The organism is Pseudomonas proteolytica (assembly GCF_007858275.1).
Taxonomy (GTDB): Bacteria; Pseudomonadota; Gammaproteobacteria; order Pseudomonadales; family Pseudomonadaceae; genus Aquipseudomonas; species Aquipseudomonas proteolytica.
Window position 1 is genome coordinate 1 of record NZ_VFEV01000001.1, and the last position, 115,343, is coordinate 115,343.

At 61.6% G+C, this 115,343-nt stretch carries 97 protein-coding genes and 2 pseudogenes (1 of these 99 running past the window's edge); 55 read left to right on the forward strand and 44 right to left on the reverse strand.

Annotation, left to right across the window (positions count from 1 at the left end; genetic code table 11):
• Positions 1 to 140: 140 nt before the first annotated feature.
• From FIV38_RS00005 to FIV38_RS00025, 5 genes are all read right to left on the reverse strand, one after another.
• Positions 141 to 623 carry a CS1 type fimbrial major subunit gene (locus tag FIV38_RS00005; protein ID WP_092238445.1) on the reverse strand — a complete coding sequence of 161 codons (483 nt, stop codon included), beginning with the start codon at positions 621 to 623 and terminating at the stop codon, positions 141 to 143.
• A 5-nt stretch (positions 624 to 628) separates the two neighbouring features.
• Entirely contained in the window at positions 629 to 1,390 is a 762-nt protein-coding gene (locus tag FIV38_RS00010; protein ID WP_092238043.1) for a pilus assembly protein, read from the reverse strand.
• 59 nt (positions 1,391 to 1,449) lie between these two features.
• The gene (locus FIV38_RS00015) at positions 1,450 to 2,688 is read right to left on the reverse strand and encodes a hypothetical protein (protein ID WP_240160325.1); all 1,239 of its coding nucleotides are present in this window, start codon (positions 2,686 to 2,688) and stop codon (positions 1,450 to 1,452) included.
• An 8-nt stretch (positions 2,689 to 2,696) separates the two neighbouring features.
• The gene (locus FIV38_RS00020) at positions 2,697 to 5,216 is read right to left on the reverse strand and encodes a TcfC E-set like domain-containing protein (RefSeq protein WP_092238046.1); all 2,520 of its coding nucleotides are present in this window, start codon (positions 5,214 to 5,216) and stop codon (positions 2,697 to 2,699) included.
• 119 nt (positions 5,217 to 5,335) lie between these two features.
• Positions 5,336 to 5,833 carry a CS1 type fimbrial major subunit gene (locus FIV38_RS00025; RefSeq protein ID WP_092238049.1) on the reverse strand — a complete coding sequence of 166 codons (498 nt, stop codon included), beginning with the start codon at positions 5,831 to 5,833 and terminating at the stop codon, positions 5,336 to 5,338.
• Between the two features lie 496 nt (positions 5,834 to 6,329).
• On the opposite strand from FIV38_RS00025, the gene FIV38_RS00030 reads away from it, so the two are divergent.
• Positions 6,330 to 6,902: a PadR family transcriptional regulator gene (locus FIV38_RS00030; protein ID WP_092238052.1), complete on the forward strand. Its 573-nt coding sequence runs from the start codon at positions 6,330 to 6,332 to the stop codon at positions 6,900 to 6,902.
• A complete protein-coding gene (locus FIV38_RS00035; protein ID WP_092238055.1) occupies positions 6,899 to 7,666 on the forward strand; it encodes a siderophore-interacting protein in 768 nt (255 codons plus the stop codon). The genes FIV38_RS00030 and FIV38_RS00035 overlap by 4 nt, the downstream gene beginning before the upstream one ends.
• Before the next feature lie 137 nt (positions 7,667 to 7,803).
• Here the strand turns inward: FIV38_RS00035 and FIV38_RS00040 are convergent, their stop codons facing one another.
• Both FIV38_RS00040 and FIV38_RS00045 read right to left on the reverse strand, forming a co-directional pair.
• Positions 7,804 to 8,427 (reverse strand): Pr6Pr family membrane protein, encoded by a 624-nt coding sequence (locus FIV38_RS00040; RefSeq protein ID WP_070995721.1) that lies wholly within the window; start codon positions 8,425 to 8,427, stop codon positions 7,804 to 7,806.
• The gene (locus FIV38_RS00045; RefSeq protein WP_029297450.1) at positions 8,424 to 8,657 is read right to left on the reverse strand and encodes a VF530 family protein; all 234 of its coding nucleotides are present in this window, start codon (positions 8,655 to 8,657) and stop codon (positions 8,424 to 8,426) included. Before FIV38_RS00045 ends, FIV38_RS00040 begins: the two co-directional genes overlap by 4 nt.
• A gap of 295 nt (positions 8,658 to 8,952) precedes the next feature.
• Here FIV38_RS00045 and FIV38_RS00050 point away from each other — a divergent pair, with 295 nt between their 5' ends.
• From FIV38_RS00050 to FIV38_RS00060, 3 genes are all read left to right on the forward strand, one after another.
• Complete coding sequence (locus FIV38_RS00050; RefSeq protein WP_092238058.1) at positions 8,953 to 10,971, forward strand: TonB-dependent receptor; 2,019 nt, start codon at positions 8,953 to 8,955, stop codon at positions 10,969 to 10,971.
• A gap of 313 nt (positions 10,972 to 11,284) precedes the next feature.
• Positions 11,285 to 12,622 carry a carbohydrate porin gene (locus FIV38_RS00055; RefSeq protein WP_092238061.1) on the forward strand — a complete coding sequence of 446 codons (1,338 nt, stop codon included), beginning with the start codon at positions 11,285 to 11,287 and terminating at the stop codon, positions 12,620 to 12,622.
• A gap of 100 nt (positions 12,623 to 12,722) precedes the next feature.
• Positions 12,723 to 15,134, forward strand: a complete 2,412-nt coding sequence (locus FIV38_RS00060; RefSeq protein WP_092238064.1) for a glucose/quinate/shikimate family membrane-bound PQQ-dependent dehydrogenase — start codon at positions 12,723 to 12,725, stop codon at positions 15,132 to 15,134.
• 346 nt (positions 15,135 to 15,480) lie between these two features.
• Here the strand turns inward: FIV38_RS00060 and FIV38_RS00065 are convergent, their stop codons facing one another.
• The gene (locus FIV38_RS00065; protein WP_092238067.1) at positions 15,481 to 17,817 is read right to left on the reverse strand and encodes a putative bifunctional diguanylate cyclase/phosphodiesterase; all 2,337 of its coding nucleotides are present in this window, start codon (positions 17,815 to 17,817) and stop codon (positions 15,481 to 15,483) included.
• A gap of 398 nt (positions 17,818 to 18,215) precedes the next feature.
• On the opposite strand from FIV38_RS00065, the gene lon reads away from it, so the two are divergent.
• From lon to cmoB, 5 genes are all read left to right on the forward strand, one after another.
• Positions 18,216 to 20,636 carry an endopeptidase La gene (lon, locus tag FIV38_RS00070; protein ID WP_029297455.1) on the forward strand — a complete coding sequence of 807 codons (2,421 nt, stop codon included), beginning with the start codon at positions 18,216 to 18,218 and terminating at the stop codon, positions 20,634 to 20,636.
• A 200-nt stretch (positions 20,637 to 20,836) separates the two neighbouring features.
• Positions 20,837 to 21,229, forward strand: a complete 393-nt coding sequence (locus FIV38_RS00075) for a protease inhibitor I42 family protein (RefSeq protein ID WP_029297456.1) — start codon at positions 20,837 to 20,839, stop codon at positions 21,227 to 21,229.
• Between the two features lies 1 nt (position 21,230).
• Positions 21,231 to 21,887 carry a lysoplasmalogenase gene (locus tag FIV38_RS00080; protein WP_092238070.1) on the forward strand — a complete coding sequence of 219 codons (657 nt, stop codon included), beginning with the start codon at positions 21,231 to 21,233 and terminating at the stop codon, positions 21,885 to 21,887.
• Positions 21,888 to 21,923: 36 nt separating this feature from the next.
• Positions 21,924 to 22,667: a carboxy-S-adenosyl-L-methionine synthase CmoA gene (cmoA, locus tag FIV38_RS00085; protein WP_029297461.1), complete on the forward strand. Its 744-nt coding sequence runs from the start codon at positions 21,924 to 21,926 to the stop codon at positions 22,665 to 22,667.
• Complete coding sequence (cmoB, locus tag FIV38_RS00090) at positions 22,664 to 23,620, forward strand: tRNA 5-methoxyuridine(34)/uridine 5-oxyacetic acid(34) synthase CmoB (protein ID WP_029297462.1); 957 nt, start codon at positions 22,664 to 22,666, stop codon at positions 23,618 to 23,620. The genes cmoA and cmoB overlap by 4 nt, the downstream gene beginning before the upstream one ends.
• A 154-nt stretch (positions 23,621 to 23,774) precedes the next feature.
• Here cmoB and tadA read toward each other — a convergent pair whose 3' ends face one another.
• The 10 genes from tadA to lptF form a co-directional block, all read right to left on the reverse strand.
• Positions 23,775 to 24,275: a tRNA adenosine(34) deaminase TadA gene (gene tadA, locus FIV38_RS00095; RefSeq protein WP_092238073.1), complete on the reverse strand. Its 501-nt coding sequence runs from the start codon at positions 24,273 to 24,275 to the stop codon at positions 23,775 to 23,777.
• Positions 24,275 to 25,654, reverse strand: coding sequence for a multicopper oxidase family protein (locus FIV38_RS00100; protein WP_029297467.1), 1,380 nt, complete (start codon positions 25,652 to 25,654; stop codon positions 24,275 to 24,277). The genes tadA and FIV38_RS00100 overlap by 1 nt, the downstream gene beginning before the upstream one ends.
• 213 nt (positions 25,655 to 25,867) lie before the next feature.
• On the reverse strand, positions 25,868 to 26,611 hold the full coding sequence (pdxJ, locus tag FIV38_RS00105; protein ID WP_029297469.1) for a pyridoxine 5'-phosphate synthase: 744 nt from the start codon (positions 26,609 to 26,611) through the stop codon (positions 25,868 to 25,870).
• A 51-nt stretch (positions 26,612 to 26,662) separates the two neighbouring features.
• Positions 26,663 to 27,352 (reverse strand): DNA repair protein RecO, encoded by a 690-nt coding sequence (gene recO, locus FIV38_RS00110; RefSeq protein WP_092238076.1) that lies wholly within the window; start codon positions 27,350 to 27,352, stop codon positions 26,663 to 26,665.
• Positions 27,353 to 27,518: 166 nt separating this feature from the next.
• A complete protein-coding gene (gene era / locus FIV38_RS00115; protein ID WP_029297473.1) occupies positions 27,519 to 28,421 on the reverse strand; it encodes a GTPase Era in 903 nt (300 codons plus the stop codon).
• On the reverse strand, positions 28,414 to 29,103 hold the full coding sequence (gene rnc, locus FIV38_RS00120; RefSeq protein WP_029297476.1) for a ribonuclease III: 690 nt from the start codon (positions 29,101 to 29,103) through the stop codon (positions 28,414 to 28,416). Before rnc ends, era begins: the two co-directional genes overlap by 8 nt.
• Positions 29,104 to 29,257: 154 nt before the next feature.
• Positions 29,258 to 30,112: a signal peptidase I gene (gene lepB, locus FIV38_RS00125; RefSeq protein WP_029297478.1), complete on the reverse strand. Its 855-nt coding sequence runs from the start codon at positions 30,110 to 30,112 to the stop codon at positions 29,258 to 29,260.
• 5 nt (positions 30,113 to 30,117) lie between these two features.
• A complete protein-coding gene (lepA, locus tag FIV38_RS00130) occupies positions 30,118 to 31,917 on the reverse strand; it encodes a translation elongation factor 4 (protein WP_029297480.1) in 1,800 nt (599 codons plus the stop codon).
• A 152-nt stretch (positions 31,918 to 32,069) separates the two neighbouring features.
• A complete protein-coding gene (gene lptG, locus FIV38_RS00135) occupies positions 32,070 to 33,149 on the reverse strand; it encodes an LPS export ABC transporter permease LptG (RefSeq protein ID WP_029297482.1) in 1,080 nt (359 codons plus the stop codon).
• Complete coding sequence (gene lptF / locus FIV38_RS00140) at positions 33,142 to 34,260, reverse strand: LPS export ABC transporter permease LptF (RefSeq protein ID WP_029297484.1); 1,119 nt, start codon at positions 34,258 to 34,260, stop codon at positions 33,142 to 33,144. The genes lptG and lptF overlap by 8 nt, the downstream gene beginning before the upstream one ends.
• A gap of 282 nt (positions 34,261 to 34,542) precedes the next feature.
• Between lptF and FIV38_RS00145 the strand changes: the two genes are divergently transcribed.
• From FIV38_RS00145 to rlmF, 5 genes are all read left to right on the forward strand, one after another.
• Positions 34,543 to 36,033, forward strand: a complete 1,491-nt coding sequence (locus tag FIV38_RS00145; protein WP_029297486.1) for a leucyl aminopeptidase — start codon at positions 34,543 to 34,545, stop codon at positions 36,031 to 36,033.
• A 156-nt stretch (positions 36,034 to 36,189) separates the two neighbouring features.
• Positions 36,190 to 36,618, forward strand: a complete 429-nt coding sequence (locus tag FIV38_RS00150; protein WP_029297488.1) for a DNA polymerase III subunit chi — start codon at positions 36,190 to 36,192, stop codon at positions 36,616 to 36,618.
• Between the two features lie 7 nt (positions 36,619 to 36,625).
• Positions 36,626 to 37,009 carry a DNA polymerase III subunit chi gene (locus FIV38_RS00155; protein ID WP_070995713.1) on the forward strand — a complete coding sequence of 128 codons (384 nt, stop codon included), beginning with the start codon at positions 36,626 to 36,628 and terminating at the stop codon, positions 37,007 to 37,009.
• Positions 37,010 to 37,222: 213 nt separating this feature from the next.
• Complete coding sequence (locus FIV38_RS00160) at positions 37,223 to 40,069, forward strand: valine--tRNA ligase (protein ID WP_092238080.1); 2,847 nt, start codon at positions 37,223 to 37,225, stop codon at positions 40,067 to 40,069.
• A 226-nt stretch (positions 40,070 to 40,295) separates the two neighbouring features.
• A complete protein-coding gene (gene rlmF / locus FIV38_RS00165; RefSeq protein WP_029297495.1) occupies positions 40,296 to 41,312 on the forward strand; it encodes a 23S rRNA (adenine(1618)-N(6))-methyltransferase RlmF in 1,017 nt (338 codons plus the stop codon).
• Positions 41,313 to 41,422: 110 nt separating this feature from the next.
• On the opposite strand, the gene FIV38_RS00170 is transcribed toward rlmF, so the two are convergent.
• Positions 41,423 to 41,704: an HU family DNA-binding protein gene (locus FIV38_RS00170; RefSeq protein WP_029297497.1), complete on the reverse strand. Its 282-nt coding sequence runs from the start codon at positions 41,702 to 41,704 to the stop codon at positions 41,423 to 41,425.
• 396 nt (positions 41,705 to 42,100) lie between these two features.
• Here FIV38_RS00170 and yejK point away from each other — a divergent pair, with 396 nt between their 5' ends.
• Both yejK and FIV38_RS00180 read left to right on the forward strand, forming a co-directional pair.
• Positions 42,101 to 43,105 carry a nucleoid-associated protein YejK gene (yejK, locus tag FIV38_RS00175; protein WP_029297499.1) on the forward strand — a complete coding sequence of 335 codons (1,005 nt, stop codon included), beginning with the start codon at positions 42,101 to 42,103 and terminating at the stop codon, positions 43,103 to 43,105.
• Positions 43,105 to 43,455, forward strand: a complete 351-nt coding sequence (locus FIV38_RS00180; protein WP_092238083.1) for a glutaredoxin family protein — start codon at positions 43,105 to 43,107, stop codon at positions 43,453 to 43,455. Before yejK ends, FIV38_RS00180 begins: the two co-directional genes overlap by 1 nt.
• A 175-nt stretch (positions 43,456 to 43,630) precedes the next feature.
• Here the strand turns inward: FIV38_RS00180 and FIV38_RS00185 are convergent, their stop codons facing one another.
• From FIV38_RS00185 to FIV38_RS00205, 5 genes are all read right to left on the reverse strand, one after another.
• A complete protein-coding gene (locus tag FIV38_RS00185) occupies positions 43,631 to 44,566 on the reverse strand; it encodes a glutathione S-transferase family protein (RefSeq protein WP_092238086.1) in 936 nt (311 codons plus the stop codon).
• A gap of 81 nt (positions 44,567 to 44,647) precedes the next feature.
• Positions 44,648 to 44,932: a GIY-YIG nuclease family protein gene (locus tag FIV38_RS00190; RefSeq protein WP_029297505.1), complete on the reverse strand. Its 285-nt coding sequence runs from the start codon at positions 44,930 to 44,932 to the stop codon at positions 44,648 to 44,650.
• A 36-nt stretch (positions 44,933 to 44,968) separates the two neighbouring features.
• Positions 44,969 to 45,439 (reverse strand): nuclear transport factor 2 family protein, encoded by a 471-nt coding sequence (locus FIV38_RS00195; RefSeq protein ID WP_092238088.1) that lies wholly within the window; start codon positions 45,437 to 45,439, stop codon positions 44,969 to 44,971.
• 297 nt (positions 45,440 to 45,736) lie between these two features.
• Complete coding sequence (locus tag FIV38_RS00200; protein WP_092238093.1) at positions 45,737 to 46,372, reverse strand: response regulator; 636 nt, start codon at positions 46,370 to 46,372, stop codon at positions 45,737 to 45,739.
• Positions 46,373 to 46,583: 211 nt separating this feature from the next.
• Entirely contained in the window at positions 46,584 to 47,375 is a 792-nt protein-coding gene (locus FIV38_RS00205; protein WP_092238098.1) for a response regulator, read from the reverse strand.
• 502 nt (positions 47,376 to 47,877) lie between these two features.
• Here FIV38_RS00205 and FIV38_RS00210 point away from each other — a divergent pair.
• The 8 genes from FIV38_RS00210 (at position 47,878) to FIV38_RS00245 (ending at position 55,574) form a co-directional block, all read left to right on the forward strand.
• Positions 47,878 to 48,492 carry a DUF1120 domain-containing protein gene (locus tag FIV38_RS00210; protein ID WP_092238100.1) on the forward strand — a complete coding sequence of 205 codons (615 nt, stop codon included), beginning with the start codon at positions 47,878 to 47,880 and terminating at the stop codon, positions 48,490 to 48,492.
• Positions 48,493 to 48,524: 32 nt separating this feature from the next.
• On the forward strand, positions 48,525 to 49,145 hold the full coding sequence (locus FIV38_RS00215; RefSeq protein ID WP_092238103.1) for a DUF1120 domain-containing protein: 621 nt from the start codon (positions 48,525 to 48,527) through the stop codon (positions 49,143 to 49,145).
• Between the two features lie 36 nt (positions 49,146 to 49,181).
• Positions 49,182 to 49,805: a DUF1120 domain-containing protein gene (locus FIV38_RS00220; protein WP_092238105.1), complete on the forward strand. Its 624-nt coding sequence runs from the start codon at positions 49,182 to 49,184 to the stop codon at positions 49,803 to 49,805.
• Between the two features lie 2 nt (positions 49,806 to 49,807).
• Positions 49,808 to 50,479 (forward strand): DUF1120 domain-containing protein, encoded by a 672-nt coding sequence (locus FIV38_RS00225; RefSeq protein ID WP_092238108.1) that lies wholly within the window; start codon positions 49,808 to 49,810, stop codon positions 50,477 to 50,479.
• A gap of 38 nt (positions 50,480 to 50,517) precedes the next feature.
• Positions 50,518 to 51,222 carry a fimbria/pilus chaperone family protein gene (locus tag FIV38_RS00230; protein ID WP_092238111.1) on the forward strand — a complete coding sequence of 235 codons (705 nt, stop codon included), beginning with the start codon at positions 50,518 to 50,520 and terminating at the stop codon, positions 51,220 to 51,222.
• A gap of 184 nt (positions 51,223 to 51,406) precedes the next feature.
• Complete coding sequence (locus FIV38_RS00235; protein ID WP_167362654.1) at positions 51,407 to 53,758, forward strand: fimbria/pilus outer membrane usher protein; 2,352 nt, start codon at positions 51,407 to 51,409, stop codon at positions 53,756 to 53,758.
• An 11-nt stretch (positions 53,759 to 53,769) separates the two neighbouring features.
• A complete protein-coding gene (locus tag FIV38_RS00240; RefSeq protein ID WP_092238115.1) occupies positions 53,770 to 54,906 on the forward strand; it encodes a DUF1120 domain-containing protein in 1,137 nt (378 codons plus the stop codon).
• A gap of 23 nt (positions 54,907 to 54,929) precedes the next feature.
• Entirely contained in the window at positions 54,930 to 55,574 is a 645-nt protein-coding gene (locus FIV38_RS00245; RefSeq protein WP_092238118.1) for a DUF1120 domain-containing protein, read from the forward strand.
• Here FIV38_RS00245 and FIV38_RS00250 read toward each other — a convergent pair.
• The 5 genes from FIV38_RS00250 to FIV38_RS00270 all read right to left on the reverse strand — a co-directional run bounded on the left by FIV38_RS00250 (position 55,571) and on the right by FIV38_RS00270 (position 61,513).
• Positions 55,571 to 56,827 carry a CynX/NimT family MFS transporter gene (locus FIV38_RS00250; RefSeq protein WP_092238121.1) on the reverse strand — a complete coding sequence of 419 codons (1,257 nt, stop codon included), beginning with the start codon at positions 56,825 to 56,827 and terminating at the stop codon, positions 55,571 to 55,573. The genes FIV38_RS00245 and FIV38_RS00250 overlap by 4 nt on opposite strands.
• A 516-nt stretch (positions 56,828 to 57,343) precedes the next feature.
• Complete coding sequence (locus FIV38_RS00255; protein ID WP_029297941.1) at positions 57,344 to 58,108, reverse strand: amino acid ABC transporter ATP-binding protein; 765 nt, start codon at positions 58,106 to 58,108, stop codon at positions 57,344 to 57,346.
• Between the two features lie 11 nt (positions 58,109 to 58,119).
• Positions 58,120 to 59,217 carry an amino acid ABC transporter permease gene (locus tag FIV38_RS00260; RefSeq protein WP_029297939.1) on the reverse strand — a complete coding sequence of 366 codons (1,098 nt, stop codon included), beginning with the start codon at positions 59,215 to 59,217 and terminating at the stop codon, positions 58,120 to 58,122.
• Between the two features lie 10 nt (positions 59,218 to 59,227).
• A complete protein-coding gene (locus FIV38_RS00265) occupies positions 59,228 to 60,409 on the reverse strand; it encodes an amino acid ABC transporter permease (RefSeq protein WP_092238124.1) in 1,182 nt (393 codons plus the stop codon).
• 72 nt (positions 60,410 to 60,481) lie between these two features.
• Entirely contained in the window at positions 60,482 to 61,513 is a 1,032-nt protein-coding gene (locus FIV38_RS00270; protein WP_092238127.1) for an amino acid ABC transporter substrate-binding protein, read from the reverse strand.
• A 343-nt stretch (positions 61,514 to 61,856) separates the two neighbouring features.
• Here FIV38_RS00270 and FIV38_RS00275 point away from each other — a divergent pair, with 343 nt between their 5' ends.
• From FIV38_RS00275 to FIV38_RS00285, 3 genes are all read left to right on the forward strand, one after another.
• Positions 61,857 to 62,513 (forward strand): alpha/beta hydrolase, encoded by a 657-nt coding sequence (locus FIV38_RS00275; protein ID WP_029297932.1) that lies wholly within the window; start codon positions 61,857 to 61,859, stop codon positions 62,511 to 62,513.
• Between the two features lie 96 nt (positions 62,514 to 62,609).
• Positions 62,610 to 64,085: an ATP-dependent RNA helicase RhlB gene (gene rhlB, locus FIV38_RS00280; protein ID WP_092238130.1), complete on the forward strand. Its 1,476-nt coding sequence runs from the start codon at positions 62,610 to 62,612 to the stop codon at positions 64,083 to 64,085.
• Positions 64,086 to 64,233: 148 nt separating this feature from the next.
• Complete coding sequence (locus FIV38_RS00285; RefSeq protein WP_092238133.1) at positions 64,234 to 65,361, forward strand: NAD(P)/FAD-dependent oxidoreductase; 1,128 nt, start codon at positions 64,234 to 64,236, stop codon at positions 65,359 to 65,361.
• 67 nt (positions 65,362 to 65,428) lie between these two features.
• On the opposite strand, the gene moaE is transcribed toward FIV38_RS00285, so the two are convergent.
• The 5 genes from moaE to FIV38_RS00310 all read right to left on the reverse strand — a co-directional run bounded on the left by moaE (position 65,429) and on the right by FIV38_RS00310 (position 69,581).
• Positions 65,429 to 65,881, reverse strand: a complete 453-nt coding sequence (gene moaE / locus FIV38_RS00290) for a molybdopterin synthase catalytic subunit MoaE (protein ID WP_092238136.1) — start codon at positions 65,879 to 65,881, stop codon at positions 65,429 to 65,431.
• A gap of 2 nt (positions 65,882 to 65,883) precedes the next feature.
• Positions 65,884 to 66,126 carry a molybdopterin converting factor subunit 1 gene (moaD, locus tag FIV38_RS00295; protein ID WP_092238139.1) on the reverse strand — a complete coding sequence of 81 codons (243 nt, stop codon included), beginning with the start codon at positions 66,124 to 66,126 and terminating at the stop codon, positions 65,884 to 65,886.
• Positions 66,123 to 66,596, reverse strand: coding sequence for a cyclic pyranopterin monophosphate synthase MoaC (gene moaC, locus FIV38_RS00300; protein ID WP_029297921.1), 474 nt, complete (start codon positions 66,594 to 66,596; stop codon positions 66,123 to 66,125). Before moaC ends, moaD begins: the two co-directional genes overlap by 4 nt.
• 150 nt (positions 66,597 to 66,746) lie before the next feature.
• Positions 66,747 to 68,141: a PhoH family protein gene (locus FIV38_RS00305; RefSeq protein WP_029297919.1), complete on the reverse strand. Its 1,395-nt coding sequence runs from the start codon at positions 68,139 to 68,141 to the stop codon at positions 66,747 to 66,749.
• 315 nt (positions 68,142 to 68,456) lie between these two features.
• Complete coding sequence (locus FIV38_RS00310; protein WP_092238142.1) at positions 68,457 to 69,581, reverse strand: polysaccharide deacetylase family protein; 1,125 nt, start codon at positions 69,579 to 69,581, stop codon at positions 68,457 to 68,459.
• 236 nt (positions 69,582 to 69,817) lie between these two features.
• Here FIV38_RS00310 and yaaA point away from each other — a divergent pair, with 236 nt between their 5' ends.
• From yaaA to FIV38_RS00380, 13 genes are all read left to right on the forward strand, one after another.
• Positions 69,818 to 70,597, forward strand: coding sequence for a peroxide stress protein YaaA (yaaA, locus tag FIV38_RS00315; protein WP_092238144.1), 780 nt, complete (start codon positions 69,818 to 69,820; stop codon positions 70,595 to 70,597).
• A gap of 870 nt (positions 70,598 to 71,467) precedes the next feature.
• The gene (locus FIV38_RS00320) at positions 71,468 to 72,784 is read left to right on the forward strand and encodes a nucleotide sugar dehydrogenase (protein WP_029297911.1); all 1,317 of its coding nucleotides are present in this window, start codon (positions 71,468 to 71,470) and stop codon (positions 72,782 to 72,784) included.
• Positions 72,785 to 72,932: 148 nt separating this feature from the next.
• Positions 72,933 to 74,414 carry a mannuronan synthase gene (gene alg8, locus FIV38_RS00325; protein ID WP_371923372.1) on the forward strand — a complete coding sequence of 494 codons (1,482 nt, stop codon included), beginning with the start codon at positions 72,933 to 72,935 and terminating at the stop codon, positions 74,412 to 74,414.
• Between the two features lie 38 nt (positions 74,415 to 74,452).
• Positions 74,453 to 75,622, forward strand: a complete 1,170-nt coding sequence (locus FIV38_RS00335) for an alginate biosynthesis protein Alg44 (RefSeq protein WP_092238147.1) — start codon at positions 74,453 to 74,455, stop codon at positions 75,620 to 75,622.
• Positions 75,623 to 75,720: 98 nt separating this feature from the next.
• Positions 75,721 to 77,166, forward strand: coding sequence for an alginate biosynthesis TPR repeat lipoprotein AlgK (algK, locus tag FIV38_RS00340; protein WP_235861113.1), 1,446 nt, complete (start codon positions 75,721 to 75,723; stop codon positions 77,164 to 77,166).
• A complete protein-coding gene (locus FIV38_RS00345; RefSeq protein WP_070995618.1) occupies positions 77,163 to 78,650 on the forward strand; it encodes an alginate export family protein in 1,488 nt (495 codons plus the stop codon). The genes algK and FIV38_RS00345 overlap by 4 nt, the downstream gene beginning before the upstream one ends.
• Positions 78,650 to 80,239 carry a mannuronan 5-epimerase AlgG gene (gene algG / locus FIV38_RS00350; protein WP_092238150.1) on the forward strand — a complete coding sequence of 530 codons (1,590 nt, stop codon included), beginning with the start codon at positions 78,650 to 78,652 and terminating at the stop codon, positions 80,237 to 80,239. Before FIV38_RS00345 ends, algG begins: the two co-directional genes overlap by 1 nt.
• An 11-nt stretch (positions 80,240 to 80,250) precedes the next feature.
• On the forward strand, positions 80,251 to 81,699 hold the full coding sequence (locus FIV38_RS00355; RefSeq protein ID WP_029297898.1) for an alginate O-acetyltransferase: 1,449 nt from the start codon (positions 80,251 to 80,253) through the stop codon (positions 81,697 to 81,699).
• Between the two features lie 8 nt (positions 81,700 to 81,707).
• The gene (locus FIV38_RS00360) at positions 81,708 to 82,817 is read left to right on the forward strand and encodes a mannuronate-specific alginate lyase (RefSeq protein WP_092238153.1); all 1,110 of its coding nucleotides are present in this window, start codon (positions 81,708 to 81,710) and stop codon (positions 82,815 to 82,817) included.
• Between the two features lie 217 nt (positions 82,818 to 83,034).
• Positions 83,035 to 84,567 carry an MBOAT family O-acyltransferase gene (locus FIV38_RS00365; protein ID WP_092238156.1) on the forward strand — a complete coding sequence of 511 codons (1,533 nt, stop codon included), beginning with the start codon at positions 83,035 to 83,037 and terminating at the stop codon, positions 84,565 to 84,567.
• Between the two features lie 11 nt (positions 84,568 to 84,578).
• Positions 84,579 to 85,769, forward strand: coding sequence for an alginate O-acetyltransferase (locus tag FIV38_RS00370; RefSeq protein WP_092238159.1), 1,191 nt, complete (start codon positions 84,579 to 84,581; stop codon positions 85,767 to 85,769).
• Between the two features lie 16 nt (positions 85,770 to 85,785).
• Positions 85,786 to 86,439, forward strand: coding sequence for an alginate O-acetyltransferase AlgF (locus tag FIV38_RS00375; protein WP_029297892.1), 654 nt, complete (start codon positions 85,786 to 85,788; stop codon positions 86,437 to 86,439).
• 220 nt (positions 86,440 to 86,659) lie between these two features.
• Positions 86,660 to 88,111, forward strand: a complete 1,452-nt coding sequence (locus tag FIV38_RS00380; RefSeq protein ID WP_092238162.1) for a mannose-1-phosphate guanylyltransferase/mannose-6-phosphate isomerase — start codon at positions 86,660 to 86,662, stop codon at positions 88,109 to 88,111.
• Positions 88,112 to 88,189: 78 nt separating this feature from the next.
• Here FIV38_RS00380 and FIV38_RS00385 read toward each other — a convergent pair whose 3' ends face one another.
• Entirely contained in the window at positions 88,190 to 90,994 is a 2,805-nt protein-coding gene (locus FIV38_RS00385; protein ID WP_092238165.1) for a dermonecrotic toxin domain-containing protein, read from the reverse strand.
• Between the two features lie 202 nt (positions 90,995 to 91,196).
• Between FIV38_RS00385 and FIV38_RS00390 the strand changes: the two genes are divergently transcribed.
• Both FIV38_RS00390 and FIV38_RS00395 read left to right on the forward strand, forming a co-directional pair.
• Positions 91,197 to 91,661, forward strand: a complete 465-nt coding sequence (locus tag FIV38_RS00390; protein WP_070995621.1) for a multidrug transporter — start codon at positions 91,197 to 91,199, stop codon at positions 91,659 to 91,661.
• A 24-nt stretch (positions 91,662 to 91,685) separates the two neighbouring features.
• On the forward strand, positions 91,686 to 92,498 hold the full coding sequence (locus FIV38_RS00395; RefSeq protein WP_092238168.1) for an SDR family oxidoreductase: 813 nt from the start codon (positions 91,686 to 91,688) through the stop codon (positions 92,496 to 92,498).
• Between the two features lie 77 nt (positions 92,499 to 92,575).
• Here the strand turns inward: FIV38_RS00395 and FIV38_RS00400 are convergent, their stop codons facing one another.
• A complete protein-coding gene (locus FIV38_RS00400; RefSeq protein ID WP_092238171.1) occupies positions 92,576 to 93,484 on the reverse strand; it encodes a LysR family transcriptional regulator in 909 nt (302 codons plus the stop codon).
• Between the two features lie 111 nt (positions 93,485 to 93,595).
• Here FIV38_RS00400 and FIV38_RS00405 point away from each other — a divergent pair, with 111 nt between their 5' ends.
• Together FIV38_RS00405 and FIV38_RS00410 are read left to right on the forward strand one after the other, a co-directional pair.
• Positions 93,596 to 94,777, forward strand: coding sequence for an MFS transporter (locus tag FIV38_RS00405; protein WP_092238173.1), 1,182 nt, complete (start codon positions 93,596 to 93,598; stop codon positions 94,775 to 94,777).
• Positions 94,777 to 95,181, forward strand: coding sequence for a hypothetical protein (locus FIV38_RS00410; protein ID WP_029297885.1), 405 nt, complete (start codon positions 94,777 to 94,779; stop codon positions 95,179 to 95,181). The genes FIV38_RS00405 and FIV38_RS00410 overlap by 1 nt, the downstream gene beginning before the upstream one ends.
• Positions 95,182 to 95,331: 150 nt before the next feature.
• On the opposite strand, the gene FIV38_RS00420 is transcribed toward FIV38_RS00410, so the two are convergent.
• The 4 genes from FIV38_RS00420 to FIV38_RS00435 are packed head-to-tail and all read right to left on the reverse strand — an operon-like array spanning position 95,332 to position 100,100.
• Positions 95,332 to 96,192, reverse strand: a complete 861-nt coding sequence (locus tag FIV38_RS00420; protein WP_029297880.1) for an efflux RND transporter periplasmic adaptor subunit — start codon at positions 96,190 to 96,192, stop codon at positions 95,332 to 95,334.
• 11 nt (positions 96,193 to 96,203) lie between these two features.
• Positions 96,204 to 96,404 carry a DUF1656 domain-containing protein gene (locus FIV38_RS00425; protein WP_029297878.1) on the reverse strand — a complete coding sequence of 67 codons (201 nt, stop codon included), beginning with the start codon at positions 96,402 to 96,404 and terminating at the stop codon, positions 96,204 to 96,206.
• Positions 96,394 to 98,577 carry an FUSC family protein gene (locus tag FIV38_RS00430; RefSeq protein WP_029297875.1) on the reverse strand — a complete coding sequence of 728 codons (2,184 nt, stop codon included), beginning with the start codon at positions 98,575 to 98,577 and terminating at the stop codon, positions 96,394 to 96,396. The genes FIV38_RS00425 and FIV38_RS00430 overlap by 11 nt, the downstream gene beginning before the upstream one ends.
• Positions 98,578 to 98,588: 11 nt before the next feature.
• Positions 98,589 to 100,100, reverse strand: coding sequence for an efflux transporter outer membrane subunit (locus tag FIV38_RS00435; RefSeq protein ID WP_092238176.1), 1,512 nt, complete (start codon positions 100,098 to 100,100; stop codon positions 98,589 to 98,591).
• A gap of 181 nt (positions 100,101 to 100,281) precedes the next feature.
• On the opposite strand from FIV38_RS00435, the gene FIV38_RS00440 reads away from it, so the two are divergent.
• From FIV38_RS00440 to FIV38_RS00465, 5 genes are all read left to right on the forward strand, one after another.
• Positions 100,282 to 101,250 carry a LysR family transcriptional regulator gene (locus FIV38_RS00440; protein WP_029297870.1) on the forward strand — a complete coding sequence of 323 codons (969 nt, stop codon included), beginning with the start codon at positions 100,282 to 100,284 and terminating at the stop codon, positions 101,248 to 101,250.
• Positions 101,251 to 101,455: 205 nt separating this feature from the next.
• Complete coding sequence (locus FIV38_RS00450; RefSeq protein ID WP_092238182.1) at positions 101,456 to 102,430, forward strand: 2-hydroxyacid dehydrogenase; 975 nt, start codon at positions 101,456 to 101,458, stop codon at positions 102,428 to 102,430.
• A 178-nt stretch (positions 102,431 to 102,608) separates the two neighbouring features.
• Complete coding sequence (locus FIV38_RS00455; protein ID WP_070995629.1) at positions 102,609 to 103,511, forward strand: chemotaxis protein CheV; 903 nt, start codon at positions 102,609 to 102,611, stop codon at positions 103,509 to 103,511.
• Entirely contained in the window at positions 103,512 to 103,994 is a 483-nt protein-coding gene (locus FIV38_RS00460) for a GNAT family N-acetyltransferase (protein WP_092238185.1), read from the forward strand. It abuts the gene before it with no gap.
• A 108-nt stretch (positions 103,995 to 104,102) separates the two neighbouring features.
• Entirely contained in the window at positions 104,103 to 104,846 is a 744-nt protein-coding gene (locus tag FIV38_RS00465; RefSeq protein ID WP_029297861.1) for a YkgJ family cysteine cluster protein, read from the forward strand.
• Between the two features lie 215 nt (positions 104,847 to 105,061).
• Here FIV38_RS00465 and FIV38_RS30810 read toward each other — a convergent pair.
• The 4 genes and pseudogenes from FIV38_RS30810 to FIV38_RS00480 all read right to left on the reverse strand — a co-directional run.
• Positions 105,062 to 106,054, reverse strand: a pseudogene (locus tag FIV38_RS30810) (methyl-accepting chemotaxis protein); the annotation flags it as partial.
• Positions 106,055 to 106,354: 300 nt separating this feature from the next.
• Positions 106,355 to 106,636, reverse strand: a pseudogene (locus FIV38_RS30815) (PAS domain-containing protein); the annotation flags it as partial.
• A 96-nt stretch (positions 106,637 to 106,732) separates the two neighbouring features.
• Positions 106,733 to 107,944, reverse strand: a complete 1,212-nt coding sequence (locus tag FIV38_RS00475; RefSeq protein WP_167362651.1) for a transporter substrate-binding domain-containing protein — start codon at positions 107,942 to 107,944, stop codon at positions 106,733 to 106,735.
• A gap of 146 nt (positions 107,945 to 108,090) precedes the next feature.
• On the reverse strand, positions 108,091 to 108,324 hold the full coding sequence (locus tag FIV38_RS00480) for a hypothetical protein (protein ID WP_029297855.1): 234 nt from the start codon (positions 108,322 to 108,324) through the stop codon (positions 108,091 to 108,093).
• 215 nt (positions 108,325 to 108,539) lie between these two features.
• Between FIV38_RS00480 and FIV38_RS00485 the strand changes: the two genes are divergently transcribed.
• The 5 genes from FIV38_RS00485 to FIV38_RS00505 all read left to right on the forward strand — a co-directional run.
• Positions 108,540 to 109,706, forward strand: coding sequence for an efflux RND transporter periplasmic adaptor subunit (locus FIV38_RS00485; RefSeq protein ID WP_070994081.1), 1,167 nt, complete (start codon positions 108,540 to 108,542; stop codon positions 109,704 to 109,706).
• Positions 109,703 to 112,798 (forward strand): multidrug efflux RND transporter permease subunit, encoded by a 3,096-nt coding sequence (locus FIV38_RS00490; protein WP_092238198.1) that lies wholly within the window; start codon positions 109,703 to 109,705, stop codon positions 112,796 to 112,798. The genes FIV38_RS00485 and FIV38_RS00490 overlap by 4 nt, the downstream gene beginning before the upstream one ends.
• 9 nt (positions 112,799 to 112,807) lie before the next feature.
• Positions 112,808 to 113,485: a heavy metal response regulator transcription factor gene (locus tag FIV38_RS00495; protein ID WP_029297848.1), complete on the forward strand. Its 678-nt coding sequence runs from the start codon at positions 112,808 to 112,810 to the stop codon at positions 113,483 to 113,485.
• Positions 113,475 to 114,839, forward strand: coding sequence for a heavy metal sensor histidine kinase (locus tag FIV38_RS00500; RefSeq protein WP_092238202.1), 1,365 nt, complete (start codon positions 113,475 to 113,477; stop codon positions 114,837 to 114,839). Before FIV38_RS00495 ends, FIV38_RS00500 begins: the two co-directional genes overlap by 11 nt.
• A gap of 344 nt (positions 114,840 to 115,183) precedes the next feature.
• A protein-coding gene (locus FIV38_RS00505; RefSeq protein WP_092238204.1) for an OprD family porin crosses the window boundary here: on the forward strand, positions 115,184 to 115,343 show its 5' end (the start). Its footprint extends 1,163 nt past the window's final position; 160 of the gene's 1,323 nt are visible here — the first part of the coding sequence; the start codon lies at positions 115,184 to 115,186; its stop codon lies beyond the right edge, outside the window.

Below are 115,343 nucleotides of genomic sequence, written 5' to 3' on the forward strand. Positions count from 1 at the left end.
TGCCCCGCGCTGGGCTGCGCAGCAGCCCCACTCCAGACGCCGTAGATATTTCAGGCACACCGAGCCAGCAGGATTTGGGGCGGCTTCGCCACCCAGCGCGGGGCAAGCCCGCTCGCCACAGGGCGGGGTTTGAGTGCGGTTCAGGGGGCCAGGAAGTCGAACACCAGGTGCACCGTGCCGTAGTACTCGCCGCCGCGATATCCGTCATCGGGTTTTATCGCGGCGATGTCCAGTTCGGCGCGGCGGCCGGCGCGGGCGTCGTTGGCGTTGACCACTTCTATCGGGTCCAGGGTCAGGGCTACCCGGTTGAATTGCACCTGCAGGTCGATGCGGTTACGCCCGTTGTACAGGTACGGCTCGGCACCCAGGCGGGCCGCGACCCCGCCGTTGAGGTTTTTCACGTCGAAGTTCTTGCGCAGCCTGCCCAGTTGCTCGGTCACCAGGTTCCAGGCCAATAGTTGGTCCTGGCCCATCCAGTCCGGCTCGGACGGCAGTACATAGGCCTCATGCACCGGGATGGTCACCGAAACATCGAATGAGTGGCGCTCCTGGATTGCCGCGGTGTGGGTAGCCGCCAGCATGCAAGCCGCCAGTACACCGAGTCTTGTCAGTTGCTTGAACATCATCATCACCCGTTACTTTTCTCGACCTTCATCGGTTTTTTATCCAGCCCTTCCACCAGCACGAAGCTGTAGCGCCGGCCCGGTTTTTTCTCGAACTTCAATTGCCGCTCGGGCAGGATGTGGTGCTTGGTGGTAGGCACGCAGTCGGTGGCGTCGGTCACCGAGCAATCGTGAAACTCATCGAGCACCACGGTGCTGTTGCCGGCGTTGCGCAGTTGGTATTGATCGGTGGTGTCGTTGATCTGGGTATCAAACCGCGTGTCTTTGGGCCGCACGAAAAACACCGTGCCGTAGCCGGCCATCACGTTGATCCCGGCAGCGAGGTGGTCCTTGTAGTCGACGCGCTCTTCATCGGTGATGCCGAAGTTGTCGTCTTTTTCCGGAACCACGGGGATAAAGCGCAGGCGGAAATAGCGCTCCTTGTCACGCGGGCCCATGTACAACAGGCGCGTGCCCTGGCGGCCGTTTACCGGGACGATCAACCGTGACGGGCTGGCCATCAGGCCGTCGCGGCTGGTAGTGGCGCCCTTGTCGTCGGTCATCGAAGCCACCGGAACTTCGCGGGTGGTGCCGTCGGCGTTGTAGACGATCTCCAGCACATTGACCTTGATGAACGCGGTGCTGGTGCCGCCATTGAATACACGCTTGAGGTAGGAGCTGCGATCGCCTTCGAGGTAGTCATACACCACCCCCACATTGATCAGCGGCCCGGCCTGGGCGGTGAGGGACATCAGGCTCAACCCGATCCATAACGCTGCTTGTTTCATGTTTACTACGCCTCATTGATTGAATGCGGCGGGCCCGGCCCGCCTGTGGTGCGGCGAGACTAAATCTCGGAATCCCAGATCACGGTCACCACGCCCGAGTAAGTGCTGCCCGGCTGGTTGAGCATGCCGGCCATGTCGTCCCGCAGGACTTCAAAATGCAGGGTGCCGGGACGGTCGTTGACGTAGAACAACGGCTGGAACAGATCGGTGCCGTCTCCGTCCAGGCGCAAGGGGCGTTTTTGCACGGCCTGGTTGCCACGCCCATCGATGCCGCTGGGCAGTGTCACGGCGATCTGCAACGGCACTTCATCGCCATTGGCGTTACGCAAGCCGCAGGTGTTGCCCATCACGATCGAGCACTCCAGCTGCATCTTGAAACGCGAACTGGCGGCGATGCGGAAGGTCTGGTCGCGGTACAGCCGGGTCGGCGCACGCCCACGGTTGAGCCAGGCTTGCCAGCCGCCCTCGGGGAGCAACTCGATGCGGTTGCCGCCCGGGGGGATATCGACTTTGAGGTCATGTTCCACCGACAGATTAAAATTCAGTGTCAGCTGGGAGTCGTTTGGAATGACTACGTCGCCAAAGTCAAAGTCCAGTCCTGGCCCCATGGTGTAAGTCAGGCTGCCCGTGTACTCACCCGATGACATGCTCAGCGGGTTGGGAGTCCTGAGCGCATAGGCGAATTCGAGCGTGCGATATTGAAAAAAGGTGATGGTGGTTCCGGGAAAACGACTGCATACACCCGCATTTTCCGGCACCAACCAGAAGAACAACGCTAACGTCGAATGCCCGGTAAGGAACCCCGTACTCTGGCAAGGCGCGGGCGCGTTCAGCCACTGTCCCTGCCAGGAAACACCTGGCCGTGCCCACGCGCTGGTATTTGGCCGAATATCCCAACGGTGCCCAATTCCGGCTATCCGTACCTGCACTGTCTCGACTTCACCGGTGCGCGTATGGGTCACCGGAACATCGCGCCACTGCGAAGGCACTTGCCACATGGCGCCTTTGCGCGGGTCTTCGTGATAGGCCTCGATGGGCGCAATGGCGTCCGCTCGAAACGAGTCATCAATGCGGATCGTGAAAATCCCCATCTGCTTGCATCGTGCAGGCATGTGCCCTTGGCAAATGCCTGTCACTGGTGTGGTGTTAACAAATTCGTTCTTGGTCGGATTTGCCGGGTCAGGTTTAAAGACGGCGGTGATGTTTTGGCTAATAGCGTTTGCAGGCTCAGCCAACACCGCGCCCAATAAGCCAGCCAACAACAGGCCAAACACATTTCTCTCAAACTGCTTTTTCATAAACGTCCTTAACCAGCGGTCTCGGTCTGGAATGTGTTTTCAGCCAGGGTGTCCGGCGTGCAGCGCAGGTCACCGATCATCAACACGTCGTTTTCATTGGCGGAGGTGGCCGGGTCGAGGCGGAACTGGCAGAGCAACTGGTTGCGGTAGCGCACTTCGAGGGTCGGTGAGCTGGCGCTCATTTCCATGGAGAAGAACCCGTCGACTTCGCTGACTCCACGGCTGGCGTGGTTGATCACGTGATGGCCCCTGAGCGGCTGGCCCTGGGCATCGAGCAGGCGCCCGAGCACTGACACGGTCTTCATTACGGTGATTTTTCGGTAGTCCACCCCGCCCTTGTTCAGGTGATAAGTGGTCCGCCCCGGCTGGATGTTGGCCGCCGGTGGGTGGTTACCCTCAAAGTCGAAGTTCACCGTGCTGCTCTTGTAGGCGGCCACCGGCACAAAGTTGCGCCCGGGCCGCAGGATCGCGCCGCCACCGCTGAAGTCGTCGGCACGCAAGGTGATCTCATCGAGGTCGGTCTCGACGTCGACGATCATCCCCGCGCCATAGGTCTGGTACTGGCTGGTCATCAGCATCTGGTCGCCACCGGCAACGAAGGTGCTGTGCAGGTTCAGGCCACCGCTGAGGTTGCCGTTGAACGAGCTGCGCTGGACGAAGCCATCACCGCTGACGACATCGCTGTCAAAGCTGGCCATGCCCGACAGGCCGACGCCATAGGTGTCGGTGATCGCCGTGGCCGAGACGCTTTGCAGCAGGTGCTCGGTGAGGTCCTGGCGGTAGGTGACCGAAGCATTGTTATCGCGGCCACCGTCGCGGTCGGTACGGGTACCGATGCTGCCGGAAATCTGCCGGCCATCGCCGCCCAAGGCCAGGCTCACGGAGAGGTCCACGCCACGATTGCGCTGATCGCCGGTGCCAGAAGTGCCCGGTCGATCGAACACCGAGAACCGCCAGTTGGCGTCGCTGCCCCACAAGGTATCGCGCCGGCTCCAGCCCAGGTCCAGCCCGGTGCCTTCGACGTTGCCCTCGCTGTGGGACAGGCGCAGGTTCCAGGAATTTGTTGCGTCGACCCGTTGGTTGACCGAGAGCGCCGAGTTGCTGGTCTGGCCGACAAAGGTATTGCGCCGCAGACGCGTGCCGTCCGGCAGGGTTTCATAGGTGTCACGGGTGTCGAGCCAACTGCGGTTATGGCTAAACACCAGGGTGGTGGCCCCCAAGGTATAGAGCCCCTGTAAGTCCATGCCCGTGCCGTGTTCACGGGTCTGGTAGAGGTTGGCAAAAACGCTGGTGTTGTTGGCCACCGTCCAGTCTGCCGAGCCGCCGTATTGCAGTTGATCGCGCACTTCGCGCGCCGACAGGCCGAGGATCACCCGTGGGTGTACCAGGTAGTTGAGCGAGGCGCCGGCAGTAACCGCGCCGGACGCCTGTTCGTCCCAATTGCTGAACAACTTGGTTTCGCGCCCGGCAAACACGTTGTAGCGCCAGCGGTCTTCGGCGTTGCGCCAGTTGCTGGGTTTGTAGACCAGCTCCTGGGTGGTGCTGACGGTCAGGCCATCTTCCACCAGGCGCACTTCGACTTCGTAGATGCCGCCGGGCAACGGTCGCGTGTCCAGGGTCTGCAAGCCTGCCGCCACCGCCTGGGTGTTGACTAGCAGGCCGTTGCGGTAAATCTCCACGGCGGCCTGGCGATTGGCGGTGACGTAGATCGGATAGACACTGGCCTTGGTGTTGTTGATTGCCAGACTGTCGGAGCTGCCGTACATGACACCCAGCGCCGTATCGGGGCTGGCGCCAAAGCTGCGCAACTGACGGGTCAGGCCATCGGAGTTGGGCGTGAAATGGCCCAGGCGCAAAAAGCGACCTTCCAGTTCACGTTGGGTGTAGAGCTCGTGAATCGCGTGGCGCAGTTGTTCTTCATCTCCACTCTGGCGCGCCAGTTGCAAATTGAACACCTGGGTCCAGTTGCCCAGGCTGGCACTGGCCTGCAGACCATAACGCCCGCCCAGGTCTTCATCCTCGCCGCCGTTGAGGTTGAGCTGGTTGTTGATAATCAAGCCTCGGCTGCCGCCTTCGGGCTGTGCGTGATAGCGCGGAGCGTCACCGCCATGTTCGACGTTCTGGGTGATGATCGAGAGCAGCGAGCTTTCAAGGTTGTAGTGGGTGGACACCAGTTGCTGTGGGCATGACTGGGTACACGCACCAAGAGCAACACCACTGGCCAGCACCGCTTGCCAGATGTCGCGGGTGGCCGCCGGGACTTTGCTGTCGCCGGTGTCGGTGAACTCCAGCAACGTCACATGTTCGTCCTGCGACAGGGAAATCAGCGCCTCTCCCATGGGTTGCTGGTCCAGTTCAACCTGTACCGCCAACGGCACATCGAAGAAGTGATCGCTGAACCCGGCAGGCAAACCCTGGGCCTGGGTCATCAGACTGGCGGGCGTGACGGTACCTGGCGTGGGCGCGGCCACGGCACTCGTACAAATCACTAGCGCAAGCGCAACCGCGATGGGCGTCATCGGGAACATGAAAGGAATACTCTGAGGGCCAAGAGACAAAACAAAAAACCAGGCCGGCCTACGGGGAGAATCAGCCGGCCCGAACGCCAATGCCCGCGGGCGTACAAGCCCGGCGGGCACCTACACCATCAAGGTGTCGTTGGCAGCACCGCGTCGAACACCAACGCCACAGCGGAGGTGTAGGCACCGCGCTGAGTTGCCGAAGGCTTGGCTGCCACGATGCGCAGTTCAGCGCCGACGCCTGGGGTGGAGTCCGCTTCGTTGACGACTTCTTTAGGGGTGCCGGTCAGCTCTACACCGTGCAGGCTGGTGGTCAGCGCAATGTTCTGTGCAACGTTGCCGTTGAACAGCACGGCCGGGCCGCCTTCGATGTAGGCGTGGACCGAGCCGTTGGTGTTTTTCAGGTCGTAGACGGCGGTCAACGGCGCCAGCTCACCGCTGACAATGTTGTAGCTCATGCTTTCATCGCGGCCGAAGTTAGGGTCACGTGGCTGCGCGTGGAACACGGTTGTCGGGATATTCGCCTTGATGTTGACGGTGTGGTTGGCTTCACCGGCGGCGAATGCCATCGACGAATTCAGCGCCAAGAGGGCCAGAGGGGCAGCAATTGCGAACTTCTTGAACATGGTGATTTCCTGTTTTCGGACAAGTTAGTGACCCACTGAAAGTTGAACCATAGATCCAACACACAATGAGAGCCGTCGCGATGAAACTTAAGTGATTGCAACGCGAGGCAGATGATCCACCAACTTCAAAAACAGATATGCAAGGCAGTTCCCACGCTGCCGTAGCCAATAGATACAGGACAACTCGGAAAAATATGGCACTTTGCCAAAACTTTAATTTCTTCCGTAGGATACAGACTACATGAATGGTTACAGCGAATACGCAATGAAAAGTCCGTAAGAACAGTACCACAAAAGCAACTAACCAGACATGTAGCACAGCCCACGAAAGTTTGAGCTTTAGCTCTAATACTAGTTATGAAGCGCAACTTATGGGGAATAAATTAACTTGGCGCTCGGCTCGCCCGCCCACGGATGACCGTTGGTCACCTGCCTCTGGCCGGAATTTAAGATATATCTTACGTTATGTCTAAACCACACAGCAGAGAGCATGACAATGAGAGACCCTCATTCCCACCGTGAACCCGGTGACGATCGCGACGGCTTCGAAAAACGCCCAGGCCGCGAACGCGGTGGTCGAGGCCCACGGGTCTTCGCCCCCGGCGACCTGAAGCTGTTGCTACCGGCGTTGATCGCCGAACAGCCGTGCCATGGCTACGACCTGATCCGTCAGATCGAAGGCCTGTTCGATGGCGCCTACAGCCCCAGCCCTGGGGTGATCTACCCCACCCTGACCTTCCTTGAAGAAAGCGAACTGATCACCGGCGACGCCCAGGCTGGAAAAAAACGCTACACAATCACCGACGCCGGACGTCTGTTCTTAAGTGAGCAAGCCATTGCGCTGGACGGTGTGCGCATGCGCATTGATGTCAGCAAACGCTCATTGCGCGGCCACGACCGACCGCCGCAAATCCACGAGGCAGTGCACAACCTGCGCCATGCCTTGCAGTTGCACCACGGGCGCTGGAGCCCGGAAGAAATCACCCGCGTCGCGGCGCTGCTCAACAGCACCGCCCAAGCCATTGTGGATGGCCCGGCCGTCCCACCTGTACAGGGGAAAACCCTATGAGTACGCCTGTCATTCACCGAGTGAGCCACGAGATCAAACGCCGGCGCCTGGAAGTGCTGCGCGTGGTCGACATTACCCCGCGCATGCGTCGTATCACCCTGGGTGGCGAGCAGTTGGCGGGGTTCATCAGCCTGGGTAGCGATGACCATATCAAGCTGCTGTTCGCACAGAACGCTGCCGAGCAGGCGGCACTGGAAAGCCCGACATTCAGTGTCAAGGGCGAGGGGCCACAACCGGCGATGCGCGACTACACCCCGCGTCGGATCGACTTGAGCCGCGGCGAGTTGGATATCGACTTCGTGCTGCACGGCGACGGCCCAGCTTGCACCTGGGCCGAACAGGCCAAACCCGGCCAGCACCTGCACATTGCCGGCCCCCGCGGGTCGATGATCGTGCCGGACATCTTTGACAGCTACCTGCTGGTGGGCGACGAAACCGCCATCCCGGCCATTGCCCGCCGCCTGGAAGAACTGCCGGCAGGGCGCAAGGCGCTGGTGGTGATCGAGATTGCCGATGAGCATGAAAAGCAGGCACTCGACAGCGCAGCCGATGTGCAGGTGACCTGGGTGGTGCGTGGCCAGGATGAGTTGCTCGGCACCGTACGCGACCTGCAAGTGCCAGAAGGCTCGTTGTATGCCTGGGTCGCCACCGAGACCAAGCTGTCGCGCCAGTTACGCCGGGTGCTGCTTGACGAGCACAAGCTCAACGATGAGTTCGTCAAGGCCGTGGGTTACTGGCGTGCACAGGGCAGCGACGAGGAATAGCCCTTTGTGGAGAGCGGGCTTGCCCCGCGCTGGGCTGCGAAGCAGCCCCCTCTAGTTCAGACACACCGAGCCAGCAGGGTTTGGGGCGGCTTCGCCACCCAGCGCGGGGCAAGCCCGCTCGCCACAGGGGTTTTGAACTACGCTGCCGGCTTCAGGATCTTGTCCAGGCCCACTAGCGCCAATGCCACCAACACAAACCCCAACAGGATGCCCCCGGCATTCATGAACACCTGTGGATAACCCAGCGTCCCTACATCAATGAACGGGTACTGGTATTGCCCCAGGGCGTGCCCGCGCAGCAGTACATAAGCGAAGTACACCAACGGGTAAATCACCCAGTACCCGACGTGCCTGAGCCGCAGCGCGCCCTTGGGCACACAGAACCACCAGTAGCCCAGGAACAGCAACGGCATCACATCGTGCAGCAATTCGTCGGCGATAAACTGCCAGCCCTCGGGGCTCCACAAATGCCGCAACAGCAAGCTATACGCCAGGCCCACCACGACAATGCTCACCGCAATACCGCTGCTGACCGCCGGGCGCAGGAAAAACCGGCGTGCGGCCGAAGGGCGATTCACCAGTGCATAACTCAACACCACAGCGGCCAGGGTGTTGGTCAGCACGGTAAAAAAGCTGAAGAAGTTCACCAGGCCGCCCAACAGGCTGGCATCGGCCATCCAGCGCGAATAGCCAATCAGGTACAGCTGGATCGTCAGGCCCGCCCAACCGGCCAGCGCTGCCCCTGCCACATATGCCCTCATTCCTGGGGGCGTTTGGTGCGCATCAACTTGACGTACAACCCTTCGACCTTTTCCCGCGCCCATGGCGTCTTGCGCAAGAACGTCAGGCTCGACTTGATGCTCGGGTCGTTCTTGAAGCAGCGGATGTCGATGCGCTCGGCAAGGCCTTGCCATTCGTAATGCGCTACCAGCGCGGTGAGCACCTGTTCGAGGGTAACGCCGTGCAGTGGGTTGTTGTTCGGTGCGGTCATGCCGGGCCTTTGCCAAGTAAATGAAGAAGAAGCCGCGCACCTTAGCCGAGGTGCCAGGCCGGTGGAAGCACGACCTTGATTGTAGCCCCACCCCCGCCCCCCTGTAGAAGCAAGCTTGCTCGCGAAAATCGTCAATGCTGAAGCGGGGCATCAGGTTTAACGCGGCGTCCTGAAGTTTTTCGCGAGCAAGCTCTCTCCTACAGGGCCTGTGAAAAGTTCCACTCCACGGCCTAAAAAGAGATGTTATATTGTAACTATAAATATCCAACTCTCTGCTCGACCAAGGAACCCCCCGATGTCCCTCTCCCCTCTCTGGCGCCTGACCCCGCTGGCGGCTGCCCTGTTGATCGGCTCCCAGGCCCACGCCCTGGAACTGCAACCCCAAGTCATCACCGGCAACCCCCTGGGCAGCCAGCAACTGGCCTCGCCCACGACGGTGCTGGAAGGCGATGACCTGACCCTGCAACAAAAAGGCAGCCTGGGCGAAACCCTGAACAAGCAGCCAGGGGTGTCGTCGTCGTACTTCGGCCCTGGCGCCAGCCGCCCGATCATCCGTGGCCAGGATGGCGACCGCATCCGCATCCTGCGCAATGGCGTCGGCGCGCTGGATGCCTCGTCGCTGTCCTATGACCATGCGGTGCCGCTGGACCCGGTCAACGTCGAGCGCATCGAGATCGTGCGCGGCCCGGCTGCCCTGCTCTACGGCGGCAGCGCCATTGGCGGCGTGGTCAACACCTTCGACAATCGCATCCCCACCGAAGCCATCGAAGGCATCCACGGTGCCGGTGAACTGCGCTACGGCGGCGCCGACACCACCCGCAGCAGCGCCGGCAAACTGGAAGCCGGCAACGGCACCTTCGCCCTGCACTTGGATGCCAGCGCGCGGGAATTCAACGACCTGAAAATCCCCGGTTACGCCCGCAGCCGCCACGCCCCCCAAAGCGAGAATGGCCCCGGCAAAAACGGCCGCCTGGGCAACAGCGACGGACGCCAGGACGGCGGCGCGGTGGGCGGTTCCTACACGTGGGACGACGGTTATGCCGGGCTGTCCTACAGCAACTCCGACAGCAACTACGGCTCCCCCGCCGAACAGGATGTACGCATCCGCATGCAGCAGGAGCATTACGCGTTTGCATCGGAGATTCGCAACCTGCAAGGCCCGTTTACCTCGGTCAAACTCGACGCCGGCTACACCGATTACGAACACCGCGAAATCGAAGGTGGCGAAACCGGCACCACCTTCAAGAACAAAGGCTATGAAGCACGCATCGAAGCGCGCCACCAGCCGATGGGGCCTTTCGATGGCATCGTCGGTGCCCAGGTCAGCCGTAGCGAATTCTCCGCCTTGGGCGAGGAAGCTTTCGTACCGCAGACCGATACCAATGCTGGCGCGCTGTTTATCCTCGAAGAAATGCAGGCCAGCGAACGCCTGAAACTGAGCCTGGGTGCACGCCTGGAGCACACCACCGTCGACCCGGACGGCAAAGGCAACGAGCGTTTCGCCAAGGCCAACAGCTCCAGCAGCTTCACCGCCGGCAGCCTGTCGTCGGGCGCGGTGTATACGCTGACGCCCATCTGGTCGCTGGCCGCGACCCTGGGCTATACCGAGCGCGCGCCGACTTTCTACGAGCTGTATGCCAACGGCGCCCACGTCGCCACCGGTACCTATGAAGCGGGTGATGCCAAGCTGTCGAAGGAAAAGGCCGTGGCCAGCGACCTGGCCCTGCGCTTTGACAATGGCACCCACAAGGGCAGCTTCGGCGTGTTCTACAGCCACTTCTCCAACTACATTGGCTTGCTGAACAGCGGCCGCACCTTGAATGACGAGGGCGAAGAAGACGCCGATGGCATCCCGGAATACACCTACTCCGGCGTACGCGCACGTTTCGTCGGCTTCGAAGCCCAGGATCACTGGAAACTCAGCGAAGGGGCCTACGGCAAATTCGCCCTGGAACTGTCGGGCGACTACACCCGCGCCACCAACCTGGATACCGGCGAAGCCTTGCCGCGCATCGCCCCACTGCGCTTGAACAGTGGTTTGTTGTGGGAACTGGACCGCTGGCAGGCGCGCATTGATGTCGAGCACGCTGCCGGCCAGGGCCGTGTACCGCGCAACGAAAGCGGGACCGACGGCTACACCACCCTGGGCGCCAGCGCCGGTTATCGCTTCAACCTGGGCGGCAGCCAATGGCTGGCGTTCGTCAACGGCGAGAACCTGACCAACCAGACCGTACGTTATGCCAGCTCGATCCTGCGCGATATTGCGCCGGCGCCGGGGCGCAGTGTGCAGGTGGGCTTGCGTACAACCTTCTAACAGACACTGACCTGCAACCTGTGGGAGCTGGCTTGCCTGCGATAGCGGTGGGTCAGTCACTGAAAATAGTGACTGACCCACCGCTATCGCAGGCAAGCCAGCTCCCACATTAGTTTTGCGGTGCCTGCACCGACTGTTACCAAATCCGAAAGAATCCATCTTGCGATTAGCGCTTTCTCTCCCCGAGCCGGCGCTTTATCCTTGTCGGCAACAACCTGAAACGTTTCATCCGCCTCTCAAACCTGACCCGTTGGCACCCGCCAATCGCGGTTTGCGTACTAAAACCAAAAACTATTAAGACCTGCCCTTGCCTATGCCTGCTTTCCCAACACTGCGCCTGTGCGCTGCGCTGCTGCCTTTGTGCCTGATCACCTGCGCCCAGGCCGCGCCGGCCTTTGACCGTGAGTCCCCGTGGATGCTGGGTGATTTCGGCGGCTCCCGGACAGCGCTGTCTGAACAAGGCTACGACTTCAAGATCGACTACACCGGTGAGATGGGCAGTAACCTGCACGGCGGCTCGAACCACGACCGCACGGCGCGCTACAGCGATCAATGGGCCTTCGGCAGCCACCTGGACCTGCAGAAAATCCTCGGCTGGCAGGATGCCGAGTTCCAACTGACGATCACCGAGCGCAGTGGCAACAACATCACCAACGATCGCATCAACGATCCGCGGGTCGGCGGCTTTACCTCGTCCCAGGAAGTCTGGGGCCGTGGCCAGACCTGGCGCCTGACGCAGATGTGGTACCAGCAGAAGTTCTTCGACCAGAAGCTGGATATCAAGGCTGGGCGTTTTGGCGAAGGCGAGGACTTCAACAGCTTCCCCTGCGACTTCCAGAACCTGGCGTTCTGCGGCTCCCAAGTGGGCAACTGGGTCGGCGGCATCTGGTACAACTGGCCGGTGAGCCAATGGGCGCTGCGGGTCAAATACCACCTGACGCCCGAGTTGTACGCGCAAATCGGCGCCTATGAACAGAACCCCTCCAACCTCGAGCGCGGCAATGGCTTCAAGCTCAGCGGCAGCGGCACCCAAGGCGCCCTGCTGCCGGTGGAGCTGGTGTGGACCCCGAAGATCCACGGCCTTGCTGGTGAATACCGCGCCGGCTATTACTACAGCAGCGCCAAGGCCAGCGACGTGTACAAGGACCGCAACGACCAGCCCGCGGCCGTCAGTGGCGAGGCCTATCGCAGCGCCTCCAGCAAGCACGGCGTGTGGCTGGGCGTGCAGCAGCAAGTCAGCAGCCTGGCCAGCGACAACACCCGGGGCTTGAGCGTGTTCGCCAACGCGACGATGCACGATAAGAAAACCAACGCAGTGGATAACTATGTCCAGGCCGGGGTGGTCTACAAAGGCCCGTTCGATGCCCGTGCCAAGGACGATATCGGCTTTGCCGTGGCTCGCGTCCACGTCAACCCGGCGTACCGCAAGAACGCCCAGGCCAGCAACCAGGCCCGCGCGGTGTACGACTTTGACGACGCCGCCTACCTGCCGGTGCAAGACACCGAATACAGCGCCGAACTCTATTACGGCGTGCACGTCAGCAACTGGCTGACGGTGCGCCCGAACCTGCAGTACATCCGTCATCCGGGGGCCGTCGCCCAGGTGGATGACGCGCTGGTCGGCGGGATCAAGCTGCAAGCGTCCTTCTGAATCGCAATAAACGCAATTAGCCCTGAACCAAGCCTGCGCGCAAACGTCATCTACAGTGAACAAGCGCGGGACTACCTTAAACGTCACGGAGAATCACACTATGAGCACTGATGGTGCTTCAAGTCCAAGCCGCCTGCTGCCCAGGCTGCTGGGGATCTTGCTGCTGATCATGGGCCTGGCCTTGTTGGCCGGGGGCATCAAGCTGAGCATGCTCGGCGGGTCGCTGTACTACCTGCTGGCCGGTATCGGCATCACCCTGACCGGCCTCCTGCTGCTGGCCACCCGCCGTGCGGCGCTGGGCCTGTACGCGGTGGTGCTGTTCGCCAGTACCGTGTGGGCCCTGTGGGAAGTCGGCCTGGACTGGTGGCAGTTGGTACCGCGCCTGGCCCTGCTGTTTGGCTTGGGTATCGTCATGCTCCTACCGTGGTTCCGCCGCCCCTTGCTGCGTGGGCAACCTGCCCCGCTGGGCACTGGCGCGCTGAGCGTGGCCGTGGTGCTGGCCGGTGCAACCGCCGTGGCCAGCCAGTTCACCAACCCCGGAGAAATCAAAGGCCAACTGGACCGCGACGCGGTACCGGGCATGACCAATGCCGCGCCGGCCCAGGCCGATGGCGACTGGAACTCCTATGGCCGCTCGGCTTTCGGTGACCGCTACTCGCCCCTGGCGCAGATCACTGCGCAGAACGCGCACAAGCTGGTGCCGGCCTGGACCTATCGCACCGGCGACTTGCCTGGCCCTGGCGACCCCGGTGAAACCACCGCGGAAAACACCCCGCTGAAAGTCAACGGCATGCTCTACGTGTGCACGCCGCACAGCCAGGTGATCGCCCTTGACCCGGATACCGGCAAGGAAATCTGGCGTTTCGACCCTAAGCTCTCGACGCAGAAAGCCGAGAACTTCAAGGGCTGGGCGCACATGACCTGCCGTGGCGTGACTTATCACGATGACGCCGCCTATGCCGCCACCGAGCAAAGCCCGGCCACTGACGCCACTGCGCCAGCCGCCAATGCGTGCCCGCGCCGGATCTTCCTGCCGACCGCCGACACCCGCCTGATCGCCCTGAACGCCGACACCGGCAAGATGTGCGAAGACTTCGGTGACAAAGGCCAGGTCGACCTGGGCGCCAACATCGGCGCTTTCGCCCCAGGTGGCTACTACTCCACCTCGCCGCCCGCCGTTACCAAGAACCTGGTGGTGATTGGCGGTCACGTGACTGATAACGTCTCCACCGACGAGCCGAGCGGCGTGATCCGCGCGTTCGACGTGCACACCGGCAAGCTGGTGTGGAACTGGGACAGCGGCAACCCGGACGACACTACGCCGATTGCCGAAGGCAAGACCTACACCCGCAACTCGCCGAACATGTGGTCGATGTTCGCCGTCGACGAAAAACTCGGCATGCTCTACCTGCCGATGGGCAACCAGACCCCGGACCAGTTCGGTGGCTACCGCACGCCTGCGTCGGAACTGCACGCTGCCGGCCTGACAGCGCTGGATATCGACACCGGTAAAGTGCGCTGGCACTACCAGTTCACCCACCATGACCTGTGGGACATGGACGTGGGCGGCCAGCCGAGCCTGATCGACATCAAGACCGCCGCCGGCGTGAAACAAGCCGTGATGGCCTCGACCAAGCAAGGCAGCATCTACGTGCTGGACCGGGCGACCGGCGAGCCGGTGGTGCCGATCAACGAAATCCCTGTGCCGCAAGGCGCGGTGGCCGGTGATCACACTTCGCCAACCCAGCCCAAGTCCGACCTCAACTTCATGCCACCGCCCCTCAAGGAACGTGACATGTGGGGTGTGACTCCGTTCGACCAACTGCTGTGCCGGATCGACTTCAAGTCCCTGCGCTACGACGGCCCGTTCACCCCGCCATCGCTGCAAGGCTCGATCGTCTACCCAGGCAACTTCGGCGTATTCGACTGGGGCGGCATCTCGGTTGACCCGGTGCGCCAGATCGCGTTCGTCAACCCGAGCTACATGGCGTTCAAATCGACCATGATCCCGGCCGAGAAAATCGCCGCCATGGGCCCGCGTGTCAGCGAGACCGAAGGCGTGCAGCCGAACAAAGGCACGCCATATGGCGTGGTCCTGGAAGCGATGCTCTCGCCAATGGGCCTGCCCTGCCAGGCTCCGGCCTGGGGTTATGTGGCAGCCGTGGACTTGACCAACAACAAGACCATCTGGATGCACAAGAACGGCACCGTGCGTGACAGCTCGCCGGTTCCCATCCCCCTGAGCATGGGCGTGCCAAGCCTGGGCGGGACCTTCACCACTGCCGGTGGCGTGTCCTTCCTCAGCGGTACCCTTGATCAGTACCTGCGTGCCTATGACGTGAAAAACGGCAAGCAACTGTGGGAAGGCCGCCTGCCTGCAGGCGCACAGACCACCCCAATGACCTACACCGGCAAGGACGGCAAGCAGTACGTGCTGGTCGTGGCGGGCGGTCATGGTTCCCTGGGGACCAAGCAGGGTGACTATGTAATGGCGTTCAAACTGGCCGACTAAGCCAGCCAGCAACAAAAGAGCCCCGCAATTGCGGGGCTTTTTATTTGCAATACAACTCAACTGTGGGAGCTGGCTTGCCTGCGGTAGGCATAGTTATCCACACAACTTTCAGATACTGCCGAACTCTCCCGTGGCGAGCGGGCTTGCCCCGCGCTGGGCTGCGAAGCAGCCCCAGAACCAGCCGCTACGGAGTATCTGGTACAGCGCATTCGGCCTGACTGGGGCTGCTTCGCAGCCCAGCGCGGGCGATGCGGCGTTCCGACAAGCCCGCTCGCCACAACAGCCCTGTCTGCTTGGTTTTAAATTGTGTGGATGGCTATGTCTATCGCACACAAGCCCACATATTTCAGACAGTACTGCGGTCGCGGCGCATCCACATCTCAAAGGCCATGGCATTCAGCGGCCGGCTGATCAGGTAGCCTTGGGCCGTGTCGCAATTCCATTGCTTGAGCAGCCTCAAGCTCGGCTCGAACTCCACCCCTTCGGCCACGACCTTGAGCCCCAGGTTGTGGCTCATCTCGATGGTCGAACGCACGATCACCGCGTCGCCGCTGGTGCTGTCGAGGTTGCGTACAAAGGACTGGTCGATCTTCAGTTCCTGCACCGGCAGGCGCTGCAATTGGGCCAGGGACGAGTAGCCCGTGCCGAAGTCGTCCACCGACAGGCTGATGCCACAGCCACGCAGTTGCTCGAGGATGCGCAAGGCCTGTTCCGGGTTGTGCATGATCGCGCTTTCGGTGATCTCGAAAATCAACTGCCCGGCCAGCACCCCGTGCAGTTCCAGCAGCTCGGTCACCCGCGGCGCCAGCCCTTCGTCGCCCAGGTCGTCGACCGAGATGTTCACCGAAAGCTGCACCTCCTGCCCACGCACGCTCCACTCTGCCAACTGGCGGATCGCTTCTTCGATCACCCAGTGAGTCAGGCTGGCCATGCTGCCGGAGCGTTCGGCCAGGGGGATGAATTCGGCGGGGGACACCAGGCCCAGGGTCGGGTGCTGCCAGCGCAACAGCGCTTCGGCCTGGCGCACGTAGCCGTGGCGCAGGTCGAGCTTGGGTTGATAACACAGGAACAATTCGTCTTCGATGGCGGCACGCCGCAGGTCGCGGATCAGGCTGATCTGGCGTTGGTGGGCGAGGTCTCGGTCCTGTTGATAGATCTGCAAATAGCCGGGCAGCGCGGAGGCATCGTGGCGGGCAATGGCGGCGCGGCTGATCAGTTCTTCAACCTGCAGGCCATCTTCGGGGTAGGCAGCAATGCCCATGCTCACTTCGTGGCGCAATTCATCGCCACCGACCCGCTGCGGCTCGGTGAGCAGGCTGTAGAGGCGGTCGGCACGGGCCACGGCGCTGTCGAGCTTGGTGTTTTCCAGCAACACGAGAAATTCGCTGCCGGTAATGCGCGCCGCCGAATCCCCCGCCGCCAGGCTCGACAGCAGGCAGCGGCTGGCTTCACGGAGCATTTCCTCGACGCCCTGGGGGCCGAAGCCTTCGTTGATCACCCGGTAGTTTTCGATCCCCAGGTACAGCAACACCACCGGCCGCCGCGCACTGATCGCACTGCCCAGGCGCTCCATGGCCAGGGCGCGGTTGGGCAGCCCGGTCAGGGCATCGTGCAAGGCGTTATGGGCCAGTTGTCGTTCACGCACGGCGATGCCGCTCTGCATCGCGTTGAAGGCGCGGGCCAGCAGGCCGAATTCATCCTTGCCACGCACCGCTACGGGCGTGCGGTAATCACCGGCGCCGATACGCTCGGCCGCCTGCACCAGGGCATCCAGCGGACGCGATACGCGGCGCGCCATCAGCAGTGCGCCCACCAGAGAAACCATCAAGGCCGCCAGGGCAATGCCGAGAAATTGCCGGTCCAGCGGCGCGAAGGATTGCAGGGCATGGTCCAGCGGGCTTTGCAGCAAAGCCATGACTTGCCCGCCATCGCCGGTGTTGGCCAGGGCCAGGACCTGGCTGAGAAAACGCTGGCCGTGCCATTCGCTCATCTGCGCCAATGGGTTGATGTTCGAGTTCTGCAGCGCCTGGATAATAGCCGGGCGGTCCGCCAACGGCTGGGTGCTGAACAAGGTGCCTGGCTGGCCGTTGTCCAGGCTCATGAACGACACTTCCAGATTGCTCAGGGAGCGGAGTTCGGCGGCGAATACCTCATCCATGGCGAACCCCATGACCACCCGGGCGATGGGCAGCGGGTCCAGGACATCTTCCTGGACCAGCAGGAACGGTTGCCCGGCCAGGGCGACGATGAGCATTTGCAGGGAGTTGCGCCGCGCATGGCGCAGCGCCTGGGCATAGGGAAAGGCCTGTTGGGCAGGCACCCCATCGAGGGTACTGACGAGGACCTGCCCCTCGAGCCCCAGCACAAACACCTCGCTGCTGCGGATCCCCGTGCCGTGGCGCTGCAGGGCCGCGAGGATCTGTGCCGGCTGGCCTGCGGCAACTGCGCGGCGAAACTGCGCGTCCACCGTGAGCCAGTCCAGGCCGTATTGCAGGCGGCGGCCACGCAAGTCCAGCAAGCGCTCGAACACTCGGCTACCGGTCTCCAATTGCACTTGGGCCTGGTTTTCCACGGCGCGGGAGGTAGCGCCCTGGACGGCGAAGTACACCGCGCCCACCACGACCAGCAGCAATAACGCCAACACCCCGGCCAGACGGGTCTGGAAGGCATGGCGCCATTTCATCCGCTTGCCTCCTGGCAGCGTGCCCGCGCCCCAGCTCAAGCGTCCTTTTGTCATACGCATCCCTCGCGACTGCAGAGCCGGTGTCAAATAAATGCCCGTTCACTGAGCACATTCGGAAAACCCAGATTAGCCGTCGCTGGGCAGAAGTAAACCTAATAAATGCGGGCGGTTGGCTGACATTATTTTGACGACAGATCACCGTCTAAATGGCCCTGACAGGCCGTAAATCACCCCTGTTTTGTACCGGCGCGGCGCGAAAATCCGACTGGCCCACGCCCATAGGGCTGCTGCACTGACATTCGAAAATGTCATGCAATTTGTTGCTAACAACGCGCCGCCATTGAAACCACCCCTCACCTGCCCCATCTAACCTCCATACTTCACTATGCAGGTGCCCCATGAGCGACCAGCAAGAATTCCCCGATATCGACCTCAACGACTACGCCGACCCCGAAAACGCCGAAACGCCGTCGTCCAACACCGGCCTCGCCCTGCCTGGGCAGAACCTGCCGGACAAGGTCTATATCATTCCGATCCACAACCGCCCGTTCTTCCCGGCGCAAGTGTTGCCGGTGATCGTCAATGAAGAGCCCTGGGCCGAGACCCTGGAGTTGGTGAGCAAATCCGACCATCACTCCCTGGCCCTGTTCTTCATGGACACCCCGCCCGAAGACCCACGGCATTTCGATACCTCTGCCTTGCCGCTGTACGGCACCCTGGTCAAGGTGCACCACGCCAGCCGCGAGAACGGCAAGCTGCAATTCGTCGCCCAGGGCCTGACCCGCGTGCGCATCAAGACCTGGCTCAAGCACCACCGCCCACCGTACCTGGTGGAAGTCGAATACCCGCACCAGCCCAGCGAGCCGACCGACGAGGTCAAGGCCTACGGCATGGCGCTGATCAATGCGATCAAGGAACTGCTGCCGCTCAACCCGCTGTACAGCGAAGAGCTGAAGAACTACCTCAACCGCTTCAGCCCCAACGATCCGTCGCCCCTGACTGACTTCGCCGCCGCGCTGACTTCGGCCACCGGTAACGAGTTGCAGGAAGTGCTGGACTGCGTGCCGATGCTCAAGCGCATGGAAAAAGTGTTGCCGATGCTGCGCAAAGAGGTTGAAGTCGCGCGCCTGCAAAAGGAAATTTCCGCCGAGGTAAACCGCAAGATCGGCGAACACCAGCGCGAGTTCTTCCTCAAGGAACAGCTCAAGGTGATCCAGCAGGAACTGGGGCTGACCAAGGACGATCGCAGCGCTGACGTCGAACAGTTCGAGCAACGCCTGGAAGGCAAAGTGCTGCCGGCCCAGGCGCAGAAACGCATCGATGAAGAACTCAACAAGCTGTCGATCCTCGAGACCGGCTCGCCGGAATACGCGGTCACGCGCAACTACCTGGACTGGGCCACCTCGGTGCCGTGGGGCGTGTATGGCGAGGACAAGCTGGACCTCAAGCACGCACGCAAAGTCCTGGATAAACACCATGCGGGCCTGGATGACATCAAGAGCCGCATCCTCGAGTTCCTCGCCGTCGGTGCCTATAAAGGCGAAGTCGCCGGTTCCATCGTGCTGCTGGTGGGCCCGCCGGGCGTGGGCAAGACCAGCGTCGGTAAATCCATTGCCGAGTCCCTGGGGCGGCCGTTCTACCGCTTCAGCGTCGGCGGCATGCGCGACGAGGCCGAGATCAAGGGCCATCGCCGCACCTACATCGGCGCCCTGCCGGGCAAGCTGGTGCAGGCGCTCAAGGATGTTGAGGTGATGAACCCGGTGATCATGCTCGACGAGATCGACAAGATGGGCCAGAGCTTCCAGGGCGACCCCGCGTCGGCCCTGCTGGAAACCCTCGACCCGGAACAGAACGTCGAATTCCTCGACCACTACCTGGACCTGCGCCTGGACCTGTCCAAAGTGCTGTTCGTGTGTACCGCCAACACCCTGGACTCAATCCCCGGCCCGCTGCTGGACCGCATGGAAGTGATTCGTCTGTCGGGCTATATCACCGAAGAAAAAGTCGCCATCGCCAAGCGTCACCTGTGGCCCAAGCAGTTGGAAAAGGCCGGCGTGGCCAAGAACAGCCTGAGCATCACCGACGGCGCCCTGCGCGCGCTGATCGACGGCTATGCCCGCGAAGCCGGGGTGCGTCAGTTGGAAAAACAGCTGGGCAAGCTGGTACGCAAAGCGGTGGTCAAGCTGCTGGATGAACCGGATTCAGTGATCAAGATCGGCAACAAGGACCTGGAAAGCTCCCTGGGGATGCCGGTGTTTCGCAACGAGCAAGTGCTGTCGGGCACCGGCGTCATCACCGGCCTGGCCTGGACCAGCATGGGTGGCGCGACCTTGCCCATCGAGGCGACGCGCATCCACACGCTCAATCGCGGCTTCAAGCTCACCGGGCAATTGGGTGAAGTGATGAAGGAATCCGCCGAAATCGCTTACAGCTACATCAGCTCCAACCTGAAGTCGTTTGGCGGTGATCCGAAGTTCTTCGATGAAGCCTTCGTGCACCTGCACGTACCGGAAGGCGCCACGCCCAAAGACGGCCCGAGTGCCGGGGTGACCATGGCCAGTGCGTTGTTGTCGCTGGCACGTAACCAGCCGCCGAAAAAAGGCGTGGCCATGACCGGCGAACTGACCCTGACCGGGCACGTGCTGCCGATTGGCGGCGTGCGTGAGAAGGTGATTGCGGCGCGGCGGCAGAAGATTCACGAGTTGATCCTGCCAGAGCCTAACCGTGGCAGCTTCGAGGAATTGCCGGAGTACCTCAAAGAGGGCATGACGGTGCACTTTGCCAAGCGGTTTGCGGATGTGGCGAAGGTGTTGTTCTGAGAAACCTTTAGCGTCTGAAAGGGCCTCATCGCGGGCAAGCCCGCTCCCACATTTGACCGAGTGCATCCTTTGGAACGCGGTCGAATGTGGGAGCGGGCTTGCCCGCGATGGCGCCAGCCGCCTCAACACAAAACCCTGCTGTAACACCTTGTCTCATCTTCGGTTATGCTCGCCCTTCGTCGCCAATAAACGGAGCCTTCATGACCGCTGCCCGCCTGCTTCTTCCGCTAAGCCTCGCCCTGCTCGCGGCTTGCGCCAGTGCACCGAAGCAAAACGTCACCGTCGAAAAACAGAGTGCCTGCCCGCTCAAGCTCAAGGCCGGGCAAAACCTGACCCTGACCTTGCCGAGCAACCCCACCACCGGTTATCGCTGGGCGATCCAGGATTCGGCCGGCGGCGTGCTGCGCAGCCTCGGCCCCGAGGTCTACAGCAATCCCGAGGACGCCGGTGTGGTCGGTGCCGCGGGGCAATCGACCTGGCGCTTCCAGGCCTTTACCGCCGGTAGTGGCCGCCTGCGCCTGACCTCCCAACAACCCTGGGCCCCGGAAGTGAATCCGGTGGACACCTTTGACTGCGCCATTACGGTGAACTGATATGCCATGGATGATTCTTGCGTTGATGGGGGCGGGTACCTTTATCTACGGCCTGAGCACGCACGCGACATTGCTCTGCCTGTTGGTCAAGCCGCTGCCGGTACTGGCGATGCTGGGTTGGCTGCATGACGCCCCACCCAGCGACTATCGACGCTGGATCAGCCTGGGGTTGATCTTCTCCCTGGTCGGCGATGTGTTGCTGGCCTGGCCCGGCGACCTGTTTATCTTCGGGCTGGGCGCATTCCTGGTCGCGCACCTGGCGTACCTCAAGGCCTACTTCAGCGACTGCCGCCGCCCGGCACTGTTGCCACTGGCACTGGCGCTGGGGGTTGGGGCGATCTTGTTGAGCATCCTGATTTCCCACGGCCTGGGCGATTTGCTGATTCCGGTGGTGGTGTATGCGCTGGTGATCAGCGCCATGCTCTGGCGTGCACTGGCTCGCCTGGGCAGCGATGTACCCAAGCGCTCGGCGCAACTGGCGGCCATTGGCGCGGCGTTGTTTGTGTTTTCCGACACGCTAATCGGCATCAACCGCTTTGTGGTGACCTTCGATGCCGCGCCGTATCTGTTGATCATTACCTATTGGTTGGGCCAGTGGGGCATCACCGCGTCGGCGTTCCATCAGACAACCCGCGCATCCAAGGAGCAAGTTGGCTAAAATGCCGGCCTTTTCCCCTTCGTCGCCGGAACAGCCGTGAGCAAAGAACCCGATCGCCTATTCGCCCAGCCCTTGCCCCAGGTGCCGGACTTCGCCTTTAACGAGGACGTGGTGCGGGTGTTCCCGGACATGATCAAGCGCTCGGTGCCCGGCTACCCGACCATTGTCGAGAACCTCGGTGTGCTCGCCGCGCAGTTTGCCCAGCCCAATAGCGTGCTGTACGACCTGGGCTCGTCCCTCGGCGCCGTGACCCAGGCCCTGCGCCGCCACGTGCGCACCGACGGTTGCCGGGTGATCGCTGTGGATAACTCGGCGGCGATGGTGGAGCGCTGTCGCGAATACCTCAACGGCCAGGACTCGATGTTCCAGGAGCTGTTGCCGGTGGAGGTGATCGACGGCGATATCCTCGCCCTGCAGTTCCAGCCGGCCTCGGTGGTGGCGCTGAATTTCACCCTGCAATTTATCGCCCCCGAGGAACGCCTGGCGCTGCTTGGGCGGATCCGCCAGGCGCTGCTGCCGGGTGGCGCGCTGATTCTCTCGGAAAAACTGCGTTTCAATGATCCCCAAGAGCATGCACTGCTCACCGACCTGCATGTGGCGTTCAAGCGCGCCAACGGCTACAGCGAGCTGGAAATCGCCCAGAAGCGCAGCGCCATCGAAAACGTCATGAAGCCCGACAGCCTCGAAGAACACCGCGAACGCCTGTTGGCGGCCGGGTTCTCGAAAGTCGTGCCGTGGTTCCAGTGTCTTAACTTTGCCTCGTTGATTGCCTTGCCATGATTGATCTGTCTCCCCTCGCCCGCCATCTGGTCGGCACGCCCCTGGCCGTCTGGGCCCAAGGCCTGCAAGCACAACTCGATGCAAAAATGGAAAAGGGTCATGGCGACCTCGCGCGCTGGCAAAGTGCGCTGGACGCATTACCCAAGATCCTGCCCAGTGAAATCGACCTGCTCAACGGTCTGACCCTCGACACCGATTGCGATGACGCGACCCGCACGCAAATGCATGCCGCGTTGATGGGCCTGAGCCCGTGGCGCAAGGGGCCGTTCGATCTGTTCGGGGTGCATGTGGACACCGAATGGCGCTCGGACTGGAAATGGTCGCGGGTCGCGCCGCACCTGAACCTCAAAGGCAAACGCATCCTCGATGTGGGTTGTGGCAACGGCTACTACATGTGGCGCATGCTCGGCGCCGGTGCTGACAGCGTGATTGGCGTCGATCCCAACTGGCTGTTTTTCTGCCAGTTCCAGGCGGTACAGCGCTACCTGTCGGCTCCCAACGCCTGGCACCTGCCGTTCCCGTTCGAAGACCTGCCGCCGAACATGGAAGGTTTCGACACCGTGTTTTCCATGGGCGTGTTCTACCACCGCCGCTCGCCGATCGAGCACTTGCTGGCACTCAAGGATTGCCTGGTCAAGGGCGGCGAACTGGTGCTGGAAACCTTGGTGATCGAGGGTGATCAGCAGCAGGTGCTGGTGCCGGAAGACCGCTATGCGCAGATGCGCAACGTGTGGTTTCTGCCATCCGTACCGGCACTGATGCTGTGGCTGCGCCGTGCTGGCTTCAGCGATGTGCGTTGCGTGGATGTCAGCGTGACCACGGTCGAGGAACAACGCGGGACCGAGTGGATGAAGTATCAATCCCTGAGTGACTTCCTCGACCCTGAGGATCACAGCAAAACGATTGAAGGGCTGCCAGCGCCGATGCGAGCGGTGATCATCGCCAAGAAATAACCCTCAATCTCGCTGAAAAAATGAAGATCAAACATGTGGGAGCGGGCTTGCTCGCGAAGGCGGTGTGTCAGTCAATTGATTCGTTGGCTGATACACCGCCTTCGCGAGCAAGCCCGCTCCCACACTTGATTGGGTCTCACATTGAGGTCAGGTGTTAGTCGAGCGTGGGTTTAGCCCGGCGCGCCTTGAAGAACTCACTCAACACCGCCCCGCACTCCTCGGCCAACACCCCGCCTTCATACAACACCCGATGGTTCAAAAAGCCCTGGGTAAAGAACTGCCCCTGGCTCTGCACAATCCCCGCTTTGGGCTCCAGTGCGCCGTACACCACCCGGGCGATGCGCGAATGCACGATCAAACCTGCGCACATGCTGCACGGCTCCAGGGTCACATACAGGGTGCTGCCCGGCAGACGGTAGTTGCTGACGGCCTGGGCGGCCGCGCGGATGGCGACCATCTCGGCGTGGGCGCTCGGGTCGCTGCCGCTGATCGGGCAGTTGAAGCCGCGCCCGATGATTTCACCGTCCTGCACCAGCACCGCACCCACCGGTACTTCACCAAGGGCCGCGCCTTGGGCGGCGAGGGCCAGGGCTTCGCGCATAAAGTCCTGGTCGCGGCTGCGGTCGATAATCGCCGTCGGGCGAATCTGGCGCATCACGCCACCTCGATGGCGGCCATCAGGCCGGTTTCCATATGGTCGATCACGTGGCAATGGAACATCCACACCCCGGGGTTATCCGCCACCAACGCCACACGGGCGCGTTCATTCTTGCCCAGCAGGTAGGTGTCGGTGAAGTACGGCGTGACCTTGTGGCGGTTCGAGGCGATCACCTTGAAACTCATGCCATGCAGGTGGATCGGGTGCTGGTACTGGGTCATGTTTTTCAATTCAAAAATATAGCTCTTGCCCAATTCGAGCTTGGCAATCGGCCGGTCGGCGCAAGTCTTGTCGGTGATATCCCAGGCCTGGCCGTTGATCTGCCACAGGCTCGGCGGCCTGTTCTCGACATTGACCGAGACCGAACCGACCCATTCGAAATTGAAGTTGAGTTTCTCGGCATTGGCCAGGTCCGGTTCGGCAATCGGGTTGGCCGGCAACGCGGGCGGCCACTCGCCAGGGGCGTCGGTGTTGGCCACCGAGCGGAAGGTGCCCAGGCGCACCGGGCCATTGCGGATCGACAGCTCTTCGCCGGCCGGCGGGGCCTTGATTGCCAGGCAAATACGCATGCCCGGACCCAGCCAGTACTCCTTGCCCAAGGGCCGTGGCTCGATGGGGTTACCGTCCAGGGCGTAGATCTGTGCCTCGGCGTTAGGGATATTCAGGCGATAGGTCAGGGTGTTGTCGAGGTTGAGCAGGCGCACCCGGGTGATTTGCCCGGCCGGCAGGTCAATGACCGCCTGGGGCACGCCATTGATGGTCGACAGGCGCCCGGCCGTACCGCCACGCGCCGCTTCGCGAGGGATGCTGAACTCGACAAACTCACCCTGTTCGTCGATATGCCAGTTTTTCAGGCTCAGGGTGCGCTCATGCTTGAAGCCGGTGGGCTCGCGCTCTTCGACAATCAACGGGCCGACCAGGCCACGGCCCAGCTCTTCGCTGCTGCTCACATGGGGGTGATACCAGTAGCTGCCGGCATCCGGCACGCGGAACTGGTAATCGAAATACTCGCCGGGCAATACCGGCAGTTGCGAGACGTAGGGCACGCCGTCCATTTCCAGGGGCAGGCGGATACCGTGCCAGTGGATGGTGGTGGCGACCGGCAGGTGGTTGATAAACCGCACCCGCAGCCACTCGCCCTGGCGTACGCGCAACTCGGTGCCCGGCGCCGACGGGCCGAACGCCCAGGCCTGGGTTGTGTGCCCCGGCACCAGTTCCACGTCCAGTGGCGCGGCGATCAGTTCGTAATCGCGCCCGGCACTGGCGTCCGCGACTTTCCCCAGCCAGTAGCGATAGGCGCCACCGGCACCCACGCCCACTACTGCCAGGCCGGCGAGGCCACCTAGGATTTGTCGACGGGAAAAGGATCGGGACACAACAACCTCACGTATCTGCGCGGGCGCAAGGCCCGCAAAGGGCAAATACGATACACCCCCACAGGCTAAACAGTAAGGCTTCGCATTGCCGCAGGAGACCTGTAGGAGCGAGCGCGCTCGCGAAGGTCGTTAACGATGACGCGGGGATGCTGGCCCCCCGCGCTGTTCTCTGGCTTTTCGCGAGCAAGCTCGCTCCTACAGGTTGATTCAGAGTCAGTGCTTGGCGGCGGCCAGGATCAGCGCTTTCATCTCGGCTACCGCGCCTTTGAAACCGACGAACAGCGCATGGGCGACCAGCGCGTGGCCGATGTTCAGTTCGTTGATACCCTTGATCGCCGCCACAGCCTCAACGTTGTGGTAGTGCAGGCCATGGCCGGCATTGACGATCAAGCCTTCACGCAGGCCGCAGGCCACGCCGTCGATGATGCGTTGCAGTTCGTCGGCGACTTCGGTCGGGGTGGTGGCATCGGCGTAACGGCCTGTGTGCAGTTCGATCGCTGGGGCACCCACGCGGCGCGAGGCTTCGATCTGCCGTTGGTCGGCGTCGATAAACAGCGAGACTTCGCTGCCGATCTGCGACAGGCGTTCGACCGCGGCTTTGATCCGCGCTTCCTGGCCGGCCACATCCAGACCGCCTTCGGTGGTCAGTTCCTGACGGGTTTCCGGAACCAGGCAAATATGCGCCGGGCGGATACGCTCGGCGAAGGCCATCATTTCTTCGGTGATGCCCATCTCGAAGTTCATGCGGGTCTGCAGCACGTCCTTGAGCACCAGCACGTCGCGTTCCTGGATGTGCCGGCGGTCTTCGCGCAGGTGCACGGTGATCCCGTCGGCGCCTGCTTCTTCGGCGTCCAGCGCGGCCTTGACCGGGTCAGGGTAACGGGTGCCCCGGGCCTGGCGCAGGGTAGCAACGTGGTCGATGTTGACGCCAAGAAGAATGCGATTGCTGGTGGTCACGGAAGCGCTCCTGAAAAGGGAAAGAATCGGCGCACAGCATACACGGGGATGTCAGGGCTTTCGAAACAACTCGCGACTGACCAGAGGCCGGCCGCCCAGATGCACGGCCAGGGCCTGGCGCATCAGGCGCTTGGCGGCAGACAGGGCGCCAAGCGCGCTCCAGTCGGCCTCGGCCATCGCCAGCAACTCAGTGCCCTGGAACAAGCCCGGTTGCAGCAGGTAGACCCGCTCCAGCCCGGCATCCACTTGCAGGCGGTACATACCGTCGCTGGCGATCGGTTCGCCGTGCAAGTCATTGCTCAATTCGAAGCCGTAGCCCAGGTCGTCAAGCAGGCGCCATTCGAACGCGCGCAACAGCGGCTCCAGCGGGCGGCCTTCGGCCAGGGCCAACAGGGTGGCTGCGTAGTGATCGAACACCGCAGGGTGCGGGTCCTCGGCGGGCAGCAGGCGGATCAGCAGTTCGTTGAGGTAGAGGCCACTGAACAGCGCCTCGCCATTGAGCCAGGCAGAAGTACCGATGCTTTCCAGGCGCCCGACGTTTTTCAGCTCACCCTTGCCGCGAAATTCCACGTCCAGGGCCACGAATGGCCGCGCCAGCGTCCCCGCCTTGCCCCGCGCACTGCGCAACACCGCGCGCAGGCGGCCTTGGGGCGTGAGGAAGTCCACCAGGGCGCTGGTCTCGCGGTAGGCGCGGCTGTGCAGCACGTAGGCGGGCTGGCTGGGAGGTGGGGATTGGGACATTGGGTTCTCGCTGACGGAACACGGTCTTGAAAACTACGACGATCCAATGTGGGAGCGGGCTTGCTCGCGAATGCGGTGGACCAGCCAACGCATCCGGTGACTGATCCACTGCATTCGCGAGCAAGCCCGCTCCCACATTTCGTGCTGCGATGTGACTGGAGACTGATTACAGGTCGCCGTAGCCCAGGGAGCGCAGTGCGCGCTCGTCATCGGACCAGCCACCCTTAACCTTCACCCACAGGTTGAGCATGATCTTGGAATCGAACAGCAATTCCATGTCCTTGCGCGCTTCGGTGCCGATGCGCTTGATGCGCTCGCCCTTGTCGCCAATGATGATTTTCTTCTGGCCGTCACGTTCGACGAGGATCAGCGCATGGATATGCAGGGTCTTGCCCTGCTGCTTGAACTCTTCGATTTCCACGGTGATCTGGTACGGCAGCTCGGCGCCCATCTGGCGCATGATTTTCTCGCGTACCAGCTCGGCGGCAAGGAAACGGCTGCTGCGGTCGGTGATCTGGTCTTCCGGGAAGAAGTGCTCGTTCTCCGGCAGGTAGCCAGCGATCACCCGCTCCAGGGCTTCGAGGTTGTGCCCGTGCTGGGCCGAGATCGGCATGATCTGGGCGTTCGGCAGTTGTTCCTGCAACCAGCTCAGGTGCGGCATCAACTCGGCTTTGTCTTCGATGCGGTCGGTCTTGTTCAGCGCGACGATCAATGGCCCGGTGACGTACTGCACACGCTCCAGCACCATCTGGTCTTCATCGGTCCACTTGGTGCGGTCAACCACGAAGATCACCACGTCGACGTCTTTCAACGCCGCCGAAGCAGTCTTGTTCATGTAACGGTTCAGGGCTTTCTCGCCGCCTTTGTGCATGCCCGGGGTGTCGACATAGACCGCTTGCACGTTGCCTTCGGTCTTGATGCCCAGCATGTTGTGGCGGGTGGTCTGCGGCTTGCGCGAGGTGATCGCCAGCTTCTGCCCCAGGATATGGTTCAGCAGCGTGGACTTGCCCACGTTGGGACGGCCGACGATGGCAACATAGCCACAGCGTGTTGCGGTTGAATCAGTCATGGCCATTCTCCACGCCCAGGGCAATCAGTGCTGCAGCGGCCGCTACCTGTTCGGCAATACGACGGCTCACACCCTGACCTCGGCTTTTTTCGTTCAATAAGGTGACTTCGCATTCGACGAAGAACACACGGCAGTGCGGTTCACCCTGGATATCCACCACTTCGTAGCGTGGCAGTTCGCAGCCGCGCGACTGCAGGAATTCCTGCAGGCGGGTCTTGGGATCCTTGTTGGTATCCACCAGGGTCAGGCTGTCGATTTCCGACGCCAGCCAGGCCATGACCCGCTCCTTGGCCACTTCCATCCCGGCATCCAGGTAGATCGCACCGATCAGGGCTTCCAGGGCATCGGCCAGGATCGACTCGCGACGGAAACCGCCGCTCTTCAACTCACCGGAACCCAAGCGCAGGTACTCGCCCAAGTCAAAACCACGGGCCAGCACGGCCAGGGTCTCGCCCTTCACCAGGCGCGCGCGCAGGCGCGACAGCTGGCCTTCACGGGCCAGGGGGAAGCGGTTGAACAAGGCTTCGCCAGCGGCGAAGTTGAGAATGGCATCACCCAAAAATTCCAGGCGTTCGTTGTTGCGCCCGGCAAAACTGCGGTGTGTGAGGGCAAGGACCATCAATTCCTGGTCCTTGAAGGTGTAGCCGAGCTGACGCTCAAGACGACTCAAAGAAACGCTCACGGTTTACCTACTTTCAGTACGTGGCGGCAAAGGCCATCGACGATTAACGCTGTGTTCAAATTCAAATCCTGGCAATGCTGTGTGTTGCTCGAGGCCGGACCAATGTCCAAGCCCCAGAAAAGCATTCGGCGCTGTGTTCACAGCGCCGCATGGATTACTTGATCAGCCCCACCCGCGAGAAGTTCGGCAGGTGGCTGAGTTTGGGTTCCGGCCAGCTCATCCAGACCGCGAAGGCCTTGCCGACGATATTCTGGTCGGGAACCATGCCCAGCAGCTCCTTGGGAATGCTTGGATCGTCCCAGTAGCGGCTGTCATTGGAGTTGTCGCGGTTGTCGCCCATCATGAAGTAGTGCCCGGCAGGCACGGTCCACTGGTTGTCGGGCGGCGAACGGTAGCGGCTCATTTCCTTGCGGATCTGGTGCTCTACCGCCCCGAGTTTTTCCTCGTACAGCTCGGCGCTGCCCAGGGTGTTCGGCTCGGAACCGATGAGTTTCTCGGCCACCGACTCGCCATTGACGAACAGGCGCTTGTCGCTGGTGTAGCGAATCACGTCACCCGGCAGGCCGACCACACGCTTGATGTAGTTGACGTTCGGGTCGCTTGGGTAGCGGAACACCATCACATCGCCGCGTTGCGGATCACCCACCTCGATGATTTTCTTGTCGATCACCGGCAAGCGGATCCCGTAGGAAAACTTGTTCACCAGGATGAAGTCGCCGACATCCAGGGTTGGCTTCATCGACCCCGAAGGGATCTGGAACGGCTCCACCAGAAACGAGCGCAGCACCAGCACGATGAACAACACCGGGAAGAACGACTTGCCGTATTCAACCAGCAAGGGCTCTTTGTTCAGCTTCTCGATCACCACGCCATCGGGCTGGCTGACGCTGCCCTGATAGGACGCGATGGCCGCCCGACGACGCGGGGCGAAGAACACCAGATCGAGCAGCGCCAGGAGACCACAGACGGCAACGGCGATGACCAGCAACAGCGGGAAATTTAGTGACATAGGACCTAACTATCCAACCTGAGCACCGCAAGGAAGGCTTCTTGTGGAATTTCCACGTTGCCCACTTGCTTCATGCGTTTTTTACCGGCCTTTTGCTTCTCAAGCAGCTTGCGCTTACGGCTCACGTCGCCACCGTAGCATTTGGCCAGTACGTTCTTTCTGAGTGCCTTGACGGAGGTCCGCGCAATGATCTGCCCGCCAATGGCGGCCTGGATCGCGACGTCGAACATCTGGCGCGGAATCAGTTCTTTCATCTTCTCGGTAAGCTGGCGGCCTTTGTAGTGCGCATTGTCCTTGTGGACGATGAGCGCCAGGGCATCCACCTTGTCACCGTTGATCAATACATCGAGCTTCACCAGATTGGCCGATTGATAACGGTCGAAATGGTAATCCAGCGAAGCATAGCCGCGACTGGTGGATTTGAGACGGTCAAAGAAGTCCAGGACCACTTCGTTCATCGGCAAATCATAGGTCACTTGGACCTGGGTACCGAGGAACAGCATGTCGTGCTGTACGCCACGCTTTTCGATACACAGGGTAATGACGTTACCCAGGTGCTCTTGCGGCACAAGAATATTGGCCCGCACGATCGGTTCGCGCATGTCTTCGATGGACGACAGATCCGGCAGCTTGGACGGGTTGTCGACGTAAATCGTTTCACCGGTTTTCAGCGCCAGCTCAAAAATAACCGTCGGCGCGGTGGTGATCAGGTCCAGGTCGTACTCGCGCTCCAGGCGCTCCTGGATGATCTCCATGTGCAGCATGCCCAGGAACCCGCAGCGGAAACCGAAGCCCAGGGCGTCGGAGCTTTCCGGGGTGTACTGCAACGACGAGTCGTTGAGGGTCAGCTTCTGCAGGGCTTCGCGGAAGTCCTCGAAGTCGTCGGAGCTGACCGGGAACAGGCCGGCGTAGACCTGTGGCTGGATGCGCTTGAAACCTGGCAGCACGTCGACATCAGGCGTCGAGCTCAAGGTCAGGGTGTCACCGACCGGTGCACCGTGGATGTCCTTGATACCGGCGATGATGAAGCCTACTTCACCGGCTTTCAGGTCAACGGTGGCGGTGTGTTTCGGGTTGAATACACCGACGCTGTCCACCAGGTGGATCTTGCCGGTGGACTTGACCAGGATCTTGTCGCCCTTCTTCACCCGGCCATGGCGCACACGTACCAGGGAGACAACGCCCAGGTAGTTGTCGAACCAGGAGTCGATGATCAACGCTTGCAGCGGATCTTCGATGTTGCCGGTGGGGGCCGGAATGGTCTTGACCAGGCGTTCGAGCACTTCGTCGACGCCCAGGCCGGTCTTGGCGCTGCACTCGACGGCGTCGGTGGCGTCAATGCCGATGATTTTTTCGATTTCTTCCTTCACCCGGTCCGGATCGGCCTGTGGCAGGTCGATCTTGTTCAGCACCGGCATGACTTCCAGGCCCTGCTCGATGGCGGTGTAGCAGTTGGCCACGGACTGGGCTTCTACGCCCTGACCCGCGTCCACCACCAGCAACGCGCCTTCACAGGCCGCCAGGGAACGGCTGACTTCGTAGGTGAAGTCGACGTGGCCCGGGGTGTCAATGAAGTTCAGTTGGTACTTGATACCGTCTTTGGCGGTGTAGTACAGGGTAACGCTGTGGGCCTTGATGGTGATCCCGCGCTCGCGTTCGAGGTCCATGGAGTCCAGGACCTGGGCTTCCATTTCACGCTCGGCAAGGCCGCCGCACATCTGGATGAATCGATCGGCCAGCGTCGACTTACCATGGTCAATGTGGGCGATGATGGAGAAATTGCGGATATGACTCAAATCACTCACGGATCAACACTCAAAAAGGCTGCAGGCAGATTGCCCGCTGAAAAATAGCCGGGAATTGTACCTGATGCTCGGGCCAGACGTCATCTTTGGCGACCAATAACAAAAATGCCCCGTTCTTGCGAATGGGGCATTTTTTGTTCAACACGTGCGAATCAACCGGCCCGCCGCAGCAGCCAGAACCCGGCCAGGGCACAGATGCCGGTCGGCACCAGCACCGCAAACAGCGGCGAGAAGCCGAATACCAGGCTCGACGGCCCCAGCAGGTCCTGGGCAATGCGGAAGGTGAAACCGACCAATACCCCGGTAAATACACGCTGGCCCAGGGTTACCGAGCGCAACGGGCCGAAAATAAACGAAATCGCCATCAGCACCAGTGCGGCGGTCACCACCGGCTGCAACACCTTGACCCAAAATGCCAACCAGTAGCGGCCGTTGTTCAGGCCCTGCTCCTTGAGGTAGTGGATATAGCTCCACAAACCGGAGATCGGCAGGCTTTCCGGAATCATCACCACGGTATTGAGCAGTTCCGGCTTAAGCGCGATGTCCCAGGCCTGGGTCGGCTCGTTGATCACTTCGGTGCTGGCCTCGGTGCCTTTGCCAGGATTGCGGAAATGGGTGGTGGTGACATCGCTCAACACCCACTGGTTGTCACTGAACTGTGCCCGCTTGGCAAAGCTCGACGACAGCATGTGGCGCTCGTCATCAAATCGATAGCGAGTGACACCCACCAGCAGGCCGCCGGGTTGCACCGCGTTGATGTGAATGAATTCATCACCCTGGCGGTGCCACAGGCCCCGCTTGGAGCTCTGGGCATCGCCCGAACCCTGGGCCAGCGCACGGTTGGCCTGGGCCGTGGTTTCCGCCGGTGGCGCCACGTATTCGCCGATCAGCACGCTGGCGGCCATCAGCAGCAGCATGGGTTTCATCACGGCCCAGACGATACGGGCAATGGACACCCCGGCTGCGCGCATGATGGTCAGTTCGCTGTTGCTGGCCAGGCTGCCCAGGCCGATCAGGCAACCGATCAGCGCGGCCATCGGCATCATGTCGTAGAGCCGGCGCGGCGCGGTCAGCGCCACATAGCTCAGTACGTCAGTGACCGTATAGGTATCGGTGACGTTGCCCACTTCATCAATGAAGGCAAACAACGACGCCAGGCCGAGGATGATGCCCAATACCGCCAGGATGGCGACCAGTACGCTGCTACCGATGTAGCGATCCAACTTACCCACGAGCCATCTCCTTCATGCCGCGACGGCTCTGCATTTTCAAACGAATCGGTTCCCAGTACAGCAGGCCCAGGCCAATCATCAGGAAGATGCCGTGGACCCACCACAACCCCAGGGTCGGCGACAGCTTGCCCTTCTCCAGGGAGCCACGGGCGGAAATCAGGATGGTCAGGTAGGCCATGTACAAAAGGATCGCCGGCAGCAACTTGAGGAAGCGGCCCTGACGCGGGTTGACCCGGGACAGTGGCACCGCCATCAAGGTGACGATAAACACCAGCAACGGCAGGGAAATACGCCATTGCAGCTCGGCAATCGAGCGCCGTTCCTGGCTGCCGATCAGGGCCTGGGTCGGGATCGCATCGCGGTCGGTGACCTCGTTGCTCACGTCCGGCCGGGCCAGCATGACGCCATAGGTGTCGTACTTGATGGCGCGGTAGTCGGCCTGGCCGGGGCTGCCGTCGTAGCGATAGCCGTTTTCCAGGATCAGGTAGCGGCTGCCGTCCGGACGCACTTCCTGGCGCCCGCTATCGGCCACCAACACGGAAATGCCACGGTCTTTCTTGTCCTGGCCCAGGCGTTTCTCGGAGATGAATACACCACCGAGGTTGGCCCGATCATCGGTCATGCGCTCGGTGTAGGTCACCCGGGTGCCGTCGTTGAGCGCCTGGAAGCGGCCCGGCTCGAGGGTGTCGAACTCGGTCATGGCGTCCTGCTTGTTGAGCACCAGCTGAAACTGCATGGCACCCTGGGGGGCCAGGCTCAGGCTTAGCCAGGCCACCACCAGCGCCACGCCGGTGGCCGGAACCATGGTCATGGCCAACAGGCGCTGCTGGCTCATGCCGGTGGCCGACAGTACGGTCATCTCGCTTTCGAGATAGAGCCGGCCATAGGCCAGCAGGATCCCGAGAAACAGCCCCAGGGGCAGGATCAGTTGCAGGAAGCCTGGCAGGCGAAAACCCATGATCAGGAACAGAGAACCCGGATCCAGGGCACCCGAGGCAGCCTGGGCCAGGTATTTGACGAAACGACCACTCATGATGATGACCAGCAATACCGCACTCACGGCACTCAGGGTCAGCAGGACTTCGCGGGACAGATAACGGAAGACGATCAAACCAGACACTCCAGGGTTGTCAGGCTAAGGCGGCCAAACAAGCAAGCATATCAAGTCGCCCCGTTGACACGGGCCGGCGAAAAAGATGGCGCATTATCCTGTGATTGTCGGCGCCTGTCACGGAGCTTGCTCACACCGGTGCACAAAGCTGGCCTCAAGGGTTGTCAGGCTCGGGCGGCGCGGTACAAACTGCGGGCTTTGTCGCGGTCACCCACAGGTGGCCCAGCCTACAGGCCGGAGTACAGACTCCAGGCTCTTTGACCTTATATAAGGGACCCGAACATGGAATTGGTTGTAAAAAGCGTTAGCCCCGAAACGTTGAAGACCGCCACCCTCGTGGTCGCCGTCGGCGAAGGCCGCAAGCTCGGCGCCGCCGCCAAACAAGTCGACGAACTGAGCGGGGGCGCCATCAGCGCCGTGCTCAAGCGTGGCGACCTGGCCGGCAAAGTCGGGCAAAGCCTGCTGCTGCAAAGCCTGCCCAACCTTAAAGCCGACCGCGTATTGCTGGTAGGCGTGGGCAAGGACGCTGAACTGGGCGACCGCCCGTTCCGCAAGATCATCAGCGGCATCCTCAGCACCCTCAAGGGCCTGGGCGGCAGCGATGCGGCACTGGCGCTGGACGAAATCGTGGTCAAGGGCCGCGACAGCTACGGCAAGACCCGCCTGCTGGCCGAAACCCTGCTGGATGGCGGCTACACCTTCGATCAGTTCAAGAGCCAGAAAGCCGAACCCCGCGCCCTGAAGAAAATCACCCTGCTGACCATCAAGGCCGCCCAGGCTGAAGTGCAGCGCGCCGCCACCCACGCCCAGGCCATCGCGGCCGGCATGGCGTTCACCCGCGACTTGGGCAATATGCCACCAAACATCTGCCACCCAACCTACCTCGGCGAACAGGCCAAGGCCCTGGGCAAAGAGTTCAAGGGCCTGAAAGTCGAGGTCCTGGACGAGAAGAAGATCAAGGACCTGGGCATGGGCTCGTTCTATGCCGTGGGCCAGGGCAGCGACCAGCCACCACGTCTGATCGTCATGCAATACAACGGCGGCAAGAAAGCCGACAAACCGTTCGCCCTGGTCGGTAAAGGCATCACGTTCGACACCGGCGGCATCAGCCTCAAGCCGGGCGCCGGCATGGACGAGATGAAATACGACATGGGCGGTGCCGCCAGTGTCTTCGGTACCCTGCGTGCCGTGCTCGAACTCAAGCTGCCGATCAATCTGGTGTGCATCCTGGCCTGTGCCGAGAACATGCCGAGCGGCGGTGCTGCCCGCCCAGGCGATATCGTGACCACCATGAGCGGCCAGACCGTGGAAATCCTCAACACCGACGCCGAAGGCCGCCTGGTGCTGTGCGATGCCCTGACCTACGCCGAGCGCTTCAAGCCGCAAGCGGTGATCGACATTGCTACCTTGACCGGCGCCTGCATCGTGGCCCTGGGCTCCCATACCTCGGGCCTGTTGGGCAACAACGACGAACTGGTCGAACAACTGCTCAGCGCCGGCAAGGCTGCCGACGACCGCGCCTGGCAATTGCCGCTGTTCGATGAGTACCAGGAGCAACTGGACAGCCCGTTTGCCGACATCGCCAACATTGGCGGGCCAAAGGCCGGCACCATCACCGCCGCCTGCTTCCTGTCGCGGTTTGCCAAGAACTTCAACTGGGCCCACCTGGATATCGCCGGCACGGCCTGGACCAGCGGCGGCAAGGACAAGGGCGCTACCGGTCGTCCGGTTCCGCTGCTGACCCAGTACCTGCTGGATCGCGCCAAGGCCTAAACATCACGGCCCCTGCTTGACCCTGTAGGAGCGAGCTTGCTCGCGAAAAACGTCAACGATAACGCGTACAGCCTGAATAAACGCGTTGCTCTTGAGTTCTTCGCGAGCAAGCTCGCTCCTACAGGGGAAAGCATGCAGGCCGCTGCAGGACATGTAATGACCCAAGTCGACTTCTATATATTGCCCAGCGCCGATCCGTCGGCTCGCCTGGACTTTGCCTGCAAACTCACGGAAAAGGCCTGGCGCATGGGCCACCGCATCTACCTGCATTGCAGCGACGCCGCCCAGCGTGACGACCTCGATGCCCGCCTGTGGCGCTTCAAGGGTGAGAGCTTCGTGCCCCACGGCCCCGCAGAATCTGAGCCCGAAGGGCTGGTGGTGCTGGGCTTGGGCGACAGTTGTGGTGATCACCATGATCTATTGGTCAACCTGGACCTGAAAGTGCCGGCCTTCGCCAAGGGTTTCGCCCGCGTGGCGGAAGTGGTGGTGGAAGACCCGGCTATTCGTCAGGCCGCGCGGGAGAGTTTCCGTTTCTACCGCGAACAGGGCTATTCTCTGCAAGATCACCGATTACAGCGACTCTGAGCACATGATGGACACTTCCAACCCGCTAAAACCCTCCGACCACCTGCTGGACGACCTTGAGTCGATCCGCCAGTTGCTGGGTGATGACAACCTGCAACCGCCGCTGCTGACCGATACCGTCGCAGAAGAGGTGCAGATCCCCCTGCTGTTCGACCTGGTCAACGCCAAGCCCGCCGCTGTCGAGCCTGTGGAGCCGCCCGTCGTCCAGGCAGAGCCCGCCGCCGAAAAAGCCCCAGACGCCCTGCTGCTGCACCTGGACAACGAACTGCGCGCCGCAGCGCAATTGATCATGCAGGACGTGATCGACGACTTTGCCCCGCATATCGAAACCGAGATCAAGCGCCGGATGGATGCGCGCATGGAGCGGTTGCTCAGCCAGTACCAGTCCTAAGCCACATAGATATCCCCTGTAGGAGCGGGCTTGCCCGCGATGGCGGTGGATCAGTCGATTTGTCGATGACTGACACACCGCTATCGCGGGCAAGCCCGTTCCCACATTTGCCCCGCGCCAGCCTTGGCCCCTCTCTTCGTCTCGCCCTCTCCCCTATCCCCCGTTATACTTGTCGGCTTTCCTGAATAAATGCCAACTAGGGTCCCGCCGCGCATGGATAAGACCTACCAGCCGCACGCCATTGAAACTTCCTGGTACAACACCTGGGAATCCGAGAATTACTTCGCCCCTCAAGGCGCGGGTGATGCCTACACGATCATGATCCCGCCGCCGAACGTCACCGGCAGCCTGCACATGGGTCACGGTTTCAACAACGCGATCATGGACGCCCTGATCCGTTTCCGCCGCATGCAGGGTCGCAACACCCTGTGGCAGCCGGGCACCGACCATGCCGGCATCGCCACCCAGATGCTGGTGGAACGCCAACTGGAAGCCACCGGCCAGAGCCGTCACGACCTGGGCCGCGAGAAATTCCTGGAGAAAATCTGGGAGTGGAAGGACCAGTCCGGCGGCAATATCAGCCGTCAGATCCGTCGCCTCGGTTCGTCCGTAGACTGGAGCCGCGAGCGCTTCACCATGGACGATGGCCTGTCGGAAGCGGTCAAGGAAGCCTTCGTGCGCCTGCATGAAGATGGCCTGATCTACCGCGGCAAGCGCCTGGTCAACTGGGACACCAAGCTGCACACCGCTATTTCCGACCTTGAAGTGGAAAACCACGACGAGAAAGGTTTCCTGTGGAACCTCAAGTACCCGCTGGCCGACGGCGCCAAGACCGCCGAGGGCAATGACTACCTGATCGTCGCCACCACCCGTCCGGAAACCATGCTCGGCGACTCCGCCGTGGCCGTTAACCCGAACGATGAGCGCTACCAGGCACTGATCGGCAAATTCGTCGAGCTGCCACTGGTTGGCCGTCGCATCCCGATCATCGCCGATGATTACTGCGACCCTGAATTCGGCACCGGCTGTGTGAAAATCACTCCGGCCCACGATTTCAACGACTATGAAGTCGGCAAGCGCCACAACCTGCCGCTGCTGAACATCTTCGACAAGAACGCCGCCATTCTGCCGGCCTGCCAGGTGTTCAACCTCGACGGCACGCTGAACGACAGCATCGACGGCAAGATCCCGGCCGAATACGCCGGCCTCGACCGTTTCGAAGCGCGCAAGCAGATCGTTGCCGCCTTCGATGCCGCAGGCTTGCTGGTCAGCGTGGATGACCACGCCCTGAAAGTGCCGAAAGGCGACCGCTCCGGCACCGTGATCGAGCCGTGGCTGACCGACCAGTGGTACGTGTCCACCAAACCGCTGGCAGAACCTGCGATTGCTGCCGTGGAAGATGGCCGCATCCAGTTCGTGCCCAAACAGTACGAAAACATGTACTTCTCGTGGATGCGTGATATCCAGGATTGGTGCATCAGCCGTCAACTGTGGTGGGGCCACCGCATTCCGGCCTGGTACGACGAGTCGGGCAAAGTCTATGTAGGGCGTGACGAAGCCGAAGTGCGGGCCAAGCACAACCTCGGCCCGGACGTGGCGCTGCAACAGGACAACGACGTACTGGACACCTGGTTCAGCTCTGGCCTGTGGACGTTCTCCACCCTGGGCTGGCCGCAGCAGACCGAATTCCTCAAGAAATTCCACTCCACCGACGTGCTGGTTACCGGCTTCGATATCATTTTCTTCTGGGTTGCCCGGATGATCATGCTCACCATGCACTTGGTGAAGAACGAAGACGGTACCCCGCAGGTACCGTTCAAGACCGTGTACGTGCACGGCCTGGTGCGTGATGGCCAGGGCCAGAAGATGTCCAAGTCCAAGGGCAACGTCCTTGACCCGCTGGACATCATCGACGGCATCGACCTCGAAACCCTGGTGCAAAAGCGCACCTCGGGCCTGATGCAGCCGAAACTGGCGAAGAAGATCGAGAAGCAGACCCGCGACGAGTTTGCCGACGGCATCGCCAGCTACGGCACCGACGCCCTGCGCTTCACCTTCTGCTCGCTGGCGTCCACCGGCCGCGACATCAAGTTCGACATGGGCCGCGTCGAAGGCTACCGCAACTTCTGCAACAAGATCTGGAACGCAGCGCGCTACGTGCTGGACAAGGGCGAAGACTGCGGCCAGAACGGCGAAGCTTTCGAACTGAGCCTGGCGGATCGCTGGATCATCTCGCAGTTGCAGCGCACCGAAGCCGAAGTGACCCGCCAACTCGACCAGTTCCGTTTCGACCTGGCCGCGCAGGCGCTGTACGAGTTCATCTGGAACCAGTATTGCGACTGGTACCTGGAACTGTCCAAGCCCGTGCTGTGGGACGAGAACGCGCCGATCGAGCGTCAGCGCGGCACCCGCCGCACCCTGGTGCGCGTGCTGGAAGTGGCGCTGCGCCTGGCGCACCCGTTCATGCCGTTCATCACCGAAGAAATCTGGCAGCGCCTGGCGCCGCTGGCCGGTATCGAAGGCAAGACCATCATGCTGCAACCTTGGCCAGTGGCCAATGAAGCACGCATCGACGAGGCTGCCGAAAGCGATATCGAATGGCTCAAGGCCCTGATGCTTGGCACACGCAACATCCGCGCCGAGATGAACATCGGCCCGGGCAAGCCATTGGCGGTGTTCGTGAAGAACGCCAGCGCCGAAGACCAGCGCCGTCTCACCGAGAACGACGCGCTGCTCAAGAAGCTGGCCAAGCTGGAGTCGATCACCGTATTGGCGGCTGGCGCCGAAGCACCGCTGTCCGCTACCGCACTGGTGGGCGAGATGGAAGTGCTGGTGCCGATGGCCGGCCTGATCGACAAAGGCGCCGAACTGGCGCGCCTGGACAAGGAAATCCTGCGTCTGCAAGGCGAAGTGCAGCGCGTGGGCGGCAAGCTGTCCAACGCCGCCTTCGTGGACAAGGCCCCGGCCGAAGTCATCGACAAGGAACGCGCCAAACTGGCCGAAGCCGAACAGGCGTTGGGCAAGCTGGCGGAGCAACATGCGCGGATTTCCAGCCTGTAAGGTGGACCGTGTGTAAGAAAGAGGCCTTCGGGCCTCTTTTTTTTGTGTTGAAAACCCAATCAAAGTGGGAGCGGGCTTGCTCGCGAATGCGGTATATCAGACACACACCCAATAACTGACACACTGCATTCGCGAGCAAGCCCGCTCCCACATTTAACCGAGATCAACTTCGGAATGTGTGACAATACCCACCACTTTTGAAGCAACCCCAGAATCGACGTAGCCCATGACCGCCCCCAGCACACCCAAACCGCCCCGCAAGAAGCCGAAAACCGCCGCCACGGCCAAGCCCGTCGTGCCGCGCAAGGAAGCGACCCTGCATCCGCGCAACCGCCACCAGGGCCGCTACGACTTCCCCGCGCTGATCAAGACCACGCCAGAACTGGCCCAGTTTGTGATCATCAACCCCTACGGCAAGGAAAGCATCGACTTCGCCAGCCCGGACGCGGTGCGGGTGTTCAACCGGGCGCTGCTCAAGGCGTTCTATGGCGTGCAGCACTGGGACATCCCCGCAGACTACCTGTGCCCACCGGTGCCGGGCCGTGCCGATTACGTGCACTTCCTCGCCGACCTGCTGGCCAGCGTCAACGACGGCAAGATTCCCCGTGGCTCGATCGTCAAGGTGCTGGACATCGGCATGGGCGCCAACTGTGTCTATCCGCTGATCGGCTACATGGACTACCGCTGGAACTTCCTCGGCTCCGAGATTGATCCGACAGCGGTCGCCGCGGCCAAGGCCATTGTGCAGTCCAATGACCTGAGCAAGGTTATCCAACTGCGCCAGCAAACCAATCCCAAGCATATTCTGCTGGGCCTGCTGGAGCCGGGCGAACGGTTTGACCTGACCATGTGCAACCCGCCGTTCCATGCCTCCATGGACGAAGCGACCAAAGGCAGCGAGCGTAAATGGCGCGCCTTGGGCAAGGCCGATCCCAAGCGCAAATTGCCGGTGCTGAACTTCGGCGGCCAATCGGCAGAGTTGTGGTGTGAAGGCGGTGAGGCGCGGTTTGTCACGCAATTGATCGCCGAAAGCGCGCATTTCGCCCATAAAGTGCTGTGGTTCAGCACCCTGGTGTCAAAAGCGTCCAACCTGCCTGCCATCGAGACCGCCCTGAAAAAAGCCGGTGTCCTGGAAAGCCAGGTGGTGGAGATGTCCCAGGGCCAGAAACAAAGCCGTTTTGTGGCCTGGACCTTCCAGACCAAGAACGAGCAGCAGATCTGGCGCCAGCGCTGGGTGCGCTGACCCCGCGTCTGTAGGAGCGAGCTTGCTCGCTCCTACAGATAAAGCAAAAAACGCAGGCAACAAAAAACCGTGCCCGGATCGCTCCGGTGCACGGTTTTTTTTACTGCGTCTTACTTGTTGATCGAGTCGGTCAGGCCTTTGGCCACAACCAGCTTGATCACTTTCTTGGCAGCGATTTCGATGGCAGCGCCAGTCGAAGGGTTACGGCCGGTACGGGCTGGACGCTCGGTCACTTTCAGCTTGCCAACACCTGGCAGAGTGATTTCGCCACCGTTTTCCAGCTGGTCAGCAACAACTTGGCTCAGTTGGTCCAGCAGAGCGCGCACGGTAGTTTTCGGTGCGTCTACTGCTTCAGCCAGGTCAGCGATCAGTTGGTCTTTAGTAATAGCCATTGTGGTGTTCCTTCCCTATCAAATTCATTTGGATTGCAGAGTGCAGTGTCAGCCATCGAGCCCGACCGTCATGGCCTGGCACCCCTGGCCATAACCGCGAGAGATCGGGGTTATAGATGCTTGAAACGGGGTTTGGTTCGACCTGACAAATGCTGAATGCACGCTTAACGCCGAGACATCGCGTAAGACGGGGCAAAACTAGCACAGAGACGGGGAAATATCCGCTTCTACCTACCCATTTGGTCAGCTTTATCGCTCTAAACCGTGAAAAAAAGGCATATGGGTCGTCAGAGGCCTCCCGAAACCGCTTCAAACGACGCCGCGACCAACGGGTGCGGTACACTGGCGACTTTTTCCGGGAGGCCAACCGCTCCCGCTCAACCAGCCGAGAAGCCCATGCCGATCCGTCATTGCATCGTCCACCTGATCGACAAAAAACCCGACGGCACGCCCGCAGTTCTCCATGCCCGTGACTCTGAATTGGCCGAGTCCGCTGCCATCGAGAACATGCTCGCCGACCTCAACGAGAGCTATAACGCCAAACAAGGCAAGGCCTGGGGTTTCTTCCATGCCGAGTCCGGCGCGCACCCGTTCAGCGGCTGGTTGAAGGAATACTTCGATGGCGGCAAGGATTTCACCGCCTTCAGCCGAATTGCCGTGGAACACCTGCAAAAGCTGATGGAGGAGTCCAACCTCTCCGTCGGCGGCCATGTGCTGTTTGCTCACTATCAACAAGGCATGACCGACTACCTGGCCATCGCCCTGCTGCACCACAGCGAAGGTGTGGCGGTGACCGACGAGCTGGACGTGACGCCCTCGCGCCACCTGGACCTGGGCCAACTGCACCTGGCAGCACGCATCAACGTGTCCGAATGGCAGAACAACAAGCAGTCCAAGCAGTACATCTCGTTTATCAAGGGCAAGAACGGCAAGAAGGTCTCGGAGTACTTCCGCGACTTTATCGGCTGCCAGGAAGGTGTCGATGGGCCGGGCGAGACCCGCACCTTGCTCAAGGCGTTCAGCGATTTCGTCGAGAGCGAAGACCTGCCGGACGAGTCCGCCCGCGAGAAAACCAAGACCCTGGTGGACTACGCCAGCAGTCAGGCCAAGCTCGGCGAGCCCATGGGCCTGGAAGAGCTGTCGGGGTTGATCGATGAAGATCGGCCAAAAGCGTTCTACGATCATATCCGCAACAAGGATTACGGCCTGTCGCCGGAAATTCCCGCAGATAAGCGCACCCTCAACCAGTTCCGCCGCTTCACCGGGCGCGCGGAAGGGTTGTCGATCAGCTTTGAAGCGCACTTGCTGGGCGACAAGATCGAGTATGACGAAGCCGCCGGCACCTTGATCATCAAGGGCCTGCCGACCCAGCTCACCGACCAGCTCAAGCGTCGTAACTGATGCTTGGCGGGGTGCTGAAGAAAGTCCTGCTGGTGTTGCTGGTGGTGGTGGCGATCCAGAACTGGGGCAAGATCGAGCGGCTGTTCAACCCCTCGCAGGTGGTCCCGGAGCAAACCCGAGCGTCAGCGCGGGTGGTGCTGTATGCCACCGACTGGTGTGGCTACTGCAAGCAGATCCAGCGATTCCTGGATCAGAAGGGCATTCCCTACAAAAGCGTGGATATCGACAAGGATCCCGAAGGCCGCAAGGCCTATCAGGCGCTGGGCGGCGGCGGGATTCCGTTTGTGGATGTGAACGGCACGCTGATTCGCGAATACAACCCGGACGCGATCCTGTCCGCCCTCAAATAACTGTGGCGAGGGGGCTTGTCCCCCGCTGGGCTGCGTAGCAGCCCCAAAACCTGCACCCTCGGTTTTGCCTGAGATTACTCAGTGGCCTTACTGGGGCTGCTATGCAGCCCAACGGGGGACAAGCCCCCTTGCCACTGAAATATCCAACCTGCACCACAGATACACCTAATCCAACCTACAGCTGCTGGATACCGAACCCCAATCGCGGGAAGTGCACATGCACGGTGCCGGCGCGCTCATCTTCGCGGCGCAGGATCAGTTCTTCGCGACCGGCAAATATCAACTCGCCTACCACCGGGTCGACGCCATAGTCGGTCGCAGCGATGCTCACTGGCTGGCCCACCTTGAACCCGTTGGGATCTTCAAACACCTCAGCCGGCAACGCCGCAGGCGCGCTATCACGGGCGATTTCCAGTGCCTGGCTGGCACTCATCTCGCTGGCGGTACCATGCCCAAAGCCCAAAACCCGAGCAAGCCAGGCGCCGACAACCGGATAGTTATCCACCAGCGGCGACGTCACCGACGAGCCCTTGAGGAACCACAACGGATGGGCCATGGAGAAGTCGGCAATCGACGGCTCGCCAAACAGGAAATCCCCCGACTGACGCTGCAACTGTTGCTCAAGCCGCGCGATGATGGCCGGCCACTGGTGCAGGGCTACGTCCAGTTGCACGCGGGTGGCAGTACCGTCGCCGAACATCTTGCTGCGGTCTGCAACCAGCACCTGCAGCAAATGCGGCGGCACCTTGGCAAATTTCACGGCCAGGGATTCAGGCTGGAATACCAGGGCCACGGCGTGGGAAAACACCACCGAATCGGCCCAGGCCGCGAAGCTCTGGCTGACCAACTCCTGACCTTCGGGAAACAGCGGGGGCGTGGCCTTTTCCTGCTCCAGGCGGCGGGCGATCAGCGCAGTGTCGCAATAGATATCCGCACCGACCTGCAACACCGGGGTTTTACGGTAGCCGCCGGTCAGAGCCGTCAGGTCGGGCTTGGGCATCACCGGGGGAATGGTCACCGATTGCCAGGACAGCCCTTTGAAGCCCAGGAGCAGGCGGGCTTTTTCCGCGAAGGGGGATTGAGGGTAGTGGTGCAGGATCAACTCAGACATTCCGGACTCCGCCAGATGAAGGAACCGCCAGCTTATCGTGCAAAAACGCAGTGGCCTACCCATTGGCCTGATGGGAACCGATCAATCAGATTGATAAGCCCGCGCCAGGCACTCCTTGGCGCTTTTCTTGAGCTTTTTTATCAAGCGTTCCTGGCGCAAGGCCTCGCCCTTGCTCGCGCAGGCCTCGGTATACACCAGCGCCACCGCCGGGCTGGAAAGAAAGAACCGCGCGCCTTTGCCGCTTTGATGGGTCGCAAAGCGGCGCACCGGATCATTGCTGATGCCGCAATAGAGCGAGCCATTGGCGGCACGGACCAGGTACACAAACCAGGGTTTCGGCACGGCGGGTTCAGGCGAACTGTTCACAAAGTATTCTGGCCAGTGAAAAGAGCGCCAATCTTATCAACGACCGGCCTGGAACGCTTTCAAGCCTTTCAAGGCCTGTGCCCGCACGGCGTTGCGTACCAGTGGCGTCCAGCCCAACAACAGGCCCTTGGCCCCGAGCGCCTGGCGCGACCAGCGCCACAGGTCAAAGTGATCGTGGTGCTCGCAGATCTTGCCATCGCGGAACACAAAGCGTGCCTGGATATCGTTGACCACGGTGTTGCCGGTCTGGCTGAACAGGTACGTCGCCACCCAATGGGCGCTGCCGGTGGTGTCGTCGCTGCGCACCTGGTCAAAGGTCAGGGAAAAATCCTTGGCCCGGGTGGTGAGCATGCGCCACATGTCGCCGGCATCGCGCCCACGCAGATCACCAAATGCAGGATCGCTGAACAGCACATCATCGGTGTAGCAGGCGCTCATGGCTTCAGCGTCCAGACGCTCAAAGGCACGATAGAACTCGACGATCAGGGCGTTATGGGCATCACTCATGGGCAGCTTCCAAAAGTAGGGAGTCAAGCCAAGCACTGTACCCGTGTCGAGCGCGCCGTGGCGAGCGGACCTGTCGTGACGAGCGGGCTTGTCGTGGCGAGCGGGCTTGCCCCGCGCTGGACTGCGCAGCAGGCCCAAAACCAGCCAACTCGGTTTGCCTGAAAAACCTCGGTGGGTTGGGGTTGGGGTTGGGGTTGGGGTTGGGGCTGCTGCGCAGCCCAGCGGGGGACAAGCCCCCTCGCCACAAAAAGCCCCTATTCCCCCCTTCAGCACAACAGCAGGCTTGCCAAGACCCACCTAAGGCACCATCCCGCAATTACGCGCATAGGCGAACAAATCCACATCGGTGGAAATGCACAGGCGTTGCATCGCGGTACTTTTCTGCTTGCTGATCGTGGAAATACTGCGATTGACCCGTGCGGCGATCTGGCTGACGGTCAAGCCGCTGGCCAGCATCCGCACCACTTCCCGCTCTTTGCCCGACAACTGCGGCAGTTGTGACTGATCCCCCGTCCCGGCTTCCACCAATTGCACCCGCAGGCACTCGCTGGCAAAGGTCTGGCCGCCGATCACGGCGTTGATGGCCTGCGGCAACTCCCTGGCCGACGCGCTCTTGGCCACGATGGCGCGGGCACCATGGGCGAGGGAGGCACGCAGGGTGGCGACATTGGCGAACATGGTGACCAGGATAACCGGCAAGTCCGGATACTGACGGGCCAGCAGGCTCAACAAGCCATAGCCATCAGCCTGCTGCCCTCCGGGCATGGCGAAGTCGGTGACCAGAACATCGCACGGCGTGGTACTCAACAGCCTGAGCAGCGCGTCGGGGCCATCGGCCTCCCCCACCACTTTGCAGCGACCGTTCGCCTCGATCACCACTCTCTGCCCGATACGTACAATGGGATGATCGTCAGCAATAATTACTCGAAGCATAGATACCCACGGATGATGGCAAATTGAATCCGCGCAAAATAACCCCGCTGGCGATCCTCAACAACCGTTCAGGATAAGCCTCCTAAGGCGGCGTCCCGTGTTTGGTAGTTACCAATTCTTTCCCTACACAACAAAAGGAAACACCCTACAGCCAAAAACCAGACAGCCAGATTGCCAAATGCATCTCGACACAAGTCACTCCCCACTGCGCTTACACACTGCGCAAATATTCCAGACACCGCCGCAAGTCCGCCCGGAATGCCTGCAACGCTGGAGCGTGGGCCAATACGCCATCGGCGTGAACCAGCTCAATCAACTTCACCCCCCTTAACTCAAGGTCCGTCCCGCCCAAAAACGCCAGGCTGCCTACCAGGCGATGCAAGCGCTGCGCGGTCAATAAAGTACTCAGGGTGCAACAGGCTTGTTCCAGGATCGCGAAGTCTTCCCAGGCTTCGTCCAGCAGGCCGGGGAGCATCTGGTCGACAACCTGCTCATTGCCGAAGGTTTGCACAAGCTGCGCACGCGTCGGCCATGTCCCGGCAGAGGGCCGGCCCCACGCCGAAAAAGTACCCGGCAGCCAGCGCACCAACACCGCATGCAATTGCTCCAGCGCCAGCGGCTTGAGCAACCAGGCATCCATGCCGGCGTCGCGGCAACGTTGTGGGTCGTCGTTTTGCAGATTGGCGGTCAAGGCAATGATCGGCACGCGCTTGAGCCCCTTGCGCCGTTCATGCTGGCGAATGGCGCGAGCCATGCGGTAACCGTCCATATCCGGCATTTGGCAGTCGCTGATAATCAGGTCCGAAGGCCGGTTGATAACGGCTAACAGGCCCTGGCGGCCATCGGCCACGGACTGATGGGCAACACCCAGTTTTTGCAGGAAGCAGCCCAGCATCGCGCGATAGGCTGAATGATCATCCACGACCAGTACGTTCAGGTGCGGTGCGGGGGGTGGCTGCGACGCTCGGCCCTCGCCGGTGGTTGAACGTACCACAGAGCCCATGGGCACCCCTTGTGCGCGATCGGACTGGAGGCAGGCAGCCCCGAGTCACCTCCGGCAGCGCTGGCGTAATAGGCAGGAGGGCACTGTGCAGCGCCTTAAGTGACACCGGTGACTATCATCGCGGCAAAAATATATCCTTTTGGATACTCCGACGCCGATACAACAACTACGAAAAACAACTTTCCTACGTCACTGAAAACCTATTCTTACGGACTTGCCGCGGATTTCCGTACGCCCGCCCATTGTCGTATTTTTTGTATTTGCCCCCCGCCCTGCCCTCGCTAAATTGCGCCCCACCCCAGAGAGGGACGGCTCGCCACTCGGCGTGCCAGCCACAACAAACAACACCCCGCACACTGCCAGCCCATTGGGGGCCAGGCATTGCCGTGCATCTTTTTTATCGATCAGCCTTGCAATGGACAATTGAAATGAACGCCTCCCGACACCTGATGAGCACCACCCCCCAAGCCTTCCCAACAGCCGCAAATCAGGTCCTGTAACCATGAAAAACTTTGCCTCGCGCCTCATGCTCACCCTGCTGTTCACGCCTTCGGTATTTGCCGCAAGCTCCATCGAACTGGCCGTCAGGGGGACTATCACCCCGAGCGCCTGCACACCCGCATTCGCCGGTGGCAACGTCGTCGATCACGGAAAAATCTCGGCCAAGGATTTGGTACAGGGCAACACCACTTACCTGCCCACGGCCACCGTGCAATTGTCGATCACTTGCGAGGCCAGCACGCTTTTCGCGATCAAGCCCATCGACAATCGTAGCGGTACAGCTACCAGCCCCCGCGACTTCGGTCTGGGCCTGATCAATGGCGACAAAAAGCTGGGGCGCTTCCACCTGACGCCCAAGGACATGACCGCCGACGGCGTCGCTGTGCAGCCGATTGCTTCGGAAGACGGTGGTCGCACCTGGTTTGCCGAACACATATGGGAACTGGGCGTGCTGTGGGGCGCCGGGGCCATGGACGACGCCAGCGCTTTGCTGCCATCCCGAGTACTGGTACTGGGCCTGGATGTCAACACCTCGATCGCTCGCGCCGATCAATTTGACTTGAGCGATGAGGTCTCCATCGACGGCTCCGGCACCCTGGAAGTGCTGTACCTGTAGTTCCCGTTTCACCCACAAGGAAGGTCCATCGAATGAAACTCTCCAGCGCAGTACCTCTGGTTGCACTGTTGTACGCCACCGCGTCAGTGGCGTTGGCCGCCAGTGACACAGAGCTGGCCATCAAGGGCTCGATCACCCCCAGCGCTTGTGAGCCGCTGGTCTCCAGTGATGGGATGGTCGACTTCGGAAAAATATCCGTCAAGCAACTCAACAGCGATTCTTACACCCCTCTGCCAGATGAAAGGCTGCTGTTGAATGTGCACTGCGATGGCCCGACCTTTTTTACGCTCAACAGCATTGATAACCGCTCGGGCTCCTCGGCTCACCACGACATGTATCACGGCCTGGGTATGACCCCCGACGGTGAAAAGCTGGGGGGTACAGGCTTTGGTTTCTACGGGCTCATAGCCGACGGCGTAAGCCGCAACTCGATTATTTCAACCGACGGCGGCGTGACCTGGCACCCCGCCGCAGTAATAAGCCCGATGTCGCTGACGGCCGTCGCTGCAGGCCGCGAGTTGGTACCCATTGCCGTGCAGAACCTGGACGCGGAATTGGCGCTTTTCACCCACATTGCCCCCGCCGACGGCCTGACGCTTATTGACGAAGTCCCTCTGGATGGCCACGTCACCGTGCAAGTCAATTACCTCTGATGGCTTGAACAGGCCCATTTAAAAGGAGCTCCTCCGATGAAAACCCTATTGACCACGCTTGCCACCAGCGCCCTGCTGCTGGGTAGCGCCACCGCCTTTGCCGCCTCGACCGTCGAACTGGTCGTCAGGGGCAAGATTATTCCTGCCGCCTGCGTTCCCGGCCTCTCCAGTAGCGGGGTGATCGATCACGGCAAGATTTCCGCCAAGGACTTGCGAGCGGACAACCCAACGCTGATCGGCACGCACCTGCTGAACATGACGGTCAACTGCGACGCCCCCGTCTTGTTCGCCCTGCATGCCATCGACAACCGCGCCGCCTCGGCAGCGATGCCCAGTGACTACGGCCTGGGCTTTATCAACGATAACCAGAAACTCGGTTGGTACACCCTGAGCCTGCTCAACCCGGTGGCTGAAGACGGCGTGGTGGTGCAACCGATTGCCTCCGGCGATCAGGGCAAGACCTGGTACCGGGAAAGTGCCTGGGAGCCGAGTCTGTACATGTCGGTCGCCTCGATGGACGACGACACTCAGCCGCTGCCGGTCAAGGAGCTGCGGGTAGGCCTGGAAGTACGCACGTCAATCGCCCGCACCGACTCCCTGGACTTGAGCAATGAGGTGACCATCGACGGCTCGGCCACCCTCGAAGTGAAGTACCTGTAACCATGGCCGCCCATGCCCAGAACGCTTGCGGGCATGGGCGGCGCTCACCTGTGCCAGTGATCGCCCACGTTGCAGCCGTGCTGCTGTGTATGGCAATCACGACACAGGCCAATGCGCTGTCCCATGTCGACCTCACGGTGACCGGTCGCTTGACGCCGGATGCCTGCCATATCGAGCTGTCCGACCTGGGCACCATCGAGCATGGAGAGATCCCGACCCACCAGCTCAATACCCACGAACCCACGGTACTGCCCAGCCAGAGGCTGGACCTGACGGTGATCTGCGAAAGGCCGATGCTGTTTGCGCTGGTGGGCATCGACAACCGCCAGGACTCCGCGCCGGCCCCCGACACGTTCGGCCTGGGCGTCAACATTTACGCCCCGGACCAGATGCTGGGAGCCGTGAAGCTGTCCTATCGCGCAGCCCTCGGCGATTTACAGCCGATGCAGGTGCTGGCCTCCAGCGACAACGGCGAAACCTGGACACCCCAGGCTGGCGCCCATCCCCACGCGTACATGGGCTTTGCCCTGCCGGGCGACCGCCAGCCGGATTTCATCAGCCAGCTGTTCACCCAGTTGTGGGTCGACACCTCCATCAATGCCGCACGCCTCCTGACCCTGGATCAGGAAGTGCCGCTGGATGGCTCCATCGTCCTGGATCTGCGCTACCTCTGATTCGCGCCCTTTTTGTTGCACCAACGGAACCTGCTGTCATGACCACGACCCTCTCAACCACCGCTGCCGGTCTCATTGCCTTGCTGCTTGTGCTCGGCAATCAAGTCAAAGCCGACGGCATGGTGCCCGACACCTCGGTGGTGATCGTTTACGAAGCCGATGGCGAAGCCGCCGTGTCGGTGACCAATACCGACAGCAAACTGTCGCTGCTGCACGTCACCTTGCAAGACATTCCCGAAGACACCGAGCCGTTGCTGGTGGTGACGCCGCCGTTATCGCGGGTAGAAGCGTCCAAATCGCAGCTGGTGCGTTTCATCCTGCAAAACCAAACACCGCTGCTCACCCAACGGCTCAAGCGGGCCGTGTTCGAAGGCATGCCCCAGGGCCGCGCCGCCCCTGCTGCCGGGCACGCCCGCGTCGGCGTGACCGTGCGCCAGAACCTGCCGGTGATCGTGCATCCCAAGGGCCTGCCACTCAACCGCACGCCCTGGACCGACCTGACCTGGACCCTGCGCGACGGCCGGTTGCACGTACGCAATGACACCCCCTATGTGGTGCGCCTGGCCCAGGATCTGCGGCTGCTGCCCGGCGACGGCAAGGCGATGCTGCCGCGCACCTATGTGTTGCCGGGCGAAAAATTGAGCGTCCCGGCCACTGGCGGCCCGGCCACTAAAGTCAGGCTGCAACCGGCCACGGTGTACGGCTTTGCCGTCAAGGCTTACGAAGCACCTCTGAGCCTCTGACTGGACACCTGCAGGCGCCTGCCACGAAGCGGCGCCTGGCTTAAGCAAGTGACGGCGCATCGACCGTCACCGCAATGCCCGCAAGCACCGGAACAACCGGGCCGGGACGTTGAACATTTGAGTGCCTTGCGTGAAAACAGTATTGAATTACCGTGACGGCGTAGCCGTGCCCGCAGCACCTGCAATGGCGTTGCTGCTGTGGGGGCTACTGCCGAGTCAAACCTGGGCCAGCGGCTTCGACGCCCAGACCCTGCATCAGCGTGGCATTGATCCGCAGTTGGCCAGCCTGCTGCTGGACGCCCCGCGTTTTGCCGCCGGGCAGCATGCAGTCAGCCTGCGGGTCAACGGCCAGGGGCGTGGCCGGCTGGAGGTCAGTTTCGATCAACAGGGCAACCTGTGCTTCGACCGGGCCTTGCTCGACGCCGCAAACCTGAGAATCCCGGACGACACCGAGCACTGCCACGCCTTCCTCGCGCAATTTCCCCAGACTCTGGTGGAACCGGACCCGGCCACACTCAGCGTAGCGCTGGTGGTGCCCACCGAAGCCTTGCGTCCGGTGCTGCAAGACATATCAGGCTATGAAACCGGCGGCTTCGCCGGCTTGCTCAACTACGACCTCACAGGCTTCTACAACCGCTATGGCGATGACGCCAGCCGTTTTGGCTCGGCCAACACCGAAGTGGGATTCAACGCCGGCGACTGGATCGTACGCAGCCGCCAAGTGCAGACCTGGCAGGAGGGCCAGTCCCGCAGCACGCACCTGGAGGCCTACGCCCAACGCACGTTCGCCAGCCATCAGGCGGTGCTCCAGGCCGGGCAGATCAGCCTGTACAACCCAGTGTTATCCGGGGCGCAGATCACCGGCGTCCAGGTCCTCACCGAGCACGCCCTTCAAGAGCAAGGCCAGAGCGCCGTGATCGAAGGTATCGCCAACAGCCCGGCGCAAGTGGAGGTGCGGCAGAACGGCGTGCTGATTCATTCCACCGTAGTGCCCGCCGGGCCTTTTTCGCTGAACGATGTGCGCCGTCTCAATACCCGTTCGGACGTCGAGGTCACGGTCAAAGAAAGCGTCGGTGGCGAGCGGCGCTTCAACGTGCCGGCGGCCATGCTCGGCCTCGGGTTGCCGGCGCCGGGCTACTCGGTGGCCGCCGGGCGGGTTCGCAATGTCGGCGATGCCCAGGGTGACGACCCGTGGGTGGTGAGCGCCGGCTGGACAGCGGCCGTGCATCCGCAACTGACCCTGGGCAGCGGCGTCTTGGCTGCCAGCGAGTACCGCTCCGCAGGCTTGAGCCTGGGCTGGCTACCGTGGCTGGACAGCCAGGTCCAGCTGTCGACGCAACTGTCCAATGCCGATGGGCGGGAAAAGGTGTCCGGGGTGCAGACGGATCTTTCCTGGGCCCAGCGCCTGAATGACCAGTGGTCCTTCAGCACCAGTAACTCCTGGCGCAGCGCAGGCTATCGCGAGCTGGAAGAAAGCACCTACGCGCGCAACCAGCACTCGCAACGCTCACGCTATCGCGATCAACAAAGCGTCAACCTGGGCTGGTCCCATCCCTGGCTGGGCGCATTCAGCGCCGGGCTGTCGCGCTCGGCCAACTTCGCCGGGGACAGCAGCAGCCGGGCCCTGATGTCCTGGGGCAGCAACATCGGCGCAGTGTCGCTATCGGCCAGTGCCGAATGGCAAATGGGCGGGGCCCAGCAACAAGACAACGCGGTGTACCTGAACATCAGCGCACCGCTGGGCGAGCAGCGCCGGGTGCGCGGCTGGGTACGCCACAGCGCTGGCGAAAACCGCAGCGGCCTGGGGCTGACCGAACAGATCGACGAGCAACTCAGCTACCGGGTCAGCGCCGAGCGTGACTCGCGCGATCGTCAGGTCGAAACCAGCGTGGGCCTCTCGGCATTGCCGCGCTACAGCCAGTTGGATTTGAGCTACAGCCGCTCCGATGCACAGCGTTCCAGCTACCAGGGCGGCGCGCGCGGTGGGGTGGTGATGCATGACGGTGGCGTCACGTTTTCACCGTATCCGGTGCGCGATACCTTCGCCCTGGTGACGGTGGGCCAGATGGGCGGCATCCGCATCAGTACCCCCAGCGGCCCGGTGTGGACCGACTGGCAAGGCCAGGCCGTGGTGCCGCAAGTCAGCGCCTATGGCCGCAGCCCTGTGGAAGTCCAGACCCGCTCGTTGCCGCGCAACGCCGACATCAGTAACGGCCTGGCGATGATCCAGGCCGGGCGCGGCGCAGTGGACCGGGTGGACTTTGGCGTCAGCCTGACCCGCCGCGTCTTGCTGACCGTCAGCACTGACCACGGCGCGCCACTGCCCTCGGGCGCGTCAGTGAGTACTGCCGAGGGCGAGTTCGTCACCCTGGTCCAGGAAGGCAGCCAAGTATTCCTGCCCAATGTGCTCGATCAACCGCCCCTGTGGATAACCTCGCCGGGAGGTCAACGCTGCCTTTTGCGCTACACGCTGGCGCAAAAGGCCGACCCCTCGGTGTACTTCGAAACTGCCCCGGCCCGTTGCCACGCGCCTTGAGGACGACTGCCATGCCCCTTCCCCGCTTGCACCACCTGAGTTTATGGCTATTGATCGGCATTGCCGGCAGCGCCCATGGGCTGGAGGAATGCCAACTCAACCTCAGCGAACCCACGGTGGATTTTGGCTTGATGAGCCGCCTGGCCCAAAACGACAGCGCGCCCGAACGCCTGCTGGGCGAGCGGCGGCTGAACTTGACGTTCAGTTGCCCCCAGGCCGACGACTTGAGCCTGTTCTACCGTGCCCTGGCGGCCTCCGCTGAACGCCTGCAGTTTACCGAGCACGGCAGCTACGAAATCGAGGTCAGTCACGGCGTACTCGACGGGCAGGCAGTGGAGCTGGGGCTGATTGCTGCCATGGGCCAGCCGCCAGTGAGTAGCGCCAGCACGCTCACCTGGCGCACCGGGCATGGCATCGCGCCGATAGAACACGGTGCCGTGCGCATGGGCAAAACCCTGTCGCTGCAATTGACCTTGCGCGCCTGGGCCGACCCCGAAGCTACCCGGGTGCGCGATGCCACCACCTGGGAAGTCCCCGGCATGCTCTACAGCGCCAGTCATGGGCGCTACCGCGAGATGACGCTGCGTGCGCACTTTGCCCCCGTCGCCTGCCAGCCGGCGTTGTCGGACCAGGGAGTAGTGGACTACGGCATCCTGTTTGCCAAGAACCTCAACCCCACCACCGAAACGCCATTGCCCATCCGCACCCTGCGCTTGAGTGTCACCTGCGATGCACAGACGCGCTTCGCCCTGCGCATGCATGACAACCGCGACGGCTCGGCCACCGGCGGCACCGATGAAACCGCCTATGGGCTGGACCTGGACGCCAGCCATAACAAAATCGGGCGTTTTTACCTGACCATCGACCCCGCCGAGTTCAGCGCCGATACCCTGCGCACCTTGTACCGGACCGACTCCACCAGCAACGGCGCCGCCTGGAGCAACTCCAGCGCACGCCAGATCCCGATGGCGGCCAACAGCTACATGGGCTTTACCGACAAAAGCGGCCTGAGTACCGGCCCAGTGGCTATCCAGACCCTGGCCGGCACCGTGCGGATCAAGACTTACCTGGCTCCCATGCAGTCGCTGGACCTGCGCCAGGTGGTCCATATCAACGGCTCCGGCACCATCGAAATCATCTACCTGTGACTTGCCCCTGCGAGGTATGCGCCATGAAAACCGTTGCCCTAACCAGCCTGCTGTTTCTGACCTGCGCTCAATCGGCGGTGGCCGTGTCGGTGGTCGACCTGAGCGTCCAGGGCCAGATCATTCCCCGCGCCTGTACGCCGCTGTTATCCGGCAGTGGCCTAATCGACTACGGCAAGATTTCCCGCCAAGACTTGAATCTGGAGCAAGGCACGCGTCTGCCGCTCAAAACCCTGCAGGTCAGCATCGACTGCAACGGGCCCAGCCGCTATGCCTTGCGCATGCGCGACAACCGCGACGGGTCGGCCACGGTCAACAGCGAAATCTACTACGGCCTGGGATTCGACACGGCGGGCAATCGGCTCGGCCTCTACTCCATGAGCTTCGACCCGCGCCAGACCCAGGCGGACAGCAACGCGCAGATCTACGGCACCGAGTCCACCACCGGCGGCCTGGGCTGGCGCACGGCCAACCTGAACCCCATCGACATTGGCGCCACCAGCTACCTGGGTTTCACCGACACCGAGGGCAGTACCGCCGGGCCGACGGCAATTGCCACCCTCAACACCACAGTACAAATCAGCACCGTTATCAATGCCCGGAAAAACCTGGACTTGAGCGTTGAAACCGACCTCGATGGCTCGGCGACTCTGGAAGTGGTGTACCTCTAGAGTCTCTCGCTGGCGACGTGAACATAACGGGCGCGCCCGGCACCGAGGCCAGCGATGATCGCCCCCACACCCAGCAGCGCGAAAATCCAGCCGGTTACCGCCCAGCCACCGGTCCAGTCGTGTACCAGACCGACCGCCAGCGGGCCGAGGGACGCCAGGGTGTAGCCGACGCCCTGGGCCATGCTCGACAGGTTGGCGGCCACATGGGCATCGCGTGAGCGCAGCACGATCAGGGTCAGCGCCAGGCTGAACGTACCGCCCTGCCCCAGGCCCAAGACAATCGCCCAGCCCCACAGGCCGTCGAGCGGCGCATACAGGCAACCGAACAGGCCGCCGAGGGTCAGCAGCATCACCACCACAATGGCCAGGCGCTGATCCTTGCCGCGGGTGGCCAGCCACGGTGCCGCAAGGGAACTGGCCAGTTGCACGATCACCGATCCCGACAGCACCAGCCCGGCCTGGGTCGCGCTCAAGCCACGGTCGATCAGGATCGACGGCAGCCAGCCAAACACGATGTAGGCCAGGGAGGATTGCAGGCCCATGTACAACGTCACTTGCCAGGCCAGGGGATCACGCAGCAAACCGCGCACCCGATAGGCCACTTGATGGGTACCCTGTTTCTGTCCGACCTGAGGCAACCAACACAGCGCCGCCAGCAATGCCGGCACCATCCAGAAGCCCAGGCCGATTTTCCAGCTGTCGCCAAAATGCTGGCTCAACGGCACCGTAGCCCCGGCGGCAAGCGCCGCGCCCAGGCACAGGGCCATGGTGTAGACACCGGTCATGACCCCTGCATGCCGGGCGAAATCACGCTTGACGATCCCGGGCAACAGCACGCCGATGATGCCGATACTGGCCCCGGCCAGCAGGCTGCCGGCGAACAGCCCGACAGCGCCCAACGAACTGCGCAGGATGATCCCCGCCGCCAGTGTCAGCAAAATCCCCAGCACCACCCGTTCGGCGCCGAAGCGCCGGGCCAGGAACGGCGCCAGCGGCGCAAACAGGCCCAGGCACAGGACCGGCAGCGTCGTCAGCAACCCAGCCCTGGCCGCCGAGAGGCCGAGGCTTTCGGACACGTCGTTGAGCAACGGCGCCATGCTCGACAATGCCGGGCGCAGGTTCAACGCCACCAGCACCAACCCCAGCAGCAACAGCCAGGCCCGGTTGACGACCGGCTGACTGTGCTGCACCTGGTCATCATCGGCTTCGGCGTCGATCAGCAATTCTTCAAGTGCGTTTTCTGGGCGGGGCATGGTGCTCTCGGGTTCAAGGCGGGATTGCGCGCGAGGGAGCCATGGTAATGCCCTGCACCACCTTGTGGCGAGCGGGCTTGTTGTGGCGAGCGGGCTTGTCCCGCGCTGGGTTGCGTAGCAGCCCCACCCCCCCCGGTTACACCTGACACTCCTCGGTGATGCTCTTGGGGCTGCTGCGCAGCCCAGCGCGGGACAAGCCCGCTCGCCACAAGTAAGCAGGCTCACCATAGTGGGGGGTTAGATCAAAGCAGAATATGGCTGAGAAACAACCGGCGCCGACTGTTCGACGGGTTCACGCAGGTTTGCTGTGGCGAGCGGGCTTGTCGGAACGCCGCATCGCCCGCGCTGGGTTGCGCAGCAGCCCAAAGAGCATCACCGAGGAGTGTCAGGTGTAACCAGGGGGGAGGTTTGGGGCTGCTGCGCAACCCAGCGCGGGCGATGCGGCGTTCCGACAAGCCCGCTCGCCACAACAAGCCCGCTCGCCACAAGCAAGCAGGCTCGCCACAGTGGGGTGGGTTAATGCAGGATCTGGCTCAGGAACAACCGGGTCCGGTCGTTCTGCGGGTTGTCGAAGAAATCGTTCGGCGCCGCCTGTTCGACGATTTCGCCCTTGTCCATAAAGATCACGCGGTTGGCCACGGTGCGCGCAAAACCCATCTCGTGGGTCACGCAGAGCATGGTCATGCCGTCTTCGGCCAGGCCGATCATGGTGTCGAGGACCTCCTTGACCATCTCCGGGTCGAGGGCCGAGGTCGGCTCATCGAACAGCATGATCTTGGGCTTCATGCACAACGCCCGGGCAATCGCCACGCGCTGTTGCTGGCCGCCGGACAATTGCCCCGGAAACTTGTGGGCCTGCTCCGGGATGCGCACGCGCTCCAAGTAGTGCATGGCAATTTCCTCGGCCTTGCGCTTGGGCATCTTGCGCACCCACATCGGCGCCAACGTGCAGTTCTGCAGGATGGTCAGGTGTGGGAACAGGTTGAAGTGCTGGAACACCATCCCCACTTCGCGGCGCACGGTTTCGATCTGCTTGAGGTCGTTGGTCAGCTCCACGCCATCGACCACAATGCGCCCCTGCTGGTGCTCTTCCAGGCGGTTGAGGCAGCGGATGGTGGTGGACTTGCCCGAACCCGACGGGCCGCACAGCACGATGCGCTCGCCCTGCTTGACGTTGAGGTTGATGTCTTTCAGTACATGGAACTGGCCGTACCACTTGTTGACGCCCTGCATCTGGATAATGCCTTCAGGGCTCACCGGCTGTTTGATCGCTTCGCTCATAACAACAACTCCTAACGCTTGTGGCCAGTGTCGAGCTTGTGTTCCAAATGAATGGAATAGCGCGACATGCCAAAACAGAAAATCCAGAACACCAGGGCCGCGAACACATAGCCTTCAGTAGCCATGCCCAGCCATTTCGGGTCGGCGGCGGCTTGCTTGACGCTGTTGAGCAGGTCGAACAGGCCGATGATGATCACCAGGCTCGTATCCTTGAACAGCGCGATAAAGGTGTTGACGATGCCCGGTATCACCAGCTTCAACGCTTGCGGCAGGATCACCAGGCCCATGCTGCGCCAGTAACCCAGGCCCATCGCCGCCGCGGCTTCGTACTGGCCTTTGGGAATGGCCTGCAAGCCACCGCGCACCACTTCTGCCACGTAGGCCGACTGGAACAGGATCACGCCGATCAACGCCCGCAGCAGCTTGTCGAAGTTCATGCCTTCAGGCAGGAACAGCGGCAGCATCACCGACGCCATGAACAGCACCGTGATCAACGGCACGCCGCGCCAGAACTCAATGAAGGTCACGCAGATCACGCGAATCGCCGGCATATTGGAGCGCCGCCCCAACGCCAGCACGATACCCAGCGGCAAGGCGCCAGCGATACCGACGGTGGCGATCACCAAGGTGAGCATCAGGCCGCCCCATTGGCTGGTCGCGACGTTGGTCAGGCCAAAGATCCCGCCGTGCAGCAGGAAGAAGGCAATGATCGGGTACAACACCAGAAAGCCCAGGCCATAAATCGCCTTGGGTTTAAAACGCGAGATGAACAGCGGCGCCACGCCGACGATCGCCAGCCACACGGTCAGGTCTACGCGCCAGCGCAGGTCGCCGGGATAATAGCCATACATGAATTGCCCGAAGCGCTGCTGGACAAACACCCAGCAGGCGCCCTCCTTGGTGCAATCGGCCTGGGTGGTGCCGACCCAGTTGGCGTCGAGGATCGCCCAATGCAAAATCGGCGGCACCACCAGGTAGACCAGGTAGATCGCCAGCAACGTCAGCAGGGTGTTGAACCAACTGGAGAACAGGTTGGCGCGCATCCACGCCATCGGCCCGAACACTTTGTTCGGTGGCGGCATGTCAGGTTTGAAAATATGGGAAGTCATGCAGGTTTCCTCACCGCTCGATCAGCGCAATGCGCTTGTTGTACCAGTTCATCAACAGGGAAATGCTGATGCTGATCGCCAGGTACACGCTCATGGTGATGGCAATGACCTCAATGGCCTGGCCGGTCTGGTTGAGCACCGTGCCGGCAAACAGCGAGACCATTTCCGGGTAGCCGATGCCGGCGGCCAGGGATGAGTTTTTCGCCAGGTTCAGGTATTGGCTGGTCAGCGGCGGGATGATCACCCGCAGCGCTTGCGGGATGATGACCTTGCGCAGCGTAGGCCCCGGACGCAGGCCCAGGGAGCGCGCGGCTTCGGTCTGGCCGTGGCTCACAGACTCAATGCCCGAGCGCACGATCTCGGCAATAAACGCGGCGGTGTAGACGGTAAGCGCCAGGGTCAGTGCCAGCAGTTCGGGGATCAACACCCAGCCACCGACAAAGTTGAAACCCGCAAGCCTTGGCATTTCCCAATGCAGCGGCACACCGAAGATCAAGACGCACAACGCCGGAATCACGATGAACAGCGCCAGACCCGCCCAGAACTTATGGAACGGTACGCCGGTGGCTTCAAAGCGCTTGTTGGCCCAACGCGCCATCAGCACGATTGCCACGATGGCCACCCCGACACTGGCCACAAACGGCCAGAAACCGTCAGCCGCCAGCGCCGCCGGCATATTCAGGCCCCGGGCGCTCATAAAGAATGTATCGCCCAAGTTGTGGCTGTTGCGCGGCAACGGCATGGTCAGGAAGACCGCGAAGTACCAGAACAGGATCTGCAACAACGGCGGAATATTGCGGAACACTTCCACATACACCGTCGCCAGTTTGTTGATCATCCAGTTCGGTGACAGACGCGCCACCCCAATGATGAAACCGAGCAGCGTCGCCAGGACCACACCGATCACGGTCACCAGCAACGTGTTGAGCAGGCCGATCACAAAGACCCGGGCATAGCTGTCCGATTCGGTGTAGTCGATCAAATGCTGAGCGATGCCAAACCCGGCACTGCGCTCCAGGAAGTCAAAGCCGGAGGTAATGCCCCGGTGCTGAAGATTGGTTTGCGTGTTGTTGAACAGATACCAGCCCAACGAAACCACCGCGACGATGGTGATGATCTGAAATAGCCACGCGCGCACTTTGGGATCGCTGAAGCTGAGCTTCTGCTTGGGTGCGCCGATTTGAGTTTGCATTGAGTGCCCCAGAAATAATGGAACAGAACATCACCCGGCGGTTGGCCCACCGGGTGATAGAACCATCAGCGATCAGCGCACAGGGGGTGCGTATTGAATGCCACCGTTGTTCCACAGCGCGTTCAGGCCACGGTCGATTTCCAGGGGAGTGCTCTTGCCCAGGTTGCGCTCGAACACTTCGCCGTAGTTACCGACCTGCTTGACGATCTGTACGACCCAATCCTTCTTCACTTTCAGGTCTTTGCCGTATTCGCCGTCAGCACCGAGCAGACGCGCGACGTCCGGGTTCTTGGTGGCCTTGGCTTCGGCTTCAACGTTTTTCGAGGTGATACCGGCTTCTTCAGCGTTGAGCATGGCGTAGCCTACCCAGCGCACGATGGCCAGCCACTCGTCGTCGCCATTACGCACGACCGGGCCCAGGGGCTCCTTGGAGATGGTTTCCGGCAGCACCACGTAGTCCTTCGGCGCGGCCAGCTTGCTGCGCTGGGCAAACAGTTGCGACTTGTCGGAGGTCAGCACGTCGCAGCGCCCGGACTCCAGGGACTTGGCGCTTTCATCGGAGGTGTCGAAGGTGATCGGGGTGTACTTGAGGTTGTTGCCACGGAAGTAGTCGGAAACGTTCAGCTCGGTGGTGGTACCGGCCTGGATGCAGATGGTTGCACCGTCCAGTTCCTTGGCACTTTTTACGCCCAGCTTGCTGTTGACCAGAAAGCCGATGCCGTCGTAGTAGGTGATAAAGCCCGAGAATTTCAGGCCCATGCCCGCATCGCGGGAGCTGGTCATGGTGGTGTTGCGCGACAGGATGTCGACTTCGCCCGATTGCAGCGCGGTGAAACGCTCCTTGGCATTCAACTGGCTGAACTTGACCTTGGTCGCATCGCCAAACACGGCAGCGGCCACGGCGCGGCAGTAGTCAGCGTCGATCCCGAGGATCTTGCCGCTGGCATCCGGCACCGAGAAACCCGGCAGGCCGTCGCTGACGCCACATTGCACAAAACCTTTCTTCTGCACTGCATCCAGGGTGGCGCCGGCCTGGGCCAGGCCACTGATCCCTAATACGGTCGCCGCGGTCACGATGGCCAGGGTGGACTTCAATACCTTCATTCAAACCTCCAGTTGCTCTTGTTGTGTCGGAGCTCGAACCCCTGCCCACCCTTGTGAGGCGATATCGACCCGTGTTGGCTTTTTTTGGGGTCAAGCAGCAGAGGCTGTCGCTGTCATTGCAGCGGCTATCCCAGAGGCGGCAGTCACTGATAGTGTTACCGTCCCGGATAGTTCTGACATCGACCTACACATAGCAAGCGCCGTACCAGAGTGTCGGCTGAGCCGTTTGCGCCCAGGATCTGTCGCAAAACAGTCAACCATGCGACATCCTGTTAACTGATCCACCGTCCACGCACTGCCCCGACGCCTCCCATCGGCGCGCACGCACATTTTTGGAGCACACATGACCGACCCCTTGATTCTTCAGCCCGCCAAGCCCGCAGATGCCTGCGTCATCTGGTTGCATGGCCTGGGTGCCGATCGCTACGACTTCCTGCCGGTGGCCGAAGCGCTGCAGGAAACCTTGCTGTCCACACGCTTCGTATTGCCCCAGGCACCGACCCGCGCGGTGACCATCAATGGGGGCTACGAGATGCCAAGCTGGTACGACATATTGGCCATGAGCCCGGCGCGGGCCATCAGCCGTGAGCAGCTGGATGAATCGGCCAGAATGGTCATCGATTTGATCGAGCAACAAAAAGCCAGCGGGATAGACGCCTCGCGAATTTTCCTCGCCGGTTTTTCCCAGGGTGGCGCCGTGGTCCTGCACGCCGCGTTTGTGAAATGGCAAGGGGCCCTGGGTGGCGTGCTTGCCCTCTCCACCTATGCACCCACTTTCAGCGATGAGCTGGAACTGTCCGCCAGCCAACAGCGCATTCCGGCCCTGTGCCTGCACGGCCAGCACGATGAAGTGGTGCTCAATGCCATGGGCCGCAGCGCCTATGAGCATTTAAAGCAGCGCGGTATCACCGTGACATGGCAGGAATACCCAATGGGTCACGAAGTGTTACCCGAAGAAATCCGCGACATCGGCACCTGGTTGGCCGGCCGCCTGGGCTGAAAACCGACCATTGTGTAGCCGCATGACCAACGCACTACGCCGCGCCCGATTCTTGCATTACACTGGCCGGCGTACATTCCTTAACCAATTGATGAGATGACCGTGCTCAAAGCACTCAAGAAGATGTTCGGTAAAAGCGAGGCTGAACCACTCGCCCCTGTTCCCAGCGCCCCTGTCCAGACGTCAGGCAGCCGCAACGACGGTAAACAGCCTGGCCGAACAGCGCCTGTTACCTCGCCAAAACCGCCGCCCGTAAAGCCTGCTGTCCCGGCACCCGTCGCCGCCCAGCCCGCAGAAGAACCCGCGCGTGCGGAAAAGCCGCGCCGCGAACGCGCGCCAAAACCGGTGGTAAAGCCGTGGAAGCTGGAAGACTTCGTGGTCGAGCCCCAAGAGGGCAAGACGCGCTTTCACGACTTCAAGCTGGCCCCGGAACTGATGCACGCCATCCAGGACCTGGGCTTCCCGTACTGCACGCCGATCCAGGCACAGGTATTGGGCTTCACCCTGGCCGGCAAAGACGCCATCGGCCGCGCCCAGACCGGTACCGGCAAGACCGCTGCGTTCCTGATCTCGATCATCACCCAACTGCTGCAGACCCCGCCGCCCAAAGAGCGCTACATGGGTGAACCTCGGGCCCTGATCATCGCCCCGACCCGGGAGCTGGTGGTACAGATCGCCAAGGACGCCGCCGACCTGACCAAGTACACCGGCCTCAACGTCATGACGTTCGTGGGCGGCATGGACTTCGACAAACAGCTCAAGCACCTGGAAGCGCGGCACTGCGACATCCTGGTCGCCACCCCGGGCCGTTTGCTCGACTTCAACCAGCGCGGCGACGTGCACCTGGACATGGTCGAGGTGATGGTGCTGGACGAAGCCGACCGCATGCTCGACATGGGTTTTATCCCGCAAGTGCGCCAGATCATTCGCCAGACCCCACCGAAAAACGAGCGCCAGACCCTGCTGTTCTCTGCGACCTTCACCGAAGACGTGATGAACCTCGCCAAGCAGTGGACCACCGACCCGTCCATCGTCGAGATCGAAGCGCTGAACGTCGCCAGCGAAAACGTCGAACAGCATATCTATGCCGTGGCCGGTGCCGACAAATACAAGCTGCTCTACAACCTGGTCAACGATAACGGCTGGGAGCGGGTCATGGTGTTTGCCAACCGCAAGGACGAAGTGCGGCGCATTGAAGAACGCCTGGTGCGCGATGGCGTCAATGCTGCGCAGTTGTCCGGTGATGTGCCGCAGCACAAGCGGATCAAGACCCTGGAAGGCTTTCGCGAAGGCAAGATCCGCGTGCTGGTGGCCACCGATGTGGCAGGCCGTGGGATTCATATCGACGGCATCAGCCACGTCATCAACTTCACCCTGCCGGAAGTACCGGACGATTACGTGCACCGGATCGGCCGTACCGGGCGTGCCGGCGCTGCGGGTGTGTCGATCAGCTTTGCCGGGGAAGATGACTCGTACCAGTTGCCATCGATCGAGACGCTGCTGGGCCGCAAGATCAGTTGCGAAACGCCGCCGACGCACCTGTTGCGGGCCGTGGAGCGCAAACGCCCTTAAAACGGGTGCAGGAGCGGGCTTATGTGGGAGCGGGCTTGCCCGCGATAGCGGTGTGACAATCACTGAAGTGATTGACTGACACACCGCATTCGCGAGCAAGCCCGCTCCCACATTTGCCTTCAGCGCTTTCAAATTCAAGGAGGACCACATGAACCAGGCTGATTACCTCATCATCGGCGGCGGCATTGCCGGTGCCAGCGCCGGTTACTGGCTGTCCCGACACGCCCGCGTCATCGTGCTGGAGCGTGAGTCCATGCCGGGCTATCACTCCACTGGCCGCTCCGCCGCCCTCTATATCGCCGCCTATGGCACGCCACAAGTGCGCGCCCTGACCCTGGGCAGCCGCGACTTCTTCGATCACCCACCTGCAGGTTTTACCGAGCACCCTTTGCTCACGCCCCGTGGCGAAGTACTGGTGGACCTGCTTGGCGCCCCAGAAGAGCTGCAGCGCCAATACCTGAGCGCCAAGGCGCTGGTAGCCGAAACACGCCTGCTGGACACCGAAGAAGCGCTGCAGATGCTGCCGATCCTGCGCCGGGAAAAAGTCCATGGCGCGATCTACGACCCGACCGTCTGCGATATCGACACCGATGCGTTGTACCAGGGCTATTTGCGCGGCATTCGGCGTAACGGCGGGGCTATTCATACCGACAGTGAAGTGCAAAAGCTCAACCGTGACAGTCAGGGCCAGTGGCAAGTGCGCACCTCACAACAGCGCTACAGTGCGCCAGTGATCATCAACGCCGCCGGGGCCTGGGCCGATACCATCGGCGAACTGGCCGGTGCACAAAAAATCGGCCTGCAACCCAAGCGCCGCAGCGCCTTTGTGTTCGCCCCGCCTGCCGGGCTGGATATTCATGACTGGCCGGAGTTGGCGGCCCTCGACGGTTCGTTCTATATGAAGCCCGACGCGGGGATGTTCCTCGGCTCACCGGCCAACGCCGACCCAGTGGAACCTCACGACGTACAGCCTGAAGAACTGGATATCGCCACAGGCATCTATCACATCGAAGAAGCCACTACCCTGAGCATCCGCCGCCCCACGCGGACCTGGGCGGGGCTGCGCAGCTTTGTCAGCGACGGCGATCTGGTCTGTGGCTTTGATCCGCAGGTAGAGGGTTTTTTCTGGATCGCGGCCCAGGGCGGCTACGGGATCCAGACCTCGCCGGCGATGGGTCAGGCCAGCGCGGCGCTGGTGCGTGGGCTCGGATTGCCCGAGCCTTTGCAGCGCGCCGGGCTGACCGAGGCGATGTTATCGCCTGGTCGCCTGGGTTGATCGTGCTGCTGGACTCGTCCAATACAGCGGCCAAACGATAGGGTGTGACGGGCACACGGAAGGCCACTCACGCCTTCCAGCGATCAGCCGCCCTATGATCACTGGCCCGCCCTTCCACCCAGCGCGCCCCTTCGCTGGTGTTTTCCTTCTTCCAGAACGGCGCTCGGGTCTTCAGGTAGTCCATCACAAACGCACAAGCATCAAACGCCGCCTGGCGATGGGCGCTGGCCGCTGCGACGAATACGATCGGTTCGCCCGGCTCCAGGGCGCCGATGCGGTGCAACACCTCGAGCTTGAGCAACGGCCAGCGTTGCTCGGCCTCAACCGCGATCTTGGCCAGGGCCTTTTCGGTCATGCCGGGGTAGTGTTCGAGAAACATCCCCGCCACATCTAGGCCATCGTTGAAGTCGCGTACATAGCCGACGAAACTCACCACGGCGCCCACACCCACATTGGCGGCGTGCATGGCGTTGACTTCGGCGCCGGGATCGAACGGTTGGGCTTGCACACGAATAGCCACGGTCAGCCTCCGGTCACGGGCGGGAAAAAAGCCACTTCGTCGCCGGCCTGCAGAGGCTCGTCGAGGCCACACAGTTCCTGGTTGCGCGCACACATCAGGCTGGCCTCGTTGAGCACCGCAAATTCTGGGTCACTGGCCAGCGCCAGGCGTACGGCATCGACCGTGGCGAAGTCGCCTTCGACCTCCATGGAATCGAGGCCCACCGCTTCGCTGTAACGGGCAAAAAACAAAACGTTGATACTCATGCCTGGTCCGCCTTGAAATGCCCGCTCTTGCCACCGAGTTTTTCCAGCAGGCGAATGTTTTCGATGGTCATGCCACGGTCCACCGCTTTGCACATGTCGTAGATGGTCAGCGCGGCGACGCTGGCCGCCGTCAACGCTTCCATCTCCACGCCGGTCTGCCCGGACAGCTTGCAGCGCGCGACGATATGCACGGTATTTTCCCCTTCGGCGGCCAGCTCGACCTTGACCCCGGTCAGCATCAGCGGATGGCACAGGGGGATCAGATCACTGGTCTTTTTCGCGGCCTGGATCCCGGCAATGCGGGCCACGGCGAACACGTCGCCCTTGGGGTGGGCGCCGTCGACGATCATTTGCAGGGTCTGGGGCAGCATGCGCACCCGCGCTTCGGCCACGGCTTCACGGAACGTCACGCTTTTGTCGGTGACGTCGACCATATGGGCACGGCCCTGGGAATCGAGATGAGTCAGCACGGGGATACTCCTGATCAGAAGCCCCGATTGTAAACCCAACGCCGATCAAAATGTGGGAGCTGGCTTGCCTGCGATAGCGCTGTGTCAATCAACCTATCATCGACTGAACCACCACTATCGCGGGCAAGCCCGCTCCCACACTGAACGCGGTTACAGGTGGGATTCGGCGTATTCGGCCAGAATCGAGCGTGGTACCCCTTGCAGCGCAATGTGCACGCCGTTCGGGAAGTCCTTGAAGCGTTCCGTCAGGTAGGTCAGCCCGGAGCTGGTCGCGGACAGGTAAGGGGTGTCGATCTGTGCCAGGTTGCCCAGGCACACCACTTTGGAACCGGCACCGGCACGGGTGATGATGGTTTTCATCTGGTGCGGTGTGAGGTTCTGGCATTCATCGATCAAAATCAGGCTCTGCTGGAAGCTGCGACCTCGGATGTAGTTGAGGGATTTGAACTGCAACGGCACTTTGCTGAGGATGTAGTCGACGCTGCCATGGGTGTTTTCGTCATCCATATGCAAGGCTTCGAGGTTGTCGGTGATCGCCCCCAGCCACGGCTCCATTTTTTCTGCTTCGGTGCCGGGCAAAAAACCGATTTCCTGGTCCAGGCCCTGCACGCTGCGGGTGGCAATGATGCGGCGATAGCGCTTGGTGACCATGGTCTGCTCGATGGCAGCCGCCAGGGCGAGGATGGTTTTCCCCGAGCCGGCAGCCCCCGTCAGGTTGACCAGGTGGATGTCCGGGTCGAGCAGCGCGTACAGCGCCAGGCTCTGGTAGATATCACGCGGTTTCAGGCCCCAGGCTTCCTGGTGCAGCAGGGGTTCCTGATGCAGGTCGAGGATCAGCAGCTTGTCGACCTGGATCTCTTTGATCCAGCCCACAAAGCCCTGTTCGTCGATGATGAATTCGTTGATATGCACGGCCGGCAGGTTGTCGGTCAACTGCACCTGGTGCCAGGTGCGGCCATGGTCCTGGCGGGTCTCGACCTTGCTGACGCGGTCCCAGAACGAGCCGGTCATGGTGTGATAACCACGGGACAGCATCGACACGTCGTCGACCAGTTGGTCGGTACTGTAGTCCTCGGCAGCGATCCCACACGCTCGTGCCTTGAGGCGCATATTGATGTCTTTGGTCACCAGCACCAGGCGCAGGTCCTTGTCGCGCGCATGCAGGTCGATCAATTGGTTGATGATCTTGTTGTCGTTGAGGTTTTCCGGCAGCAGGCTGTTGGGTTCGCTGCGCTTGCTCATCAGGATCGACAGCAAGCCCTTGGGCCCGCTCTTGCCACGCTGGATCGGTACGCCGACCTCAACATCCTCGGGCGAGGCTTCACCCAGGGTCTTGTCGATCAGGCGGATCGCCTGGCGGCATTCGGCGGCGACGCTGTGGTGCCCACTTTTGAGTTTGTCGAGTTCCTCAAGCACGATCATCGGGATGGCGACGTGGTGTTCTTCGAAATTGAGCAACGCGTTTGGATCGTGGATCAAAACATTGGTATCAAGCACATAAAGGATTGGCTGGTCGGAAGAAGGGGTACGTCCATGATCATCCATACTCGGTCACCTTTGTGGGAGCCAGTCGACGCAATACCACAACAGTGCTGCGCCTCGATTCGACCACCGAATACACCGCAAAGGGAGTCTGGGAAGACGCCACCTGTGGTGCAGGTTTCGGCGATCTGTCTTCGTAATACCGCAAAACCCATGACAGGAAAAAGCACTTTGACGCTTTTTTGAAGTTTATTTTTCAGGATGACGAATAGCACTGGCGGGGCGCCACGCACACCGCTAAAGTCGGAAGTCCGCCTGCATCGAAATGTCGCAGCAAATCACCCCAAAAAAACCTCACCCCCAGCAGGGCCGGGCACTTCAGCGAAATGCCTCGCGACACTCCTGCCAACCCAAGCCACTCTGCGCCGTTGCCTGCAACAACATCGGCAATGCCACCCGCGCCTTGTCCTGGGTGTCGTGGAACACAATCACCCCTTTGCGCCACAACAACATCAGCGTCAGCACCCGCTGGGCCGACTCGTCGGCCTTGAGCTGGCCCGGCTCATCCTGGGAGTCGATATCCCACAGCGCCACTTGCAGGCCCTGGGCCTGGAAGAAGCCCTGGCTGTCGGCCCGGCGCTGGCCATAGGGCGGACGGAACAACGGCACATAGTTTTCCGGCAGCAGGTTCTGGGTCAGTGATGCACTGCGGGTGATCGAACTCTGCCAGTCGACCCAATGGCTGTGGGAGCGGTACTGCCAGCCCTGGATGCCCACGCACTGGCCTTGATACAACGCCTGCACATCAGCGGCCGACGTCTTCTCCAGGCGGGTTTGCAGGCTGTTGCCCAGGGCAAAGAAGGTGGCCGTCATTTTCTGCTTGCGCAGGTAATCGGCCAGCCAGTCGGTTTGGCCGTTAAGCGGCGCCGGGCCGCCATCGAAGGTCAATAGAAACAGGCGGTCGTTGAGCTCGTCGCCATTGCGCTCGAAATCACCAAACCGTGCGACTTCGCTGCTGATCTGCGGGAACAGAGCCGCCTTGCGCAGCAACTCGTCCAGATAGCGCTGGTGAAAGGTGCGGCTGGGGCCGGCCCAGCCTATGTAGAAGGATTGGTCGCTGACCTCGAATTTGCCGGCCTGCTCGCGCAGGTCGTCCATGTTGTCCACCAGGTAGCAGAACGAGGCGTCCTGTTCGCAGCTTTGCTGGGCAAATCCGTAATTCTCCAGCAACCGTTGCCAGAGGTGGCGACGCAGGTCGTCGATGGCGCCCTGGTTGATGATCTTCAGCCCCAGACGTTGCTTGAGGGCCGCCTCATCCAAGGCCTCGCTGGCCAGCAGTGTGTGGGCGAACATGAGGATTTCGGCGCGTGACGCCACATCGAACAGCGCCGGGCTGCTGAGCTTTTCCGGCCAGGTGCCGCGGTCCAGGCTCGCGACATCCACAGTGGCCGCCTGGGCGCCCAGGCACGTCAGCCAGGCGCATAAAAAAAGCGCAATTCGCACAAAGGGTCCCCCGTTCCTGATTCGTCGGCCACTATAGCCGATCACAATCCTCCCTGTGGGAGCCGGGCTTGCCCGCGATGGCGGAGTGTCAATTGGCCTATTGGCAAGCTGTCACGCCGCCATCGCGGGCAAGCCCGGCTCCCACAGGGACAACCGTATGGCAACTATTGGCGTGATAGGTGGAGTCAAACCGCCCTACCCCCTAGAATCCCCCGACGATTACAGGAGACGACTTCATGCTGATGGTGATTTCCCCCGCCAAAACCCTCGATTTCGAGACTGCGCCTGCGACCCAGCGCTTTACCCAGCCGCAATACCTCGACCACTCCCAGGAATTGATCGAGCAGTTGCGCGAACTGAGCCCGGCGCAGATCAGTGAACTGATGCATGTTTCCGACAAGATCGGCGGCCTCAACGCCGCACGTTTCGGCAGCTGGAGCCCGGCCTTCACCCCCGCCAATGCCAAGCAGGCGCTGCTGGCGTTCAAGGGCGACGTGTACACCGGCCTGAATGCCGAAACCTTCAGCGATGCCGACTTCAGTTACGCCCAGGACCACCTGCGCATGCTCTCCGGCCTGTACGGCCTGCTGCGCCCGCTGGACCTGATGATGCCGTACCGCCTGGAGATGGGCACCAAGTTGGCCAACGCCCGTGGCAAGGACTTGTACGCATTCTGGGGCACACGGATCAGCGAGTGGCTCAATGAAGCCCTGGCTGAGCAAGGCGATGATGTACTGCTCAACCTGGCGTCCAACGAGTACTTCTCCGCGGTCAAGCGCCCGGCCCTCAACGCGCGGATCATCAACACCGAGTTCAAGGACCTGAAGAACGGCCAGTACAAGATCATCAGTTTCTACGCCAAAAAGGCCCGGGGCATGATGAGCCGCTTCGTGATCGAAGAACGCATCAACGACCCGGCCCAGCTCAAGCAATTCGATGTGCAGGGCTACCGCTTCAATGCCGAGCAGTCCAAGCCGGATAACCTGGTGTTTTTGCGCGATCACGCACCGGATTGAGGCTGCACCCGGCTTAAAATGTGGGAGCGGGCTTGCTCGCGAAAGCGGTGTATCAGTCACCGGATAGATTGACTGAAACACCGCTTTCGCGAGCAAGCCCGCTCCCACATTTGTCCTACATTCCTCCAATAGAATCGTCATTATTTTGGCGCCAAAAATATTTCTTCAGAATTCATAACGTTTCTTTCACTCGACATCCGTCAGTTTTTTTCGTAGTGGCACCACTTTTTTCAAACAGTAGTGGCATAAAACTATATCCCCGCGCCAACTCCCTATATCCACTAGCCCAATCTGCAAGTGCTATCAATATAGTACTAGTGCCATCTTTGCTTATATTTCAAGAAATTTCGAGAAACAGGATGAGCGGCCAGGAACTATGTCTGCGAGTGCCGCTCATACCACCGGTAACGATTATCTCTGTTCTTGTGCGATATGACTTACACAGCGACCAACGGAAGTAGCAAAGTTGTCATATATAACTTTGACTGCTCGGTCTAATTACCAACTGTTTAGTTGAGGGCGGGCGATCAGGTTGCATGACCATCCCCTACAAGGCCAGGGCTAAAGCCTACCTAAATGGGTCAGTGAGACAACCCAAGGCATTGATAGATAAAGGCTAAATGCCAATATCAAGGCTTTGCGGCACTGACGCCAGACCCTTCTCACAGAAGACTGGCTGCATTTCAGGGCAAGCCCCAACAACAAGGCCAAGTTGCGCACAACTTGAGTGCATTAGTTAGTCACTCGACTTTTAACATGCCTGTACATGGCAATGCAGTGTCTATTCACGGCATTTCCTAGTGCATGAGTGACGCTTGAAAACATGAACTCCGGCCATTTAATGGCGTGATAAAGATAGAGGTAAATGCGATGCGCATCAGCATATTTGGTTTGGGTTACGTGGGCGCAGTATGTGCCGGTTGCCTGTCTGCACGGGGCCATGAAGTGGTCGGTGTAGACATTTCCAAGGATAAGATCGACCTGATCAATGCGGGCAAATCCCCCATCGTTGAACCGGGCCTGGGCGAACTATTGAGCCAGGGCATTGCCAGCGGCCGGTTGCGCGGCACCACCAACTTCGCCGACGCCATCCGCGATACCGACCTGTCGATGATTTGCGTCGGCACGCCCAGCAAGAAAAACGGCGACCTGGAACTCAACTACATCGAAGCGGTGTGCCGCGAAATCGGTTTTGTCCTGCGTGACAAGACCACCCGCCACACCATCGTGGTGCGTAGCACCGTGCTGCCCGGCACCGTGGCCAACGTGGTAATCCCGATCCTCGAAGACTGCTCCGGCAAAAAAGCCGGCGTCGACTTCGGTGTCGCGGTCAACCCGGAGTTCCTGCGCGAATCCACCGCCATCGCCGACTACGACCTGCCACCGATGACCGTAATCGGTGAACTGGACAAAGCCTCGGGCGACGTCCTGCAGTCGCTGTACGAAGAACTCGACGCCCCGATCATCCGCAAGGACATCGCCGTAGCCGAGATGATCAAGTACACCTGCAACGTGTGGCACGCCACCAAAGTCACCTTCGCCAACGAGATCGGCAACATCGCCAAGGCCGTGGGCGTCGATGGTCGCGAAGTGATGGAAGTGGTCTGCCAGGACAAGACCCTCAACCTGTCCCAGTACTACATGCGTCCGGGCTTTGCCTTCGGCGGCTCGTGCCTGCCCAAGGACGTGCGCGCCCTGACCTACCGCGCCAGCTCTCTGGATGTGGAAGCACCGCTGCTCAACTCGCTGATGCGCAGCAACGAATCCCAGGTGCAGAACGCCTTCGACATCGTCTCCGGTCACGACAAACGCAAGGTCGCCCTGCTGGGCCTGAGCTTCAAGGCCGGCACTGATGACCTGCGCGAAAGCCCACTGGTGGAGCTGGCGGAAATGCTGATCGGCAAGGGCTTCGACCTGAGCATCTACGACAGCAACGTCGAATACGCCCGTGTGCATGGGGCGAACAAGGATTACATCGAAGGCAAGATCCCCCATGTGTCGTCCCTGCTCAACTCGGACTTCGACGATGTAATCAACAACAGCGACGTGATCATCCTCGGCAACCGTGACGAGAAATTCCGCGCCCTGGCGCAGAACGCCCCGCACGGCAAACAAGTGATCGACCTGGTGGGCTTCATGTCCCAGGCCACCAGTGTCAATGGCCGTACCGAAGGCATTTGCTGGTAACCGCGCTGATCGCCGGCAAGCCGGCTCCTACAGGTCGCGCATGTCATGTAGGAGCCGGCTCGCCGGCGATGGCGCCCCACTGTAAGCCTGCCACAACCCCATCGGGCCACCCCACAGGCTCGCCCCAGACTCCAGACGGATGCAGATTATGCACAGGCTAAAGCACGGCCTCCTTCAGGCCGCCGGTTGGCTGTTGTTTTTAAGCGTGTTGATGTGCCTGGCCCTGGCGTTGCCGGCGAGCACATTCGACTCGCAGTCGAGAAATTTCATCTTCCTGATTGGCGCCGTCGGTATCTGGCGCTACTCCATGGGCGCCACGCACTTTGTACGCGGCATGCTGTTCCTGTACGTGGTCTACCCGCACCTGCGGCGCAAAGTGCGCAAGCTGGGCAAGGCGGCGGACCCCTCCCACGTTTTCCTGATGGTCACCAGTTTTCGGATCGACGCGCTGACCACCGCCCAGGTCTACAGCTCGGTGATTCGCGAGGCCATCGAGTGCGGCTTCCCTACCACCGTGGTCTGCTCCCTGGTGGAAATGTCCGATGAGCTGCTGGTCAAGAGCCTCTGGGAAAAGATGAACCCACCGGATCACGTCAAGCTCGACTTCGTGCGCATCGCCGGCACCGGCAAGCGCGATGGCCTGGCCTTCGGCTTTCGTGCGATCTCCCGCCACCTGCCGGACGACCGCGCCGTGGTTGCGGTAATCGACGGCGACACCGTGCTGGCCGAGGGCGTGGTGCGCAAGACCGTGCCGTGGTTCCAGCTGTTCGGCAATGTCGGCGGCCTGACCACCAACGAGTTTTGCGAAGTACGCGGCGGCTACATCATGAGCGAGTGGCACAAACTGCGCTTCGCCCAGCGCCACATCAACATGTGCTCCATGGCCTTGTCCAAGCGCGTGCTGACCATGACCGGGCGGATGTCGGTGTTCCGGGCCAGCGTCGTCACCGACCCCGGCTTTATCGCCGACGTGGAAAGCGACTCGCTGCAACACTGGCGCCTGGGCCGCTTCAAGTTCCTGACCGGGGATGACAAGTCCAGTTGGTTCAGCCTGATGCGCCTGGGCTACGACACCTTCTACGTGCCCGATGCAGCGATCAACACCGTGGAACACCCCCCTGAAAAGAGCTTCATCAAGGCCAGCCGCAAGCTGATGTTCCGCTGGTACGGCAACAACCTGCGCCAGAACTCCCGGGCCCTGGGCCTGGGTATGCAGCGCCTGGGCCTGTTCACCAGCGTGGTGCTGTTCGACCAGCGTGTGTCGATGTGGACTTCGCTGCTGGGCCTGACCGTGGCGATCCTCGCCACCTTCAAGTACGGCGGTGCGTTCATCCTCGCTTACCTGCTGTGGATTGGTATCACGCGCCTGATCCTGACCCTGTTGCTGTCGTGCTCGGGCCACAAGATCGGCCCCGCCTACCCGGTGATTCTCTATTACAACCAGATCATGGGCGCGCTGGTGAAGATCTACGTGTTCTTCCGCCTCGATCAACAGTCCTGGACCCGCCAGGACACCAAACTGACCCGCGATTTGGCCAGCTTTCAACGTTGGTTCAACACCTGGTCGTCTCGGACCATGACCTTCTCCGCCGGCAGCATTTTCGTCGCCGTGTTGCTGATGATGGTCTGACCCTGCCAAGCCTGAATTAACCTAGGAATTAGTACGCCATGAACAGCCAAGTAAACGCCAACGTTGTCCACGAATCCGAAGCCCAGCGCCAACACGCCCGGGTCAAAATCCCGGCCAAGCTACGCTTTTTCGGCGCCGACCGCACGCCCATGGAAGTGCGGGTCATCGACCTGTCAGCCGGCGGCCTGGCCTTCAATGCCGCCCAACAACCGTTGAAAGTCGGTGATGTGCACAAGGCGCGCCTGCAATTTGTGATCGACAATCTGGGCCTGGCGATGGACGTGGAGCTGTTGATCCGCTCCCACGACCGCCAGACCGGCCGCACCGGTTGCCAGTTCCAGAACCTGGATGCCCAGGATATTTCCACACTGCGTCACCTGATCACCTCGCACCTGTCCGGCGACATCGTGACCATGGGTGACGTGCTGGCCACCTTGCAGCGCGACAACTTCACCAAGGCGCGCAAGGTCAAGGATAGTGGCAGCGGCATGAGTGCCTTTGGCCGCCTGCGCGCCGTGACCTTCAGCCTGGCGATCTTCCTGGTGGGCCTGGCGGCGTTCGGGTTTGTGTTCAAGTCGGTGTACGGCATGTACTTCGTCAGCTACGCCCAGGCCGGCCTGGTCAGCGTGCCGGGGATGAACGTCACGATGCCCCGCGACGGCACCGTGCAAAGCCTGATCAAAGACAACGGCGTTGCCGCCAAAGGCGCGCCACTGGCGACCTTCAGCACCAGCATGCTTGATGTGCTCAAGGGCCACCTGGACGAAGACCAACTGCAACCGGCCAAGGTCGAAGAGCTGTTCGGCAAGCAAATGACCGGCACCCTGACCTCGCCTTGCGACTGCATCGTCGCCCAGCAGTTGGTGGCCGACGGTCAATATGCGAGCAAGGGTGATGTGATCTTCCAACTGGTGCCGCGCGGCAGCCAGGCCAACGTCGAGGCGCGTTTCTCCTATCGCCAGTTCGGTGATGTGCGCCCAGGCACGCCGGTGAGCTTCCAGGTCGCCGATGAAGAACAGACCCGCACCGGCACCATCGTCAGCAGCACCAGCCTCAACAGCGCCGACCTGTCTTCGGATATCCGCGTGCAGATCAAACCCGACGCCCCCCTGGACAGCGCCTACGCCGGCCGCCCGGTGGAAGTGACCAGCGACCGTGGCCCGTCCCTGAACTGGCTGATCGATAAAGCCATGGCTGCTGGTTTGTAAGCGAGGACATGCCTGTGAACCCTATTTCAAGAACAACACAATCCCTGTGGGAACCGCCTGTTGTGGGAGCCGGGCTTGCCCGCGATGCAGGCGACGCGATGCATCAGACAAACCGCGACGATGCCATCGCAGGCAAGCCAGCTCCCACAAAAGTGCGCTCCCACATCCGCCCTGTGGCGCTGCTGGCGTTGGCGGTCAGCCTGGCCGGTTGCGCCGGCCTGCCCGACCAGCGCCTGGCCAATGAAGCGCTCAAGCGCGGCGACACCGCCACCGCTGCGCAGAACTATCAGCAACTGGCAGATCTGGGTTACAGCGAGGCCCAAGTCGGCCTCGCGGATATCCAGGTCGGCAGCCGCGACCCGGCGCAGATCAAGCAGGCCGAGGCCACCTATCGCGCGGCCGCCGATGTATCGCCACGCGCCCAGGCCCGCCTCGGTCGCCTGCTGGTGGCCAAGCCCGGTGCCACCGAAGCCGAGCACCGCGAAGCCGAAAGCCTGTTGAAAAAAGCCTTTGCCAATGGCGAGGGCAACACCCTGATCCCGCTGGCGATGCTGTACCTGCAATACCCCCACGATTTCCCCAGCGTCAACGCGCAGCAGCAGATCGATACCTGGCGCACTGCCGGCTACCCCGAAGCGGGCCTGGCGCAGGTACTGCTGTATCGCACCCAGGGCACTTACGACCAGCACCTGGATGACATCGAGAAAATCTGCAAGGCCGCGCTCAGCAGCACCGATATCTGCTACGTCGAACTGGCCACCGTCTACCAGAAGCGCGAGCAACCGGAGCAACAGGCCGAACTGCTCAAGCAGATGGAGGCCGGCTACAGCCGTGGCACCGTCACCGCCCAGCGGGTCGACAGTGTGGCCCGTGTGCTGGGCGATGCCTCCCTGGGCAAGACTGATGAAAAAACCGCCCAGGCCCTGCTGGAAAAAATCGCCCCGGGCTACCCGGCGTCCTGGGTCAGCCTCGCGCAGTTGCTCTACGACTTCCCGGAACTGGGCGACGTCGAGCAAATGATGAAGTATCTGGACAACGGCCGTGCCGCCGACCAGCCCCGCGCCGAATTGTTGCTGGGCAAGCTGTACTACGAAGGCAAGTGGGTGCCGGCCGATGCCAAGGCCGCGCAAGCGCACTTCCAGAAAGCCCAGGGCCAGGAAGTGGCTGCCGATTACTACCTCGGCCAGATCTACCGCCGGGGCTACTTGGGCCAGGTCTACTCGCAAAAGGCCCTGGACCATTTGCTGACCGCGGCGCGCAACGGCCAGAACAGTGCCGACTTCGCGATCGCCCAATTGTTTTCCCAAGGTAAGGGCACCCGGCCCGACCCGCTCAACGCCTATGTGTTCAGCCAACTGGCAAAAATCCAGGACACCCCGCAGGCCAATGAGCTGGCCGCACAACTTGAACAACAACTGCCGCCCGCCCAGCGCGCCGAGGGCCAGCGCCTGCTGCAACAAGAGCTGGCCGCCCGTGGCGCCTTGAGCCAAAGCACGCTGCAACTGCACGCCCTGCAAGAAGAAGACGGCGAGGAATCCCTATGAAACTCAATCCATTCGTCAAGGCCGGCATTGGCCTGACCTTCGCCCTGCTGTGGTCGTGCCCGACCCTGGCCGCGCTGACCGAAGACAAGAACTTTGGCCTGGAAGTGAAAGTCACCGGCCAGTCCGAAGATGACCGCGACCTGGGCACGCAAAAAGGCGGCGACGTCAACGGCATCGGCCTGGATGTGCGCCCGTGGATCTACGGCGAAAGCGGCGCCTGGAGCGCCTACGCCATGGGCCAGGCGGTGGCGTCCAGCGACATCATCGAGACCGACACCCTGCAACAGTCCGATGGCGACACCACCGAGCAGTCGAGCAACAACGACCGCAAGACCAAGAAGAATTACCTGGCCCTGCGCGAGTTCTGGGTCGGCTACAGCGGTTTCACGCCCTACCCTGGCGAGATCCTCAAGCTCGGCCGCCAGCGCCTGCGCAATAACGATGGGCAATGGCGCGACACCAATATCGAAGCGCTGAACTGGACCTTCGACACCACCCTGCTCAAGGCCAATGTCGGCGCTGCCGAACGCTTCAGCGAGTACCGCACCGACCTCAAGGAACTGTCTCCCGAAGACAAGGACCGCCAGCACCTCTATGCCGATGCGGCCTACCAGTGGACTCCCGGCCATTGGGTCGGCGTGCGCGGGCATCACACCCACGACGACGGCAAGCTCGACTACCCGCAACCGGGCGTGGCTGCCGACCCACTGGACAAGCGCCAGAACGGCGACCTGACCTGGCTCGGCCTGGAAGCCAACAGTGACGCCTACAACTGGCGCAACACCAATACCGTCAACTACTGGGCCAGCGTCACCGGCATGCAGGGCGATCGCAGCAACGTCAACGCGTTGAACGCCGACGGTAGTCGCCCCACCAACGCCAAGCGCAACACCGATGTAGACGGCTGGGCCACTGACCTCGGCGTGCGCCTGCGCCTCGACCCGCAGTGGCAAGTGGGCGCGGCCTATGCCCGCGCCAGCGCCGACTACGAACAGAACGGCCTGCAAAGCAACCGCTCGAACTTCACCGGCACCCAGTCGCGGGTGCATCGTTTTGGCGAGGCGTTTCGCGGCGAGATGAACAATATGCAGTCCATGAGCCTGTTCGGTTCCTGGCAGCTGCGCGACGACTACGACGCCAGCCTGGTCTACCACAAGTTCTGGCGCGTGGACGGCAACAAGCCGGTGGGCAGCAACGGCATCAATGCCGTGCAGAACAACTACGACGATGTCACCGGTGCCGTGTTGTCCAGCGCATCCCTGCCGCTGGTAGACGGCAACAAGGACCTAGGCCAGGAGATGGACCTGGTGGTCACCAAGTACTTCAAGAAAGGCCTGCTGCCCGCAGCGCTCAGCCAGTCGATCGACGAACCGTCGGCCCTGGTGCGCTTTCGTGGCGGCGTGTTCAAACCGGGCGATGCCTATGGCAAGCAAGTCGACTCGTACATGCACCGCGCCTTTGTCGACGTAGTCTGGCGCTTCTGATGGGAGCCTGCGCAATGAATCCTCACGCCCTCAAAGGCTCGGCCCTGCTCGCTGCGGCAATGCTGCTGGCGTGCGCCCCGGCCTTTGCCAATGTCGAGCCGCAGGTCAAGGCGCCCACCATCGCCAAGGAACTGCAACAGGCCAAGACCTACACCATCACCAGCCCGCCCACCGCGCCGCTGGAGATGCCCAAGCCGGCGCTGCCGGACCTCTCGGGCTACACCGCACAAGCCGTGGCGAAGAAAATCGTGCGCAGCAAGGCCGGCAAGGTCAGCGTGCGCCGGATGATGCAGGAAAACGCCCTCAAGGACTTTATCGGCGGCGACAACAAGATGGCCGAATGGGTGGTGCGCCAGCATGGCATCCCCCAGGCGATCTTTATCGACGACGGCTACATGAACCTCAAGGAACTGCTCAACAAGGTGCCCAAGCAATACCTGAGCGAAACCTCGCCCGGGGTATTCCTGGCCAGGCTGCCGATTGTGGTCGGCGAAAAAGGCATCCTCGAAATCGATAACCAGACCCAGGAATTGCGCCTGTCCCAGGAGGCCGGTTCGTTCCTGGTCAACGACGGCCAGCTGTTTGTGCGCGACACCAAGATCACCGGCTGGCGCGAGAAGAGCAACGGCCCGGCGACCTTCCGCTCGCCCAAGGAATTTCGCCCGTTCCTGCTGGCCTGGGGCGGCACCCAGACCTATATCGTCAACAGCAAAATGGCCAGCTTCGGCTACGCCAACAGCAAGTCCTATGGCGTGAGTATTTCCCAGTACACGCCGAACATGGCGAAGGTCCTCAAGCGCCCGGAACCCACCGGCTGGATTGTCGATTCCGAGTTCTCCGACATGTGGTACGGCTTCTACTGCTACGAGACCACCGGCTTTGTGATCAAGGGCAGCACCTACAAAGACAACATCGTCTACGGCATCGACCCCCACGACCGTTCCCACGGCCTGATCATTGCCGACAACACCGTCTACGGCACCAAGAAAAAGCACGGGATCATTATTTCCCGTGAGGTCAACGACAGCTTCATCTTCAACAACCGCAGCTACGACAACAAGCTCTCGGGCCTGGTGATCGACCGTAACAGCGTGAACAACCTGATCGCCGATAACGAGATTTACCGCAACCACACCGACGGCATCACCCTCTATGAGAGCGGCGACAACCTGCTGTGGGGCAACAAGGTGATCAGCAACCGTCGCCACGGCATTCGGATCCGTAACAGCGTGAATATCCGCCTGTACGAGAACCTCGCCATGGCCAACGGCCTGACCGGCGTCTACGGCCATATCAAGGACCTGACCGACACCGACCGCGACATTGAGCTCGACCCGTTCGACACCAAAGTCTCGCTGATCGTGGTCGGCGGCGAACTGGCGGCCAATGGCAGCGGGCCGCTGTCCATCGACTCGCCGTTGAGCATCGAGCTGTACCGCGTGTCGATGCTCGCGCCGACCAAATCCAGTGGCATCAGCTTCTCCGGCGTTCTTGGTGAGCGCCAGGAAGAGATTCTCGACTTGCTGGTACGCCAGAAAAAAGCCGTGCTGATCGACCCTGTCGAACGCCAGACCCAATTGCAGGACTGAGGATGACCTTTATGCACCCACACATGATCAAGCTGCTCAGCCTCTCGGGTTTGACCCTCGGCATCCTGGCCGCCAGCAGCGGCGTGCGCGCCGATGAAGCCAAGGCGCCGAGCTTTACCGCCGAGCCGTGCTGCAACCTGTGCCCCGAGGCTCACGACGCAAAGAACTACACCACTCGCTACCAGCAGAACTTCACCACCCTGGTACAGGCCCAGGGCGACTGGCTGTTCCGTACCCAGGAAGACCTGCGCACCGAATTCGACACCACCCCGGCCGGCTACAAGCGCATGCAGCAACTGCACGATGCGTTCAAGAGCAAGGGCGTGGAGTTGGTGGTGGTCTACCAGCCGACCCGTGGCCTGGTAAACCGCAACAAGCTCAACCCGGCAGAGAAAGCGCGCTTTGATTTCGACAAGGCCCTGGGCAACTACAAAACCATGCTTGGGCGTTTTGCCAAGATGGGCTACGTGGTGCCGGACCTGTCGCCGCTGACCAATGAACAACTGCCGGACGAACTGCCGGCCCACGACTTCTACTTCCGCGGCGACCAGCACTGGACCCCCTATGGCGCCCAGCGCACCGCGAAAATCGTCGGGGCCAAGGTGCGCGCCATGCCTGAATTCGCCGGGATCCCCCAGCGTGAATTCGAGACCAAGAAATCCGGACGCATGGGCAAGACCGGCACCCTGCACAACATGGCCGGGCAGTTGTGCGGCACCAGCTACGCGATCCAGTACATGGACCAGTTCAGCACCGAGCCCAAGGGCGAGGCTGCGGACGGCGACCTGTTCGGCGATTCCGGCAACCCGCAGATCACCCTGGTGGGCACCAGCCACAGCGGCAAGAACTACAACTTCGCCGGCTTCCTGGAACAGGAAATCGGTGCCGACATCCTTAACGTCGCCTTCCCCGGCGGTGGCCTGGAAGGCTCGATGATCCAGTACCTGGGCAGCGAAGAATTCCAGAAAAGCCCACCGAAGATTCTGATCTGGGAGTTCTCGCCGCTGTATCGCCTCGACCAGGAAACCATCTACCGCCAGATGATGGCCCTGCTCGACAACGGCTGCGAAGGCAAGCCGGCGCAGATGAGCGCCAGCACCACCCTCAAGCCCGGCAAGAACGAGCTGATGGTCAACAGCAAGAACATGGACCTGCGCAATAGCCGCCATCAGGTCGACATTCGCTTCGCCGATCCTTCGGTGAAAACCCTGCAAGCCACCCTCTGGTACATGAACGGTCGCCACGAGGACATCAAGATCGACAAACCCGAAACATCCGAGACAGACGGGCGTTTCGCCTTTGAACTGCGCACCGATGAAGACTGGGCCTCGCAGAACCTGCTGGCCGTGGAAGTGCAGGGCCCCGAAGCGGGCGCTGCCGCGCAGAAAGTCGAAGCGAAAATTTGCACACGCAACGTGTTCCCAAGCGGCGGTCAGCAGACCGCGCAACTTGGGCAATGAGGTTACCTATGCACAAGTTACTGATTCCAACGCTGCTGGGCCTGGCGATGTTTGCAGGCCAAGTCAACGCCGCCGCGCCGCTGCGCCCGCCCCAGGGCTATTTCGCGCCGATTGAAGCGTTCAAGACCGGCGACTTCAAGAACGACTGCGACGCCATGCCGACGCCCTACACCGGCTCGCTGCAGTTTCGCAGCAAATACGAAGGTTCCGATAAAGCCCGTTCGACCCTGAACGTGCAATCGGAAAAAGCCTTTCGCGACAGCACCGCCGACATCACCAAACTGGAAAAAGACACCAGCAAGCGGGTGATGCAGTTCATGCGCGACGGTCGCCCGGAGCAATTGCAATGCACCCTGAACTGGCTGGTGAGCTGGGCCAAGGCCGATGCGCTGATGTCCAAGGACTTCAACCACACCGGCAAGTCCATGCGCAAATGGGCGTTGGGCAGCATGGCCTCGGCCTATGTGCGCCTGAAGTTCTCCGAGTCGCAACCGCTGGCCAAGTACCCGCAGGAGTCGCAACTGATCGAAGCCTGGTTCAACAAACTGGCCGAGCAAGTGGTCAGCGACTGGGACAACCTGCCCCTGGAAAAAACCAACAACCACTCGTACTGGGCCGCCTGGTCGGTGATGGCCACGTCCGTCGCCACCAACCGTCGCGACCTGTTCGATTGGGCCGTCAAGGAATACAAGGTCGGCGCCAATCAGGTCGACGCCCAGGGCTACCTGCCCAACGAATTGAAGCGCCAGCAACGGGCCTTGGCCTACCACAACTACGCCCTGCCGCCGCTGGCGATGATCGCCAGTTTTGCCCTGGTCAATGGCGTGGATGTGCGCGGTGAGAACAACGGCGCGCTCAAGCGCCTGGGCGACAAGGTGCTGGCCGGGGTGAAGGATCCGGACATCTTCGAGCAGAAGAACGGCAAGGAGCAGGACATGCATGACCTGGAGCAGGACTCCAAATTCGCCTGGCTCGAACCCTTCTGCACCCTCTACACCTGCGCCCCGGATGTGATCGAACGCAAGCACGACATGCAACCGTTCAAGACCTTCCGCCTGGGCGGCGACCTGACCAAGGTCTACGACCCGGCGCACGAAAAAGGCAACAAAGGTTCCTGACCGTACTCGGTCCAAATGTGGGAGCGGGCTTGCTCGCGAAGGCGGTGTGTCATTCAACACAGTAGGCGACTGTTACACCGCCTTCGCGAGCAAGCCAGCTCCCACATTTCGAGCCGGTTTCGACAGTGAAAAAGTAGTACCGCCCTCCCCGGTTTTGCGTGGGGGGTTTGGGGGGGCCGTTGGCCCTTGACTGTTGGTTAAACATGGAGAGATCGGGATGGTTTTCTCGTCCAATGTGTTCCTGTTTCTGTTCTTGCCGATCTTTCTCGGCTTGTACTATTTGAGCGGGCAACGCTATCGCAATCTGCTGCTGCTGATTGCCAGCTACGTGTTCTACGCCTGGTGGCGGGTGGACTTCCTGGCGCTGTTCGCCGCCGTGACCCTGTGGAACTACTGGATCGGCCTCAAGGTCGGTGCGGCAGGCGTGCGCACCAAGCCGGCACAGCGCTGGCTGCTGCTCGGGGTGGCGGTCGACCTGTGCATCCTGGGCTACTTCAAGTACGCCAACTTCGGCGTCGACAGCATCAACCTGATGATGAAATCGGCGGGCCTGGAGCCGTTTATCCTGACCCACGTGCTGTTGCCGATCGGGATCTCGTTCTACATCTTCGAGTCCATCAGCTACATCATCGACGTGTACCGCGGCGACACTCCGGCGACCCGCAACCTCATCGACTTTGCGGCGTTCGTGGCGATCTTCCCGCACCTGATTGCCGGCCCGGTGCTGCGCTTTCGCGACCTGGCCGACCAGTTCAACAACCGCACCCACACCCTGGATAAATTCTCCGAGGGCTGCACGCGGTTCATGCAGGGCTTTATCAAGAAGGTGTTTATCGCCGACACCCTGGCGGTGGTGGCCGACCATTGCTTCGCCCTGCAAAACCCCACCACGGGCGATGCCTGGCTCGGCGCGCTGGCGTATACCGCGCAGCTGTATTTCGACTTCTCCGGCTACAGCGACATGGCCATCGGCCTGGGTTTGATGATGGGTTTCCGCTTTATGGAAAACTTCAAGCAGCCGTATATCAGCCAGTCGATCACCGAGTTCTGGCGGCGCTGGCATATCAGCCTGTCCACCTGGTTGCGCGACTATCTGTACATCACCCTGGGCGGCAACCGCAAAGGCACGCTGACCACCTATCGCAACCTGTTCCTGACCATGTTGCTCGGCGGCCTGTGGCACGGCGCGAACATCACCTACATCGTGTGGGGCGCCTGGCACGGCATGTGGCTGGCGATTGAAAAAGCCATCGGCCTGAACACCTCGCCACGCAGCTTCAACCCGGTGCGCTGGGCCTTCACCTTCCTGCTGGTGGTGATGGGCTGGGTGATCTTCCGCGCCGAAAACCTGCACGTTGCCGGGCGCATGTACGGCGCGATGTTCAGCTTTGGCGAGTGGTCGCTGTCGGAACTCAACCGCGCCAACCTCACGGGCCTGCAAGTGGCAACCATGGTGGTGGCCTACGCCACGCTGGCGTTCTTCGGCCTGCGCGACTTCTACCGCAATCGCCCGGCCGACAAGGCCAAGCCGGCTGACCCGAGCCTGATCAAGGCGGTGCCTGGGGATAACCCCGGCAGCATCCAGGAACCCGGCTTCAGCGTCGGCAGCAACGCCGCCGTGCAACCGGCCTACTGGACTGCCGACTGGCCACGCTATGCCATGCGCGCGGTGATCCTGCTGCTGTTCGTGGCTTCGATCCTGAAACTCTCGGCGCAAAGCTTCTCGCCGTTCCTTTACTTCCAATTCTGAGGGAGCCGACCATGACCCGTTCATTCCGCATCCTCTACGCCGCGCTGTTCATGGCCCTGCTGCTGGCCCTGGGCGCGTGGTCGGTGCGCAGTTTCTTCGGTTTCAATACCAACGCCGACGCCACCGTGCTCAACGGGCGCTGGGCCAAGGCGGTCGAAACCCATTACGACGATGAGTTCCCGATCAAGCGCCTGGGCACAAACCTCTGGGCGGCCCTGGACTACAAGCTGTTCAACGAGGGCCGTCCCGGCGTGGTGCTGGGTCGCGATCACTGGCTATACAGCGACGAAGAGTTCAACCCCGCCGTCAACGAAGAGCAGAACCTGCAAGACAACTACGCCCTGGTCGAAGGCGTACGCCAGACCCTCAAGGCCAAGGGCGTGCAATTGGTCATGGCAATTGTCCCGGCCAAGGTGCGCCTGTACCCCGAGCACCTGGGTGAAGTGCAACCAGCGAGTATTCATGCCGGGCTCTACCAGGACTTCCATGCCCGGGTGGCCGCCGACAAGATCATCGCTCCCGACCTGCTGGGCCCGCTGCAACAAGCCAAGCTCCACGGCCAACAAGTGTTCCTGCGCACCGACACCCACTGGACCCCGGATGGCGCCGAAGTCGCCGCCAAGCAACTGGCCAGCGTGATCAACGCCAAGACCCTGCTCAGCGGCGAGCCCCAGCGGTTTGTCACCGACGCCGAAAGCATCGCCCCCCACAGCGGTGACCTGCGCCTGTTCCTGCCCCTGGACCCGCTGTTCGAAAACCTGATGCCGCCCAAGGAGTCCCTGCAAAAACGCGTGACCCACGCGGTGCAGGCCCAGGCAGCGGGCGACGATGCGTTGTTTGCCGACAGCGAGATGCCGGTGGCCCTGGTGGGCACCAGCTACAGCGCCAACCCCAACTGGAACTTCGTCGGTGCCCTCAAGCAAGCCCTGGGCAGTGAAGTGGTGAACTACTCCGAGGACGGCCACGGCCCGATCCTGCCGATGCTCGGCTACCTGAAAAGCGATGACTTCAAGAACAGCCCGCCGCAGGTGCTGATCTGGGAGTTCCCGGAACGCTATCTGCCGGTGAACAACGAAATCGGCGACGCCGACCCCAAGTGGGTTGCGCAACTCAAGCAAGCCGGTACACGCCAACAGAACATGGCAATCAACACACCCGTTAAAACCCAGAAATCCGAGACGCCCGACCGGGCGCAAAACTGAAAGAGAGGTAACTCACATGACTTTCACTACTACTCCTCGTCGTCTCGCCAAGACCCTGGCCCTGGCCGCCGGCATGAGCTTCGTGTCGATGTCCGCCTTCGCCGGCGACGCCGCCCTCTACGGACCCATCGCGCCGAAAGGCTCGAGCTTCGTGCGCCTGTTCAACGCCAGCAACCAGGAAGTCAGCGCCAGCGTCGGCAACACCGCGTTGAGCGATGTGGCGCCACTGGCCAGCAGCGACTTCAGCTTCCTGCCGGGCGGTGACTACAGCGCCAAGGTCGGCAGCCAGAACGTCACGGTCAAGCTGGCCGCCGATCACTACTACACCCTGGTCAACAGCGGCACCGGCCAGCCGCAACTGATCGAAGAACCACCGTTCAAGAACAAGCAGAAATCCCTGGTGCGCGTGCAGAACCTCAGCGACAAGGCCCTGACCCTGAAGACCGCCGACGGCAAGACCGACGTGGTCAAGGCCGTGGCCGCCAAGGGCCGTGGCGAGCGCGAGATCAACCCGGTGAAGGTCAGCCTGGCGCTGTATGACGGCGATAAAAAAGTCGGCGACGTGAAGCCGGTGGCGCTGGAGCGTGGTGAGGCGGCGGTGCTGTATGTCACCGGTTCCGGTTCGAGCCTGTCGCCAGTGTGGGTCAAGCGCCCCGTGTCGACCCGCTAATTATTTCCTGAACTGACGGCTACCCACTGTAGGAGCGAGCTTGCTCGCGAAAATCGCCAACGATAACGCGAGCATTCTGAATGAACGCGGTGTCTGGAAGTGCTTCGCGAGCAAGCTCGCTCCTACAGGGGATCAAGGCGTCAGTTCGGACCGAGACAAAAACAAGAGTGAAACGACTGAATTTCGTTGCTCTAACCCATACAGATTCAAGGAGAAACCCATGATCCCAGTAATCCTTTCCGGTGGTAGCGGCTCACGTCTTTGGCCGCTTTCGCGTAAACAGTTCCCTAAGCAGTTCCTGGCCCTGACCGGCGAGCACACGCTGTTCCAGCAAACCCTGGAGCGCCTGGTGTTCGAAGGCATGGACAGCCCGATCATTGTCTGCAACAAAGACCACCGCTTCATCGTCAACGAGCAGTTGAGCGCGCGCAAGCTGGAGAGCCAGCGCATCCTGATGGAGCCATTTGGCCGCAACACCGCGCCGGCCGTGGCCCTGACCGCGATGATGCTGGTCAATGAAGGCCGTGACGAGCTGATGCTGGTCCTGCCCGCCGACCATGTACTGGACGACCAGAAAGCCCTGCAACGCGCCCTGGCCCTGGCCACCGTGGCCGCCGAGCGTGGCGAGATGGTGCTGTTCGGCGTGCCGGCCACCCGCCCGGAAACCGGCTACGGCTACATCAAGTCCACCAACGACTCACTGCTGCCCGAAGGCGTCAGCCGCGTGCAGCAGTTCGTCGAGAAGCCGGATGAAAAACGTGCGGTGGAGTTCGTCAAAAGCGGTGGTTATTTCTGGAACAGCGGCATGTTCCTGTTCCGCGCCAGCCGCTTCCTCGAAGAGCTGAAAAAACACGACCCGGACATCTACGATACTTGCGTGCTGACCCTCGAGCGCAGCGAGCATACCGCTGATACCGTGACCTTCGACGAAGCCACCTTCGCCTGCTGCCCGGACAATTCCATCGACTACGCGGTGATGGAAAAAACCCAGCGCGCCTGCGTGGTGCCGCTCAGTGCCGGCTGGAGCGACGTGGGCTGCTGGGCCTCGCTGTGGGCGGTCAATGACAAAGACGCCAACGGCAACGTGACCAAGGGCGACGTGGTGATCCAGGACAGCAAGAACTGCATGATCCACGGCAACGGCAAGCTGGTGTCGGTGATCGGCCTGGAAAACATCGTGGTGGTGGAAACCAAGGACGCGATGATGATTGCCCACAAGGACAAGGTCCAGGGCGTCAAGCAGATGGTCAACACCCTCAACGAACAAGGGCGCAGCGAGACCCAGAACCACTGCGAAGTCTACCGCCCGTGGGGCTCCTACGACTCGGTGGACATGGGCGGGCGCTTCCAGGTCAAACACATCTCGGTCAAGCCGGGCGCGTGCCTGTCGCTGCAGATGCACCATCACCGCGCCGAACACTGGATCGTGGTCAGTGGTACCGCTGAAGTGACGTGCGACGAGAACGTGTTCCTGTTGTGCGAGAACCAGTCGACCTACATCCCGATTGCCTCGGTGCATCGCCTGCGCAACCCGGGCAAGATCCCCTTGGAGATTATCGAAGTGCAATCGGGCAGCTATCTGGGCGAGGATGATATCGAGCGGTTTGAAGATATCTACGGGCGCTCGACGCCGGTTGAGCGTGGCGTGTCGCTGAAAACTATCGCGCAGTAGACCCCGCAAAAAACAGCCGCCTATCACCCTCTGCGTCCCCTATCCGCAGCGAGTGATGGGCGGTTTGTCTATTGGCGGTCAAGCGGTGTACGGCGTCTCGCCGCGAGAAATGACGCGACTCACGAGTTCACCGCTGGCGCCATCCCTGTATTGCAACGGAATGGAGAAAGGGGTCTCCACATAAAAAATATGTGGATGTCCGGGGACTTCCACCAACTTCAGACCGGTGGTGTTTATCTCAAAGTAATCGGTCATCTTATTCAACGTTTTGCCATATTTGTTACGCCCGAAAATCATCTGGGATATGACCTCCGTAGGCTTATCTTCAGGCGCCAGATCGGTGAAGTAATGCCTGCCCTGCCCTTTAGGCAGCGGGCCACCTCTTAAATCGGTAGAGGACGGTGAAAAAGAGCGGTCAGCGACGAAAGCGGAATGACGACTTCGGTTGTTGTATTTGTAGAAGACGTTCTTTCCTTTGATGGGAGGTTCCAGGGTGGCTTTTTCACCGGGAAAGGCTTCAGGTAACTTGGGGCGTTTTAAGGTGGATTGCCCACCGGAAGTGGATGGCCCCGAAGAACTGCCTGGCTCAGCAAGGCGTTTTCGACCAATGCTCACATCCCTATCGATACTTTGGACCCCGCCCAGCATCCCGCTCGAACGCCATTGGCCATTAGCCACAGCGTCGACTGTCAATACAGGCTTGCCGCTCTGGGGGTCGATAATCTGGACATAGTCGTTACTGAGTTTGAAATCACTCTTGATCTCATACGTGTTGGCGATACCTGTCTGGTCGGTATAACGGATAAACCAACGGTCTTTTCCCAGCTCGTCCTTGAATTGATAAATACCTTTGGCATTAACTGTACTTTTGGCGAGTAATGACTCGCCATCCGCAACAGCGTAGATGCTGATATTGCCCGCTTGTGACGGCAGCAGGCGATTGGGTATGTCGAAACTAGCGTATTCAGGGCCGGATGCCGGTTCAAGGATTGGCGGCTCCTTTTCCGGCAGCGTGAAAGGATCTTCAGCTTTTGAGCCGACACCTACAGAAGAGAACAACACGTTGAGCATTCCATCGAATACCTTCGCCGCCCCGTCATGACGCTCAGCTTGAGTATCGCCCGTGATCTCTTTTTCAGTGCCCAGCGCCACTTCAGTGAGCCCCGTGATGACTGCGGCTGCGGCGATTGGAGCCGCCAGCGGGGCCAGCTTGGTCAGCAACTCTGCGCCGACCGAGATGTCATTGAGCCAAATATCACGAGTGACCTCGCTGTTGGACTTGATCGCGGTGTCTGCATCACTTTTCATGCGCTGTTGGCTTAGATGCGCCATGTGGCTGAACACATCGCCCTTGATCGCGAAGTTGCCGCGGTCGATGACCCTGCCCTCTTGATTACTGACGGTTCCTGCACCGAGGTATTCCAACGATGTATCGACGCCATCTTTCGGACGGACTTCAGGGGCCAGGGAGCTTAGCGGCACTATTGCATTAAATAATAGGGTCCCCGCCCCGGGTTCACCGTTCTGCCGATCAGCCAGCGAGAAGTGCGACTCCAAGGCTTGACGCAAGGAGGGCGTGCTGGCCTGATCGCTGACCCATCGATCCATTTTTTCCAACGAGTCGAATTTCAGAAAGGCTGGCTGGGCGTCAGGAATGTAGAGGACTTGCACGCCGTCCAGACGACCATTGACGTATTTTTTGGGCAACTTGCCGGGTAGGGTAAAACGCACAATGTCATTTGACTGGAAGCCATTGATATCGAAAGCATGGGCCTGGACAGCACCTGTTACCGGGGATGTTGCCTGCAATTGTGCAAAGGTCAGGGGCTGGTTTTCAGATACGCCCTCACCACAAACAGCCGTCATCAGCTGTTTATAGTCGCTCCTGGTGAATTCATGCTCGGGCGGCTGCAGCGCTCGTTCAGCAGGTAACTTGGCCTCCTGGGACTTGAGTTGTTCGCTTGCCTTATGGATGAACACCCCCTTCTGGACAGTCCGATAGTTATCGGCGTGGTGTTCCCAGAAGTCGTCGATTTTTTCCGACATTACCGTTTGGAAGTCGACGTTCCAAAGCGACTTCATAAACTGGGAAGGCGCCAGGGGAATTTGGTTATGAGCGCCGTAGCCTGCTTTTTTGCTGTGTCCGGGGCCGTCTTTATACAAGCCCGCTTCCGAGTCCAGATTGCCGGGAACCCCGTCGTTTTCGGAGAAGTTCTTCAATACCGCATCGGTCAACGTGATTGAAGAGGAAGGTTCTTCCTTCATATGCTCCCAGCCGGTAGCGGTTGTAGCAGATTGCATGCCGTTAAAACGATTCAGATACGTCTTATCGGCGTCTACATGGAGGCCGGTCAACTTGAACACGATGTCTTGCGCGCACTTTTTGGCTTCTGTGCGCACGTCTGGAAATGCCGCAGCCGTGCCTAAGGCAATATTGTTGAATTTGGCTTTCTCGACATTGGCCTTGGCCACTTGCTCGGTAATGACTGCATAGGCATTGGAAGTGCTTTCCGGTGCCTGTGAAGACACGATTTGTCTGAGTTGGATGAGTTCTTCATGATTTTTCGGAATGTTCCAGCCGTTGGCTGTGATGTATTGCCATAGGCTGACTTCTATGGCCGGGCCTGCATCTTTCGTATCGGGCTCCAGTTGGATCTTCGTGGTTTGCAAGGCCGGAAAAATAAGCTCATTGGTTATGCGACCCGTTGTGATGCCTTGCTCCAGGCCTGCCAGTGTCTGTATCAGCGAGTTACGGTTGTCCAGATCACTGGAGCCTGCACCGGTGGATGGTTGCGTATTGGATGTTGGCTTTATTGAGTTGCTCTCTTGGGTAACCTCGTATTCGTAGGCTCCGGAAGAAAGATTCTGTATCGATATACTCATGGTGTTTATCCCCGACAGATACAAGAAAGCCCGCAGAACAACAGTTGTCAGTCTGTGGCTGTATCTATGTAAGTGATGCGAACAACGCCATCCATTCCAGTGAAAAGGTAACGGAGGATATCTCCAGAGCGTACTCGCAACCCGATAGGCAACCGTACCCCGCCAACGGTACGATGGTTCCCCCATCCGCGAGGCTGCCCCCATGTTCTTCGGCGTTCTACTGATCATCACCTGGCTGATCCTGCTGCTGCGCTATCCCGCCAAGGCGTTGCCTGTATCCCTTGTAGCAGCAGTAGGTCTGGGTTTCGTGGCGATGTGGGTGGTATGGCTGGACAACCGCGAAGCCGCGCAACTGGCGCGCCTGGAGCTACGCATCAGCTACGCCCCCGAGCAATGCCCTGCCGATCGCCCCTTGCAGCTCAAACTCAACAATGGCAATGACGTCCCCCTGACCGAATTGCGCTGGCGCGTCGCCGCCTATGCGCCGGGCGACACGGTCAACCTGGCCGACAACGTCTATGCTGCCCCACGCTATCGCGGCCCCGGCGAATTGCAGGCCGGCGCCACCTGGGAAGATTGCCTGCCGATGCCGCCGCTGCGCCCCGGCTATCGCCCGCAAACCCTGGAGTTTCGTGCCGAACGCTTGCAAGGCAGCTTCTGCGACTAATTAATAACGACAAAGGATTGAGCCATGCCCAACGTGCTTATCACCGGTTGCTCCAGCGGCATCGGCCGCGCCCTGGCCGATGCCTTCAAGGCTGCCGGCTATGACGTGTGGGCCAGCGCCCGCCGTCCCGAAGACGTCGCGACCCTGGCGGCAGCCGGCTTCAAGGCCGTGCAACTGGATGTCAACGATGGGGCCGCCCTGGCGCAACTGGCCGGGCAAGTGGGCGAGCTGGATGTGCTGATCAACAACGCCGGCTACGGCGCCATGGGCCCGCTGCTCGATGGCGGTACCGCGGCGATGCAACGGCAATTCGAGACCAATGTGTTCTCCATTGTCGGCGTGACCCAGGCGTTGTTTCCCGCGTTGCACCGTAACAAAGGGTTGGTGGTCAACATCGGCAGCGTGTCTGGGGTATTGGTCACCCCGTTCGCCGGCGCCTACTGCGCCTCCAAAGCCGCCGTCCATGCCCTGAGCGATGCCCTGCGCATGGAGCTGGCGCCGTTTGGCGTGCGGGTCATGGAAGTGCAGCCGGGGGCAATCAACACTAGTTTCGCCAAGAACGCCGGCACCCAGGCCGAACGGCTGATCAACGAACAATCGCCATGGTGGCCGTTGCGCGAAAGCATCCGTGCGCGCTCCCAGGCGTCCCAGGACAAGCCAACCCCAGCCAGCGTGTTTGCGGCGGATGTGCTCAAGGCCGCGCAACAACCTGAACCACCGCGCCTGTTGCGCTCAGGCAATGGCAGCCGCGCGTTGCCGTGGATGGCGGCGCTGTTGCCCAAGGCGTTGCTGGAGAAGGTGTTGAAGAAGCGGTTTGGGTTGAGTGGCCAGTTGTAGGTTTATTCCGAGACCGAGGCGCCTGTATCGCGAGCAAGCCCGCTCCCACTCTTACCGAGCACATCCTCGAAATACGGTCAACCTGTGGGGGCGGGCTTGCTCGCGATGGCGTCCCAACCAGCAACATAACCCTCCTTCATGAAATCAATAAACGCCCGCACCTTGAGCGGCAAATGCCGCGTGTCCGGATACAGCGCATACACCCCTTGGGGTACGAAGCGATGATCCGGCAACAGGTGTACCAATCGCCCGGTGTCCAGATCCTCCTGTATCAGCCACTGCGGCAGGATTGCCACGCCATGGCCGCGCACGGCAAATGCCTGGAGCACGGCGGCACTGTCAACCATAAGCGCACTGGGGCCGGAGCGATATTGATGCTCGCGACCAGCCGGGTCGATCACACTCAACTCGTTCAATCGGCCGTGCCCCAGCTTGGGCAGTTGTTCAAGTTCATCCAGCGTATGGGCGCTACCAAAACTAGGCGCCGCGACGGCGAATATCGGGTACGTGGATAACTGCACCGCACGATGATTGGAATCCAGCAAGCGCCCGAGCCGAATCGCCACGTCAAAGCGTTCGGAGATCAGATCGGCATGGGTGGAGGATGTGGATAAGTGGACATTCAGATCCGGGTGCAAACGGCCAAAGGCCTCCACCGCAGGGACGACCACGGCCAGCGCATATTCCACGGTGGTGGTGATGCGCAGGGTGCCCTTGAGCTGGGTATGCTCCGAACGCGCCTCTTCCACCGCCAACTGCGCTTCTTCGAGCATGCGTGTACAGCGCAGGTAGAACCGCTCGCCGGCATCGGTCAACGCCAATTGCCGGGTGTTGCGCGTCAGCAGGGTGACACCGAGTTCAGCCTCCAGGCGCTTGAGATTAAAGCTGACCACGGCGCGGGTCTGCCCCAGTCTATCGGCCGCGGCAGTCAGCGAGCCGGCCTCCACCACCGTCTTGAACGTCTCGAAACGATCCAGGCTGACCATGGGCCACGCCTCCACTTGTCAAAATATTTTTGACAAACTAACAGTCAAACCAGCGTTCCCCAAGTATCCGCAGCACTCTACCCTGCCGGGATTGAATGCAGGAACGCCCCAATGACCTACCGCTCGAAAATCGCCTGGATCTTTTTACTGGGTTTCGCCCTCGATCTGGTGAACATGTTTGTCGCCACCGTCGCCTACCCGGATATCGCCCACGAACTGCAGGCTTCGGTCACGCAATTGGCGTGGGTCAGCAATGCCTACCTGCTCGGCCTGACCGTGATCATTCCCTTCAGTGTATGGCTGGCGGCAATGCTCGGAGAACGACGTTTGATTGCCGCCAGCCTGCTGCTGTTCGCGGGCGCTTCAGTGATGGTTGGTCAGGCCGGCTCGATTGAGGCGCTGATCGGTTGGCGTTTGCTGCAAGGTTTGGGCGGTGGCCTGCTGATCCCGGTGGGGCAGGCCCTGGCTTATCGACACTTTCCAGCCGCAGAACGCAGCCAACTCACCGCCCGGGTGATGTCCGTGGCCCTGCTGGTGCCGGCGCTGTCCCCGGCGCTGGGTGGGTGGCTGGTCGATAGCCTGTCCTGGCGCTGGATCTTCCACGCCAATTTGCCGCTGGCGTTAATCATCCTGCTGCTGGCGTGGCTGTGGATAAAACCGGACGCGCCTGCAACTGCGCGCCCCTCCCTGGAGATGGGCAACCTGTTCAAACAGATCGGCAACCCGATGCTGCGCATCGCGATGCTGATCTACTTGTGCGTCCCCGGTGTGTTTATCGGCACCAGCCTGATCGCCATCCTCTACCTGCGCGGCCTGGGCTATGACGCCGCGCACACCGGCGCGCTGATGCTGCCCTGGGCGCTGGCATCGGCGCTGGCCATCTTCCTCAGCAAGACCTTATTCAACCGCTACGGCCCCAAGCCCTTGCTGCTGGTGGGCATGGGGCTGCAATGCAGCGGTATTGTGTTGCTCAACGAGCCTTCCCTGATCATTCTCGCCTACGGCCTGATGGGCCTGGGCGGCAGCCTGTGCAGCAGCACCGCGCAGACCCTGGCCTTTCTCGATATCCGCGCCCCGCGCATGGGCCACGCCAGCGCGCTGTGGAATATCAATCGGCAGCTGAGCTTTTGCCTCGGTGCAGCGGCACTCAGCGCCGTGCTATCAGCCTCGGATTCCTTCACCATGACCTTCTTGATCGCGGCAGCCCTGACACTACTGCCGCTTTTGGCAGTGCTGAGCCTGGATACCTCCAGGGTTCGCGCACTGCTTCACCCAGCCAGCGAGCCTCAATGATGATTGATTACAGCGACTTTTTTGAAGAAGTGATCCAGACCCACATCGAGATCGAGCAATGGTTTGCCGGCGTCGCGCCGGATGGCACCTTGCAAAACCTGCTGGCGCGCTTCTCCCCGGAGTTCAGCATGATCGCCCCCGCCACCGGCGCACGGGTCAACACAGCCGGGGTCAACGCCCTGTTCACCCGCCTGGGCGGCATGCGTCCTGGGTTGAAAATCACCTTGAGCGAACTGACCGGCATTGACCGACATGCACGGGGCGCCACGGTTACCTACCGTGAACACCAGATCGATGACAGCGGCACCCAAACGGACCGCCGCGCCACCGTGGTGTTCGAGAAACAGGCAAGCGGCGCGTTGCTGTGGCGGCATTTGCATGAGACCTATATCCAGGGCCAATAACTCTCCCCTGTAGGAGCCGGCTTGCCGGCGAAAATCGTCAACGCTAACGCGGAGCACCATGCTCCCCGCGTTGCTCTCAGGTTCTTCGCCGGCAAGCCGGCTCCTACAGTAAACCGCGAACCGATAGGCGATGTGCCTGATGCCCTTTGTTTAGTTTTGAGCCTGGTTGACAATCACGGTGCAGGTAATCCCCGCCGCCAACAACACGCCCTCCGGCACTTCATCGATATGGATCCGCACGGGCACGCGCTGGGCCAAACGCACCCAGTTGAAGGTCGGGTTCACATCGGCAATCAGTTCGCGGCTCTCGGGGTTGTCGCGGTCGTAGATGCCGCGGGAGATGCTTTCTACGTGGCCCTTTAACGTCTCGCCGCTCATCAGTTGCATATCGGCTTTGTCGCCGACTTTGACGTGGGGCAGCTTGGTTTCTTCGAAGAAGCCATACACCCAGAACGAGTGCATATCGACCACGGCCATCTTGGCTTCGCCTATGCGTGCGTAGTCGCCGCGATGCACGTTGAGGTTGGTGACGTAACCATCCACCGCAGCCAGCACTTGCGTGCGTTTCAAATTCAACTCCGCCGCTTCCAACTGCGCCAGCGCGTGTTGGTAATCAGCCAGAGCGGAATCAGCAATGTTGCTCGCGTCGTCGCGGTTTTCCTTGGAGATCACCAGTGCATCAAGGTCCGCACGGCGATGGGCGTTGACCTTGCGCATTTCCCAGGTGGCCTTGCGTGAGGCCACCAATGATTGCGCCTGCTTGACCGCGATGCGGTAGTGCTCGGGGTCGATCTGCATCAGCAGGTCGCCCTTTTTCACCAACTGGTTATCCCGCACCGGCACATCGACCACTTCGCCGGTGACGTCGGCGGCGACGTTGATGATATCGGCGCGTACCCGACCATCGCGGGTCCACGGGGTTTGCATGTAATGCACCCACAACGTACGGCCAATCCAGATCGCCAGGGCCAGCACCAGCAGGGTTGCGAGCAGGCTGAAAAACTTTTTCATCGGGGGCATTCTCAACGGTAGACGGTCAGCGCCATGGCGCCGAAAAGACAGGTGAACAGGCTCAGGCGCAGCAACGCCGGGTGCCAGAAAAAACGGTACAGGTCAAAGCCGGCCAGGAAGCGATCCAGGGCCCAGGCCAGTCCCGCGGCGATAAAAAACATCAGGGTCATGGTCGGCATGTAGATGCCATGGAAGGCGATTTCACGCGGCATGAACGGTTCCTTCAAGCTTGAGAGCAGCCAGGGGCGATTGCGGGTCCAGCAGGGACGTGCGGATAAAGTGCAGGTAGCTTTTGACCCGGCGCAGGGCCGAGGTATCGAAGTGCGGGGCGAAGGGTTCGTCGGTGGCCTGCACACGGCTGATGGCGTGGTCCACCGCAATCAAGGCGCGCTCAAGATTGCTCTGGCTCGGTTGCAGGAACAGCCGCACCAGCGAACGCCCCATCACCCGGATCGCCTGGCGCCACGATTGGGACTCGGCATACGCCGGATGCACCGGCAGGATCGCCTGCTCTTTGCGCAATTCAATAATGGCGTGACCGACTTCCAGCACCACGAACATCCAGCGCAACAGGTTGCGTTGCACCTGCGGCTGGCCGGCGGCCAGGCCATAGGCCTGGTGCAGCAGGTCACGGGTGCGGCTTTCAAACCCCGAGGCCAGGCCCTTGAGCTTGCCGCTGATGGCATACACCACTTGCTCGCGCAGGTCGCGCTCCAGGCGGCGCCACAGCCAGGGGCTGTTGGGCGGCAGGATGATCGCCCCCGCCGCTGCGCACACCAGCATGCCGATGATCATGGCGATGTAGTCGTTGATAAAGGTGTAGGGGTTGTAGATCGTCAGGTTATCCGGCACCGAACCGGTGCTGAAGAAAATCAGCAGGCCCAGGCCGACCCCAGCGTATTGCGGGCGCGAGGACAGGAACGCGCCGAGCACGATCACCGGGGCGAGCATCACACAGAGCAAAGGGAACCCGTCGATCCAGGGAAACACGAAGAACATCTCGACGAACCCCACCAGGGCGCCGATCAAGGTGCCACAGGCCATTTGAAACGCCATGCGCTTGGGGTTCGGCGTGGCAGCCGACAGGCCAACGGTGGCCGCCGCGATCAGGGTCATGGTGGCGCCACTGGGCCAGGCGGTGGCCACCCAGTAACTGCCCAGCACCACCAGAATGAACGACGCGCGAATCCCCGACGCGGCGCAGGCCAGCCAGTTGGTTTTCGGCGTGTAGGCCTCATCCCAGTGCTCACGCGCGTGGCTGTGTTCGGCCAGGGAGGCGTGGGTCTGCGCGTAGTTGTGCAGGTCGTCGACAAAGCGGTACAGCAGCTCATAAGCGGTGTGGAAATCCAACTGCTCGGCATCGCTGGGGCTGCTCTGCTGGAACTGCGCCCGCAGGCTGCGGACCTTGGCGGGCAGGCTCTCTTTATAGGCCGTCAGTTGGCTGACCAGGCGCGTGGCATCGGGGCTGGTCAGGGCGCGCCCGCTGAAGCCATCGAGCAACTCGGCCAAGTCCTGCAGGCCGGGTTTGATCGCGGCCACCACATGGTCGGCAGCATCGCTGCGCAGGCGTTCAAGCAACTGGTGCAGGGCGTTGAAGCGCGTGGTGATGCCCATGAATTCGCTGTTCAAGCGGCTGAGCCGGCCATTGCGCCGACGCATATGCGGGTCTTCGAACACGGTGACACTGCGCAGCCCTTCAAGGCCCACGGCTTCGGCGATAAAGCGCACGTTGCTGCTTTCAAAACCTTCGCGCTGGCTGCGGCCACGCAGGCCGTCGGTAACGAACAGGGCGAAGGTGCCGAAACGCTGGTACAAGGCGTTGCGCATGGCCGCGCTGCTGGTCTGCGGGAGGATCGCGGCGCTGACCAGGGTCGCGCAGAGAATCCCCAGGGAGATTTCCAGCACCCGCCACACCGCCGCCATAAAGGCGCCGTCCGGGTGGGCCAGCGCCGGCAGGCCCACCATCGCCGCCGTGTAGCCCGCCAGTACAAAACCATAGGCGCGGAAGTTGCGGTTGCGCGTGGCACCGGCCGTGCACACGCCCACCCAGATAGCTAGCGCGCCCAAAAACAACTCGGTGTTCTGCGCAAACAGCGCGATCAACAACACCATCACCGCCGACCCCGCCAGGGTGCCGAGGAAGCGGTAGAAGCTCTTGGCAAACACCTGGCCGCTTTGCGGTTGCATCACGATAAACACGGTGATCATCGCGGTACGCGGTTGCGGCAGCTCCAGGCGCATGGCCAGCCACAGGGTGAGGAACGCGGCGATCAGCACTTTGAAGATGTAGACCCAGGTTACGCCGTCACTGCGCGCCCAGTCGAAGAAGCCACGGCGCCATTCCAGGGAATGCAGCCAACGCAGCGGTGCAGGCAAGGGAGTCATGGGAAACCTGATCAGTGATCGAATACGGCCAACGCCGCCGGGGTCTTGCTCGCGAGGGTGGTGCCTGCTGCCGGCGCATCGTTGCCCGCGCCCAGGCCGCCGCCCAGGGCAGTGACCAGTTCGGCATGGGCACTCAGGCGCGCGGCCTGGACCTGCTGCTGGACCTGTTGCTGGCGAAACAGCAAGGTCTGGGCATTGAGTACGTTGAGGTAATCGGTCAGGCCGCGCTGGTAGGCGATCATCGCGATGTCATAGGTTTTCTGCGCCGAGGCCACCGATTCAGCGGCGAAGGTCTGCTGCTTGGCCATGGACTCACGGCGGATCAGTTGGTCGCTGATGCCCTTGAGCGCATTGACCAGGGTCTGGTTGTAGCGGGCCACGGCAATGTCGTAGCCGGCGCTGGCTTCGCCCAATTGCGCGCGCAGGCGGCCACCGTCGAAGATCGGCAGGGTGATCGCCGGGCCGACGCTGTAGTTGAGCTTCTTGCCGGTGAGGAATTCCAGCATGCCGCCACCGGTAGCGACGTAGCCGAGGCTGCCCACCAGGTCGACATTGGGGTAGAAACCGGCGTGGGCCACGTCGATGCCCCGGGCCTGGGCTGCCACTTGCCAGCGGCTGGCGACCACATCCGGACGCTGGCCGAGCAGTTGCGCGGGCAGTGCCGATGGCAATTTCAGGGGCGCAGCGAGGGCCAGGGTCGGCCGTTGCAAGGTTGCACCCTCCCCCGGACCCTTGCCGGCCAAGGCCGCCAGTTGGTTGCGGATCAGGGCGATTTCTTCGTCGAGGGCGTCCAGTTGCCGATGGGTTTCGGGCAATGGGGTCTGGGCCTGGCTGACTTCAAAGTGGGTGCCGATGCCGCCATCCAGGCGCTTTTTCGCCAGGTCGAGGATCTGCTGTTGCTGGGCCAGGGTCGCGGCGACGATATCGCGCTGGGCGTAATGCAGCGACAGTTGGATGTAGGCGCGTACCACGTTGTTCTGCAGCTCCAACTGGGCCTGGCGCGCCTGGGCGACGCTCATATGGGCCAGGTCGAGCGCGCGCTCAGTGGCGTTGCGCTCACGCCCCCACAGGTCGAGGGCGTAGCTCAGGCCCAGGGCGGCGTTGTTGTCCCAGGTCGTGGAGTTGTCCAGTTTTCCAGGGCCGTAGAACTGATCGCTCGGCCAGTTGTGGCGCTTGAGCGTGGCATCCCCGTTGATCTGCACAGCCTCGGCAGACTCGGCCAGCCCAGCCATGGCCCGCGCTTCACGTACCCGGGCGGCGGCTTCGGCCATGCTTGGGCTGCCTTGAACGGCGAGGTCGACCCAAGCATTGAGTTGCGGATCGCCGTAGGCTTGCCACCACTGGGTGGTCGGCCAACGGGCATCTCGGGCGGCGCTCTGGATTGCGTCGTCGGTGGCCAGGTTATTGGCGGCGAGGCTCTTGCCTTGGGGGGCAATTCCACCGGTTCCGATGCAGCCGCTGATTGCTAACGATAAAGCCCAAACACTGAGAGTCTTCAGCTCTCTGCTGATGCGACGCGGCACTGCTGCGAATTCCTGAGGTGGTGTTGCGGGGACGGTGCGGCAATTCTAGGGGGCGCGAGGAATGGCGATAAGGTGGGATTCCTGTGAATCTTTGTTACCGTTCAGGCGATAATCCATTGGTCGGGGTCACTCGCCCCCGTAACTTCGTGTCACAATTTGCCATCTCCCTTGAGAGCACCCCATGGACACTTTGCAAAACATGCGCGCCTTCAGTTGTGTCGCCGAAGCCGGCAGCTTCACCGCCGCCGCGGTGCAACTGGACACCACTACAGCCAACGTCTCGCGCGCGGTCTCCAATCTGGAGGCCCATCTGCAAACCCGCTTGCTCAACCGCACTACCCGCCGCATCGCCCTGACCGAGGCCGGCAAGCGCTATTTATTGCGTTGCGAGCAAATCCTGGCCTATGTCGAGGAAGCCGAAGCCGAGGCCAGCGACGCCCATGCGCGCCCCGCCGGGCAGCTCAAAGTGCATACCATGACCGGCATCGGCCAGCATTTCGTGATCGATGCGATTGCCCGCTACCGCCGCACCCACCCCGATGTGACCTTCGACCTGACCCTGGCCAACCGCGTGCCGGACCTGCTCGACGAGGGCTACGACGTGTCCATCGTGCTCGCCAGCGAGTTGCCGGATTCGGGGTTTGTGTCCCAGCGCCTGGGGATCACCTACAGCATCGTCTGTGCCTCGCCGGCCTACGTCAAAGCCAACGGCTGCGCGCAGCGGCCCAGTGATTTGCTCAACCATGCGTGCCTGCGCCTGGTCAGCCCGGTGATCCAATTGGACAAATGGGTGTTCAACGGCCCCGATGGCCAGGAAAGCGTGAGCATCAACAGTTCGCCATTTTTGGTGAACTCCGCCGACGCGATGAAGACCGCGATCATCAGCGGCATGGGCGTTGGCCTGCTGCCGGTCTACGCGGCCATCGAAGGCCTGCGCAATGGCACCCTGGTGCGGATGATGCCGACTTATCGCTCCCAGGAACTGAACCTGTACGCCATCTACCCGTCGCGCCAGTACCTGGATGCGAAGATCAAGACCTGGGTGGAATACCTGCGTGGCTCACTGCCGGAGATCCTGGCGGCGCACCAGGCGGAACTGGCGGCGTATGAGTTAAGCGGTAGTTTGGGAGCGGTGCGCCTTACCACCTGATTTGGAACACGGCCCCCAAATATTGAAAGTCCCCTGTGGGAGCGGGCTTGCCCGCGATAGCGGTGTATCAGTGCCAGATGTAATGCCTGACACACCGCCATCGCGAGCAAGCCCGCTCCCACATTGGTGATGCGGTGTCCTGACAAGTGGGTGCAGGAATGTTAGCTTGCTTGGCATTCTTCCCTGTCGATGAGCCCCACTTGCGATGAAAAAGACTGTCCTCGCCTTCAGCCGTGTCACCCCCGAGATGATCGAACGCCTGCAACAGGATTTCGAGGTCATCGTCCCCAACCCCAAGCAAGGCGATATCAACGCGCAGTTCAATGAAGCGCTGCCCCACGCCCACGGTTTGATCGGGGTGGGCCGCAAGCTGGGCCGGGCGCAGCTCGAAGGTGCGGGCAAGCTTGAGGTGGTGTCCAGCGTCTCGGTGGGCTATGACAACTACGACGTGGACTACTTCAACGAACGCGGGATCATGCTCACCAATACCCCCGATGTGTTGACCGAAAGCACCGCCGACCTGGCCTTCGCCCTGTTGATGAGCAGCGCCCGCCGCGTGGCCGAACTGGATGCGTGGACCAAGGCCGGGCAGTGGAAGGCCAGCGTCGGCGCGCCGCTGTTCGGCTGTGATGTGCACGGCAAGACCCTGGGCATCGTCGGCATGGGCAATATCGGCGCAGCCATCGCCCGCCGTGGGCGCCTGGGCTTCAATATGCCGATCCTCTACAGCGGCAACAGCCGCAAGACCGCAGTGGAACAGGAACTGGGCGCGCAGTTTCGTAGCCTGGACCAGTTGCTGGCCGAGGCGGATTTTGTGTGCCTGGTGGTGCCGTTGAGTGAAAAGACCAAGCACCTGATCAGCCATCGCGAGTTGGGCCTGATGAAATCCAGTGCGATCCTGGTGAATATCTCCCGTGGCCCTGTGGTGGACGAGCCGGCACTGATCGAGGCCCTGCAAACCCAGCGCATTCGCGGCGCCGGGCTGGATGTGTATGAGCGCGAGCCCCTGGCGGAGTCGCCGCTGTTCCAACTGAGCAATGCCGTGACCTTGCCGCATATCGGTTCGGCCACCCATGAAACCCGCGAAGCCATGGCCAACCGTGCCCTGGATAACCTGCGCAGCGCCCTGTTGGGCCAACGCCCGCAGGATCTGGTGAATCCGCAAGTCTGGAAAGGCTAAGACACAACCCACTGTAGGAGCGAGCTTGCTCGCGAAAAACATTAACGATAACGCGTCTATCCTGAATAAACGCGGCGCCCTCGGTTTTTTCGCGAGCAAGCTCGCTCCTACAGTTTTTTGGGCCAGCGTCGATAACCTGCCATAGAAGATTGTTATCGCTGATCCACAGAAGGTTTTTATGTCCACCACCAAAGCCCGCGCAGATTCACTCTCGCTTCTGCTCTTTACCTTGCGCAGCGGCAAGCTGATGGCCATCAACCTGCTGAAAGTCAGCGAAATCATTGCCTGCCCGCCGCTCACCAAGCTGCCGGAGTCCCATCCACACGTCAAAGGCATCGCGACCCTGCGTGGCGCTGCCCTGTCGGTGATCGACCTCAGCCGGGCACTGGGCGAAATGCCCCTGAAAGACCCCGACGGCGGCTGCCTGATTGTTACCGATGTCAGCCGGTCCAAGCAGGGCCTGCACGTGCAGGCGGTGAGCCGGATCGTGCATTGCCTGACCACTGACATCCGCCCGCCACCCTTTGGCTCCGGCGGTACGCGCTCGTTTATCACCGGCGTGACCCAGGTGGACGGCGTGCTGGTGCAAGTGCTGGACATCGAAAAAGTCATCCACGCCATTGCCCCCGCGCAAATCGAAGTCGCGCCCACCGACCTGACCATGGAAGAAGCCGAAGTGCTCGGCAATGCGCGCATCCTGGTGGTGGACGACAGCCAGGTGGCCCTGCAGCAATCGGTGCACACCCTGCGCAACCTCGGCCTGACCTGCCACACCGCACGCAGTGCCAAGGAAGCCATCGATGTGCTGCTGGAGCTGCAAGGCAGCGCCGGGCAGATCAATGTGGTGGTGTCTGACATCGAAATGTCGGAAATGGACGGTTACGCCCTCACCCGTACCCTGCGTGAAACCCCGGACTTCCAGGACCTCTACGTGCTGCTGCACACCTCCCTGGACAGCGCGATGAACAGCGAAAAAGCGCGCTTGGCCGGGGCCGACTCGGTGCTGACCAAGTTCTCCTCGCCCGAGCTGACCAAATGCCTGGTGGTCGCGGCCCAGACCGTGGCGCAAAAAGGCCTGTAAGTGACAGCGTATTACCAACTGCTGCGCCGCGACCTCACCAAGAGCCTGCCCGCGCCGCAGTGGCCAGCCGACACCCGTCTGGACCATTACCGCCTTGAGCTCGCCCCGGCGATCCATGCGGTGTTACGCATGACCCAGGCCCAGGGCGGCGGCCACGTGCCCAACCTGAAGACCTGGCAGCAGCAATTCATCACCGATGCGGAATTTGACCCCACGCTGTGCCTGGTGGCGAGTAATGCCGACGGTATTCTTGGCGTGGCCCAATGTTGGACCAGTGCGTTTATCAAGCATCTGTGCATCCACCCTTGCGCCCAGGGCCAGGGACTGGGGCGCGCCTTGCTGCTACATAGCTTCCAGGTGTTCAAGCAGCGCGGCGAACCCTATGTGGACCTCAAGGTGCTGGAAAGCAATCAGCGCGCACGCCAACTGTATGAGAGCGCCGGCATGGTCTTGGTGCTGCGTGACGTGGTCAGCGAAGACTGAGCGGCACTGGCGCATAACTTGCTTCCAGAGTCTGCGAGCGGCGGATAGAGGTAAAAACCCGTCACCGCTCAAGAGAGCCCTCTGACCTGGCCTGGTAGCAGATCCTCCATGAATACCCATTTTTCCTGCGTCGGTTGCGGCAAATGCTGCACCGACCATCATGTCCCCCTGACCCTCGACGAAGCCCGCCAGTGGGCGGCAGATGGCGGCAATGTCATCGTGCTGGTGGAAGGCTTCCTGGGCAATGGCCTGGGCCTGCCTCTGCAACAGCGCGAGCATGCCGAACGGCGTTCAGTGGTGGTGCCCAGCGGCAATACCCAGGCGTTCGTGGCAATCACCTTTGCCGCCTACAACGCCGGGCGCTGCCGGAATCTTGACGAAGACAACCGTTGCGGCATCTATGAGCGCAGGCCGCTGGTCTGTCGCATCTACCCGATGGAGATCAACCCGCATATCCCGCTGAACCCGGCCGCCAAAGATTGCCCGCCGCAATCCTGGGAACAAGGCCCGGCGCTGATCGTCGGCGGTGAACTGATGGACCAGGAACTGGCCGACCTGATCCGCCGCTCGCGCCAGGCCGACCGTGACGATGTGCAGACCAAGGAGGCGGTGTGCGCCCTGCTGGGGATTCGGACCACGGCGCTCAAGGGCGATGGGTTTACCGCATACCTGCCGGACATGGGCGCCTTTGCCCAGGCCATTGAATTGGCCGCGACCCAGCCAGCTGGGGCCAATGAATGGGTGTTCCATGTCTCCGGGATGGACATTGCCGAGCAGTTGCTGGACGCCGGGGCGCAGATTGCCACCGAAGTGCCGGCCAACTACGCGTTCATCTCCCTGCGCGCTGCCTGAGGGCCGTCAGAGGCGTAAGCCTGTCGCTGTGTCGGGCACGCTTGTAGTGGCCAGCGGGCTTGCTGTGGCGAGCGGGCTTGCCCCGCGCTGGGCTGCGTAGCAGCCCCACCCCAGGCACCGCAGTTGTTTCAGACATACCGAGCCAGCAGGTTTTGGGGCGGCTTCGCCACCCAGCGCGGGACAAGCCCGCTCGCCACAGGGAGGGCGGCGGCAGGTTAGCGGCGTTTGCCCCAGAACTCTTCTGCCAAACGCCGCAGGTCTTCCGCTAGCGCGGCGACGTCGCCCGAGCTGAGCTGGCTCTGTTGGCCGGCGCTGACGGTCGCCTCGCCCGCATTGCGGATGCCGACGATATTGCGATTGATGTCCTCGCTCACCGCGCTCTGTTCTTCCACCGCCGCCGCAATCTGCACACTCATGGCCGTGATCTGGTTGACCCGCTGGCTGATGCCATCCAGGGCCGACGCGGCGCGCTGGGCATGGTCGACGCTGACTTCGACATGCTGGCTGCTTTGCTCCATGGCCATCACCGCATCACGGGCGCCGCCCTGCAAGGTGCTGATCATGCGTTGGATTTCATTGGTGGATTGCTGGGTACGTTGCGCCAGGCCGCGCACTTCGTCGGCCACCACCGCAAAGCCACGGCCCTGCTCGCCAGCCCGCGCCGCCTCGATGGCCGCGTTGAGGGCCAGCAGGTTGGTCTGTTCGGCAATCGCCCGGATCACTTCCAGTACGCTGGAGATATCCCCGCTGTGGCTTTCCAGTTGATGGATCACGGTGGTGGCCCTGGCCAGTTCCTGGGACAGGCGCAGCACCGCATCGCGGCTTTCGTCCACGCGCAGATGGCCTTCACGGGTCTCGCTGCCGGCCAGGTCTGCCGCTTTCGAGGCTTGTTGGGCGTGGCTGGCAACTTGCGCCACGCTGGCCGCCATCTGCTGGATGGCGGTCGCCACCTGGTCGGTCTGGCTCTGCTGGCCCAGGGTGCTGGTGTGGCTGCTGTCCAGTTGCTGGACCAGGGCGGCGGCGTGCCCGGATAAACGCTGCGACGCATCGCCAATCCGGCCAACCACCGCGCCCGCCTGGGCTTCGAGCATTTGCATGGCAAATTCGATTTGCCCCAGCTCGTCCGCGCGCCCGGTGTAGATCGCCTGGCTGACGGGGTTGTCGGCAATCTGCCGCGCCCGCTCGCTCAATTGCCTCAGGGGCCGCAACAACAGATTGATGCCCAGCACGCCAACCGCGCCCACTGCCGCCAGGCCCAGCACTTGCAACGCCCATGAATAACTGGCCAGCCCGGCCCCCACGCCCCAGGTCAGCGCGCACGTCGCCCCAGTGACCAGCGACAACTTCATCGGCATCTCCAGCACCGGCCGCATGCGCCGGGAGCCTGCGCGCAAACGCACATAGGCGCGCTCTGCCGCTCTCACTCGGCGTGCGTCGGGCTTGGTGCGCACCGACTGGTATTCCACCGTCGCCCCGTCGCGGGTGACCGGCGAGGCATAGGCGCTGACCCAGTAGTGATCACCGTTCTTGCAGCGATTCTTCACCATGCCCATCCACGAGCGACCACTTTTGAGGGTCTGCCACATATGGGCAAACGCCGCCGACGGCATGTCGGGATGGCGTAGCAGATTATGTGGCGCGCCCAGCAGTTCCTCACGGCTGTAGCCACTGATGTCGATAAAGTCCTGGTTGGCGTAGGTAATCGAACTACCTAGGTCAGTGGTCGAGAGGATGTTGGCGTCTTGGGCAATGTCCACACTTCGACCCGTGACCGGGAGATTGATCTTCATGGAAAGCGCGCTCGGGGTTGTTGAGGGAGTCGGCAGGGGCACCGACTCTAAGCGCACCGGTTGAGCAAATACTGATCCAGCTCATGTTCCACGCATTTAGTTACCCGCTACCCCCGTCAACGATCCGGGAGGGTCGCCGACCACGGCCACGCACTCGATCGCCACCCGTGCGCCGCGCGGCAGCCGGCGCACGGCCAGCACACTGCGGGCGGGCAGCCGGCCTTGGGCGAAGTAGCCCAGGTACACGTCGTTGACCAGCTTCAGGTCCTCCAGCTCGACCAGCATCAAGGTGCACTTGACCACGCGGTCCAGCGACGACTCATGACGCACCAATAGTTCGTGCAGCGTATTCATCAGCTGTTTCATCTGCGCGCCCGTACCGCCCTTCACCAGATTGAGGTTGGCATCCACCCCGGCAATGCTGGAGGTGTACAGCGTATTACCGACCCGCACGGCCTCGGAAAACGGCAGCTTCGGGTCAGCGGGGTAAAACTGCGGCTCGAGCGGGTCCTGAGCATTGGCGGCGTCGTGTGCCTCCTGTGGATAACCCTGGAGAATGCGCTGGTACTCGCCGCTCTGCCTGAGCTGCTCCAGTGCGCGGTTCAGCTCACTGCGCAACTCGGGGTCGGACTTGCGCACGCCGATGGCCACGGCAGTGCCCATCTGCTGGCCGGCCACCGGCGGGCCGACGAAGTCAAAAGCCCGGCCCTGTTCGGTATCGAGCAACTCCTGGCGGATTTCTGCGGTGCCTTGCAGCGTCGCGTCGATATCGCCGGCGACCAGGCTGCGGATCAACTGGTCGTTAAGCCAGAAGCTCTTGATGATCACCCCGGCCGGCGCCCATTGCGCCAGGGCGAAGGCTTCACGGTTACTGCCGGCCAGCACCCCGACGCGCTTGCCCTTGAGCGCACGCACGGTCGGCAGCAGCCCGGAGTACTTGCGGGCCACCAGGTGGGTGGTGAGGGGATAGAGGTCGTCGGTGAAGTCGATCAGTTGCCGACGCTGGGGGGTGGATGCCATGCCCATGATCGCATCGAAACGCCGGCGCTCCAGGGCATCAATGCTGTGGGAAAATACCTGGTCGACCCAGGTGCAGCGCACATCGAGCTGGGCACACAGGGCATTGCCCAGTTCGATGTTCAAACCCACCAGTCGCCCTTGGGCATTGCGGCTTTCATAGGGCGGAAACTGCGGGGAGATCGCGAAGCGGATCTCGCTGCGCGGCGCAGTGCCGGCCACCGCCCCCATAAAAAAGCCGCCCGACAGCAGCAGCCCAACGGTTAACACGAAGATCTTTGCCAAAGCCATGCAGACATCCCTTTCCTGAAAGACCCACACCCTCAACCCAAACTGCTGCCAACCAGGCGCGGCGAAGGGGTATCAGGCAAGCTTTCAAGAAAAGGTCGTGGACCGACAAGACGAAAAGTCAGCAATGGCTGTAGGCACAACTGCCGTCAGCGTTTACCCATCGAGCGGCGGGTGCCTGGCGGCGCCATACCAGGGGTTTTGGTGTGGCCGTTCTTCGCGCCGTTTTTGTACCACGGCTGATTGCTGTCTTTCGCCCCGGCCAGTTCACCCGGTTTGAAGGGGAATTTGAAGGCCGGGATCACCGGCTTGGCCTCACTGTCGAGGCTGTCTGGATCAGCGAGTTCGGCGCTTTCAACAGGCGGTTGTGTCGGGCAATTCATGGAAGCTCCGGAGCGTGCAAAAAATGACGCGGGCCCGACTTGCGGGCCACGCTGGCGCGCAGTATACCTGCGCGCCCTGGTTCTTTAACCACTGCCCGTACGAATGGTCGACCTTTGCTGTCAGCGCTGTCAGTTAACGGTCACTTTGCTGACCGGGTTTGCCGGCTATAAAGAGCCTTCACTCTTCCCATTCTCTGTCCGGACGCCGCGAGCCCATGCACATTCAACGCAAAACCACCTTGATTGTGCTCGCCGTCGTGGCCCTGGCGGTCGTGGCCTGGGTCGCGACCCGGCCGGCCAAGACCAAGCTGTCCGCCTCCACTGCGATCCCGGTGCGGGTGGTCAGTGTCGCCCAGCAGGACATCCCGCGGTTTGTCAGCGGCATCGGCTCGGTGCTGTCGCTGCACAGTGTGGTGATTCGCCCGCAAGTCGACGGCATCCTCACCCGATTGCAGGTCAAGGAAGGGCAACTGGTCAAGGCCGGCGACCTGCTGGCGAGCATCGACGACCGGGCGATTCGCGCCAGCCTCGACCAGGCCAGGGCCCAGTTGGGCGAAAGCCAGGCGCAGTTGCAGGTGGCCCAGGTCAATCTCAAGCGCTACAAGGAGCTGAGCATCGACGACGGCGTGTCGAAGCAGACTTACGACCAGCAGCAAGCCCTGGTCAATCAGCTCAAGGCCACGGTCCAGGGCAACCAGGCGGCGATTGATGCGGCCCAGGTCCAGCTTTCCTACACGCAGATTCGCTCCCCCGTCAGCGGGCGCGTCGGGATTCGCAATGTGGATGAAGGCAACTTCCTGCGCACCAGCGACACCCAAGGCCTGTTCTCGGTGACGCAGATCGATCCGATTGCGGTGGAGTTTTCCCTGCCACAACAGATGCTGCCGACCCTGCAAGGCCTGATCGCCGCGCAACACCCGGCCAGTGTCGATGCGTTCCTGGGTGCCGACACCGAGAGCCCGGCCGCGATCCTGCTCGGCGAGGGCCGCCTGAGCCTGATCGATAATCAGATCAGCGCCACCACCGGCACCATCCGCGCCAAGGCCGAGTTCAGCAATGCCGCGCAAACGCTGTGGCCAGGGCAACTGGTCACGGTAAAGATCCAGACCGCCCTCGACAAGGCCGCCCTGGTGGTGCCACCGACCGTGGTTCAGCGCGGCATGGACTCGCACTTTGTGTACCGCCTCAATGGCGACAAAGTGGACGTGGTGCCCGTGCAGGTGACCTACCAGAACAGCGACCTGACGATTGTCACCGGCGTGCAGCCCGGTGATGTGCTGGTCAGCGACGGCCAGTCACGCCTCAAGGCCGGCGCCCAGGTGGAGGTGCTCAAGGAGCCGCCGCAAGTGATCCAGACCGCCCAAGCGCAGGCCCGGCCATGAAGGGCCGTGGCTCGGTATCGGCGTGGTGCGTCGACCATCCGGTCGCCACCCTGCTGTTGACCTTTGCCCTGGTGCTGCTGGGGTTGATCGCCTTCCCGCGCCTGCCGGTCGCGCCGCTGCCGGAGGCGGAGTTCCCGACGATCCAAGTCACCGCCCAACTGCCCGGCGCCAGCCCCGATACCATGGCGTCCTCGGTGGCAACGCCCTTGGAAGTGCAATTCAGCGCCATCCCCGGCATGACCCAGATGACGTCCAGCAGCGCCCTGGGTTCCAGCCTCCTGACCCTGCAATTCACCCTCGACAAGAGCATCGATACCGCCGCCCAGGAAGTCCAGGCAGCGATCAACACCGCGGCCGGCAAGTTGCCCAGCGATATGCCCAACCTGCCGACCTGGCGCAAGGTCAACCCGGCGGACAGCCCGGTGCTGATCCTCAGTATCAGCTCCAACAACATGCCCGGCACCGAACTGAGCGACTACGTGGAAACCCTGCTGGCCCGGCAGATCAGCCAGATCGACGGGGTCGGCCAGATCAGCATCACCGGCCAGCAACGCCCGGCGATCCGCGTGCAGGCCTCGCCGGACAAGCTCGCCGCCATCGGCCTGACCCTGGCCGACATCCGCCTGGTGCTCCAGCAATCGAGCCTGAACCTGGCCAAGGGCGCGCTGTATGGGCGCGACAGCGTGTCGACGCTGTCGACCAACGATCAACTGTTCCACCCCGAGGAATACGGCGACCTGATCGTTTCCTACAAGGATGGTGCGCCGGTGCAATTGCGCGATGTGGCGCGGGTGATCAATGGTTCGGAGAACGCCTACGTGCAGGCCTGGTCCGGCGATACGCCGGGGGTCAACCTGGTGATTTTCCGCCAGCCGGGGGCCAATATCGTCGACACCGTGGACCGCATCCAGGCCGAGTTGCCGCGCCTGCAGGCGATGCTGCCGGCGTCGGTGGACGTCAGCTCGTTGTCGGATCGCACCAAGACCATTCGCGCCTCGCTGCATGAAGTGGAAATCACCCTGTTGATCGCCGTGTTGCTGGTGGTGGCGGTGATGGCGCTGTTCCTGCGCCAATGGTCGGCAACCCTGATTGTTTCCAGCGTGCTGGGAGTATCGCTGGTGGCCACTTTTGCCTTGATGTACGTGATGGGCTTCAGCCTGAATAACCTGACCCTGGTGGCCATCGTCATCGCCGTGGGTTTTGTGGTGGACGATGCGATTGTGGTGGTGGAGAACATCCACCGCCACCTTGAGGCCGGCCTGGACAAGCGTGAAGCAGCAATCAAGGGCGCCGGCGAGATCGGGTTTACCGTGGTGTCCATCAGCTTCTCGCTGGTGGCGGCGTTTATCCCGCTGCTGTTCATGGGCGGCGTGGTCGGGCGCCTGTTCAAGGAATTTGCCCTGACGGCGACCTCGACCATCCTGATTTCGGTGGTGGTGTCCCTGACCCTGGCGCCGATGCTGGCCGGGCAGTTCATGCGCGCCCCCACCCACCATCCCCACGACAAGCCGGGCTTTGGCGAACGCCTGCTAGCCGGCTATGCGCGGAACCTGCGACGGGCACTGGCCCATCCGCGCACGATGCTCGCTGTCTTCACCGTGACCCTGGGCCTGGCGGTGGCCGGCTACGTGTTTATTCCCAAGGGGTTTTTCCCGGTACAAGACACCGGCTTTATCCTCGGCACCAGCGAGGCGGCGGCGGATGTGTCCTACCCGGATATGGTGGCCAAGCACCAGGCCCTGGCCGAGATCATCAAGGCTGACCCGGCGGTGGAAAACTTCTCTCATTCGGTGGGTGTCACCGGCAGCAACCAGACCATCGCCAACGGCCGCTTCTGGATTGCCTTGAAGGATCGGGGTGAGCGTGATGTGTCGGCCAGCCAGTTTATCGACCGCATCCGCGCCAAACTGGCCCAGGTGCCGGGGATCGTGCTGTACCTGCGCGCCGGCCAGGATATCAACCTCAGTTCCGGGCCCAGCCGCAGCCAGTACCAGTACGTGCTCAAGAGCAACGATGGCGCGACCCTGAACACCTGGACCCAGCGCCTGACCGAAAAACTGCGCGCCAACCCGGCCTTTCGCGATCTGTCCAACGACCTGCAACTGGGCGGCAGCATCACCCACATCAGCATCGACCGCCAGGCGGCCGCACGGTTTGGACTGACGGCCACCGATGTCGATCAGGCGCTGTACGATGCGTTTGGCCAACGCCAGGTCAATGAATTCCAGACCGAAACCAACCAATACCAAGTGGTGCTGGAGTTGGACAGCCAGCAACGGGGCAAGGCCGAGAGCCTGAATTATTTCTACCTGCGCTCGCCGCTCAGTGGCGAGATGGTGCCGTTGTCGGCGCTGGCCAAGGTCGACCCGCCGACGGTCGGGCCGTTGTCCATCAGCCATGACGGCATGTTCCCGGCGGCCAACCTGTCGTTCAACCTGGCACCGGGCGTGGCCCTGGGCGACGCGGTGATCATGCTCGACCAGGCGAAGAACGAAATCGGCATGCCGAGCACCATCATCGGTAACTTCCAGGGCGCGGCCCAGGCGTTCCAGAGTTCATTGGCCAGCCAGCCGTGGTTGATCCTCGCGGCGCTGGTGGCGGTCTATATCATCCTCGGCGTGCTGTATGAGAGCTTCGTGCACCCGCTGACGATCATCTCGACCTTGCCCTCGGCCGGCCTGGGCGCGCTGATCATGCTCTGGCTGCTGGGCCAGGACTTTTCCATCATGGCGTTGATCGGCCTGGTGCTGTTGATCGGCATCGTCAAGAAAAACGGCATCCTGATGATCGACTTTGCCCTGGAAGCCCAGCGCGTGCGTGGGCTGGCACCTGGCGAGGCGATTTACGAAGCCTGTATCACGCGGTTCCGGCCGATCATCATGACCACCCTCGCCGCCCTGCTGGGCGCGGTGCCGCTGATGCTCGGCACAGGCCCCGGCGCGGAGTTGCGCCAGCCCCTGGGGATCGCGGTGGTCGGCGGGTTGCTGGTGAGCCAGGCGCTGACGTTGTTCACCACGCCGGTCATATACTTGTACCTTGAGAAACTTTTCCACAGACCCAAACCGGCCCTCGGGTTGGCGACCACACATTGAGGCGGGGTCATGCGCGTCCTGATTATTGAAGACGAAGAAAAAACCGCCGACTACCTGCATCGCGGGCTGACGGAACAAGGCTACACCGTGGACGTGGCCCGCGACGGCATCGAGGGCCTGCACCTGGCCCTGGAAAGCGACTACGCGGTGATCGTGCTCGATGTGATGCTGCCCGGCCTCGACGGCTTTGGCGTGCTGCGCGCACTGCGGGCCCGCAAGCAGACGCCAGTGATCATGCTCACTGCCCGCGAGCGTGTGGAAGACCGCATTCGCGGCCTGCGCGAAGGCGCCGACGATTACCTGGGCAAGCCGTTTTCCTTCCTCGAACTGGTGGCACGCCTGCAAGCCCTGACCCGGCGCAGCGGTGGGCATGAGCCGGTACAGGTGAGCATCGCCGACCTGTGGATCGACCTGATCAGCCGCAAGGCCAGCCGCGCCGGCCAGCGCCTGGACCTGACCGCCAAGGAGTTCTCGCTGCTCAGCGTCCTGGCCCGGCGCCAGGGCGAAATCCTGTCGAAGACGGCGATTGCGGAAATGGTCTGGGACATCAATTTCGACAGCGATGCCAATGTGGTCGAAGTGGCAATCAAGCGCCTGCGGGCCAAGCTCGACGGGCCATTTGAGCACAAGCTGCTGCACACCATCCGCGGCATGGGCTATGTGCTGGAGAACCGCAGTGTCGAGTAACTCGATTGCCCTGCGCCTGAGCGGCATGTTCACCCTGGTGGCGCTGGTGATTTTCCTGCTGATCGGTGGCGCGTTGTACCAGCAGGTGGACCGTGGCCTGGGCTTGTTGCCGGGGGCCGAGTTGGATGCGCGCTACAGTGTGCTGGAGTCGTCGATCACGCGTTTCGGCACGCCGGATCATTGGGTGAAGATGGCCAGCAAACTCAAGCTGCTGGGGGAAGAGGACACGCGCATTCGTTTCTGGGTGGTAAGCAGTGACCCGACCTATGAGTACGGCAAACCCGACGCACGTATCCGCGAATTCGCCGCTGGCCCCACGGGCAAGCGTGATTTGTACCTGCCGGGCCACGCCTATCCGTTCAAGGTGCTGGTCAGTCAGTTCCCGGCCAAGGACCAGCGCCCGCCGCTGCGCTTTATGATCGCCATCGACACCGCCAACTTCCGCGCCACCCAGCACCATCTGCTGATGGCGTTGATCAGCCTGTCGTTTGTCGGCGTGGTACTGGCTTCGCTGCTGGGCTTCTGGGTCGCGCGCATCGGTCTCAAACCGTTGATCAAGCTGTCGGATGAGGCGCAAAAACTGGCACCGCCCAAACTGTCGGGGCGCTTGCAGTTGTCGCCGTTGCCGCCGGAGCTCAAGCAGTTCGTCAACTCCTTCAACTCGACCCTGGAGCGGGTGGAAACCGCCTACTCACGCCTGGAGTCCTTCAATGCCGACGTGGCCCACGAACTGCGCTCGCCACTGACCAACCTGATCGGCCAGACCCAGGTGGCGCTGACCCGTGGCCGCTCCGCCGAGCATTACTTCGAAGTGCTGCAATCGAACCTGGAAGAGTTGGAGCGCCTGCGCTCGATCATCAATGACATGCTGTTCCTGGCCAGCGCCGACCAGGGCAGCAAGGCCACCAAACTGATTGAGTGCTCCCTGGCCGATGAGGTGGCGACGACCCTCGAGTACCTGGACTTTATCCTCGAAGACGCCCAGGTGCGGGTCACCGTGGTCGGCGATGCCCAGGTCCAGATCGAAAAGGCTCATTTGCGCCGGGCGCTGATCAACCTGCTGAACAATGCCGTGCAGCACACCTCGCCGGGGCAGGAGATCCAGGTACGGATTGAAACGCAGGAGCAGCAGGTGCTAATTGGCGTGACCAACCCAGGGGAGCTGATCGCCCGCGAACATCTGCCGCGCTTGTTCGAGCGCTTCTACCGCGTCGACGCCTCGCGCAGTAACAGCGGAGCCAATCATGGGTTGGGGCTGGCCATCGTCAAGGCGATTGCCTTGATGCATGGCGGGGATGTGTTTGTGCGCAGCGAGCACGGTGGCAATACCTTTGGTATCACCCTGCCCATCTAATTTTTTTAAACCACTACACAATCAAAATGTGTGCGGGCTTGCTCGCTCCCACACAAGCCCATCCCCATAGGTAGATCGCCGTCTCGACTGTTGCGATTTGGGCAACAGTCATTATCTTGTTACACTCTGTACCGTACCGCTCGCCTGCGCCAATATGTCGCATCGACGAGCGAGACGGCAAAGACAGCCGACCCGCCCTGCTATTTCCCTCGACTTATTTCCAGGGCTCTACACTGGGAATCTGTCTTAAAGCCGCTGACTTCAGCGGCTTTTTTTTGCCGTAAAAAAGGCCAGGAACACCCCACAACATTGGCCGTTCAGACTCATCCAAAGGAGCTTCCCCGGTGAAACCCGCGCTGACATTCACCCCGTTATTCCTCGCGATTGCAGCAACTATCTCCCCTCTCGCCCATGCCGCAGATGCCCCTCCCACCGACGGATTCGTCGAAGGCTCCAGCCTCACTATCAACACCCGCAACTACTACATGAACCGCGACCGCCGCG

Coding starts and splice junctions, on each gene's coding strand:
- FIV38_RS00005 (WP_092238445.1), bottom strand. CDS start 623: ATGTTCAAGCAACTGACAAGACTCGGTGTACTGGCGGCTTGCATGCTG.
- FIV38_RS00010 (WP_092238043.1), bottom strand. CDS start 1,390: ATGAAACAAGCAGCGTTATGGATCGGGTTGAGCCTGATGTCCCTCACC.
- FIV38_RS00015 (WP_240160325.1), bottom strand. CDS start 2,688: ATGAAAAAGCAGTTTGAGAGAAATGTGTTTGGCCTGTTGTTGGCTGGC.
- FIV38_RS00020 (WP_092238046.1), bottom strand. CDS start 5,216: ATGTTCCCGATGACGCCCATCGCGGTTGCGCTTGCGCTAGTGATTTGT.
- FIV38_RS00025 (WP_092238049.1), bottom strand. CDS start 5,833: ATGTTCAAGAAGTTCGCAATTGCTGCCCCTCTGGCCCTCTTGGCGCTG.
- FIV38_RS00030 (WP_092238052.1), top strand. CDS start 6,330: ATGAGAGACCCTCATTCCCACCGTGAACCCGGTGACGATCGCGACGGC.
- FIV38_RS00035 (WP_092238055.1), top strand. CDS start 6,899: ATGAGTACGCCTGTCATTCACCGAGTGAGCCACGAGATCAAACGCCGG.
- FIV38_RS00040 (WP_070995721.1), bottom strand. CDS start 8,427: ATGAGGGCATATGTGGCAGGGGCAGCGCTGGCCGGTTGGGCGGGCCTG.
- FIV38_RS00045 (WP_029297450.1), bottom strand. CDS start 8,657: ATGACCGCACCGAACAACAACCCACTGCACGGCGTTACCCTCGAACAG.
- FIV38_RS00050 (WP_092238058.1), top strand. CDS start 8,953: ATGTCCCTCTCCCCTCTCTGGCGCCTGACCCCGCTGGCGGCTGCCCTG.
- FIV38_RS00055 (WP_092238061.1), top strand. CDS start 11,285: ATGCCTGCTTTCCCAACACTGCGCCTGTGCGCTGCGCTGCTGCCTTTG.
- FIV38_RS00060 (WP_092238064.1), top strand. CDS start 12,723: ATGAGCACTGATGGTGCTTCAAGTCCAAGCCGCCTGCTGCCCAGGCTG.
- FIV38_RS00065 (WP_092238067.1), bottom strand. CDS start 17,817: ATGAAATGGCGCCATGCCTTCCAGACCCGTCTGGCCGGGGTGTTGGCG.
- lon (WP_029297455.1), top strand. CDS start 18,216: ATGAGCGACCAGCAAGAATTCCCCGATATCGACCTCAACGACTACGCC.
- FIV38_RS00075 (WP_029297456.1), top strand. CDS start 20,837: ATGACCGCTGCCCGCCTGCTTCTTCCGCTAAGCCTCGCCCTGCTCGCG.
- FIV38_RS00080 (WP_092238070.1), top strand. CDS start 21,231: ATGCCATGGATGATTCTTGCGTTGATGGGGGCGGGTACCTTTATCTAC.
- cmoB (WP_029297462.1), top strand. CDS start 22,664: ATGATTGATCTGTCTCCCCTCGCCCGCCATCTGGTCGGCACGCCCCTG.
- tadA (WP_092238073.1), bottom strand. CDS start 24,275: ATGCGCCAGATTCGCCCGACGGCGATTATCGACCGCAGCCGCGACCAG.
- recO (WP_092238076.1), bottom strand. CDS start 27,352: ATGTCCCAATCCCCACCTCCCAGCCAGCCCGCCTACGTGCTGCACAGC.
- era (WP_029297473.1), bottom strand. CDS start 28,421: ATGACTGATTCAACCGCAACACGCTGTGGCTATGTTGCCATCGTCGGC.
- lepB (WP_029297478.1), bottom strand. CDS start 30,112: ATGTCACTAAATTTCCCGCTGTTGCTGGTCATCGCCGTTGCCGTCTGT.
- FIV38_RS00145 (WP_029297486.1), top strand. CDS start 34,543: ATGGAATTGGTTGTAAAAAGCGTTAGCCCCGAAACGTTGAAGACCGCC.
- FIV38_RS00150 (WP_029297488.1), top strand. CDS start 36,190: ATGACCCAAGTCGACTTCTATATATTGCCCAGCGCCGATCCGTCGGCT.
- FIV38_RS00155 (WP_070995713.1), top strand. CDS start 36,626: ATGGACACTTCCAACCCGCTAAAACCCTCCGACCACCTGCTGGACGAC.
- FIV38_RS00160 (WP_092238080.1), top strand. CDS start 37,223: ATGGATAAGACCTACCAGCCGCACGCCATTGAAACTTCCTGGTACAAC.
- rlmF (WP_029297495.1), top strand. CDS start 40,296: ATGACCGCCCCCAGCACACCCAAACCGCCCCGCAAGAAGCCGAAAACC.
- FIV38_RS00170 (WP_029297497.1), bottom strand. CDS start 41,704: ATGGCTATTACTAAAGACCAACTGATCGCTGACCTGGCTGAAGCAGTA.
- yejK (WP_029297499.1), top strand. CDS start 42,101: ATGCCGATCCGTCATTGCATCGTCCACCTGATCGACAAAAAACCCGAC.
- FIV38_RS00180 (WP_092238083.1), top strand. CDS start 43,105: ATGCTTGGCGGGGTGCTGAAGAAAGTCCTGCTGGTGTTGCTGGTGGTG.
- FIV38_RS00185 (WP_092238086.1), bottom strand. CDS start 44,566: ATGTCTGAGTTGATCCTGCACCACTACCCTCAATCCCCCTTCGCGGAA.
- FIV38_RS00195 (WP_092238088.1), bottom strand. CDS start 45,439: ATGAGTGATGCCCATAACGCCCTGATCGTCGAGTTCTATCGTGCCTTT.
- FIV38_RS00200 (WP_092238093.1), bottom strand. CDS start 46,372: ATGCTTCGAGTAATTATTGCTGACGATCATCCCATTGTACGTATCGGG.
- FIV38_RS00205 (WP_092238098.1), bottom strand. CDS start 47,375: ATGGGCTCTGTGGTACGTTCAACCACCGGCGAGGGCCGAGCGTCGCAG.
- FIV38_RS00210 (WP_092238100.1), top strand. CDS start 47,878: ATGAAAAACTTTGCCTCGCGCCTCATGCTCACCCTGCTGTTCACGCCT.
- FIV38_RS00215 (WP_092238103.1), top strand. CDS start 48,525: ATGAAACTCTCCAGCGCAGTACCTCTGGTTGCACTGTTGTACGCCACC.
- FIV38_RS00220 (WP_092238105.1), top strand. CDS start 49,182: ATGAAAACCCTATTGACCACGCTTGCCACCAGCGCCCTGCTGCTGGGT.
- FIV38_RS00225 (WP_092238108.1), top strand. CDS start 49,808: ATGGCCGCCCATGCCCAGAACGCTTGCGGGCATGGGCGGCGCTCACCT.
- FIV38_RS00230 (WP_092238111.1), top strand. CDS start 50,518: ATGACCACGACCCTCTCAACCACCGCTGCCGGTCTCATTGCCTTGCTG.
- FIV38_RS00235 (WP_167362654.1), top strand. CDS start 51,407: ATGGCGTTGCTGCTGTGGGGGCTACTGCCGAGTCAAACCTGGGCCAGC.
- FIV38_RS00240 (WP_092238115.1), top strand. CDS start 53,770: ATGCCCCTTCCCCGCTTGCACCACCTGAGTTTATGGCTATTGATCGGC.
- FIV38_RS00245 (WP_092238118.1), top strand. CDS start 54,930: ATGAAAACCGTTGCCCTAACCAGCCTGCTGTTTCTGACCTGCGCTCAA.
- FIV38_RS00250 (WP_092238121.1), bottom strand. CDS start 56,827: ATGCCCCGCCCAGAAAACGCACTTGAAGAATTGCTGATCGACGCCGAA.
- FIV38_RS00255 (WP_029297941.1), bottom strand. CDS start 58,108: ATGAGCGAAGCGATCAAACAGCCGGTGAGCCCTGAAGGCATTATCCAG.
- FIV38_RS00260 (WP_029297939.1), bottom strand. CDS start 59,217: ATGACTTCCCATATTTTCAAACCTGACATGCCGCCACCGAACAAAGTG.
- FIV38_RS00265 (WP_092238124.1), bottom strand. CDS start 60,409: ATGCAAACTCAAATCGGCGCACCCAAGCAGAAGCTCAGCTTCAGCGAT.
- FIV38_RS00270 (WP_092238127.1), bottom strand. CDS start 61,513: ATGAAGGTATTGAAGTCCACCCTGGCCATCGTGACCGCGGCGACCGTA.
- FIV38_RS00275 (WP_029297932.1), top strand. CDS start 61,857: ATGACCGACCCCTTGATTCTTCAGCCCGCCAAGCCCGCAGATGCCTGC.
- rhlB (WP_092238130.1), top strand. CDS start 62,610: ATGACCGTGCTCAAAGCACTCAAGAAGATGTTCGGTAAAAGCGAGGCT.
- FIV38_RS00285 (WP_092238133.1), top strand. CDS start 64,234: ATGAACCAGGCTGATTACCTCATCATCGGCGGCGGCATTGCCGGTGCC.
- moaD (WP_092238139.1), bottom strand. CDS start 66,126: ATGAGTATCAACGTTTTGTTTTTTGCCCGTTACAGCGAAGCGGTGGGC.
- FIV38_RS00305 (WP_029297919.1), bottom strand. CDS start 68,141: ATGGATGATCATGGACGTACCCCTTCTTCCGACCAGCCAATCCTTTAT.
- yaaA (WP_092238144.1), top strand. CDS start 69,818: ATGCTGATGGTGATTTCCCCCGCCAAAACCCTCGATTTCGAGACTGCG.
- FIV38_RS00320 (WP_029297911.1), top strand. CDS start 71,468: ATGCGCATCAGCATATTTGGTTTGGGTTACGTGGGCGCAGTATGTGCC.
- alg8 (WP_371923372.1), top strand. CDS start 72,933: ATGCACAGGCTAAAGCACGGCCTCCTTCAGGCCGCCGGTTGGCTGTTG.
- FIV38_RS00335 (WP_092238147.1), top strand. CDS start 74,453: ATGAACAGCCAAGTAAACGCCAACGTTGTCCACGAATCCGAAGCCCAG.
- algK (WP_235861113.1), top strand. CDS start 75,721: ATGCATCAGACAAACCGCGACGATGCCATCGCAGGCAAGCCAGCTCCC.
- FIV38_RS00345 (WP_070995618.1), top strand. CDS start 77,163: ATGAAACTCAATCCATTCGTCAAGGCCGGCATTGGCCTGACCTTCGCC.
- algG (WP_092238150.1), top strand. CDS start 78,650: ATGGGAGCCTGCGCAATGAATCCTCACGCCCTCAAAGGCTCGGCCCTG.
- FIV38_RS00355 (WP_029297898.1), top strand. CDS start 80,251: ATGCACCCACACATGATCAAGCTGCTCAGCCTCTCGGGTTTGACCCTC.
- FIV38_RS00360 (WP_092238153.1), top strand. CDS start 81,708: ATGCACAAGTTACTGATTCCAACGCTGCTGGGCCTGGCGATGTTTGCA.
- FIV38_RS00365 (WP_092238156.1), top strand. CDS start 83,035: ATGGTTTTCTCGTCCAATGTGTTCCTGTTTCTGTTCTTGCCGATCTTT.
- FIV38_RS00370 (WP_092238159.1), top strand. CDS start 84,579: ATGACCCGTTCATTCCGCATCCTCTACGCCGCGCTGTTCATGGCCCTG.
- FIV38_RS00375 (WP_029297892.1), top strand. CDS start 85,786: ATGACTTTCACTACTACTCCTCGTCGTCTCGCCAAGACCCTGGCCCTG.
- FIV38_RS00380 (WP_092238162.1), top strand. CDS start 86,660: ATGATCCCAGTAATCCTTTCCGGTGGTAGCGGCTCACGTCTTTGGCCG.
- FIV38_RS00385 (WP_092238165.1), bottom strand. CDS start 90,994: ATGAGTATATCGATACAGAATCTTTCTTCCGGAGCCTACGAATACGAG.
- FIV38_RS00390 (WP_070995621.1), top strand. CDS start 91,197: ATGTTCTTCGGCGTTCTACTGATCATCACCTGGCTGATCCTGCTGCTG.
- FIV38_RS00395 (WP_092238168.1), top strand. CDS start 91,686: ATGCCCAACGTGCTTATCACCGGTTGCTCCAGCGGCATCGGCCGCGCC.
- FIV38_RS00400 (WP_092238171.1), bottom strand. CDS start 93,484: ATGGTCAGCCTGGATCGTTTCGAGACGTTCAAGACGGTGGTGGAGGCC.
- FIV38_RS00405 (WP_092238173.1), top strand. CDS start 93,596: ATGACCTACCGCTCGAAAATCGCCTGGATCTTTTTACTGGGTTTCGCC.
- FIV38_RS00410 (WP_029297885.1), top strand. CDS start 94,777: ATGATTGATTACAGCGACTTTTTTGAAGAAGTGATCCAGACCCACATC.
- FIV38_RS00420 (WP_029297880.1), bottom strand. CDS start 96,192: ATGAAAAAGTTTTTCAGCCTGCTCGCAACCCTGCTGGTGCTGGCCCTG.
- FIV38_RS00425 (WP_029297878.1), bottom strand. CDS start 96,404: ATGCCGCGTGAAATCGCCTTCCATGGCATCTACATGCCGACCATGACC.
- FIV38_RS00430 (WP_029297875.1), bottom strand. CDS start 98,577: ATGACTCCCTTGCCTGCACCGCTGCGTTGGCTGCATTCCCTGGAATGG.
- FIV38_RS00440 (WP_029297870.1), top strand. CDS start 100,282: ATGGACACTTTGCAAAACATGCGCGCCTTCAGTTGTGTCGCCGAAGCC.
- FIV38_RS00450 (WP_092238182.1), top strand. CDS start 101,456: ATGAAAAAGACTGTCCTCGCCTTCAGCCGTGTCACCCCCGAGATGATC.
- FIV38_RS00455 (WP_070995629.1), top strand. CDS start 102,609: ATGTCCACCACCAAAGCCCGCGCAGATTCACTCTCGCTTCTGCTCTTT.
- FIV38_RS00465 (WP_029297861.1), top strand. CDS start 104,103: ATGAATACCCATTTTTCCTGCGTCGGTTGCGGCAAATGCTGCACCGAC.
- FIV38_RS00475 (WP_167362651.1), bottom strand. CDS start 107,944: ATGGCTTTGGCAAAGATCTTCGTGTTAACCGTTGGGCTGCTGCTGTCG.
- FIV38_RS00480 (WP_029297855.1), bottom strand. CDS start 108,324: ATGAATTGCCCGACACAACCGCCTGTTGAAAGCGCCGAACTCGCTGAT.
- FIV38_RS00485 (WP_070994081.1), top strand. CDS start 108,540: ATGCACATTCAACGCAAAACCACCTTGATTGTGCTCGCCGTCGTGGCC.
- FIV38_RS00490 (WP_092238198.1), top strand. CDS start 109,703: ATGAAGGGCCGTGGCTCGGTATCGGCGTGGTGCGTCGACCATCCGGTC.
- FIV38_RS00495 (WP_029297848.1), top strand. CDS start 112,808: ATGCGCGTCCTGATTATTGAAGACGAAGAAAAAACCGCCGACTACCTG.